This window comes from Paraburkholderia sp. J11-2, assembly GCF_905220185.1.
Taxonomy (GTDB): Bacteria; Pseudomonadota; Gammaproteobacteria; order Burkholderiales; family Burkholderiaceae; genus Paraburkholderia.
On record NZ_CAJMYY010000009.1, the window covers coordinates 1 to 113,824 of the forward strand.

The window sequence follows — 113,824 nt, forward strand, 5'->3', positions numbered from 1 at the left end:
ACGACTCGCCGATGAAGAACATCAACGAGATCAAGGACAAGGTGATGAGCGTGGGCCTGATAGGCAGCGGCACCGCGCAGTCGGCGACGACGCTCTACCGCCTCATGTTCGGCCAGCCCATTCCCGAACAGAACGCGCAGCACCTGAGCAATGAAGACGCGCTTGCGGCGCTCATCGTCAAGAAGATCGATGTGGCGATCATCGTCGCCGGGCAACCCGCCAAGCTCTTTACCGACATGAACCCCGAACTGCTGCAGCAGATCCGCTTCCTGCGCGTCGACCCCAACGCCCCCGAAACGGCGCGCGCGAAGCAAACCTACTATCCGGCGACCATTCACGTGTCGAGCTACCCGAACTGGCTGAAGGAGGACGTGCCGACCTGGACGGTGAAAGCCTTTCTCGTCACCTACGACTACAACCTGCGCGATACGGTCGGCAACCTGAAGCGCTTTGCCGATTCGCTCTGCACGAACTTCGACAACCTGCAGGAGCACGGCCATCCGAAGTGGAAGCAGGTGAAGCTTGAACTACCCAGCCTCGGCAAAGGCTGGCAATACTATCAGCCCGTCGAGCGGCGTCTGAAGGCGTGTTTCGCGCATCGCGCCGCAATGCAGACCTCAAAAGGCCCGGCCACGGCACAAGGCGGCACACCCGCTCCAAGAGCCGACGGGCGGCCATGCTCGGATCAGGAGCGCTTGCTCCTGCTTTGCAAGTAAGCCCGCGAGTCAGCCGCCAGGCCATCCGGCTCGCGAACGCGATCCCCAAAGCGCGTAATCGGCGCGCCAGTCCGGCCTTCCAACGCCAGTGCGGCGTGGAGGCCGGTCCCCTTGCGCGCGCATGCAATCTCTCCTGGTATCTGCTTTCAGGATGTCCTAATGTCGATGGGTGCCGCGATGCCGGCACGTCGAAACGGCCGTCCCGATGCAGTGCGTCCTACCCTAACAACAAACAAGGAACCACCCATGAGAGATACCCCGTTCGCAATCCGGCGTAAAACGGCGCGGCTCAGTGCCGCGGTCGCCCTGGCAGGCGCGGCGCTTTTGCCGGGCGCACACGCTAGCGGAAACAACAGCGGCCACACAGCATTCAACAGACTGCCGCCGTTCGTCGTGGCGAGCAGTCTGCAAACCACGACCTACGACGGCGTCAGCGACGATCTGCTGACCGCCGGCCTCGGCAAAAGCGGGCTTGCCGGCGCGCAACCGGCCATCGCGAATCCCGCGGCTCCGACGGCAGCGGAATTGCGCAGGCTCGCGATCTGGGCGAACTATCGCGCGCTCGTCGACATCAGTGCGAACGGCGGCTATGGCCGCTTCTGGGGGCCTAACGTCGATCTCTACGGCAACGACACGCTGGGCGAAGGCAAGATCGCCGGCACCGAATACCTCGCGTTTGCCGACGACGGCAGCGGCCGCCAGAACGTCAGCCTGCTCGTGCAGGTGCCAACCAGTTTCGATCCGGCGAACCCGTGCATCGTGACAGCCACGTCGTCGGGCTCGCGCGGCGTGTACGGCGCGATCTCGGCGGCCGGCGAGTGGGGACTCAAGCGCGGCTGCGCGGTGGCCTATACCGACAAAGGCACGGGCAACGGCGCGGAGGAACTGATGAGCGGCCTCGTTACGCTGATCGATGGCCGCACGGCCGACGCCGCAGCGGCGGGACGCACGAGCATTTTCACCGCGAACGTGCCCGCGGGAGCGCTCGCCGCGTACAACCAGAAGTTTCCGAACCGCTATGCGTTCAAGCATGCGCATTCCCAGTTGAATCCCGAAGCGGACTGGGGCAAGGACACCCTCGAGGCCGTCCAGTTCGCATACTGGGTGCTCAACCAGCAGTTCGGGCCGCGCGTCGACGCATCGAATCACGGCGTGCGCTACGCACCCGGCGACATCACGACGATCGCGGCTTCCGTGAGCAACGGCGGCGGCGCGTCGCTCGCGGCAGCCGAAGAGGACACGGGCAAGTGGATCACGGCGGTCGTCGTCGGGGAACCGCAGATCAATGTGCGCATGCCCGGCGACGCGCAAGTCAGGGAAGGCGGTCAGCGTATTGCCGCAGCCGGCAAGCCGCTCGCCGACTACATGACGCTCGCAAACCTGCTGCAACCGTGCGCCGCACTCGCCGACGCCGCCGCTGGCGCGCCTTATCTCACGGCGCTGCCCGTGGCGACCACCACCGCGATTCGTCAGGCGCGCTGCACGTCGCTCGCGGCGGCAGGCTACATACACGGCGGCGATACGCAGGCGCAGGCAAACGACGCGCTCGCCCGCCTGCACGAAGCCGGCTACGAAGCGGACTCCGATCTGCTGCACGCGCCGATGTGGGATTCGCAGGCCGTGCCGGCCGTAGCGGTGACCTACGCCGATGCCTACACGCGCTCAAGCGTGCTGGACAACCTGTGCGGCTTCAACTTCGGCACGACGAACGCCGCGACGGGCGCGGCCGGCGTTGCACCGGCCGTCTCGCCCATGCTCACGATCTTCGGCGTGGGTAACGGCGTGCCGCCGACCAATGGCGTCAATCTCGTCTACAACGTCACGCCGCCGGGCGGCGCCGACCATCGGCTCGCCACGCCGGACGCGAGCTTCGCGGGCGCGGCCTGTGTGCGCGCGTTGTGGACGAAGGGCGATCCGCGCATGCGCCAAAGCGTTCAGGCGATCAGCGTCAATGCGAACCTGCACGGCAAGCCTGCGATCATCGTGCAAGGCCGCAGCGACGCGCTCGTGCCGATCAACCATGCTTCGCGCGCGTATCTCGCGGCAAACAGCGAACGAGAAGGCTCGCGCAGCCACTTGTCGCTCTACGAAGTGATGAACGGGCAGCACTTCGATGCCTTCCTCGCCGTGCCGGGCTTCGATACGCACTTCGTGCCGGTCCACTACTACAACATCGCCGCGCTCAATCTGATGTGGAGTCACCTGAAGAACGGCACGCCGCTGCCGCCGTCGCAGGTCATCCGCACGATTGCGCGCGGCGGCAGTCCGGGCGCCGCACCGCCGCTGGGACTCGCTAACCTGCCGGCCATCGTGGAGAACCCGGGCAGCAATGCGATTCGCGCGAACGATGGCGTCGTGAACGTGCCGCATTGAGGCACGACGAAGGTGGGCGCGGCGCCCGCATCACACGAGCAGTTGCCGCGCCAGCACTTCCCGCGCCTGGGTCACGGTGTCCCCTTCGCCGGGATGAGGCGGCATGAGCGAGAACACGGCGTCGGGCAAGGTGGGCAACCGGTGCTTCGGGCCGAGACGCACGAGGCCCTCGCCGATCGCGGACGCGCACAGGCACCCGACGCCGAGGCCGGCTGCGAGCATGGACTGCAGCCCCGCCACGCCCGACGCGCTGTGGACGAGCACGTAGGGTAGGTCGTTTTCTTCGAGAGAGCGCACCGCGACCTGGTGCATCATGCAGTCGCCCGGCAGCAGCACGAGCGGCAGCGCTTGCGGCAACTGCTCGGCGAGCATGGGCGACGCGACCCAGTGGAGCGGCTCGCGCATCAACTCCCAGCGCGTGTCCGCGTCGTCGGCGGCGGGCCGGAACGGGCCGCTCGACAGGTGCATGACCACGCCGAGATCGATCTGCCGCTTCGCGTAGGCCACCTCGATGTCGGCGCTCTTCATCGCGCTCACGTGCAAGCTCAGTTGCGGATAGCAGTCGCGCAGCCGCACGAGCAAACCCGCCACCTCGTTGGTGCGGAAGTACTCGGTAATCGCAACGCGCAGCTCGCCCTTGATCGCCTGGCCGCGCACCTCGTCGAACGCGGCTTCGTTGAGCGCCACGAGACGCCGCGCGTGCTCGAGCAGCCGCGTGCCCGCGGGCGTAAGCTCGACGCCGCGCTTGCTGCGCACGAACAGCGGCACGCCCGCGCGCACCTCGAGCTTGCGCACCTGCTCGCTGATCGTCGATTGCGAAAGATGCAGCAGCGGCACCGCCGCCGAAAGGCTGCCCACGTTCGCCACCGCCGCGAACGTCTTCAACTGGTCGAATTCGAAACCGCGCATGGCATTTCACATCCATCGAATAACTCGATAGATGGTACCACTTATTCCCGCTTTTCCGTTTCTTCGAGCGCCGTCAGAATGTCGATTCGATAGCCAGGCGGCGCGCCCATGGCGCTGCAGCCTGAGCGCAATCCAGCCCTTTATTGCTGAGCACACTCATGTCTGACAATACGTACGCGGCCTGCGCCGTGGCGCCCCGCGCGGCTGCCGAAGCCGGCCACAGCCATCACGGCTGGGCGCTGGTCGTTTTGCTGGTGGGCGCGATCCTGCCGCCGCTCGACTACTTCATCGTCAACCTGGCGCTGCCCGCGATCCGCGACGGACTCGGGGCGAACGCGTCCGAACTCCAGCTGGTCGTCTCGGCCTACGCGTGCGCGAACGCCGTCATGCTGATCACCGGCGGGCGGCTCGGCGACCTGTACGGGCGCAAGCGCATCTTCATGATCGGCATGGCGGGCTTCGTCGTCGCCTCCACGTTCTGCGGCCTCGCCACCAGCGGCGCGGCGCTCGTGGCCAGCCGCATCCTGCAAGGCCTGTTTGCGGCGACCCTCGCGCCGCAGGTGCTCGCCACCATCCGCAGCGTCTTCACGCCGCACGAGCAGGTGCGCGTGATGAGCCTCTATGCATTCGTGTTCGGCGTGGCGGCGGTGATCGGCCAGCTTGGCGGCGGCGCGCTCATCAGCCTGCACCCGTTCGGTCTGGGCTGGCGCGCGATCTTTCTCGTCAACCTGCCTATCGGCGTGTTCGCGCTCATCGGCAGCTGGCGCTTCATTCCGGAAAGCCGGCCGCCGCGCGGCAAGCGCATCGACGTGCCGGGCACCGTGCTGCTTTCGCTGTTTCTGCTGATGCTCGTTTATCCGCTCACGCGCGGGCGCGAGTCCGGCTGGCCGTTGTGGATGCTCGCCTGCCTCATCGGTTCGCTCCCCGTGCTGGGCCTGCTGCTGCGCGTGGAGTGGCGCAGCCTCGCGGGCGGCCGGGATCCCCTGCTCGACGTGCGGCTCTTCCGCAATCCGGTCATCGCGCTCGGCCTCGTGCTGGCGTTCCTGTTCTATACGATGAGCGCGTTTTTCCTGACCTATGGCATCTATCTGCAAGGCGGCCTGCACTGGACGCCGCTCGCATCGGGACTCGCGATCCTGCCGTTCGGCCTCGGGTTTCTTTCGAGCCCGCTGCTGATGCCGCGCCTCGTGCACCGGTTTGGCGGCTATCGCGTGCTCACGCTGGGCTTCGTGCTGCTCGCGCTTGGGCTCACCGTTGCGGCTGCGCTCGCGGGCGTGGCGCAGCCCGGCGCTGGCTTCTATCTGGGCCTCGCCGCAATCGGCATCGGCCAGGGGCTCGTTCTGCCCTCCGTCGTGCGCATCGTGCTTGCCGAAGTGGCGCCCGAGCACGCGGGCATTGCCTCGGGCATGGTCACGGCAACGCTGCAGATTGGCGCCGCCGTTGGCGCGGCCACGCTAGGCGGCCTGTTCTTCTCGAAGCTCGGCGCGGCGCCCGGCATGCTCGACTACGCGCATGCGTTCAGGACGACGATGTTTTCGCTCGTCGCGATTCTGCTGCCTTGCGCGCTGCTTTCTACCGCGCTCGGACCGCTGCATCGGCGCATGCATGTCACGCATGTCACCGAGGCAAGCGGTCCGGTCACACGGTAATTTGCTCTGGAGTCCTCGCGATCAGAAGTCGATCTGCGCGGAGAGCAGCACGGTGCGCGGCGCGGACGTCGTGAGGTAGGAGCCCTGCTGGATCCAGTAGCGGCTGCCGAACAGGTTCTCCAGGTTCGCCCGGAACACCACGCTCTTTTGGGCAATTCGCGTGCTGTATCGTGCGCCGATGTCGTAGCGCGTCCACGATGGCAAGCGCAGCGTGTTGGCGGCGTCGTAATACTGAGCGCCCGTGTGGATGATGCGGCCGTTGACACTCAGGCCCTGCACCCACGGCAAGTCGTAGTCCGCGCCGAGATTGAACGCGAAGTTCGGCACGCCCACCGGCTCGTTGCCGTCGGTCGCTCCGCCAGCGGTGTTGCGCAGCTTCGCGTCGTAGAACGTCGCGCTCGCCATCAACCGCAGATGGCGAAACGCCTCGCCGTACGCGGCCAGTTCGAGGCCGCGCACGCGCGTTGTGCCATCGTAGCCATAGACGTTCGTCACCGGGTTCGTCACGCCATTGGGCTGCGAAAGCTGGAACACCGAGACCGTGGTCATCACGCGGCCCCAGTCGGCTTTTACGCCTGCCTCGTACTGGTTCGACTTGTACGGCGCGAACGCCTGGCCCGCGTTCGCGGTGCCGATCGGCGCCGTGCTGCCGTTCGTGAGACCCGACGTGAAGTTGCCGTAGACAGAGATGTTCGACCACGGCTTGAAGACGATGCCCGCGAGCGGCGAGATCGCCTGCTTTACATACGTATCGGTGCGCGCGCCTGTCGTCGTGTCGTAATCGTCCACGCCGATGACCTGACGCCGGAAGCCGCCCGTCAGCAGCAGGCGGTCGTTCCAGAACGACATCGTGTCGATCAGCTGCTGGCTGTCGAGGCGCGTGTGGTTCGAGCGCTGGGCGTCGCCGCGCGCGGTCGTCATGGCCGGAAGCGGCGTGGGATTGTAGAGATTCGAGGCCACCGACGAATCGGAGAGCGCATAGAAATAGCCCTGTTCCTCGTTTAACGACGTTGCGCCCGCAACCAGTGTGTGCTTCACGCCGAACGTGTCGAAGTGCAGACGCACGCCCGCGTCGACGGTGCGCGTGCGGTTGTACGCGTCGTAGTACCCGTTCATCACATTGAAGTCGCCCGCGGCGGTCATGCCGCTCGCCCACGGGAAATTCTGCTGCGACGTGCCGTAATGCTCGCCCGCCGCGCCATACACGGTCAGGTATTGGTTGACGTCGTACTCGAGCCGCGTGGTGACCGCCGAATCGCGCAGCCTGAGCTTCGAGCCGGGATAAAAGTTGGTCCACGACGACGGCGCCGCCGGCACCGCCGTAGCCGTGCCGAGGCCGATCTGCGGGCGGAATTCGTCGGTATTCTCGGAGATGTTGTACGCATCGAACGACCAGCGCAGCTTCTCGCCGCGGTAGTCGAGCGCAACGGCGCCATTGCCCTGGCTCTGGTTGCCGTGCGCGATGCCCGTTTGCCCGTCCTTGTACTGGCCGTTCACGCGGATGCCCCACTGGCCATCGCTGCCGAAGCGGCGGCCCACGTCCGCCTGCACGCCGAACTGCCCCTTCGACTGGTACAGCGCCGTGAGGCGCGTGAGCGGCTCGTCGTCGGCGCGCTTGGTGACGATATTGATCGCGCCGCCAATGCTCCCCGAAGGCCCCATGCCGTACATGAGCGAACCCGGACCCTGAAGCACTTCGACGCGCTCCATGAGGTTGACCGGCATGCGGCTCGCCGAGACCATGCCGTAAAGCCCGTTGAGCGCCACGTCCGTTGCCTGAACGTCGAAGCCGCGAATCTGGAACACGTCGCCAAAGCCGCCGCTGCTCTGCTCGGCGCGCACCGAGGCGTTGTTCACCACGACGTCGGCAAGCGTGCGCGCCTGCGTGTCCAGCATCATCTGCTCGGTGTAGTTCGTGGTGCTGAACGGCTGATCCATCACGTTCGCCGTACCGAGCACGCCGATGCTGCCGCCCCGCGCCACCTGCCCGCCCGCGTAAGCGGCCGGCAGCTCGCCCGGCATGGCCGTGGCCTTGACGGACACCGCAGGCAGAACGCTGCCTTGCTGCTTCGTGTCGGCCGCCTTCGTGTCGGTCGTCGTATTGGCGGCCTGGCTGGCGTCGGCTGGTGTGGCCGGCGCACTCTGTGCGCACGCAACCGATGGCGCGATGGCGGTGGCCAGCAATCCCATCAGCAGTCGTTCGACCGTCCAGGAGATGGCGGTGCGCCGGAATGGCCTTGGTGTGTTTTCCCGTTCAAGCATATGGCTGTCGTTGTTGTTCGAAGAGGTGCTGCCTGCGGCGGCATTGATAATGATATTGCGAATCATTATCAATTGTAATGTAAACCTTTGCTTAAACAAAACGAAATCGCGGATTTTTCTGGGGACGTTGCGTGGACAACGGCTAACGGGGTTGCCTGCCGCTTTTCAGGACGTGGGCCACAAAGCATCGAGGCCGCTTCCCTGCGGAAGCGGCCTCGATGTACGGGGGAACGGGAACGCCGGCGACGAGGCCGCTACTCCGCCGTCCTAATGGGCGACGGCCTTTACGGTCAACGCGTTGTTCACCGACAACACGCCGGCCACGCCTTGTGCGGCCTGCGCGGCGGCGTCCACCTGGCCCTGCTCGGGCACCGAGCCAAGCAACGTCACCACGCCGTTGCGCGCGCGGACGGTCAGGTTGGTCACGTCCACCGCCTTGTCCTTGCCGAGCGCCTTGCGCACAGCCTTTTCAAGCATGTGGTCCGCCTTGCGGGCGGCTTTGGCCGATGATGCGGCGGCCACTGGAACCGAGGAATCGGCGGGCTGGGCCTGCGCATTGAACGCGGCCAACGCCGTCATCGTGCCGACAATGATGGCGAATTTTTTCAATGCCATGGTTGCGTTGCTCCGATCAGAAGGTCGTTCGAATGCCGACGTTCGCGCCGACCGTCGTGCCTGGCGGCAGGCCGAGGCCTTCGGCGGCCAATCCGAGACCTTGCAGCCCCCCCACTCCGCTGCCGCCGCTCTCCACCGTCAGCCCCGAACCGAGGCAAACACCGTTGTGCGCGCAAGTGTTGTTCACAAGGCCGACCTGCGCATACAGCGACGTGCGCTTCGAGAGGAAGAATTGCGAACCGATTGCGCCCATCACCGAATGACCGCCGGCGTTCACGCGGTCCTGCTGGTAGTACACGCCGGCGTTCAGATCGAGATACGGCAGCGGGAAATAGTCGAAGCCGCCGCTATAGATGTTCACACTGGTATTGGTCGAATACATCAGCGCCGGATTCACCGAAACCGGCACGTTATTCGCCTTGAAGTTGGCGAACGCAGCCTTGGCAATCAGGCCGCCGAATTTGTAGCTCATCCCCGCGGTATAGGCGCGGACGTTGATGGGATAGAGTTCGCCAACGCTCGCGAGCGCACTGTCAGCCGCGTTGTTCGTGCTGATGTACGCCGCCGCGGCGAGGAATGTGCCGTTGGTGTAGCGCGCGCTGACCGACCATGCACGGCCGGTCTGGAAGGAACCGGCGACGCCGCCGAGCGCGTACAGCCCGGCCGCCTGGAACCCGCCGATGTCGGGCGACGTATACGACACCGCATTCGGCATGAAGACCGCGGCGATCAGACTGTTATCGCTGACGGGCGTGAGAATGCTGCCGAATTCACCGGCGCCGCGCGGATCGAGAGCGTAAATGATGTTGAAGAATGGCGAGATCTGCAGGCCGGCCTTGACCGTACCGAAGCCGCCCGACAATCCGACCTCGGCGATACGATTGAACAGCCCGTTGTTGCCGCCCGGGTTATCGAAGCCCCCATTGGCAAGATTGATACCGCTTTCGAGCTTGAATTCCGCCTTGAGGCCGCCGCCCAGATCTTCCTTGCCGCTCAAACCAAACAGCGAAGGCGAATAGCCCGCGTTCGTGAGCTGGAACACGTGGCCCGTGCCTGTGCTGCTGCCGTTGAATTCCGGTGTCGAATGACTTAGATACATCACGCCGACATCGGCGATACCGTACAGCGTCACGCTCCCGTCCGCGTTCGCCGCGCTCGCCGCACAGAGCGCCGCGGCGGCCGCACATGTCTTGAGCAGCCATTTCCGTTGCTTCGCCATCTTCATGAGTCTCCTGTCTTTAGAGATGGTTTTTAAAATAGTTATGCGTTGTCTTGCTGACGATTCTTCCGTTCAATTCATTTCGGATTACAAATCATTTGGCATTCAAGTCGCGATGAAACCCCGGTGCTTTCCATCGCCGCTACGCCGCTTGAATGAAAGCGTGCTTCGTCTCTAGCCGGTCACGTCCGAATTGCTTTCGCAAAGCCCGGCAACGGCCTGCGAGGCAACCACGCGCATCTGCCCGAAAATCAGCCCCTTCCATTCGTCGTTGTCGCAGTAGAAGGCGTCCTTCAGGTTTTGCCGGATCTGCGCGGCGCTGGCCGCCTCGCAGTCCGGATGACGATGCAGCCAGTGATCGGCGCGCAGCGCCTGCAATACGTGCAGGGGTTCGTAAGTGCCGAATTCGAGACCCAGGGTCGTCTTTTCGACGCCCGGGAATTCGTCGTACGAAAACGTGATGATCGGGCCTTGCACATCGGCCGAAATCGAACCGGGTTCATGGATCGGCTTCACGTCGTTGCCCCACCAGCGGCGCGCTCTTTCCAGTTCGGCGCGATCTGTGCTCATGAAGATCTTTTCGCCGTGGCCATACGGGCCCAGCCCCGTGTGAAGATCGATCCACGCAAGGCGACGATAGCCGCTCGCGTGCGCGCGCAGGATCGAGTGGACGGCCCGCGTGCTCCAGCTCGTTTGCGCTCCGCCGTAGAACATCCCGTCTGGTACCGCGTACTGCCCCTTCGACACCGTCTCGCGCAACGCCGCTTCGCCGTGCGCCTGGATGTAGGCCCCGAGAGCGGCCTGATTGGCCGCGTCAGGCGGCCAAACCTCCGGCAGCAGCAAAGGATCGAGCGTGACGTATCCGGGATTCGAACCGGCCAGCGCCGCATGGTCCGCGCTATTGCGATTCAGATCGACGTTGTTTTCGTTCACCCGGCGCAGATGCGCGAAACCATACGGGTTGACGCCGTGAATCATCAACAGCGCGACGCCGCGCCGCTTCGCTTCGGCAAGGAAGGCCGCGTCGTCGAGCAGTCCGACCTGACAACCCGATCCGCAGAAACCCTCAACCCCATGCGTGCCCGACGTGATGATGAGCAACGCACGTGCGCCGGCAGGCGCGTGAATCGCGAGGTCGATCGACAAGCTCCCTCCATCGGGGCCGACAGCCGTGGGGTGCGCGACCTGCCTCAGTTCGAACCCGCCAGCACGCGCCGCTTGCGTGAATCGCTCGCGTGCCTGCGCATAGGAAGCGGAGAAATATTTTTTTATTACCATGCAGTGACCCCGATGAGATGCACGCGAGGCGTGCGTTCGGCCACAATGATCATGACTAACGCACCGGTGCACAAGGCAATAAAAAAACGGCCTTGATAACGCTTTTTTATCCCCTGGAGCAGAATGAAACTTCGTCAATTGCGGGTATTCCTCAGTGTCGCCGAGCAAGGCAGCTTGCATGGCGCCGCGCGCGCACTGCGTTTGACGCAACCCGCCGTCACAGTGACGATCCGCGAACTGGAAAGAACGCTGGGCGTGCCGCTTGTCGTGCGTTCGGTCAACGGCATTGCGCTCACCGAATACGGCGTCGTGTTTCAGCGCCGCGCACGCATGCTGGTCAACGACGTGCGGCACATTCATGAAGAACTGTCGACCATGCTCAATGGCGCGGGCGGAGAGGTCGCCGTGTCGGTGTCATCGGCCGTGGCGTGTGCTTTGCTGCCCCAGGCGTTTGGGCAGTTTCGCACGCAAAATCCCGATACCTCAGTAACCGTACGCGAACTGGCGCTGCCCACCGCGCTCAACGCACTGCGCGACGGCGACACCGATTTCGCGGTCATCACGGCGGTCGCAGACACGCAATGGCCTGATTTCGTCGAGCAGCGAAAGATCATGTCCATGCCGTTGCTGGTCGTGGCGCGCCAGGGCCATCCACTCGCGCATGCCCGCTCGATGTCGATGCTGCACGCAGCGGAATGGCTCGTGCCTTGCGAGCCCGGCGATCAGATCGACAAGGGGTTCAGCGCCTATTTCCACTCGCTGGGTCTGTCCGCGCCGAGCCGGATCATGCGCTGTCAGGCATTGGCGCCGTCCGTCGCCTTGATCGCGAAGACCGATGTGATTTGCGTGGCCACGCTGCCGACGTTCGAACTCGAGATGAAGCGCCGCAGGATCCGCGAAGTGAAGATCCACGAGCAGTTTCCCGACATGGACGTCTACGTCGTACAAAGGCGGGAGCGGCCGCTCACCACGGCGGCCGCGCGCTTTCTCGCCTGCGTCGAGCAAGCCGCCATGCAGTGAAGCGTTTGCCGTTACATCGGATACCTAACGATATCTCGCGAATCACCGCACCTGGTCGCCCATGGGAGGAAACACATTCCAGTAGCCGTCGTCGTGCTGAAAGAAGAACAGCGCGTGAAATCCCGTTGTCTGGCGCGTCTCCACGCACACATAGCGCGCCCTGCCTGAAGGGGTATGGCCAAACGCGGTGACGTGCACCGGCGTGGTAGGTGCGAGCCATTTTTCGACCTGATAACGCAGTGACTGCGTCTTCGTGCGTCTCATCTGGTCCTCCCAGACATCGGTTGGTTTTGCGGCCTTCTCGCCGGATTCGGCGACAACACCCTGCGCAAACCGGACGCTCCTGGTGCATGGCGCAATGCTTACCGCGCCGCATCAAGCGCTTGAGAAAGCACTTTAACTATAGCCAGAAAAGTCTTTCGCAAACTCGATTTCAGCAAGATAGCAACAAAACAACGGAAACCCGGAAGCATACACAGGGCCGCATCAGGCAGCGTTAGCTGGTGCACTGCACCAAACTGTGGCTCGTTAATGGATTTGTAAGCCTGGTATTGCAGGTGAAAGACGCAGCCCCTGCGCCGCGCCCCACGCACCCGCGGCACACACAATCGCCCCCACGAAAACAACGAGCCACAAATAAACTCCGCGAGGCCGATAGCGTTGCGGCAACACGGTGACGCTGAGTGCGACGAGCAACCCGAGGACGAGCGGCAACATCAACGCATTGATCACCTGCGCCGCGACGTTCAGGGAAACGAGATCGGGCGCGAGCCAGACCGCCCACGCACTGCCGGCTACGGCCAGCGCATACGCGCCATAAAACCAGGGCGCACGGTCGGGACGGTCCTCCAGCGACGCCCTGTACCCGAACACATCGCCAAGCCCCCATGCCAGCGCGAGAGAACTCACGATGGCCGCCACCAGCGCCGCGCCGAGCACGCCCACGCCAAACAGCAGGCGGCCTGCCAACGGCCCCGTAACGGCAACGAGCGCATTGCTGATTTCGCCAATGCTGTCGAGCGAGCGCGGCTCACCATGCGCCGACAACGTTGCGGCCGCAGCGACGAGCACCGCTGCCGTGAGCCATTGCGTGAGGACGGCACCGACTGCCGTCTCGACCCGCGCCGACGTGAAGTCCTTTTCCGTGAGGCTGTCCGCGACCGCCGCCTGCTGATAGAACACCATCCATGGATTGAACGTCGCGCCAATGAGCGCCGCGGCGAGATAACCGGCTTGCCGGCCGCCGGCTGCCAGGTGAGTCATCTGCGGGACCATGACCTGAAGCTGGTGGCGCGCACTCCATGCGACGGCGAAAAACGTGAGATCGAATGCGCCAATGGCAATGGCGATCCGGTCTACGCGCTTGTGCGAGCCCGTGAGCACAATGCCAGTCAACAGGATAACGGCGAGCGGCAGCGTGACGGAACGCGATACGCCGTACATCTCCCCCACACCAGCGACGCCAGTAAACTCCGTGACGAGCGACCCCAGCACGGCGACGACCAGACCCGCTGCGGCCAGCGACGCCCAAACCAGGCCGAAGCGCGAGCGGATGAGTTCGCCATATCCGCGCCCGGTGAAAATGCCGAGACGTACGGTCAGTTCCTGGACCATGTAGAGCAACGGGACGAGCGCGAGCAGCACGGGCAAGAGCCGCAGCCCCGTTTGCGCGCCCGCCTGTGCGGCGGTCACGACGTTACCGGCGTCGCAGTCGGCCAGCATCACGAGAAGCCCAGGGCCCCATAGGGCGAGCCGGCGCAGTCCTCGCGAAACGGTTTCCTTGAGCGTCGGGAGACGGGTCATGCGTTCTGAAAGGATGCGCCTGTAGTATCTGTCGAGCGATTGTAGCGTGCGAGTCAAGACGCGCTGTCCCGAGGGACGTTGAATTTCATTTTCCTTACCTATGGCCTTTATATCAGCGCGTTCCGCCAATCACACGACAGACGTTCCGCCCGCCCTCATCCTCGGCGCCATAGGCGTGGTGTTCGGCGACATCGGAACCAGCCCGCTCTACACATTGCGCGAATGCCTGAAAGCCGCCGGCGGAATAAGCCAGGCCAACGTATTCGGTATCGTGTCGCTGATCCTCTGGTCGATCATCATCGTCGTGACGCTCAAGTACGTGAGCTTCGTGATGCGTGCGGACAATGACGGCGAAGGCGGCATTCTGGCGCTTACGGCGTTAGCCGCTCGCGTGGCGCCCGTGCGGCTGCGCACCGTGCTCCTGACACTCGGCGTTTTCGGCGCCGCGATGTTTTACGGCGACTCGATGATCACACCGGCGATTTCGGTCATCTCGGCAGTGGAAGGCGTCGAACTCGTGGATCCCCACCTCGCCACGTGGATCGTGCCCATTGCACTCGTTATCCTGACCGGCCTGTTCAAGCTTCAAAAGCACGGCACAGCCACGGTCGGAAAAGTTTTTGGACCGGTCATGATCGTTTGGTTCTTGACCCTTGCCGTACTCGGTGTTTTTCATATCGCACACAACCCCGGCATATTGCGCGGCGCATTGCCCTCTTATGCATTGAGCTTCGTTGCGCACGCACCTGGTACGGCGTTCGTCGTACTCGGCTCCGTGTTCCTCGCCTTGACGGGGGGCGAAGCGCTCTATGCGGACATGGGGCACTTCGGCAAGACACCCATCCGGCTCGCGTGGCTGCTGCTCGTGCTGCCAAGCCTCATTCTCAACTACTTCGGCCAGGCCGCGCTCGTGCTCGCGACGCCTTCCGCGCTCACGCAGCCGTTCTTTTCCCTCGCGCCGGGCTGGGCACTGCTTCCGCTGGTGCTGCTGGCTACGGCGGCGACGATCATCGCGTCGCAGGCCGTCATTTCCGGCGCGTTTTCCATGACGAAGCAGGCCGTCCAGCTGGGCCTGCTGCCGCGCATTCCGGTCATACATACGTCGACGCACGAAGTGGGTCAGGTCTACGTCCCGTTCATCAACATATCGCTCTATGCGGCGGTCGTATTCCTCGTGGTGTTCTTCCGGTCATCGGACAATCTCGCGGCCGCTTATGGCATTGCCGTTGCCTCGACGATGCTGCTGACAACGCTGCTCATGTACTTCATTACCCACTGCCTGTGGAACTGGAAGCCGGCCGCAACGGCGGCTGTGATCGGGCCGCTGGCCATTGTGGATGCGGTATTCGTTGCGAGCAACGCGAGCAAGGTCCTCGATGGCGGATGGTTTCCGCTGCTGGCAGGCGGCGTGCTGTTCACCGTCATGACGACATGGCATCGCGGGCGGGAGTTGGTCGTCGAGCGTGTGAAAAGCGACAACCTGCCCTTACCGGCATTCATCCAGTCGCTGTGCGCGGGATCGCACCCGCCTCCCCGCGTGAACGGAACGGCTGTGTTTCCCGGCGGAGTGCCCGGCATGACGCCGAGCGCGTTCATGCACAATCTCAAGCATAACGGCGTGATGCACGACACCAATATCTTTCTGGCCGGCACGACCGAGAATGTTCCGCATGTGCCCGAAAGCGAGAAAGTCTCAGTGAGCGATCTCGGGCACGGATGCTACGCGGTTGCGGCGCGCCATGGCTTCATGGAAATGCCCAACGTCCCCGCACTCCTTCTGCTCGTGCAAAAACAGATACCTGCATGGCAGTACGAACCCGCAGCCACATCGTTCTTCCTCGCCCGCGACACGATCCTCGCAACCGCACAGAGCAAAGGCATGTCGTTATGGCGTGAAAAGCTGTTCGCGTTCATGGCGCGCAACGCGGCGCAAGCGGCCGAGTATTACAGCCTGCCCGCGAACCGGGTGGTCGAGATGGGCGGACAGATCAACCTATAAGGCACGTAATCGGGCGCATCGCTGGAGAAAGACAACGCATGACGAATGACGCCTGTCGGTGGCCATCCGGCGCGCGTCATTCGTTCGATTGCGTCATAGCCGCGCGCCGCTCTGTTCGAGCCGCGCTGTTGACGTCACTGTTGACGTCACGCAGCAGACGGGCCCGATGACCGGATGGCAATACGCCGGTGGTGGACGGCGAGCGCCGCCTCGCCGCCGCTCGTGGCGTGAAAGAGTCCAAGCTGTTCGAACTCCTCTTCCTGCAGCGGCGTGATGGCGATATCCGTGTAGGCGTAGCGATCCGGCGCCTTCATGACCTTCCTGAGGGTAGCCTCTGTCCTGAGGTAGAAGCGCAGATACCTTGTCAGCTTGACAGCGGTCTCACTCCAGTAGCGCGGATAGAAGCGCAACGGCGATTCGACCGGCAGCCCCCAACGGCGGTCACGGCGGTGTTTCATGCGCAGAGCGCCCCCTTCGAGCGGATGCACACCCTCGTGTTCAATCATCAGTCTGAACCAGGCGATGGTGCGCATGATCGTCTTCGGCCGGCCGTTCGGGATCTGCGCTGCCCGCTTGACGATCGTGCGGATGTGCTCGTACGAATAGAACGCACTCCACGCGCACCGATACGCTTCTTCCCATTCAGCGTCCGACATTTTCGGGTGGTGCGTGACCCGGTGGTTGGTGTCGTATTTGTTGATGTCCGGGTCCATCCACTCGCCGTTTCGAACCATCGTTTGATGATCTTCGGAGCCCGGAAGCGGAGTCAGCATGAAGAATTCGAGAATGTCGATTGGCAATTCACGCTTGATGATTTCGATGTCACGCAGGATCGATTCTTTCGTGTCCGCAGGGAATCCGATGATATAGCCGGCGTAAGTAATCGCACCGTGGACGCGCCACTGCTGCAGCATGGCGCGGTATTCGGTGATCTTGTTCTGCCGCTTCTTCGCCGCGATCAGATTCTCGGGATTGATATTCTCCAGCCCGATGAACACGCGACGCACACCCGCGCGCGTTGCTTTCTCGATGAAACCTGGAATCTTGTGACAGAGCGTGTCGACCTGGATCGTGAAGCCGCAGTGAATGCCTTCCTTTTCCCGAAGTTCGATGACGCGGTCGAGAAGGATTTCCCAGTCGTGGTTGCGGGCGAAATTATCATCCGTGACGAAGAACCGGTCGATGCCCTGCTTCGCGTTCTCGCGGATGATCTTCTCGAGATCGTCAGGGGTGCGAAAGCGGCTCTTGTGGCCTTGCACGTTGATGATCGTACAAAACGAGCACTGATACGGGCAACCACGACCGAGGTCCACCGAGGTATAGGTCCCCGCCGTGCGTTCGATATGCTTGCGCGGCAAGAAGGGCTGGGGAGCGCCTTCGAGCGACGGTAAGTCGTTCATGAAATTATACAAAGGCTTCATTGCATCATTCCACGCGTCGAGCAGGACCTCGTCGAAACGCCGCTCCTCGGCCTCTCCAGCGAAGAGTGCCACGCCCATTGCTTGCGCTTGCGTAAGCTCAGCGGGCATGTCGGGCAGCATGGAGATGCAGCCAGAAACGTGGAAACCACCGATCGCAACCGGCAAGCCTGCATCACGGAACTGGCGGGCGAGGTCGAGTGCTCGCGGGTACTGGTTCGACTGGACACCGACCAGACCAATCAACGATCTCCCGCCTTTTGCCTTCAGGTCACGAATGATGCGCGCCGGCCACACCCGCTGGTTGGTTTCGTCGCATGTCTCGATGTCGAAATGGACGCCAGGGCCCAGCAGCGCTCGCTTTCGCGCGTCATCAGCAAGCGCATACATACACGCGAGTGTATTGGAAGGCATGACCGAGCGGAGCCACTGGATCGGGTAGCCGTCGTCGTCGTAATGGGTCGGCTTGATGAGGACAAGGGTGAATCGGCAGCTGTCAGAAGTCGAGTAGATCGCGTCCATGGTCTGCTCTGTAGCCCTGTCTGGAAGTCACAAAACCGTGAAGGTCGTCCGTCTTCAGAAAATCTGAGTCGGATCGCAAACTGGCAAACAGCACAACAACCCGCATCCTACCTGTCTGGCCGCCCTTTGTGTTTACAATTCCGCAGACGCGGGATTACGAGGATTGCGATCCTGTTGGGGCCGACAAGAACGACGACACGGCCGGCTACGCCATCAGCCCGCGCATGCACAAATGCATCGAGCATGTCTTCGGCTGGAGCACGACGCCGCCCGACATCCATTCGACACGAGCCAAACCGAAGCGGCGACTCTCTGGAAAGAGCGTGCCGCGCATCGCCTGGCCGCGCGAACACACTCGCGCAACTATGAATAGCTCAATTGCTTGTTTGTGGTGAGAGAACCGATCGGCAAGAATGCTCCTGCCAAATTTTGGTCAGGATCACGATATGTCGAACGCGCCCAGCCTTCAACCCGATTGCGCCACGCTCGTCGAAGCATACGACCGGCCTGGCATTCGCCAGTTTCATACGGTCTGCAACGGCTCGACGCGGTTTGCGGCACGGGCCGCCTGACCGAATCCGCGGCAGAGCGCGTGGGCGCATTGAACCCTTGCAGCCCATTCCGTAGCGAATGCCAACCACGATTCGAGGAGCACACATGAGTGCAGCACCGCGACGCCCTGGGCAATTGAGCCTCGGCGCCTTCCTGATGGAAACGGGCCACCATATCGCCGCGTGGCGCCATCCCGACGCACACGCAGCCGGCGGCCTCGATTTCGCGCACTACGCCGAACTGGCGCAAACGGCCGAGCGCGCCAAATTCGATGCGATCTTTTTCGCCGATAGCGTGAGCGTGCGCGACACCCATGTACCCTCGCTCTCGCGCACCGCGCGCGCCGATCATTTCGAGCCGATCACGCTGCTTTCCGCGCTGTCGGTCGTGACGAAACACATCGGGCTCATCGCCACGGTGTCGACTTCGTTCAATGAGCCCTACAACGTGGCCCGCAAATTCGCCTCGCTCGACTATCTGAGCGGCGGACGCTCGGGCTGGAATCTCGTGACTTCGAGCACCGAAACCGAAGCGCACAACTTCAGCCTCGACAAGCATCTCGATCACGCCGTGCGCTACGAGCGCGCGAAAGAGTTCTACGACGTGGTCTCCGGCCTTTGGGATAGCTGGGAAGACGACGCCTTTATCCGCGACAAGGCGAGCGGCATCTACTTCGACCCGCAGAAACTGCACACGCTCGACTATCGCGGCAAGCATTTCAAGGTGCGCGGACCGCTGAACGTCGCGCGTTCGCCGCAAGGCTGGCCGGTTGTGGTGCAAGCGGGCGCTTCCGAAGCCGGCAGGGAACTCGCGGCGCAGACCGCCGAAGTGATCTTCGTTGCGCATCAAACGCTAGATGAGGCGAAGCAGTTTTATCGCGACGTGAAGGGGCGGCTCGCGCGTTATGGCCGCCGCCCCGAACATCTCAAGATCATGCCGGGCATTTTCCCCGTGATCGGCCGCACGCAGGAAGAAGCGCAGGAGAAGTTCGATGCGTTGCAGGCGCTCATCCATCCGAGCGTGGGACTTCAACTGCTCTCGAACATGTCGGGCGGTCTCGACCTCTCGCAGTACCCCGTGGATGGTCCCGTGCCCGACCTGCCGGAAACCAACGGCGGCAAGAGCCGTCAACGCTTGCTGCTCGACCTCGCGCGGCGCGACAACCTCACCATCCGCGATCTTTATCTGCGCATTGCGGGGGCGCGCGGGCATCAACAGGTGATCGGCACGCCACAAAGCATTGCCGATCAGCTTCAGCAATGGTACGAGGAGGAAGGCGCCGACGGCTTCAATATCATGTCGCCGTGGCTGCCGGGCGGCCTGAATGAATTCGCGCAGTACGTGGTGCCCGAATTGCAGCGGCGCGGACTCTTTCGCACCGAATATAAGGGGCGCACCTTGCGCGAGCATCTTGGCTTGCCGCGCCCCGTTAACCGCTTCGCCACGCAACAGGAAGACGCGTTGCGCGTGGCTTCCTGATTGTGCTCATCGAAGCGCAACGCCTGGGCGTTGCGCTTCGTGCAGCGTTCTTCTGAAACACACTTTAGCTCCTTTGCACAAGCCTATTTGCGCGTGCCAATCGGCCTGGCGACAGGCATGACATGACTCGGACTCGTGTGCGTTGTCGCTGGAGCCGCCGCAATCACTTTGCCATCGGTCAGCCAATGCCGCGCGACGGGCCACAGGCTGCGTTCGAATCGCGAGTGAAAAAATGCGAAGTGCCCGATGCTGCGCTCGCCAACTGAAGCGGGCGTGATGCGTAGATGCGTCGAGTCGCTATGCGTGAAGTATCGCAGCGTGCGTTCGATCGCCCGGACCGTGCCGAACGGGTCATCCGGGAAACTGACGGCAAGAATGGGCGCATGCAGACCGCCAAAACGGGCGACGATTTCGGCGCGCTCTTGCGACGTGCGCGCGAGCGATCCCTTACGAAGCGTATCTTCAAAGCGTGCGCGGCCCCGGCTCCAGATGTTCACAACGCCGCGCGGCGTGTCCTCCATCCATCCGAACCACGATGCGGGGAAATAGCCCTTCAGGCAGGTCAAAGCGGGCATGACGACGTGCCATTTCCAGAGCATTAGCGGCATGCTGCGCGGCGCGTAGTCGCGCCAATACGCGTATTGCGTGCCGACGGTGAAGACACGGCGCACAAGGTGATTCGAGGGCGCAAGCCCGATCAGGAAGCCGCCTATGCTATGGCCCACGACATCGACTGGCTGCCCGGGGAACGTGCTGCGCACGTAACGCAGCACCGCTTCGCAATCGCGTTCGCCCCACTCCAGCCAGCTTGCATCGAGCGTTGCGAGCGCAACGGGCTGTGAAGCGCCAATGCCGCGGTAGTCGTAGACCAGCACGTCGAAGCCCTGCTGGTGCAGCCACGCACCGAAGCGGAAATAGTAATGGCAGCGCACCGACGTGGCCGAATTGACGATGACGACGGGACGCGACCCGTCGGCGCTCAGCCGCGCGTGGCGTCGCCACACATAAGCGCGGAGCACAAAGCCATCTGCGGCGGTGATGGCGACAGCGAGAGGACGTGTCTCGCCCGGATCGGCTGAATGCATGAACGTGCTCCATGAAGTAAGCGGAGCATCGATTTCACTTGACCTTGCGCGCCGGCTCAATCAATCTTTCAGCAGCTTTCGCATGAGGAATACGCATGTCAGTGCCGCTCGTGAAACTCCCTCCCCTCGACCTCATTCGCGGTTTCGTGGCGGTCGGCCGGCGCATGAGCATCACGCTCGCCGCCGACGACCTGTGCGTGACGCAATCCGCCGTGAGCCGCCAGATCGCTGCGCTCGAAGCAGCGCTGGGCGTGCGCCTCTTCAACCGTGGCTATCGTTCGATCTCGCTCACGCCGGAGGGCGAGAGCCTGCTGCGCGTTTCGGACAGCGCGGTACAGCAGATGCAGGAGATCGTCGGCGCGCTCGCCACGCCGCAAACACGCCAGCCGGTGACGATCACCGCCAGCATCGGGATTGCCGGCCTTTGGCTGCTGCCGCGTATCGGCGAGTTGCAACGTCTGCTTCCCGAGATCGATCTGCGCATCGCGACATCCGAGAAGGTGCTCGATCTGCGCGCCGAAGGCATCGATCTCGCGTTGCGCTACGCACCCGCGCGCATCGCGCCCGAGGCGTCGAGTCGCGCGGTGCATCTGTACGACGAATACGTACTGCCGGTCGCGCATCCGTCGTTGAACGTCAAGAAGCTCGACGCGGCCACGCTCGCGCGCCACGTGCTGCTCGAGTTCGAAGGGGCGCGCCGCCCGATGCTTCGCTGGACGGACCACCTCGCCGCGCGCGGCCTCGACAGCGCACCGCTACGCGGCGTGCTGCGTTTCAACCAGTACGATCAGGTCATTCAGGCCGCCATTGCCGCCCGGGGCATCGCGCTCGGGCGGCTCGCGCTCGTTCAGCCGCTGCTTGCCGACGGCAGGCTCGCCGCCATCGGCAATGCGCGCGCCGTGGGCCCGACCGGCTACGCCTACTGGCTGCATCAGGCCGACGAAACCCCGCGCGACGACGTGCGCGCCGTCATCGACTGGATCGTCGAACAGGCTCGCCAAAGCCACATCGCATGAGTGCGCCGCATGCGAAGCGTGCGAAAAACTTGCTTGAGCCGGCTCGCCTTCCCGCGCTCTACTAGGCGCAACGCTGCGCAACAGCGAAGCGCCCAGTGCGAGGAGGCGAACGATGACCGGAATAAACGATGCATGGCGCCGCCGCTGGCTGCTCGTGATTGCAGGTGGCGTGGTGATGGGCGCGGCGCTGGGCGTGCGCAACGTGCAAGGGCTTTTTCTGATGCCCGTCACGCTAGATCGCGGCTGGTCGCGTGAGACGTTCGGCCTCGCGCTAGCGCTGCAAAACTTGCTGTGGGGCATTGCGCAGCCGCTCACCGGCATGATCTCCGACCGCTTCGGCTCCGCGCGTGTGATTTTCGCGGGCGCCCTGCTCTACGCGCTCGGCCTTGCGATGATGGCGCTGAGCGCAACGCCGGGTGTCTACACGTTCGGCGTGGGCGTGGTGCTCGGCGTTGCCTTGTCCGGAACGGCGTTCGGCGCGGTCTACGGCGCGCTTTCCCGGCTTTTCGCAGCCGATCAGCGCAGTTGGGCGCTGAGCGTAGCGGGCATGTTCGGCGGCCTTGGCCAGTTCTGCGTCGTGCCGCTCACACAAGGGATGATCGGCAGATTCGGCTGGGTCACGGCCATTCTCGTGCTTGCCGCCGTGATGCTCGCAAGCGCACCGCTCGCAGCGTGGCTGCGCGATCGGCCGATGGCGCGCAGCGGCGCCGCCGATTCGCACGACACGCTGCGCCGCGCGATGAGAGAGGCGTTTGCGCACCGCGGTTTCTGGCTGCTCAATCTGGGCTTCTTGTCGTGTGGCTTCCAGCTCGCGTTCATCGGCGCGCACCTCCCCGCTTATTTGCTGGACAAAGGCATGAGCGCACGCGAAGCGAGCCTCGCGCTCGCACTGATCGCGCTCGCCAACACGGCGGGCACGTTTCTATGCGGCTACGCAGGCGGCTTTCTGCGCCGCAAATATCTGCTCTCGGGAATCTACTTCGCGCGCGCGGCTGTGATGGTGCTGTTCCTCGCCTTGCCACTCTCGGCTCTCACGCTTTATGTGTTTGCGTTCGCGATGGGCTTCATGTGGCTTGGCACCGTACCGCTGACGAGCGGGATCGTTTCGCAGATGTTCGGCGTGCGCTACATCTCGACGCTCTTCGGCTTCGTGTTTCTCGGGCATCAGATCGGCAGTTTCTTCGGGGTCTGGCTCGGCGGCGTGGTATTCGACGCGACACACAGCTACGACTTGCTTTGGCAAGGCTCGATTGCGCTCGGCATCCTGGCCGGCGTCATGCACTTGCCGATCGACGACGAGCGGGTCGTGCCTCGCGTCATGATCGCGGGTCAACCTTCGTGAGCGGCAGGTTGGTCATGCGCGCCATGGAGGTCATGCTGGCCGTTCCATTCGTAGCGCTAATTATCTGGTCGCTGGTCGAATATCTGTCACCTGCGACGATGCTTGCCTTGCTCACTGGCGCCACATTTTGCCGATGACGGGCGGCGGCCCGCGCATTACTTGATCATCTGAAGTATGTCGCGGAATCGCGGGTGCTGGCTCGAGCGCAACCACTCGAACGCGACCATCTCGACCGTCGCCACGTCCGCGCCCGCTTTATTCAGCCGTGTAATTGCCGCCTCTTTATCGACGATTTTGCGCGACCCCATCGCATCGATAGCGAGCGTGACCGATAGCCCGCCTTGCAGCAGACCAATCGCCGTTTGCAGCACACAGACATGCGCTTCGCATCCCGCAACGATGATTCGGGTTCGTCCTTTTGGTAATGCGTTTATCAATCCATCAGCTGTCGCGTCAAAATGGTGCTTTGCAACAGTCATTGTGCAAAGGTCCTTTATTTCCTTCGCATTCTCGCCGAGTGAGTCTGGATTTTGCTCTGTCCCGATAACGGGAACATCCAGCTCGCGGGCTATGCGACCGAGGCGAACGGCTTGAGCGCCAACGGATGCGCTTTCGTGAATCGCTGGCATCAGTCTCGTTTGCAAGTCGATCAGAACTACGATCGATTCGGAATGGCTATGCAGCATTGCAAGTCCTTCTGGAAAATTGCGCTCCGCACAATGGCAGCTGTCAGGGATATTACTAAGTATGCGACAAATGGTCGCCGTGCGACTCTATATCCCAATGCCATTCCCTATGGAGCCAGGCATGCAAGCAGAGACGCTAAAGAAAGCAAGAGCCGCCACTTTTCTCACCCGGTCGGCGCTGTGTCTGATGCTGTTGCCAGTTGCCAGTCTTGTCTGGGCGCTCCAGGCGTATCCGCCACAAGAAGCGTGTTGGCTTTGCTTCTCGCTGGCAATCTATATCTGGCCTTTCGCCGGAGTCCTCTTTGTGATTTCAGCAGGATTCCATGTTGGCACTCACGGTCGCCGACTCGAAAAGGACGCCGGATTCCGCGAGGCGCATGGGCACTAACTAGCCCGCGCGCCGTCCCGCCGGACGGTTCGCTGTCGATGCTCGAATAGAAGCCCGCTGGAAACAGTGGGCTTTCGAGTTGCGGCTGCGCGCTTTTCCGGGACGGCGCGAACTCGCCATATTTCGGAATCCGAATCAGTTTCGGAGCGCCGGGTGGCGAGGCCAGCGACCTGATTGCGTTGACTCAGAGCGCTTCGACGTTCCGACACTCGCGATCGCGCGCCGAGTGCGTTCGCGCTCACACAGCCATACCCAGGTCGGCAAAACTGGTGACGGTCGCCTCGCACGCTCGCGCAAGCCGCAAATCGTGGCTCGAAAAGAAGACCGCGCTCTTCCTGGCCAGATCCTTGAATAGATCGATGAGAACCGCACGCGCGGCGGCGTCGAGCCCGTTGCCCGGTTCGTCCGCGATAACGACAGCGGGTTCGCCCAGTGTCGTCGCTGTCAGGAAGAACTTTTTGCGCGTGCCGAGCGACATCTGCTCGAAGCGCTTCTCCAGGTGCGGCGTGAGGCCAAAGCGGTCCGCGAGATCGAGCGTGCGCGCGTCGACGGCTGTCTTCTTAGTCGACGCCACGAGTTCCAGAAACGCGCGGCCGGTTTGAAACGGATACGCCATGCAGTCGTCGGGCACGTACGCCAGGGCGGATTTCGCCTCGAGCGGCGCGCTACGCAGCGAATGGCCGCCCAGCCAGACCTCCCCTTCGTCGGCGTCGATCACGCCGGCAAGGATGCCGAGCAAGGTGGACTTGCCGCTACCGTTTTCATCGCATAGCGCCACGCATCCCGCGCTGGAAACGTGATGCAGCCCCTGGAAGATAACGCGCTCGCCAAAGCGTTTGCTGAGGTTTTCGAATCGAAGCATGGTGGAATCAATCAAATAAGCGAATGCCAGACGCGCCAGGCACGCCAGACGGCAGCGACCCACATCGCGGCCAGCATGGTGCCGAGCAAAACGGATTGCCGGGCGGCGTAGCGTTGCGGGAAATACAGCAAGGCAAGCAGCGGTACCGCCAACCCCAGGAGAGCCGCCGCAGGCCACAGCGGCAAAACACCGTGCGCGACCAGCAGCAGCGGCACCATGCATGCTAATGGCAGCGCCAGCGCGGCGACGGTCAGCATATCGGCACGCAGCCGCGCCGCTGCTGCAATAGGCAACGATCGTGTGAAGTGCTCTGCACGAAGGTGAGCCGCTCGCAAATCGCGATAGGTCGTCGCAGCGACCAGCGCAATCGCGGCCTGTGAAATCACTGTCAGGGGTACCGCACGGGCGTCGAAATTCCAGAGTCGAAGCAGGAAGCAGGTGGAGGCCGTAACCGCACCCATCACCAGATAGCGCGCGAAGACACCTGCGCCGCGATCCCAAACAATACCGGCTTGCAGCCTGGTCACGGGCGAAAGCCGCTGGCCGAGATTGACGCGTACGCAACTCATGACGCGTCGAGAGAGCGCGCAAGACCACATGGGCCACGGAGTCGAAGCAGCCGGCGTACGGACGATCACGAACGCCGCGAGCAGCAAGGGCAAGACCAGCAGCGCCTGCTTTGTCGTTTCGCCCGCCTCCAACGCGCCGACGAGGATGATATTGGCGACGACCAACAGAGCCGCGTGACGAGCGCTGCGCGAGAGCACCGTCAGTTGCCATCCCAGCGTAACCAGAAGCAGATCGAGAACGAACAGGTAGTTCGCGGCCTTCTGCGGCAGAAAGGCCAGCGCGACCGCGGCGCCGAGCACGGGCAGAAGCAGCGGCGTACTCGCGACGAGCACGACGGCGATGTCGACGGCGCGGCGGTGGAAATTGGGTGCGGGCAACGAAGCGAAGAAAGTGGCGAACGTCCCGCCTGTGATGGCGGCACGTTGCGCAAGCACCCACAACATACCCGCCGCTTCGAGCATGTGCACCCAGACGAACCGCCATTCCATGCCATGCGAGGGCGCGAGAGCCGCGAGTACCGGCGCGCCCAGAATCTGGCTCTGGGCAAACACGGGCATTGCCGGCAGCAACAACAGGACTGAGAGCGACAGCGCCTGCCAATGTCTGCGCAACATGCGCGATGTCGCGAGGGCATACCACCGCAGTCGGCAAGACAACATCATGTTTCCAACTTCCCTTTTTCGACTTCCCTTAATTCTCTTGATTCCGTTAATTCCATTAGGGCAGTCGCGAAACCGTGAACTGGACAGACCCGTTATCGTGCCACGTCGGCTGCGATGCAACAACCGCGCCAACGCTTAACTTTCATTTTTATTTCATTGCCAGAATGGCCTCGGCGCTGACATATACTCGTCGTGCCGCACCAGCAAGCGCCTCGACGCATCGAGTCTGGTGCGCCCCTTCAATCTGGCGCAATAGTGATTTTGTGATCTGCAATGAGCGATGGTGTGGAGTACAAGCGGCTCGCCGGCCTTCCGGGACTCGTTCTCGGCGCTGGGCGTTTCAAGGCGTTCCGTTTCGACCGGCACTATCACCTTGACTATCACGTCGGGCTCGTAACCGAAGGGATTCAGCGCCAATGCGTGAACGCAGGCGCGGTCTTGCTCGGGCCAGGTCGCATTTCCTTGATGCCACCCGGCGAGGTCCATGATGGCGCCGGGGAATGCGGCAACGCTTATACGCTGAAGACATTCAGACTGTCCCGAGACCTGCTGCAAGGTGTCGCGACCGAGCTGACGGACTCGGCTCGCGAGCCCGAGCTGAAAAGCATGATGATCGAGGATCCGACGCTGGCCGCGCAATTACTGCAGCTTCACGATGCGATGCAGTTGTCGCCCGACGCTTCGTCGCTGTCTTTACAGTCGGAATGGCTTTCACTGCTGTATTGCCTGTTCAACCGGTCCGGCGCGATCGGGCCGACGGCCGCTAAAGGGACGCTCTCTCCAATGCATTGGCAGCGGCTCAATGACTATTGCCTGTCCCATCTGGCCGAGAAGATCACCCTCGACGAATTGGCCGCCTTGTGTGGTCTGGGGCGTTTTCATTTTTTGCGGCGATTCAAGCAGACCGTAGGCATGACGCCTCATGCGTGGCTGCTTCGTTTGCGCCTGGAACAGGCTTGCGCCTTGTTGGCAGCGGGCAAACGAACCATTGCCGAAGTCGCCCACGGCGTCGGGTTTTACGACCAAAGCCATTTCAACAGGGCGTTCCGGCAAGCCTTTGGCGTGGCCCCGTCCGCTTACTGAGTCGACGCGCGAGTGCTCACTCTGCGCGTCAATTTTTTACAAGCCAGTCTCGCCCTGCCTCTATAGCATCAGCAGAAGTCCGTTCGGCATCTGGTGTTCCGAACGCAAACCTGGAAGCCCGCCACAATGAAACTGCACTTCGAGACCCCTTTGATGGAATCGCGCGCCTTGAGCGTTCCCGGTGAACAATCCGTGTGGCTCAAGCTCGACGCGTTGCAACCGTGTGGATCATTCAAGATCCGGGGCATCGGCCACGCGTGCGCCGTTCATCGAAGCCGTGGCGCGCAGCGTTTCGTTTCGTCCTCCGGGGGCAATGCGGGTCTTGCCGTTGCTTATGCGGGTCGACGTCTGGGCATTCCTGTTGCGGTAGTGGTACCGCAAACGACAACGGAGCGCGCGAAGGAACTACTCCGCCTGGAGGGCGCCGAGGTAGTGGTGCACGGCAGTTCCTGGCAAGAGGCGAACCAGTTTGCACAGACGCTGCTCGGAGCAACCGACGCGTTCCTGCATCCCTTCGACGATCCGCTGTTATGGCACGGCCATGCCTCGATGATCGATGAGGTTGCCCAAGCCCGCTTCAAGCCGGACGCCGTGTTGCTTTCCGTGGGCGGCGGCGGGCTGCTTTCCGGCGTCGTAGAGGGCCTGCAGCGCAATCATTGGCACGATGTGCCCGTGTTGGCTGTCGAAACCGAAGGCGCCGCTTCGTTCCATGCCGCGCTCGAAGCCGGACATGCGGTGGAGCTACCGTGTATCTCGAGCATTGCCACGTCGCTCGGCGCCAAGCGGGTGTGCGAACAGGCGTTACATTGCGCACGCGTGCACCCTGTACACAGCCTCGTCGTGTCGGACTTCAGCGCACTCGCTGCGTGCGAGCGCTTTCTTGCGGATCACCGCATTCTGGTCGAGCCGGCTTGCGGCGCGGCACTCTCCGTCGCTTACGACAGGCATCCGGCGTTGGCCAGTTACAAGAAGATTCTGGTTGTCGTATGCGGCGGCGCGACGGCTACCATCGATCAGATTCGTGCATGGGCAGGCAAGGCAGAGCGCCGATGACCTTGTGCATGTAACGGCGGAAACGATAAAATCCTGTCCGCCGAAAATAGAGTCGCAGGTTGGTATCTCCTGCGCCCAGTGATTGGGTTCTAGATATGCCGCGGCGTCAACCTTACTTTCATCAAGTTGAGGGGACGCGCTGTGGAGAAGACGCTGCGCCCCCTCCAGACGAGGAGTCTGCCCAGATGCGCAGCAACACCAATGAGCCGTCAAACGTGGAAGGAGCGCTGTTCAGCGGATTGACCTTCGACCGCGAAGCGCTGACCCGCCTGCTTCGAGAATGCGGCGACGGTCCGACGTTCGAGCACTGCAATTTCAGCGGCGAAGATCTTTCCAGTCTTGATCTGCGAGCCGCCCGCTTCTCTCAGTGCAACTTCGAGCACGCCCTCATGGAGCACTGCGAACTCACAAGAACCCGCTGGCTGGCATGCAAGTGCGCTGCCGCAAGGTTTCGCTACGCGAATGTGAGTGACGCGCGCTTTTGCCGGAGCGATCTCAACAATACCGACTGGACAGGCTCGAAACTCGCGTCGGCGGCGTTCACTGAGGTCAAGCTCACAGGCGCCCGCTTTGTCGACGCCCGTACACTGGGGCTCAGCTTCCACGATTCCCTGCTCGTTGGTGCAGATCTACGGGGGCTCTCGTTTCGCAAGCAAACGCTCGAGGCGTTGAATTTCTCCGACGCGGATCTGTCCGACTGCGACTTTCGCGACACTGTTTTCGAAGGCGGCAGCTTGAGCAACGCGCAACTGCGAAACAGCCGCTTCGACGGCGCGGATCTACGCTCTGTAGACCTAAGTGGTTTGCGTCTCTCCGACGTGCTGCAACATCTTAAAGGCACGATCCTCTCCGTCGATCAAGCCGTCATGCTGATCGGCGACTGCGGAGTGCGGGTGATGTAAGGCAGCGAAGGCCGGCACCCGCCGGCCGTTTATCACCAGTGCCAGTGCAACGCCTGGCAGGCACCTCCATTGCGCCGAAAGCAAGCGTGCCAGCCAGTGCGCAACTCGCGGCATCACCATTCGCATTTTGATTTCGATTCAAGAAAAGTGACGCGCCGCACACTATTTCTACACAGATTTCTCGTAGATATGTCAACGCCAATTTCGTCATTTCATCTGCGTTTTGCGCTGCAGATTAGTTCATATGGTTGATTTGTAATCGAAATGTAACGCAATAATTTCTTACCATACACGCCACTGTAGAGGCGCGCCGCGCGCCTATAGTTGGATGTAACTTCGTTTGCGGCCTGAGACCCAAGCGTAGCGCTATACATCAAACGAATAACGTCCCCGCGTTTGCACGAGGCATGCAGATTTTCCACGCACTCCAGAGGGTACAGCGCTTGCATCACAAACGAAGCGCGTTGTCGTGAACGCCGATTGCCAGACATTTGCATGAGCGGGGGCTCTTCTATGTCGAACCGACACGAGACGTCTCCTGCCGAGACGGGCGAGGCCCTGGTGCTGGTGGGCGCTGCTTTCGCCGTGCTTGGCGGCTGGCTCGTCGCAATGGGTTCCACGCCCTACTACGTCGTCACCGGACTCGCACTGATCGGCTCGGGCACCCTGATGGTCCGAAGCCGATCGGCGGGACTCTGGAGCCTCTTCTTTACGCTTGTCGCCGCACTCGTGTGGTCTATCATCGAAGTCGGGCACGACGGCTGGAAGCCCATGCCGCGTCTGCTATTGCTCGCATTGCTCGGCATCTGGTTCTACCTCAACATCGTCGTTGGCCATTCGGCAGTCGCACGACCCGTGCGCGTTGTGGCCGGCGTCGCCGCGATCGTCTACGCGCTCACGATCGCGGGCATGTTCTCGCCCAAAGTCCCCATTTCGGTGGCGCAGCATCTTCGCTACGGACCGCTGTCCCCTCCCCACAGCAGCGGCGCGTCATCCGATCAGAACAACTAGCGCGGCCCCATCAATCGATGCAAACGATTTGCGAATTGATTTCGATTCAACCTGCGCACGCATGATGCAAATTCACCGGCTTCGTCAGAAGAGTGCGGAACACCGGTTGCTTGAACGCAGGCTCGGAATTCAGTGAGGTAAGCCATCGTGCTCATACAATTTCCAGATGAAGATGCCTACTACTATGCGAGCGGCACGGTCCGGTATCGCGCCCTCGTCGACGGCGCAATAGTCACGTGTGAAATATCTCCGGAGGCGCTTGAAGAATATTTTCGTGCGCGCTCGGGTCGCGCCGGCCTGCTGGCTGCCTTCGCAACATATAGAAAGGAGATCGAATCAATCACAAGACAAATTCTTCCGCATCGTCTGTCTGCTGGACGCTGCCAGCTGTTCCTGCGCGACTGCCTCCAAAAGCCGGGAATGACCGAAGTAGACATCAGCCGCAACAGGGGTATCGTAGAAACTGTCCGACACGACGATACGCCAGGCACACGCGCGCGCATGCCCGCGGTCAGGTACGTTCGCGAAGCGGGAGGTGCGCCAAGGTAAGAGCGCGCTTCACAACGAAAGGTCAGTGACCGCGAAAGCCGCTGAATCCTTGACGCACTGCAGTGCGATCGAATGTGCGCAACACGGACGGTTGAAGCTGCATCGCAGCAACTCACTGCTACGAACTGCCTTCACCGCGTGCTGGCCAGAAAAATACAACGAAGAACGCCTTGCGTATGTGGCGCGGAGGCGGTTGAGGATTCTGTTCGAGACCGCCTTTCTCACGAATTCATCTGCGGGATGGCCACAATAATGAACAGCTTCGATACCGTCATTCTGGGAGCCCTCACCCAACTCCAGTTTTCTCCCCAGGTCAATCATGCAATCGTCGTCATTGCCGACCTCTATACCTTCAAGGGTTACCTGCTGATTCCGCTGCTGTGGTGGATCTGGGTCCAGCCGAACGAGCGGCGCGGCTGGCGCCGTGAGATCGTGCTCGCCACGTTGGCGAGCGCCCTGATCGCACTCGCGGCGGGACGCCTGCTGGCGCGCTGCCTGCCGTTCAGGGAGCGGCCGCTATTCACGCCGGAGCTCCATCTGCATTTCGCCTCGTCGCCGGTGCAGTTCGCCGGGCTGATGAACTGGAGTTCCTTTCCGAGCGATCACGCCATGCTCTGGATGGCGGTAGCCACGGGCATCTTCATCGTGTGGCGGGGCATTGGCATGCTGGCGTTTTTGGCCGTCGCAGTATTCGTGTGCTTTCCGCGCGCGTATCTGGGTTATCACTACCCGACTGATCTGATCGCCGGCGCCCTGATCGGCATCGTCATTACCTGGATCATGACGCGCAGGGCCGTGCGCAGGCGCACGGTCAAACCCGCGATGCGCTACATCATGCGTTATCCCGGTCCTGCTGTGGCGCTCGGATTTATGCTGTGTTTCGAGCTGGTCACACAGTTCGACGATCTTCTGCGGCTTGCCCATTCGGTACTTCATACCGCGAGCTGACGGATTCAGGCTTTGTTCGGACTGCCATGTTCTTAATACAAATCGGACGAGGGAAGATCACACACTCGCACATCAATCATTTCGCGCGTGCGTTGTGATCTGTACAAAATCAGCAGCGATATGCCCCGCGCCATAACGCGCTTCCATCTTCTTGAGCTGCTGCTCAACCGCCGCAAGGTAGGCCGAGCGAGACTCGGAAGCAGGACGCAGCCCGTCGAACAACGGCGCGGGCGTGATCAACAAAACGATCATCTCCGTGCCGAATGGCTTGTCCACGAGCCAGTACCCCGACCCACCGACCTTGGCCGAGAACCCGGGCGGTGCCTGGTTGTCGCGCTCGACATTGCTGGGAACCAGATGCACGACACTGCCGTCGAGCGCGAAGTAATCCACGTTGACGTATGAGTCGTAATGCGGCGTGGTGATATCGACGATGAGCGGCATGCCCTGCGTAAGGTGCGCGTCGAGCGGCTGGGTATGGATCGACGCCCCGCCGCCGGCCAGATGATTGGCGCGCCAATACGGCGCGAATGCGCTCACGACTTCGCAGTTATGGTTCTCCACCGCGGTCACATCGAGTTTCGCAACCTGCCCGCCTGGCGTTTGCGCGAGCGCGTCATGCAGGTGCGCCATGTTCTCGCCGGCATTGGCAAAGCCACGCACCTGGATCGCTTGCCCGGGCAGCGACGCAGCAAGCGCGGAGCACGGAATGCGTGCAAGCGTCGCGTTCAACGCGGCGACCGAAGCGGCGTCGGCCACCGGGGCGCTCGACGCGGGAGAGGCAGCGGCTGCAACCGCGCTCACGGCAGGCACGCTAGCGGCCACAGCCGCAGGCGCGGCAGCAAGCACCGGCGAGGCAGCCGCTTCCGCAACCGGCTTTGTTGCGCTAGCGGGAGTGCTGGTGACGCTGGTGGAGATAGCGGCCACGGAGGATTTGGCACCCGTTTGCTCGTGTCCGGAAAGCACGCGGTACCCGGCCCACAACCCCGCAGCGACCACGATGGCCCCCACGCCAACGGCGCCAGCCCGGGCGGCGGGGAACGCGTGCGCATGCGCGAGCACGCCCATGCCCTCGAGAAACTGATTGACGCTCGCGGTGCGTGACGCGCGGTCAAACGAAAGCGCTGCGCTCAGCGTGCGCCATTGACCGCGATCGAGCGCCGGCGGCCGCTCGGCGCGCATCTTCTCGCTGCGTGCCTGGGTAGCCGATTTCCGGTTGAACGGATGCTTGCCCGTCAACAGTTCATAGGTCACGCAGGCGAGCGCATAGATATCGTCGCGCGGGTCGGGCTCGCGATGCTCGAACATTTCCGGGCTCGCATAGGCGGGCGTGATGCCGCCAAGCGTCGCGGGATCGAATACGGTAACGTCGGGATCTTCTTCGGGACGCTGGAATACGCGCGCAATGCCGAAGTCGATCACTTTGACATCGCCGCCATCGGTGAGGAAAACGTTGGCGGGCTTGAAGTCGCAATGCACGAAGCCGCGCTCATGCGCATAAGCGAGCGCCTGCCCCATGCCGGCAATGATCGGCCGCGCCTTATCGAACGACATGCCCGCGAAACCCGGCGCGCGCAATAGCTTGCTGAGCGGCTTGCCGGACAGATATTCCATCGTGAGGTACACGAGCGGACCGTCACGGTCGAAGTCGTACACCGTGACGATATTGCGGTGCGCGAGCGTCTGCGCCTTGCGGGCCTCGCGTTGCAGTGCGATCAGCGAAGTCGGCTGGCCGCGAAACTGCACGTTCAGCACCTTGATCGCGATATAAGGTTTGCGGTCCGAAGCTTCGAGCTTGCGTAAATCGAGCGCCTTGTAGACGGTGCCCATGCCGCCCACGCCCAGGCACTCTTCGAGCACGAAGCGCCCGTTGAGCGTGTCGCCAATGCCCTTCACGTGCTCGGAGTCGTCGCCCGTCGTGGCAGAACGCGCAGCAGCGAGGGCTTCGTGAATGCGCGTGGAGTCGTCCACCGGCCCGGTGTTTTCCTGGCGATGTTCGATGCGGCGCAGGACCTCGGCATACACGGCGTCGGGCAGCGGATGAACGGTCTGCGTCGCGTCCACCGCTTCGCGCAGACGAGCACAATTGGCCGCGTCGACCGCGAGCACGTGGTCGATCTCGGCGAAGAACGCGTCGCGTGAAAGCGCCCCGCTCTGGAATGTCTGGATCAGCTGCGCAAGGCTCATCATTCGTATGCCTTCAACTCAGCTTCAGGATGGCCGAGGCGCTTTTCGTCACCGGTTCGCGGCGCACGATTGCACCGCATCCGGCTGCATGCCCCGATCTCGTTCGAGCCCGCTGCAACGTGGTCTCGTCATCCTTAAAGCATACAGAGTCGCCGCCAATTCTGCGCTCACTGTGATCTCAGAAGGCGCGCGCCCGTCACCCTACAACAAGGTCTGATGAAAGATTAGTCTGCTGCCGCACGCAGTGCAATCGGTGCCTGAACCAGGCCTTGGGCTCACGCGTGTTGCTCCGAATCCAACGGCCTCGCCGCGCGCTGTTGGGCGCGCGCCATCAGCGTTTTCGCGCGTGAGCGCCGCGGCAGGCCCCGCATACGCGCGGCAGCCAGGCGCCGAGCCCCGCCACACAAGGGGTTGAGCAGCAAATGCGTTGGCGGCGACGTCGCTGGCACAGCCTGTGCATTAAGAGGAGCGAGCCCGCAAGATACTGCAGCTCAATCGCCAACTACCCTGTTTAGCCCTTCTGGAGAACTATCATGAGCAAGCTGATGATCGCCGACCTGAGCGTCGCGCAAGAACTCGACCGCAGCGAAATGAGCGCCGTGCGCGGCGGTGGCGGCCTGAGCCTCTGGCCCGGTTACTACCCGTCGATGCCGACGTTCAAGTATGACTCGACCAACTTCACCGCCGAACAGGTCATCGGTCAGACGAACAGCATCGTGAACAACGTGGGCAACGACGTCGCCTTCGCGTCGAACATCCACGCGACGGTCAACCCGGTGCAGAACGCGCACAACACGATCAACTTCTGATCGTCCTGGCAGCGGCGCGACCCCACCCTGCTGCACTCCGTGTGTCGCGCCCGCCTGGATGCATCCGCCCCACTCATCGTCAACTGGAGGCTCATCATGACTTCTCTCGTTATCCGCGAGCTGGCTCCCGGCACGGAACTCGACCGCCGCGCCATGACAGCCGTACGCGGCGGCAACAGCGCGTTCGGCAGCTATGGCCCGATCGCCAATATCAACGTGTCGCCCAACATCGTGCAGAACATCTCGCAGGTTCAGGTGGTCGACGTCGCTGCGCTCAACAACATCGGATACATCGGCGCGGGTTTCGGGCCGCTGAATCTGAAGGTCAATCCTGCGCAATACGCGAGCACCGGCGTGCTGTTTTGACCGTTGCCGCGAAGCGAAAAGGCAGACGGCGCCGCGAGGCGCCGCCTGCTTGTTTACGTGCGTGCGCCGCGCACCACCGCCTATACTCAAACGAAACCCATCAAACCCAAGTCGATCTCGTGGAGCGGACCGTGAGCACTATCGTCATCAAGGACCTTCCGGAAAGCGTGGAACTGGACAGGCAGGCAATGGCTGCGATCATGGGCGGCGCGCGCGCCGCCTCGCAGCGCACGCTACTCGTGCCACGACCGTTCATCGGCGTGCGTGTGGAGATCGAGGGCTCACCCGCGCAGCGCGCGCAGACAACCGTCGCCACGGCGCGGCCGCGCCCCACATTGCTGCGTTGAAATCACGCAGCGTGCGCGGACATGGCCGGACGCGCGCTGGCAGGCGGAAATACGCACCACGTGCCATCGTCGTGACGGAAGAAGAAGATTGCAATCGTGCGCGCAGGGTGCACCGCTTCTACGCAGACATAGCGCAGCCGTTGCTCCTGTGTGCGGCTAAAGCGCACGACGCGGGCCGGAACACGCGCACTGGGTGCGAGCCACTTGTCGACGAGGGTGCGCAGCGAGGTGTCGGCGGAATTCATGATGGTCTCCGAAGCAAGTGGCGAAGCGCGGCGTTTCAGCGTCGGCGGGAAATGGTGTTCACGCCGCCTGCGCGGCGTACGTGCCGTGGGCTTGCAGGCGGCGTGCGTGAACCAGCGCGCGAACCACGCGCAAGCCGGCAAGCGGATGAGCAATGCAGGTGCGGACCTGTTCGCTGCGGCCCTTGCCGTCCACGCACCAGGTGCAGAAGTGTTCGCAGTTGTTGCTGAGCAGGCGGTAGCGGTCTTCGCCCAAACGCGAGCGCGCACGCGCCACGGCTTCACGGCCCACGAAGGCCGCGCACGGATGCGCGACGATGGCGACTTCGCAGCCAGCCGCGAAACGCTCGAGCGAGACCTCTTCGATCGGACCGCGATGCAGCGATACGCACAACCCGGCGTAGTGGACAACGCGCCCAGCGCCGACGTAGATGCCGTGGTGCGTGTAGCCCGCGCGGCGCGACACGAGATGCGCGCCGAGCGGCGGTTCCTCGGTGTGCGACGTCGTTTGAAGTTCGGGGTTCATGGCTGCATCCGTCTGGCTGGTTGCTGGCTTTCCGCGCTGTTCAACGGTCTGCCGGTTGCCAACTATCCTGCATCAGACATGCCAGGCGAGCGATCACGGTTCTATCAGGCCTGGCGGGAAGGCGTGCGTGACGGGTGCCCCGGTGTGTCGGCAACACACCAACTTGAGCGCATCGATTGTGTCGGCGCCGAACCATCAGCTTGCTGCCAGATTGGCTCACTAGGAGCGATTGCTTATGTGTCGGTGTCCTGATGACAACGGGAAACCTGCGTGTTGGCGCACGCACGACCATTGCCCCTCAAACCGACAAGGCAACGGTGCGCGTAATACGCGCCGCGCGAGCGCAACGTCATATGGGACAAGCTTCAGCGGACCTGGGCGCGCGAGCGCCGCGTTTCGCCAAAAAATGGCATGCTGCTTGCGAGGTATGGCCGGAACGCCGCGTGCCTGCGGCCATCATCTTGACGGAGACTTGTCATGACCTCGCTCGCCATCACCGACCTTCACCTGCAATGCGATCTCGACCGCAAGGCGATGTCGTTCATCCGGGGTGCAGGCGCACCGTGGGTGTTCGGCTGGATCCAGCCCTACGAGCCCGCGCAGCCCTCCCAGCTCGGATCGATCATCAATCTGTACCAGACCAACAACACGTTCTACGCGAATCAGGTCATCAATCAGTACCAGACGCTCGACGTGACCAATTCCGCGTCCAATTCGAACGTGACGGTAGGCGTGGGCCAGAACGGCAAGAATAACGGACTCGTCGTGTAGCCTATGGAGGCTCGATCGTGGCAGGCGCATTGTTATGGAGCTCGGCATCGCGCACAGACGTAGGACGTGTGCGGGCGCTCAACGAGGATGCATGTCTCGATCTGCCCCAGAAGGGGCTTTGGGCGGTGGCCGACGGCATGGGCGGGCACACGGCCGGAGACTTTGCCAGCGGCATGATCGTGCGCTCGCTCGGCGGCCTGGCTGTCCCCAACACGCTCACGAGCTTCATGGCCACCGCGCGCGGCACGCTGCAGACGGTGAACCACCAGCTGCGCGAAGAGGCGGCGCGGCGCGCGGTTCGCATGATCGGCAGCACGGTTGCCGTGCTGATGGCGAGGGGGCGCGAATTCGGCTGGCTATGGGCGGGCGACAGCCGCATCTATCTGTACCGCGATGCGCAGCTCGAACCGCTCACGACTGACCATAGTTACGTGGCGGAGCTTCAGGCGCAGGGGCATTTGAGCGCCGAAGCAGCGCGCCACCATCCATCGCAGCATCTGATAACACGGGCCGTCGGTGCGGCAGACTGGCTCGATCTGGACGAAGGCCGCATCGTCGTGCGCGACGGAGACCTCTTTTTGCTATGCAGCGACGGGCTGAGCAATGAAGTTCAGGGCCCTGAGCTGGTGCGTGCGCTCGAGGGCGGCGACTGCCAGCAGGCAACTGAAATGCTCGTGGAGATGGCCTTGCAGGCCGGCGGGCGCGATAACATCAGCGCGGTCGTCGTGAGGGTGGAGGATCCGGTTGGGTCGGATCGCACGCTCGTGAATCCTGCTGTGGGGCGCTGAGTGCGTGGGTGTTGTTGTTTCTGGTTTCTTTGGCGTTTCCTTGTGTTCGTGTCGGTGTGCCAGCGTTGCCCCTGTGCGGGGCGGCACCTACTTTTCTTTGCAGCGGCAAAGAAAAGTAGGCAAAAGAAAGCCGCTCAAACCGCTAGCGCCTGCCACAGTTCACATCGCGCCACCACAGGTGAATGGCTCCGGAGCGTCTGTCACCTCGCACCATTCTCGTTAGTGACAAGGGGCTCGTCCGTTCCCGCTGCTCGCTACGCGCGCAGCGGCCGGGTCTGCAAGGGAAACCAAGGGTACGAGTCAGCTTTGCGGGAACTCACGCGCCCCAATGGTTTTGGGTTATGCCCTTCGGGGCGCATAGCGCCACCGGAAGGATGAGCGCCTTGTCACTCAGTTCGGTGGTGCGAGGTGACAGACGCTCCGGAGCCATTCACCTGTCGTGGCGCGAGATGAACTGTGGCGGGCGCTAGCGGTTTGAGCGGCTTTCTTTTGCCTACTTTTCTTTGCCGCTGCAAAGAAAAGTAGGTGCCGCCCCGCACAGGGGCAACGCTGGCATACCGACGCGAAACCAAGGAAAGGCCAAAGAAACCAGAAACAACAACAAACACAACCTCAAGACTCCTTCCCGTGATTCACCTTCTCGGCATGCCGAAAATCTTTCGAATGAATACCATGCTTCTTAAGCAGCATCTGCAAATGCGACCGGTTCATATCACAGCGCCGAGCAAGCTCGGCCACCGTACCACCAGTCTCCTGCAATCCGCGCTCGAGAAACGCGCGCTCAGCCTCATCACTCGCGGCACGCTTCGCATCGCTAAGCGAGAGTGGCGCGCCAGCCGCCTCGGCTTCCACCGCACGTAACGCCAGCGCCGCAGGCTTAGGCCGAATATCATCGGGCAAGTGCTCGATATCAGCCGTATCGCCGGCCAGACACGACAACCGATACACGAGATTACGCAACTCGCGAATATTCCCCGGATACGCATAAGTCAGCAGAAAGTCCCGCAACTTGGGCGTGAGCTTCACAGGCCGGCGCTTAAGCTGCCCGGCAGCCTCGTCGCCAAAGTAAGCAATGAGCAGCGGAATCTCATCGTTGCGTTCGCGCAGCGCAGGCAGCGTGACATGAATCACGCTCAACCGGTAAAAGAGATCCTCGCGAAACTGCCCTTGCGCGGCAAGTTCTCGCAGGTTGCGGTTGGTCGCAGCAACAATGCGCGTGTCCACGCCAATGGGCTCATCGGAACCCACCCGCTGAATTTCGTGCGATTCGAGCACGCGCAGCAGTTTCACCTGCCCCTGCAGCGGCAACTCACCAATCTCGTCCAGAAAGATCGTCCCCGTATGCGCGCTTTCGAATTTCCCCTTGCGATCGCTCGATGCGCCCGTGAACGCCCCTCTGCGATGCCCAAACAACTCCGACTCGAGCAGGTTCTCAGGTATCGCGCCACAGTTGACTGAGATATACGGGCGGTCGGCACGCGCTCCGTTGGCGTGGATCACCTTCGCCATCAGCTCCTTGCCCGTACCGCTCTCGCCGTCGATCAACACGGGCAGGTCGGTAGGCGCCGCCTTTTCCGCGATCTCCAGCGCGGCCAGCAGCTTCGCGTTGTCGCCGAATATGCCTTCGAATATGAAGCTGCGCTCGATGAGCGCCTCGCGCCGCCGGTGCGCGGAAGGCGCGAGCGCATCCGGCCTTTCCAGCGCATCGAGCGCCTCGGGCGCCTCGGCCGCCGCTTCGACAAAGCGCTCCTTGCGCGAGAGTTGCATGACTTCGTCGCGCAGCGCGTTCGACTGGTTCAAAAGCTTTTCGATATCGGTGCGCTCGAGCCGCGGTGCCCAGCGCAGCGTGGAGCGCAGGATCTCGATCTTTTCGAGCAGCCCCGCATAAGACACCACGGAGCTGCCGAATCCATGCGGGTCGAAGAGTTTCATGATGCCCCCAGCTGCTTTTGAACAAGCTGGTAATACATGCCCTTGCGCTCGACAAGCTCTTCATGCCGGCCCTGCTCCACGATAGCGCCTTCGTAGAGCACGAGAATCTTGTCCGCCCGCATGATGGTGCTCAGCCGGTGCGCGATGATGAGCGCCGTGCGACCCTCCAGGATGTCGTGCATGTTCGAGAGAATGTTGCTTTCCGACTGCGTGTCGAGCGACGAGGTCGCTTCGTCGAACACGAGCAGGCGCGGGTCGTGATAAAGCGCACGCGCAATGCAAAGGCGCTGGATCTGCCCGCCCGAAAGACCCATGCCGCGCTCGCCCACCACCTGCTCGTAGCCAAGCGGCAACTTGCTGATGAACGCGTGCGCGTCGGCCATGCGCGCCACTTCCTCCATGCGCCGCCAGTCCGGCGTAGCATCGCCGCAGGCGATGTTCTCGGCAATCGTGCCGGAAAAGACGAGGTTCGTCTGCATCACGTAGCCCACCTGGGCGCGAAAGTACGCGTGATCGATCGCGCTCATGTCGTAGCCGTCCACGTTGATCTTGCCTTCGGTCGGTGCGTAGAAGCCCACCAGCAGCTTGGCGAGCGTCGTCTTGCCGGAGCCGCTGCGCCCCACGATCGCCACCATCTGGCCGCGTGCCACCGAAAAGCTGATGTTCTCCAGCACGTAAGGCGTTTCGTTGCCGCCATAGCGGAAATACACGCCGTCGAATTCAATATCGCCCTGCAGGTCCGGCAGCAGCACGCGCGAGCCGAGGTCAGCCGGCTTCTGCTCGGGCTCGATGTCGAGCACGTCGCCTAGCCGCTCCATCGCGACCGCCGCATCGTTCATGAGGCTCCACAGCCCGACCAGACCCATGAGCGGCGCAAGCACGCTGCCCATGAACGCGTTGAACGCGATGAGCTGCCCGATGCTCAACTCCTGGTCGAGCACCAGCGTGGCACCCGCCCACAGAATCACGATCGTGGTCGCCGCGTTGAGCAACTGACTGCCTAGCCCCACCAGAATGTGGAATGCCTGCGCGCGGTACTGCACTTCGAGTGACTTCGCGTACTTGCGCTCCCACTTCAGGCGCACCGCTCTTTCTATGCCCATGCCCTTCACGGTTTCAACGCCGCCGAGCGTTTCCATCAGCATGGAGCGCGAATCCGTGGACGCTGCAAAGACGTCGCGCGCATAGCGTTTAATGCGCGGCGTGGCAATGGCCGTGAGCGCCATGATGGGAATCACGAACGCGATGAGCAGCAACGTCAGCTTCACGTTGTAGAGAAACATGATCGTGAAGTAGATGAAGATCATCAGCAGATTGAGCGCCGTGGTCACCGTCGATTCGGTGAGAAACGCGCGTATCGTCTGGTTCTCCTGAAAGCGCGCGAAGATGTCGCCCGTTTTACGGCGCGCGAAGAACGAGAACGGCAGCGACATCGTGTGCTTGAAGAACTGCGACATCATCGCGAAGTCGAGACTGCGCACCATGAAATTCGACAGATGCGCGCGTATCGTCGTCATGAGCTGCGTGAATACGTGCGAAATAATGAGCCCCACGATCAGGAGATGCAGCAGGCTCACGTTCTGATGGACGATCACGCTGTCGAGAATGGTCTGGATGATGAGCGGCGGCACGACACCGAGCAGCTGGATCACGAAGGTCGCGAGAAAGAGGTGAGCGAGTATTTTCCGGTACGGCAGCAAGTAACCGATGAAACGCACCCACGGCGAGCGCGTCGCCGCCTGCGCGCCGGTCGTGTCGCCAGCGGTGAACAACAGGCACGTGCCGTTCCAGCCGCGCTCGAATGCTTCGACGCTCAGCTTGCGAAAGCCGAGCGCCGGGTCGGCCACCCTCACCCACTGCTTCGAAACGCCGTACACGACGATATAGTGGTAGCCCTCCCAGTGCGCGATAAAGGGCAGCTCGAAGCCTTGCAGCGCTTCGTATGTGCACTGCACGCCGCGCGTGGTGAAGCCAAGCGCCTCGCCGGTGCGTGCGAGACTCTCGAGCGTCGCGCCCTGCGTCGTCACGTTCGCGAGGTCGCGCAGCTTGCCGAGCGTCATGGGAATGCCGTAGTGACGGCAGATCATCGCGAGGCACGCCGCGCCGCAGTCCATCTCCTCGGCCTGCTCGACCAGCACGAAGCGCTTGATCACGCGCTCGCTGAATTTCGCGTCCGCGCCGCTGTCCACGGCAACCGGCCGGCTGCGGCGCTCCGCGAGCTTCTTTTGCCGCTGCAATTCGCGCTCGTTGAAGCGCACGCGCTCTTCCAGCACCTCGCGCAACTTGGGGTTGCGCTCCAGCATGAAGTGCACGGTCTTTTCGGGAATCACCAGCAGCCGTACATCGGTGAGCGCCGTGACGCTCGCGGGCTGATCCTGGCGAAGCAGGCAGGCGCGTTCACCGAAGATCTCACCCGCGCCGAGTTTCGCGATCTGATAGACGGTGCCTTCTTCCTCGCGCGCGATGCTGACCTCGCCCTGACGCACGACATACAGGCGCATGTCGCCACCAGCGCCCTGATGGATGATCTCCTTGCCGGCGCTCACGCGCTTGACGCCCACGCTCGACACATATTCTTCCAGCTCGGCGCGCGAAAGCTTGCCGCGCAGGTCGAAAAGCCGCGTGACGAAGCCGCCTGCCGAGCTGATCGCCACATAGCTCGTCACGAAAGACTGCGCGGCCGGATTCGCGGCGAGCAGCGGCTCGAGCGCGGCGCGCGGAATGCACAGCACCTCGGTTTTTGCCGAGGCGCGCACCGACACTTCGTGCCAGTAGTCGCGCAGCATGGCGATCTCGCCGAACACCTCGCGTTCCTTGCGCACGCCGAGGCTCATTTCCTTGCCGCGCTCTTCGGCAATCAGGCGCACGGAGCCCGAGCGGATCACATAGAGGCCGGCAGCGGGCTCGCCGCGCTTGCAGAGCGTGTCGCCGAATGCGTAGGTGTGCGTTTCGACCTGCGCGGCGAGACGGTCGAGTTCTTCGCGCGAAAAGAGCGAAAGCGGTTCGACCGATGCGAGAAAATCCGCGAGCGAAGGTGCGCTGGCCGGTGCGGGCGCCTGGGTGTCCATCTGCTGGGCTCTGCGCGCTCAGTGCGCGTCGATGATATGTTCTTGCGCGCGCTCCGCGAGCCACTCTTCGCGCAAGAGCCGCCGCACCTCGGAAGCCACGTCCGCTTCGAGCGACGCCGGATGCTTCGCCGTCACGCAGAAAATCTCGAAGAACGAGTCATCCGGCGCGGGAAACGGCCCGAGCAGGTCGCCAACCTGCGCATTGAACACCTTGGCCTCGATGTCCGTTTTCAGGGACCCGCGCAGCACCTTGCCGATCACGCCGCCGCGCTCGCTCGTGTCCGCGATCGAATGCTCGCGCGCCATTTCGCCGAATGCCTGCGGCTCGTCCTCGAGAATCGACATGATTTCACGCGCCTTGCCTTCCGAGTCCACCACGATGTGGCTCACTTCGATGCTGTCGAATTTCGGCGAATTGAGCTTGAAATAGCTGTCGACCGCATCTTCGTTGCAGATCAGGTTAAATGTCTTCTCCTGGTAGAGCGTGTCGGTAATGAAGTGCTCGAATTCGTCGAGGCTGATACCGAACACATCGAGGTAGCGGTTCATGTCCGCCGCGCGGTGCAGCCCCCGCACGCGGCGAAACTGGTCGGCGCGCTGCTGGATTTCGTCGGGCCCGACCTGCACGCCCATTTTCTTCGCGGCGATGACCGTAAGCCGGTCGCGCACCTGCTGTTCGACCAGGCTTTCGAACTGCCCCGTGAGTTTCAGCACGCGAATGAAATCTTCCGTGCCGATCGCTTCATCGTCGATCCGTACGATTGTCGTCATTGCTTTCCCCTGAGTTCTGATACCCGAATTCTGGGCGGGTTAGCGCCTTCAACCCGCAATTTGCCGGAACGGGTCCAGCGCGAAATCGATCAGGCGCCGCTCGCGCACCACGATTTCGGCGGTCGCCGTCATGCCGTAGCGCAGCGGATACGTCGCGCCGCCAATCGAAAAATGGTCGCGCGCGAGCCGCACGCGCCCTTCGTACACCGGCTCCTTGGTCTGCGCCTGCGGCTTCGTGGTCGGCGAAATATATTCGAGCGTGCCGTCCACCACGCCATAGCGCTGATACGGAAACGCGTTGAACTTCAGCTTGACCGGCAAGCCCTCGCGCAGGAACGCGCGGTCCTGCTCCGGTATCGCGACCTTCACGACCGGGCGCGCATTGGCTGGCGCAATGCCCCCGAGCGGCGTGTTCGCCTGGATCTTGTCGCCGGGCTGCGTCGTCGTCACGTCCGTAATCACACCCGAGACCGGCGCGAGCACGAGCAGGAAGTTGTCCTTGTCGATGTTCTCGAAGCGGATGCGCGCCGCGGCGTCGGCGGCAAGGCGCGCGGTTTGCACCTGCAGGCGCAGCTTGTCCTCGGTATTGGCGATTTCGCGCTCGGTCGCGTCGTATTCGATGCGCAGCGACGTGAGCTGCCCGGCGCTGCCTTCGAGTTGCGCCGTCGCCTGCGCGAAGTCGTGGCTCGTTTGCGCCTGCAATTCGGTGAGCCGCGCTTGCGCGATGCGGTAATTATTGTCCGCCTGAACGAACGCGCTGCGCTTTTCCTCGACCTGGCTTTGCGACACGCCGCCGCCGCCCGGAAGCGCGAACAGGCGCTCATACTTGTTCTCGTCTTCCTTCGCGAGGTCGCGCACGTGGCGCGCGTTGTCGATATTGCCGCGCGCCTCGTCGAGTTGGGCGTTCTCGGCCTGCTGGAGCTTGCTCGTGCCTTCCGCAACGCGCGTTTGATGCATATGCTCTTCAACGTCCATCTGCGCCTTGAGCGCCTCTGCCTTGCGCTCCATCAGCGCCTTTTTCTCGGGGAACTCCTTCCAGTCGCGTTCAGCGTCGTCGAGCTTCAAGCGCGCATCGAGCGCGTTGGTCGCCGCCTGAATCGCTCCACGCGCGTTGATGCGTCCGATCACGTCGTCCTTCTCCACGGGCTGCCCTTCGGCGATATAGATATCCACAAGCTCGCCGTCCACGGGTGCATAGATACGGCGCACTTCGGACTCCGGAGCAAGCGCGCCTTGTGCGCTGACGATCACATCGGCGCGCCCGACAAACGACCATAAGAGCGCGCACACCACGAGCGCAACCATCGTGATGATCGTGGCTTCAATGAGACGCCACGGGCGCGCGGTGAGAATCGCCACGCCCTCCTCGCTATGGTCGCCCAACGCCTCGCCAAGCGGTCGCGGCGGTTCGGGCGCGGCATGCGAACCGTACATGCCGAACGCCTTGCGCAAGCGCTCAATGAGCAGGGACGGATTCACCGTGCCCTCCCGCTAGCGCAAGCTTTTCGAGCGCGCCCGCATGGGCTGCGAACGGCGGCGTGGTGAAGTGGGCGGCGGCCAGACGGTCGTGCACGGCCTGCACGTGGCCCGCATGCGCCTCGCTATCGATCTGCTGATACTGCTCCATGTCGGCGCGCACGGCGTCGAGCCCCGCAAGGCGCGGATAGCGCTGCGCATAGTCGCTCAGCATCGTATTGAGCGCGTCGAAGCGGTCGCTCGCCAGCGCGCTGTCGATCGCCTCGTGGATGCGATCGAGCGCAGCCACATAGACCGAGTCGTCGCTCTGCAGCTTGCGCAAGTGGCTGAGCGAGTCCGCGTACACGGTGGCAAACGCCGGCACGTAGGCCGAGATGCGGTCGAATGCACGCTGATGCTCGCCAGGGTCGTCGTTCCAGCGGCTCGTCAACGTGTGGATCGGCGCCTCGTCGCGGTAGATGCGAATCGGCGCTTGCGGGCCTTCGCGCCCCTGCACGAACGACTGAAGCGCGCCGATCCAGTCGATGTTTTCCACGAGCGGCGCGGCGTCCGGATTGTGGCGCGCGAGCGTGCGCATGTCTTCGACGATGGCGCGCGCGCGATCGAACGCACGCGCGTTGATCGCGGCAACCCAGTCGGGTACGTTGGCCTTGATGAGCGCTTCTGTCCCCATCGCGCGCCACGTGGTGTCGTTCGGGTGGCGCGTGAGGTATTGGTCGGCCACGCGCGCCGCGCTTTCGAACTGGCCGCTCGTGAGCAGGGCCTGCATGTCGCGCTGTGGGGCGCCCTGGAAATACGTGAGCGCAACGAGCGCGACGATCACGGCGAGCCCGCCGCCGCCCCACCGCACGAACGCGCCCATGTTGATCTTGCCGCTGCCGCCTAGTGCTTCGCTCAACTCGCTGAGGAAGACCTCGATGCGGCCGCGCCGGCGTTTCGCATCGTGGCCCGGTTCTGGCGCCTGCTGAGGCGCATCGGGATTGATCTCGTCGTCCTGTGCGGGTGCGGGGGGCGTGCAAAAGATGTCGAGAAACGAGTGCGCGCTGCCAATAAAGGTCGTGCGGTCGGCGTCTTCCGCCAGCACGCTGGCGCGGCGCTCGCGCGTCGCCGTCACGGTGGCGTCGCTCGCACTCGTGCTTTCGAGGCTTACGCGGTAGACGAAGTGCTCGCCGCCGAATGCGATGCGCTGGCCGTCTTCGAGCCTGACTGCGTGGTCGTCGAGCCGCTGTCCGTCGAGGAACGTGCCGTTGGTGCTGCCGAGGTCTTCGACATACATCGCGTCGTCCTCGGCATAGATGTGCGCGTGACGTCGCGACAAATAATTTACCTGGTGCGGATAGGCGTCGTGGTACTGCGAGAACGTCTCGTCGGCCTTGCTGACGAGGAACGGAAAACTGGTGACGACGATCTGCTGCAAGCCAAGATCGGCGCGCTCTGGCGTGAGCGTCACCACCGTTGCGCGTACGGCCGCGCGCGCCGCACGCGGCGCAAAACTCACGCGAAACGCGAGCGCGCCGGCGAAGCTGAGTTCGTCGCCGTCGTTGAGCACGTGGGGCTTCTGGGTGACTTCGATCCCGTTGACCGCCGTGCCGTTCTTGCTGCCCAGGTCGGCCACGTAGGCCGACGCGCCCTCGCGGAAGATGCGCGCGTGACGGCGCGACACATCCACGACGACCTCGGGCCGCGCCTCGGCAAAAGGCGGCTGTGTCCGCCCAACTGCGAACAGATCCTTGTCGATGCGGATCTCGCCCAGCTCCGCATGCGATATCGGCCGCAGCACGATATCGAACGTCCGCTCGAGCGATGTCTGGTTCTCGGCAAGGGAAGCGGCGTCAGGCACCATGATTCCGCCAGCGATCAGCAATTGTCAGCCAGGCCGCGCGTGGCGCAAGCGCCGCGTGCGCACTGACTCTCCGTGAGAAGCCGCGCGCCTCGCACATGGCGGTCGGGGTGTTAGAAAAGTGTAGGCGACTGTTGGCTGGAGTCAAACAACTGGCGTTGCCCGCCGTCACGAGCGCGCTCACTTGACCGGCGCTGCCGACACAGCGGAATTCGAGGCCACGTTGGCCACATCGACGTTGGGCCAGCCGCCGCCGATCGCCTTATAGAGGGTGACAGTGTCGGCCAGAATCTGCTCATGGTTGGCCAGAAGCGACTGTTCCGCGGAAGCAAGCGAACGTTCGGACTCCAATACTTCGAGCTGCGATACGAGCCCTTCTTTGAGCTGCGCCTCGACCTGCGCCGCGACGGTGCGCAGACGCTCGTTTTGCTGCAGCAGCTCGACGCGTTGCTTTTTATGCGCGTCGAGATTCACGAGCGCGTTCTCGACTTCTTCGAACGCCGTGAACACGACCTGGCGATACTGCTCCTCGGCAACCTTGCTCTCGGCTTCGGTCGTCTTGATGTGGGCGTGCACGCCCGGGTCGAACATCGGGAAGTTGATGCTCGGCATGAAGCTCAGCGTGAACACCTTGAAGAGATCGGAAAGCGAGAACGCAGCCGTACCGGCACGGCCCGTGAGGCTGAGGGTCGGCAGTTGCGCGAGCCGTGCGGAACCGACTTGATCATACGATTCGAGAATGCGGTACTGCGCCGCCACCACATCGGGGCGGCGCCCCAGCAACTGCGCGGGCAGGCCCATGGGCACGTTCGGCAGCTTCACGCGCTCGCGCAACTGGCCCGCCGGCATTTTGAACTCGCCCGCGGGCACGCCGACCAGCGTGCAAAGCGCGTTTTCGGCGGTATCGCGCTCGCGGTGCAGTTCCAGCAGCTCGTTCGCCACGCCGTTGACTTCGGCGCCCTGACGCAGCACTTCGGTTTTGGGCGCCAGACCGTTTGCGTACATCTGCTGGTAAATGGTGAGGATCTGTTTGTTCCTTCTGAGCGTGTCTTCCTCGTCGCGGATCTGGTCGTCGAACTGCAGGATCTGGAAATAAGTGCTCGCCACACTCGCAACGAGCGTCAAATAGCCTGCGCGCCAATCCGCTTCGGTAGCGTGATACTCGGCCTTTTGGGCCTGCACGCTTTTCTCGACTTTGCCCCAGATATCGATGTCCCAATTCACCTGAGTCGCGACGTTGTAGGTCTTCGAGAGCGCTAGCCCCGTGCTCTTCTCATAGTCGATCCCCGCGCCCGCGTCGACCGTGGGCAGTGCACCGGCCTGCACTTCCCCGATCTGCGCGCCGGCCACGCCAATGCGCGCCGCCAGCACCCGGATATCGACATTGCCCGCAATCGCCTTCTCGATGAGTGTATTCAGGTAGGGATCGTCGAACTCTTTCCACCACTGCGGATTGACCGTATCGGCCGCGGAAAACGTGCGGTTCGTATGCGCCCAGGCGTCCTTCTCAGGCATGTCGGGACGCCGATACACAGGCGTACTCAGATCCGTGCAGCCGCACAGCGCCACGGCACACAACCCGGCCGCACCGACGAAACGGGTCAGCCAACGCGACGCGCCGCCTGATACGTGTGCGGCGGACGGCGAGAGCAGTGTGTTCACGATCGACTCCTTAAGCGGAAGGCGGCGACGAGTGTGGCGATAAGCGCGGTGTGCAACGGATGCGGTGGTGGGCGGCGCCGTGGAGGCGGGGTAAGCCTCCACGGCTGGCAGCACGATCAGAAGTTGATCGTGTTGTGCGCCGTTTGCATCGGGTTGGTCGACGAGGCGATGCCCGTCACGAATGCCACGTCGTTGCCCGTGTTGCTCATGATGCTGTTGGTCTGGCCGATCACTTGCTCGGCGGTGAAGTTGGTGCTGCTGACCTTCACGCTCGGCATGCTCGGGTAGTAGATCGGCAGCGGGCCAAAGCCCAGGCCGCCGCCGCGCACGGCGCTCATTTCACGGCTGTCGAGTTCTTGTGCGCCGCTCAGGTCTGCAATCATCAGCTTGCTCATGGCAGTTCTCCAGATAAGGAATGCAACAGTGTTTGGGTTTTGAGCTGCAAGGTTGCGGGCTCGGGTCCAACAAGGCATGCGCCGTGCCAGGTGCGCGCGCGAGCGGGTGCACGGCGGCGCATTGCCCGCTGCATAAGGATTGCTCTGGAATTTCCGGTGTCTCACGCGCAGCGACTGGCGCTCGCCTGGCGTGTGGTGTGATGGGTGCGCGCCAACGCGTTGCGCGACTTATGTTGGCATGCTGCGAACACGGGTGAACTGCGTGACGTTAAAGCGTCGCAAACGTTCGCACGTCACGTTCGCGTGTGCGACAGATTCGTATGGATCACTTAACGTAAATGGTGATCTTCTTCGAGTACACAGGCGGGTTGTGCGGCACGTGGTGCGCGTCGCCCATCAGCAGCTGCAGCGTATGTTTGCCCGGCGGCAACTGAAGCGTGGTTTCGGTCTGACCGGCGCCGAAGTGCAGGTGGTTGCGATCGGATGGAATGGGCTGATCCATCGGCGGCAGGTCCGTATCGACGAGCAAGTGGTGGTGGCCCGTGTTGGGAAACTCGACCTCCGCGGGCGCCACGCCCATGTTGCGCAGGCCGAACCACACGCGAAATGGCCGCCCGGCCGGCATCACCTGGCCGTCGTTCGGCCAGCCTATATAGACGTGCGCGTTCGGGTCGGCCGGCGTCGTGCCTGCATGCGCCGCACCGCCCGCGAGCAGCACGAGGCTGGCAGCAAAAACGAGGAACCTGTTCATGGCATGCACTCCCGCTTCTTTTGCGCTGCGGCTAAAGACCGATGTCCTTCGCTATTTCACCGTGACCGTGATCTTCTTCGAGTAGATCGGCGGATCGTGCGGCACGTGCTTGTAATCGCCCATCAGCAACTGCAGCGTGTGCTTGCCCGGCGGCAGCTCGATCCGCGCTTCGGTTTCGCCCGCGCCGAAATGAAGATGGTTGCGATCCGACGGGATAGGCTGATCGAGCGGCGGAAGGTCCGTGTCGATCAGTACGTGATGATGGCCGGTATTCGCCTTGTTGATCCCCTTGGGGCACACGCCCATGTTGCGCAGCCCCATGCGAATCCAGAACTTGCCGGTCGGAATCGTCGCGCCGTCCGGCGGCCAGATGATGTAGACCTCTGCGCCCGGCGGGGAAGGCGTGCGCTCGGCGAACGCGAGACGCGGCATCAGAACGGCCGCTGCCAGGGCCAACAGGGTTGCTCTTCGTTGCATCTTCGTGCTCCTTGTTCGGCAGACGGCGCACGGCTTTGGAGTTCGGTGCGTGTTCTACAGCTTAGGTCGGATTCAAGCGGATGGAGAATAATCGGCGCGGCGCGCGCTTGCCACCGAGTTACTGCATCGCCCGGCGTGCGTGCTATTTTGTAGTTGTGCGCAGGCAGTGCCTGTTCCGGCGGCGGCCCGCGTCTCACGCGAGCGCGGCGGGCGACTGCAGCGGGGTAGCGCACCGTCGGCATTGAAAGGCGATGATGCCTGGGGTTGCCACCTGGGCTGGCAATTCGGCTGGCAACTCGGCTGGCACCTGATAGGGAGAACGAACATGAGGCGGCTAGTGTTGCCTGTGTGCCTGTTGATCTCGCTCGGCCTGACCTCGACACTGCGTTCAGCCGCGCCGGCTGCGCATGCGCGCTCGGCACCGGTTCACGTGCAGCCGCGTTTCGAGCCGCAAAACCCTGGTGGGTACACAACCACCCTCGGCACACATGAGCGGGTCACCACGGCCAGCAGTGCGCGGCAGCGCTACGGCGTCGCGATCGTGCGCGTGGGCCTGATGCCGAAAGACACCTCCCAGGAATACGAAATCACGTTCTGGAATTCGATCAAGGACAGTCAATACCCGAGCGACTATGAGGCGTACCTCAAGGCCTATCCGAACGGTCGTTTCGCACCGCTCGCGCAGGCCCGCCTGGCACGTTTGCATGCGGAAGCATCGAAACCGGCTGGGGCGTCCGCTGCGAGCACAACGTCCACCATGCACCCGGCTAGCAGTCCCGCCGCCGCCGCTCCCGCGCCCGCACCGGCGCCAGCACCTCAGGCCAAGACGCCGCCGCCCCCAGCCGCCCCGCCAGCCGCGCAGACCAAGGCGGCGCCCGCCTCGGCCCCGCCCGCAGCGGCCGCGGCAACGGCCGCAGCCGCCGTGGCTGCGAAGGGCAACCCTGCCATTTCAAAACCCGGTCCTCACGACATTCAGGACTGCCCATCTTGCCCGGTGCTCATCGCGGTAACACCCGGCGCCTTCACCATGGGCATCGACAACGACGACGCATCGGAGCGGCCCGCGCACCGCGTCACGATCAGCCACAGCTATGCGCTCGCGAAGTATGCGGTCACGGTGGCGCAGTGGGACGCGTGCGTCGCCGCCAGCGCCTGCCCGCGCCTGTCGAACGAGAATAACGTCTCGCCGAATGCACCCGTGCGCGATCTGAGCTGGGACGACGCGCAGCAATACGTGAAATGGCTTTCGAAAATCAGCGGCAAGCCCTACCGCTTGCCGACGGAGGCGGAATGGGAATATGCGGCGCGCGCCGGCACCGAGACGCGCTACTGGTGGGGCAACGACATGCGCAAGGGCACGGCGAACTGCAAGGACTGCGGGCCGCCGTGGCACGTCGAAGCGCCCAACGACGTCGGCTCGTTTTCGGCCAACGCGTTCGGCTTCTATGACATGGCCGGAGGCGTTTGGGAATGGGTCAGCGACTGCTGGCACACCTCGTACAAGAACGCTCCGAGCGACGGCCACTCGTGGGACGAGCCCAATTGCCAGACGCGCGTGATTCGCGGCGGCTCGTGGCGTGACGGCGCCGGCTATATGCTCGCTGCCACGCGCTTCAAATACGACAGCAGCGTGCGCTACGAAGCCAATGGTTTTCGCGTCGCGCGCGACATGAAATAGCGCGGCAAACGTTGCAGGTCTCGCAGGCAAGCGCAGCGCCGCTGCCTTGAATTTGCCTGGTGCAGTTCATAGACTATGGGCAGCCGCTCGAAACCTGTGAGCACACGCGTAAGGTTCTGACTACCGTACGTGGAGGCACAACATGGCTTGCGATGTTCCGATCACCCGCCGGACATTCCTCAAAGCCATGGGGAGTGGCGCATTCACGATCTCGGTCAGCTCCGTTACCGCTTTCACGGGCGCCTGTTCCTCGCAGCGCCCGGCCGCTGGCCCCGCCGCAAATACCCCGAATACCGCGACAAGCGCCCACGCCACCCCGCAAGCACCGAATGGCGCGCCCGACTGGGCGCCGGAGCCAGGCAAGGCGCGCTGGCGAATCGAGGGTGTACCCAAGGTCACAGGCGCGAAGATCTATGCGCGCGATTTCAAGGCGCGCGACTTCGACGGCTGGCCGAAAGAAGAAAACTGGTTATACGCGCTCAGATGCAATTGCGTCGACAAGAATTTCGAAGACTTCGACCTGAGCGTATTGCCGCATGATCTTCGCCCGATTGCCGTGGTATCCAACCAGACGCTGAATGACAATCGTATCTATCTGGCTTCTGAGCCGGATCCGTTACAGCACGAGGATATCTTCCTCTTTGCACAAAAGGGGCAACCCGCCAATTGCTATGGCCAGCCCGTCGCCCTGTTGATCTTCGAAAACTTCGACACGTATCGCCACGCAAAGAAGCTGCTCGATTTCAACGATTCGGTGATCCGCTATGGCGCAACGGTATCGAAGCGCGCCGCGCCGACCGACTGGTATGCCTCCGCGAACAAGATCTATGTGCGCGACGACGACACGTCGTTTTCGAACCTCCTGATGGACGTGGACACCAAGGGACGTCCGAGTCAGGCATTCATCGAGACGTGCAAGAAGAAAAGAAGCGAATTGCTGAATCGGGTCGCAACGAGAGTGGACAGCAACGCCTGGCGCGCGTTCAAAGGCTCTTTTACGACGCCCGCAATCGATCCGATGTTCATGGAGCCGGAGTCGGGACTGGCCTGGTTTCAGACGGACACCGGTTGCCTGCATCTGGTTCTCGGCACGCAATCGCCGCGTGGCGACGGCATCGCCGCAGGCGACGTGTTTTACAAGAGCAATATCGACGTCAAGCAGGTGCATGTGATCAGCTGCTACCCGGGCGGCGGATTCGGCGGCCGCGACAGTTCGAATTTTCCCGTTTATCTCGCCCTCGCCGCGCCCTTCGCCAAGGGAGCGCTGCGCTGGCAACAGTCTCGCTACGAGCAGTTTCAGGTTGGGTTGAAGCGTTCGGCCACCGCGTTCACAGAGACAATCTGGCTCGACCGTCACGGCAAGCTCCAGGCGCTCGACAGTTCGTTCACCTTCAATGGCGGCGGCAAGCAGAACCTCTCGGGCGCCGTTGGCGACCTCGCGGCCATGAGCGCCATGAGTTGCTACAACATTCCGCGCGCGAGTGCGCAAAGCGCCGTGAGCTATACGCCCGATCTGTTCGGCGGCTCGCAGCGCGGCTTCGGCGGCCCCCAGGCTTACCTCGCTATCGAAACGCTCATGGACGAAGCCGCGCAGGCGCTGCACAAGAGTCCGTTCGAGATCCGGCGCAACAACCTGCTTGCCAAGGGCCGCGGCAAAACGCTCACTGGCGCGCCCATCCTGTTCGACCTTCAACTCGAAGCCCTGCTGAACGGCCTGGAAGCGCACGAGTTATGGCGCAGCAGGGAAAGCGTGCGCGCGCAACGGCACGCGCACGGCTTGCGATACGGCGTCGGACTGGCCATGTCGAACCAGGCGTATGGCACCGCGAAGGACCCCGTATTCGCGATGGTCCAGATTCAACCGAATGCGGGCCTGCACGTGCTCACGCACTACACGGACATGGGCAATGGCGCAGCGACGACGCTGGCGCTCGCGCCCGCCGCGTGCCTCGGGCAGAACGCGCAGGCCATCACCATGAACGAGGTCGATGCCTTTCAAATACCGGATTTCAATTACAAAGTTCTGGGCAAATGGTGCGACAGCCGCAGCTACCCCATTTCGAGCCCGTTCGGCTCTTCGAGCGCGTGCCTCGGTGCATTCCAGCACTTTCAGGCCGTGGACCGCGCCGCCATGGTGTTGCTGCTGCAAAGCGTGCTGCCCGCCGCGCGCAAAATCTGGCATAACCCGCACGTCGATCGGCAAGACCTCAGGTGGGTGAATGGCAAGCTGAGCGCCCCCGGGCGCGAGGCGATCGGCTGGCCAGCGCTGCTCGACGAGATCAATCGCCAGCACTTGCCTACCGTGGCCGCCGCGCATATTACCTATGCGGGTGGATTCTGGCGCAGCCAGTACACGTTCGAGTCGGGTCCGGCCGAGATGGAGTGCGACTACATCGCCGTTGGCACCGATACGCACCACCTCGAGAGCCTGCCTCACGGCGAGTTGCTGGAACCGCCGAACGGGGTCGGCTTCGGGCGCTCGAGCTATGCGCCTTCGGCTGCGCTTGTTGCGGTATCCGTGAGCCCCGAGAGCGGGCGCGTGAAGGTTGAGCATGTCGTCACGGCGCTCAGCGCCGGCCGCCTGATATGTCCTGAGATCGTGCAAGGCCAGTCGCAAGGCGCGGTCGCCATGGCGATGAGCAATGTGCTGAGCGAATCGTGTCCGCTCGACAATCACGGTCCCGGCAACGGCACGTGGAATCTCGACCGCTACCTCATCACGCGTATGGCCGACGTTCCGCGCCAGGAACTCATCGCGCTGCCGCCGCCCGCGGGCAAAGAGCATCACAGCGCGCGCGGCATCGGCGAGGCCGTGATGTGTCCCATCGCACCGGCGCTGCTGAACGCACTGGCCATGGCAACCGGGCATCGTTTCAGGGACACCCCCGTCACACCCGACAAGATACGCGAGGCCCTGAAGTGAGCGAAGGCGACGTCAAGATTCACGTGAACGGACACGCGGTCACGGTGCCGGCCGCCGATACCGATATGAGCCTCGCTGAATTCCTTCACGAGCGCCTCGACCTGACCGGGACCAAGGTGTGTTGTGGCATTGGCGCGTGCCGTGCGTGCACCGTAGGCATGCGCAGCAGCCAGGACGCGCTGATGGAAAAGACCCTGGCGTGCGTCACGCCCGTGAGCGCGGTGGCGAATCAATACATCTATACGGTGGAGAGCCTCGCGCACGGCAACAGGCTCTCGCTGCTGCAGCAGGCCTTCCTTGAATCTTTCGCGTTTCAGTGCGGCTACTGCACGCCTGGCTTTCTGATGGCGGCGACCGCCATGCTCGAACACTTGAAGGCGTACCGTATCAGCGCAGATCAGCTCGACACGGAAATCGATACCTGGGTGGGGGGAAACCTGTGCCGATGCACAGGCTATGTGAAATACCGGGAAGCGATTCGCAAAGTCGCACAAATGCAGATGAAGAGCGGAGGATGACCATGGGCTTCCGGATCCGCTTGTGCGCGCTGTGGTTCCTGTTCACCGTGCCGCCTGCTGCCTATACGCACGAGCAGACATTGCTCGAATACGCCGATCAATGCGTAAGGGAAATTGGCGAGATCCCGCCGTTCAATTGCAATAACGGTACCGACATACCCATTACGATCGACGGGAAACCTCCCGGGCCACATGAGTCTCCCACGCAATGCGACAAGCCTTCATTGCTGAGCCCGATCTACGAAGCCAAAGGTCAGTGCATCCCGTTTTCGAAGATCCTCAATCTCTCGCGCGGCAACACGCAAATTTCAGCGTATTGCCGCCGGGACGTACTGCGCGATGACAAGGATCCGCACTATGACGGCGTAGTCGTCGTAATGCATCACTCCGGCAACGGCAAGACCTGCTGGTTTGCGTCGAAGCCGCCGCCGTCGAAATCACAAGCCGATGCGCACGCGAGTGGCGGGATCGTTGCGACTCGCGTGCCGCCGCCAAACGAGAGAAGGCCGCCTTCGGGGCAACTCTCCGCAGTCGAATTCTGGGAGACACCCACCGTGGTTGCCGCCAGCACGCCGCGCAACCCCACCTGCCTCAAATGCCACGACGCGGGGCCCTTTATCTTCAGCCCGTATATCGGGCAAGTGTGGGACAAGGTGCCCACCGACCCGTGGGGAAAGTATTCGAGCATCGGGCAGGCTTTTGCGTCGTATCACCTCATGACGATGAGCACGCCTGGCAACACCTGCATTGGCTGTCACCGCATCGGCAGCGACCAGAGCTGCACCGCCTTTATCGGGCTCTCGACGGGCAATCAGAAAGCGCCAGGAAACGACCGGCTCGCCAACAGCTATCCACATGACCACTGGATGCCCACCGACAACGCCATGAGCGCGGTGCAGTGGGACAAGGCCAACGTCGCGTCGGTCAATGCCCTGCTGGCCTGCTGCAAAGACGCGGCACACAGAGACCCGAATTGCACATTCACGCCCATGCCATCGAGTTCGAATACCCGGTCATTGCATTGACCTGCACGAGGAGACCTGAAATGGCTGAAACCGTTAGTGCGAGCAACGTCATATCGGATGTGACGCAAACCCTGCAGACCTTCGATCTGCTCGACCTCCAGCAATACACGCGCGAGAAGAGCTACTCGAACACCGCCAGCAAGGACTTCCATCTCTTCTACGTGGGACGCGACGACGTTCACAGCATCCTGAAGTACATCCTTTCGCGCGCCAGTGTTTCGCTTTACATGAACATGTTCGGATTCGACGACGATGAACTCAACGCCATCCTCATGCAGCAAGCGCTCGACCCGACCATCACCATGATGATCACGCTCGACAGGAGCCAGACGAACATCGCACATGAAAAGCAGCTGCTCAATGCCGACATTGTGCAGAACCCGGCCAAATTCAACACGTTCTTCGTGATCGGCGAATCGGCGACCCATCAGATCAGTCATACGAAGGGATTCGTGGCCGACGGCAAAGTGGGCGGCGAGGGATCGGTGAACTGGTCGGCTTCCGGCGAGGGCACGTTCGTGAACAACGGCGCGCCGGGGGGGCCGCGTTACAAGGCGCAGAACAACACGCAGACCATCTTTACGGACCCCGACACGATCAACCGGTTTCAGACCGAACTGATCGCCGAACACATGATAGCGAAGGCCCAGGGCTTTACGCTCGCTACCGCCGCGCCCGCCGCTGCGCCGGCCAAAAAAACCGCCGCGAAAACCACGGCTGCCGCTGCGGGCAACGCCAGCGCCGCTGCCGCCAAAAAAGCCGCGCCGGCGGCGAAGCGCAGCAAGCGCAATTAGGTTCAACCAGGCGCGACCGGATCAACCGTTCAGGTCGGCATGCCAGCCCAGTAAGACACGGCGTCCTGCCGATCGAACACGAAGGTCTTGAGGGCGACGAGGCTCTCGGGAGCAAGCGCGTCGAATTCGAGCCCGTGCAAGGTCAGCCCTTCTGCCGGCGTATCGGCGCGCAGATTGCGGATCACGGCGACGGCCTGGAACGTCGCCCCCACATTGCCCGCCTCGATTGGAAACACCACGCAAATCCGCTCGCCCACCTCGCCGATCTTGCACCCCGCGGCAAGCGACATGCCCAGCACGCTGATATCGCAGCCAATGCCGAGCCGGTCCAGTTCCGCGCCCGTCAAATCGACGCCATAGCGCACCGCGAGCTGCGTGCGCACGCGCACGGCGCGGCGTTCGCGCAGCCGTCGTATCGTGCCGGGCTCCGAGAGCACGAGATAGCGGAACGGATGCGCGCAAACGGCCTCGACCGTGCAGACGAGCCAGAACACGGCTTGTGTTGCGATCGCAACGATCTCGACCTGCTCGCCCTGGAACGGCTCCCATGCGGGCTTCGCCGCAGCGGGAGGCGTCACGAACATCGCGCCGCCTTGCCGGAAACCGATCAGCCGGCACGGCAGCATCTCGCGCCCCGTGCCCGCCTGGCTGCGTATGCCTAGCAGCGCGCCAATGGCCAGGTTCATGTCGTCCAGCGTCAACGGACCTTTTCCACGATCCGCACGATCTGCACGATCATGCAGGCCGTCTTGTGCACTCGCGAGATTCGCCTCTTCCGCCGTGTTGCGATAAGGCTGAAAGTGCGCGAAGAGGAAGTCGCGCTGCTCGCTGTTCAGCACCCCGCCTCGCGGCAGCAGCATGGTTCCGTCATGGTGAAACACGGCCAATGGCAGCGGTGTTGCCAGGGGCAATTGCCCAGGGTCCGCGAGGCGTTCCAGAGTTTTTGACGCAGTACCGCTGCCAGGCTCGTGAATGTGCATGACCGATAGCGTGTGAATTGTTGATTTTTTTCGTTAGCAGCATTGTGACCGAAATATAGTGACCGATGTCAATAAAAGTGCCGTGATTCTCGGGCCTTGTTTAACGAAATATTCATGCCACATAAAGCCGGAGATTACGCGCCACAATATTTCTTTTTCTGAATCGTCTACACGGGTATGGAAACGCCGCCCACCCCGAGCCCGCTCGCCACGCAGGAGCGCGAAATCGCCGACACCGTCGCCCGCGAGCGCCCGAGGCTGCGCAATTTCATCCGCCGCCGGGTGATCGACCAGGACGAAGCCGAGGACATTCTTCAGGACGTATTCGAAGAACTGGTTCAAGCATGGCGGCTGCCGGAGCCCATCGAGCAGGTTGGCGCGTGGCTCTTTCGCGTGGCGCGAAATCGCATCGTCGACCGGTTTCGCAAACGCAAGGAAGTGCCGCTCACCGAGCCAGAGGGCGACGAGAGCGAGTATCGGCTCGACCTCGCGCTGCCCTCGCCCGACGCCGGCCCCGAGGCCGCCTACGAACGCGCGGCGATGCTCGAGGCCCTGCGCGCCGCGCTCGACGAATTGCCGGCGAGCCAGCGCGAGGTGTTCGTCGCGCACGAACTGGACGGGCGCAGTTTCAAGGAAATGGCCGCCGCGAGCGGCGTTGGCGTGAGCACGCTGCTGGCGCGCAAACGTTATGCGGTGCTGCATCTGCGCGAACGTTTGCGCGCATCATGGGACGGCTTCGAAATCTGAAACGAAGGAGAATGAAATGAAGTTTCGCCGCAAAATATTCGCCAAGGCGCTGCTGATGGTGGCCGTTATCGCGTTGCTGGGCGCCATCGTCATGGGCCTGTGGAACTGGATCGCCCCGGCGATCGTGGCGGGTGCGCATGCCATCGACTATCCACGTGCGATTGGCCTGCTGGTGCTGTGCCGGATTCTGTTCGGCGGATTCCGCGGGCATGGCGGCTGCCGCAGGCGCATGCACTGGCACCAGTGGCAACAATGGCAAAACATGACGCCGCAAGAGCGCGAACAATTCCGCAATGGCGCAGCCTCGGGGGCGACGCCCCCTTCGCCGTAACGCACCGCTCGCCAGCCTCGCCGCGCGGCGGGCTGGCACAATTGACCTATCGCCGATCCGCCAGGAAGCTCCATGCCAGATGTCGCCGCCCGACCGTCACGCGTCGCGCCCCTCTTTTCCCTTCTGCCCTTTCTGCGCCCCTATGCGGGGCGCTGGGCGCTCGCATTCCTCGCGCTTCTGACCTCGGCGGGCGCCACGCTCGCGCTGCCGGTGGCGTTCAAGTACCTGATCGACCGTGGCTTCGCGAGCGGCGATCGCACGCATATCGATCGCTATTTCATTGCACTCTTCGTCGTTTCGCTGATCCTGGCCGCCGCCACGGCCCTGCGCTTCTACTGGGTCTCGTGGCTCGGCGAGCGGGTGACGGCCGACATGCGGCGCGCCGTATACGACCACGTAATACGCATGAGCCCGCAGTTCTTCGAGACCACGCAATCGGGCGAAGTGCTCTCGCGGCTCACCACCGACACAACGCTGATCCAGACCGTAGTGGGCACCAGTCTCTCGCTGGGCTTGCGCAATTTATTGCTCACGGTCGGCGGCGTGGCAATGCTCGTCGCGACGAGCCCCGTGCTGTCCGGCTATATCATCGCGACACTGGTCGTTGTGGTCGCACCGATCATCATCTTCGGGCGGCGTGTGCGGCGGCTGTCGCGCGCGAGCCAGGACAAGGTTGCGAACGCAAGCGCATTGGCAGGCGAAGTGCTCAATGCGATGCCCACCGTGCAGTCGTATGCGCAGGAAGCGTTCGAGGCGAAACGCTTTGGCGGCGCCGTGGAAACGGCCTTTGAAACGGCGCTCAAACGCATCCGGGCGCGCGCCGGATTGACGGCCGTGGTGATCGTCTTCGTGTTCGCCGCGATTGTGTTCGTACTGTGGCTCGGCGCGCAGGCGGTACTCGCGGGGCAGATGAGCGCGGGCCAGCTCTCCCAGTTCATTCTGTACGCGGTGTTCACGGCTGGCGCGGTGGGCGCCGTGGCCGAAGTGTGGGGCGATCTGCAACGGGCCGCGGGCGCGACCGAACGGCTGCTGCAACTGCTCGCCGCGCGCTCGCCTGTCGCGCAGGCGGCGGCAACCGTGCCGCTGCCGGTTCACGGCTCGGGTATACGGTTCGACAAGGTTGGCTTCTCCTACCCTTCGCGCCCCGGCATTGCCGCGCTCGACGACTTCTCGCTCGACGTGCGCCCTGGTGAACATGTCGCGCTCGTCGGTCCCTCAGGCGCGGGCAAAACCACGCTCTTTCAGCTGCTGCTGCGCTTTTACGATCCGCAGTCGGGCACCCTCAGCATCAACGGTGTGCCGACCCAACAGGTGTCGCTCGCGGCGTTGCGCCAGGCGATCGGCGTGGTGCTGCAGGAATCCGTGATCTTTTCGGGCAGCGTGCTCGACAACATTCGTTATGGCTCGCCCGACGCCACGCTCGAAGCCGTCCAGCACGCCGCCGAAATGGCCGCCGCGGCCGGCTTTATCGAGCAGCTGCCGCAGGGCTACGACACTTTTCTCGGTGAACGCGGCGTGCGCCTTTCCGGCGGTCAACGTCAGCGCATTGCCATCGCGCGCGCGATCCTCAAGAACCCGCCCATTCTGCTGCTCGACGAGGCCACCAGCGCGCTCGACGCCGCGAGCGAGCGCCTCGTGCAAACGGCGCTGGACAACGCCGCGCAAAACCGCACGACGCTCGTCATCGCTCACCGTCTCGCCACCGTGCAGCAAGCCGACCGCATTGTCGTCATGGAACAAGGCCGTATCGTGGCGCAAGGCCGGCACGCGGAACTGCTGCAGAGTTCGCCGCTTTATGCGCAGCTCGCGGCGCTGCAGTTCGGCGCGCAGCACGTGAACACCGTGACGTAAAAATCAACCGGGACGCCCGGCGCGATCGGGACATAGTCGGAAGGGCTGAGCGCCTGCGAGGATAGATAATGCGCCACTGCCACATGACAGCTTCATTCAAATCACGCGCACCGCATCACAACGTGATATACCATCGACTCGTATAACAACGTCTCAACCCATGCCAGGCAGGATGGAGCGGTAGCAAGGGACGTATCACTTCCACCTGACCCGGCAACGTCATGATCCCGGCGAATCAGGGCACATTTTTTGCGCACCACCGGGAGCCCTGGCCATGCGCTTCGCATGGGCCAAATCGCGCTTGCCTTGGGGGTGCGAAATGAATGCCGATCAACCAGGAGCCACGCTCCTTTCGGAGGAAGACGCTCATCGCCAGTTGCGCCGCGCTGTGATTGCCAGCACCATCGGCACGACGATCGAATGGTACGACTTCTTTCTCTACAGCACAGTCACCGGGCTGATCTTCGCGAAGCTGTACTTTCCTGAATCCGACCCGCTCGTTGGCACCCTGCAGGCCTTTCTCATCTATGCCGTGGGCTTCGTCGCCCGGCCGGTAGGCGCCGCGATATTCGGGCACTACGGCGATCGCGTCGGCCGCAAGGCCACGCTGATCGTCACCTTGCTGCTCATGGGCGTCGCCACGTTCGCCGTGGCGTTTGTGCCGACCTATGCGTCGATCGGCATCTGGGGCGCCATTTTGCTCACGGTGCTGCGCTTTATCCAGGGTGTCGGCGTGGGCGGCGAATGGGGCGGTTCGGTCCTGATGTCGATGGAATGGACCCGCACCAATGCGCACCGCGGCTTCGTCGCCTCCTGGCCGCAATTCGGCGTGCCGGCGGGGCTCTTTATCGCCAATCTCGTGGTGCTCGTCGTCAGCCGCTTTTCCGGAGACAGTTTCATGACATGGGGATGGCGGGTGCCGTTCCTGCTGAGCATCGTGCTTGTCGCGATCGGCCTGTATATTCGGCTGAACATTCTTGAAACGCCGATCTTCGCGAAGCTCCTCGCCGAGAACAGAATCGAGAAAACGCCAATGGTCGAAGTCATTCGCCGCCAGCCCAAGGACATTCTCCTTTCGGCGTTGGCGCGCATGGCCGAACAGGCGCCGTTCTATATCTACACAGCCTTCGTCTTTACTTATGGCGTGAAGACGCTGCACGTTTCGCGCGACCTCATGCTCAGCGCGGTATTGGCGGCTGCGGTGCTGCAGTTCGTGACCATTCCGTTCTTTGGGCACATGTCCGACCTGATCGGACGCAAGCGCATGTACATGATCGGCGCGGTGGCCGTGGGCATTTTCGGCTTTATCTACTTCGGAATGGTGGATACGAAAAACCCGGCGTGGATTTTCGTGGCCGTCGTGCTTTCGCTTGTGCCCCACGCCATGCTTTATGGTCCGCAGGCTGCGTTCATCGCTGAATCGTTCACGGGGCGGCTGCGCTACAGCGGCGCCTCGCTCGGTTATCAGCTGGCTTCCGTGATTGCGGGCGGCCCGGCGCCGCTGATCGCCACAGCGCTCTTCGCGTATTACCAAACGGGTTACGCGATTGCGATCTATATCGCCGTGTGCGCGGTAATTAGTCTGCTTGCCGCCTGGCGCATGGGCGACTACACCAACAAAGATATTTCACGCGAATACGACGACAAACACGGACTTGGCGATCACGGGCACGCTTCCCACCCCGCCTGATCAACCGCTGAAAAATCGAGCGCGCCCCTGCAAGACGAATCTCGCAGGGGCGCGCTTCTTCTTTCATACCTTAACGATCAGCCATCCTAAGCTGTCAAGCCTTCGGCGCCTTGTCGAGCATCACGCCCGTCGCCGGGTCGAGGAACACCCTGCGGTCTTCGTGGCCGCGGCCACGGCGGTCGAAGTCGAACATGCCCATGATGCTGCCCGCCGTGGCGTCGAACGACCCGCCGCCGATGCGCTGACCATCAAGCCAGTTGTCTTCGATGAAGCGCACCACAGAAGACTGGTCGATCAACGTGTGGTCGACGTAGTTCTCACGGGCCCACGGCGAGATCACGACGAACGGGATGCGCGTGCCCGGACCGCAGCGGCCGTTCACGGGCTTGCCGTTCAAGCCGGCCGGCGCCGAACCGGTGCCGCAAATGCCGGCCGCGGTCAACTGATCGGCCACGCTATCGTACGAAGCACTATTGGGCTGCGCGTACGCATGGTCGTACCAGCCGTCCGAGTCGTCCCAGGCCACGATAACGGCCGTATCTTCCCAGTCGTGCTGCTCCTGCAGGAAGTTCACGACCTTCGCGACGAAAGCCTGCTCGTCGAGCGGGTCAGAGTAGCCCGCGTGGCCATCCTGGTAGGCCGGAGCCTTGAGGAAGCTCACCGACGGGAAATTGCCCGCCTTCACGGCATTGAAGAAGTCGTCGGTATCGTACTGGTGATTCGCCGGGTCGGGGTTCCCGTTCTTGCCCACGCTGTGCCCGATCGCGGCGAGCGAGCTCGGACGCAGATGCTGCGGGTTCGACGTCGATGCGTAGTACTGGAACCAGTTATGGTGCGGAATATAGTCGGACGTGGACGCGCCGACCACCGGCGAAAGCGTGCTGCGCTTGCAGCCGGTCGTGCCATTGCTGTTCGTCGTCGAGAGGTTGAAGCCGCCCATGAAGCCGCCCCACGAGACACTGCGCGCGTTCAGCAGGTCGCCGATATTCTTGCCCGTCATCTGCGCCGTGTCGGTCGTGCTCGAGCAGAGGTCGTTGGCCGGATCGACGTCATTGATCATCGTGAAGCCGCCCTGCCCGTCGTTCACATAGTACGAACCCGCGGTCGAAGGCTTTTTCGTTGTGAGAACAACCTTCATGCCGTTGGTCTGGCCCGAGACCACTTCGAGCGCGCCGGGCGTGGAAGGACCGTAGGTCGACGTATACGCGTTATCGCTCATCGCGAAGTGCTGCGCGTAGTTCCACAGCGCCGTGACGGTGTTGCCGTCGTAATAGCCCATCACCTGGCCCTTCGTGCCAAATGCGCCGGCGCCACCGCTCGTGCCATTACCCGTGTACTCCGGGAAGAGGTCGGCCCGGCCGTTGTCGTACGCCTGCTGCTCGGCCGTATAGGCGTGGTTCTGGTCAGCCGTGGCCGCCTGCGTGCGATCCAGACGGAACGGATTGGCCGCGCCCGCGCCATTGCCCGCATTCGTGAAGTTCGGGTTTTGGGACAGCAGCGTGCCGGTCAGACCGTTCACTTCGGGCGTGCCGGGCTGCGCCTTGAATGCAGGCTCGCCGGACGGGTTGGTCGCATGCGGATAAGTCGCGAAGTAGTGGTCGAACGAAACGTTCTCGCCATAAATCACGACGAGGTGTTTGATCGGGGTAGCAGTGTGACCGTGTTCCGGATGATTCTTGTCGTGATCGTCACCAGCACTCCACGCAACTGTCGATGCGAATGCTGCGGCTGTGAGCGAACCAACTGCGACGTGACGCCATTGCATATTCGGCTCCTGGTTGGTTTCGTATTGTCGGGGTCACCGTGAAGCCGCAGAAAAGGCGTTATGCAGCCCGCATCGTCGCGCTCATGCCAGCGGAATGCGGAGGCTACACGGCATGAGGATTAAAGCATCGGGGTATGAATGCTCAGCGTCAGAGTCCTTACGAAATATTTTCGATTGGTAAGTTTGAAGCTGGCTCGGCGTGCAATTGGCGCCGAATTGGCGAAATCGGCCTTGAATTCAGGTATGAAGATTGCGCGGCGCTCGCACGCCGGTTTGCAAACAAGGTGAACTAAACGAAGCGCACAGCGTCGTGCTAGATGAAACTGACGCCGCCGTTCACGGGAATGGTCTGCCCGGTGACGAAGCCATTGCCGACCACCATCAGCACGACCTGGGCGACCTCGCTGGCTTCACCGAGGCGGCCAATGGGCAGCCGTTCCGCAACGTTCGCCGCTTTCAGCGGCGCGGCCATCTCGGTGTCGATGGGCCCGGGCGCCACGGCGTTCACAGTGACGCCTTCGCGGGCCACGCGTGCGGCGTAGCCGCGCGTCAAGCCTTCGAGGCCGGCTTTCGAAGCGTTGTAGTGAACGCCGACGAGGCCACCGCCGCGCGCGGCTGCCGAAGAAAGATTGACGATGCGCCCCCAGCGGCGCGCGCGCATACCGGGCAACACCGCTTGCGTGCAGAGAAACGCCGACTTGAGATTGACGGCGAGCGTGCGGTCGAATTCGGCTTCGGTCAGCGACTCGATGTCGGTAATGGTGCCCGTGCCCGCGTTGTTCACGAGTATGTCGACCGCGCCGAGGCCGCGCTCGATCTCGCCGATCATCGCGGCGACCTCGCTTGCCGACGACACGTCGGCGCGCAAGGCGAGCGCGCGGCCACCGGCGCTTTCGATCTGCGTGACGACCTGCCGGGCTTCGTCGGCACGTTGCCGGTAATTCACTGCAACCGCCGCGCCGGCCGAAGCGAGCGTAACGGCAATGGCGCGGCCGATTCCGCGCGAGCCGCCCGTCACGAGCGCAACGCGGTTATTCAGGTCCGGGAAAAGTGCGGGCATCGGGGCTCACGGCGCGGTGCCAATGCCGCCGCCCGGGCCCGCCAGTTCGCCGTCCACGCCGAGTGAATCTGCATGACCGTGAGCGCTCACGCGGCCGCGACGTCGCGAAAACGGCGTGGTGCGCAACTTCGCGCGGCGCCGCGGGCCGGAAATCGGGTCCAGGTAGAACATGACGAGCGTGCCTGCCGCGGCCGCCGCTGCAAGATGGAACAGAGCCTTCATGGATGCCTCTCGATAGTTGCAACGCATGCAGAGCGCGAAGATCGGCGCGCGCGGTACGACACACCCGTGCACCAATGCGCGCATCCATTATGCCGCTGACCACTGCGCGTGAGGCGCCTGGGTGGCATGCGCGTTCAGGAAAAGCCCTCGTCCCAGCGTGCATCCCGCACCTGCACCATGCCCGCTTCCACACGCACCGCGAACACCGCGACGTCCTCATACGCGGGCGGCGCGAGCACTTTTCCCGTCTTGATGCAAAAGCGCGCGCCATGCCGCGGGCAGATCACCTCGTCGCCTTCCACATCGCCGCCCGTGAGCACGCCGCCATCGTGCGGACAGGTGTCCTCGATCGCATAGCAGGTTCCTTCGAGATTGAATACGGCGACCGGCGTGCCGTCCACGTCGACGCTGCGCACGGAACCCGGTTGAAATTCGCTGTATGGCGTCACGTCCACCCAATCGGCCATGTCAAAGCATCCCCAGTTGCAGGAGCGCCGCTTCGGACATGCGCGCTCTTGTCCACGGCGGCTCCCAGACCAGTTCCACATGCGTCTCGCTCACGCCTTCTACGTCGTTCACGCAATCTTCGACCGTGCCCGGGAAGGTTTGCGCCACCGGGCAACCGGGCGCGGTCAGCGTCATGTGTATCGTCACGCGGCCCGCTTCGGCGTCCACGTCAAGTTGATAAACGAGACCCAGATCGTAGATGTTGACCGGTATCTCCGGATCGAACACCGAGCGCAGCGCGTCGATCACGCGTTCGCGCAGGTCGTCGCTCGTTGTTTGCGTATTCATCGTCATTGGCCTCCGGGCGCGCACTGCCTCACTCGGTTGAAACGGTGCCACGTTCGTCACGCAACGCGGCGTGCAGCGTGTGCCACGCGAGCGTCGCGCATTTGATGCGCGCCGGAAATTCGCGCACGCCCGCGAGTACGGCGAGCTTACCGAGCCCTTCGATCGAGACCGGCCGGTCCGAAGGCGCCGTCGCCATCGTGTGAAAGCGTTCGAACAGTGCTTCGACCTCCGCTTGCGTGCGGCCCTTGAGCGCCTCCGTCATCAACGAAGCCGAAGCCGTTGCGATCGCGCACCCCGCACCCTCGAAGCCCGCGTCCTTGACGACTCCGTCCTCGATACGCAAATACAACGTCACGCGGTCGCCGCACAACGGGTTATACCCCTCGGCGCGATGCGTCGCACCGGTCACGGCGTGACAGTTCCGCGGCCGCCTGTAGTGGTCAAAGATCGTTTCCTGGTACAGGTCGCGCAGGTCGCTCATAACGGAAATACCTCTTCTACGCGCGCGAGACCGTGCAGCAGCGCGTCGACTTCGGAGCGCGTGTTGTACAGCGCAAACGAAGCGCGCACCGTGGCCGGCACGCCATAGCGCTCCATCACCGGCATCGCACAATGATGCCCGGTACGCACCGCCACGCCACAATGATCGAGTATCGTGCCGACGTCGTGGGCATGCGCGTTCTCCACCACGAATGAGAGGATGCCAAGCTTTTCCTTCGCAGTTCCAATCATTCTCACGTTTGACATATTACGCAAAGCAGCGTCTGCATAAGCGAGCAGATCAGCCTCGTGCCGCTGCGCCACTTCCAGGCCAATTGCGCTCACGTAGTCGAGCGCCGCCGCCAGCCCGATCGCGCCGGCGATATTCGGCGTGCCCGCTTCAAAGCGCCACGGAATCACGTTGTACTCGGTCTTCTCGAACGTCACGGAGCGGATCATGTCGCCACCGCCCTGCCATGGCGGCATGACCTCGAGCAACGCCGATTTTGCATACAGCGCGCCAATGCCCGTGGGGCCATAGATCTTGTGCCCCGAGAATGCATAGAAGTCGCAACCGAGCGCGGCCACGTCCACGGGAAGGTGCGCGATCGCCTGCGCGCCATCGACCAGCACCGGGACGCCGCGCGCATGCGCAAGCTCGATCATCCGCGCAACCGGATTCACGGTTCCCAACGCGTTGGACGCGTGCGCGACGGCCACCATGCGCGTGCGTGCGCCGAGCAGGCGTTCGTAAGCGTCGAGGTCGAGCGTGCCGTCGTCGTCGATCGGCGCCACCTTCAGCAGCGCGCCCGTTTGCGCACAGACGAGTTGCCACGGCACGATGTTCGAGTGATGCTCCATCGCGGTGATGAGCACTTCGTCACCGGGCTGCAGGCGCGGCCGCGTGTAGCTTTGCGCCACCAGATTGATCGCTTCCGTCGTGCCCCGCGTGTATACGATCTCGTTCTCGTGCGCCGCATGCAGGAAACGCGCAATGCGTGCGCGAGCGCCCTCATAGGCGTCGGTTGCACGCTGCGACAGCGCATGCACGCCGCGATGCACGTTGGCGTTGTCATGTTCGTAATAGGCCTGCTCGGCGGCGATCACGCTCGCGGGCTTCTGCGTGGTCGCGGCGTTGTCGAGATACACGAGCGGCTTGCCATGCACGCTTTCGCGCAGAATCGGAAAGTCGCGACGCCAACCCATGACCGTTTCGGCGTCGGGAATACTCACCGGTTCGAGTAGATTCATGACAGTCCCCGCAGATATTCGCCACCGGGCAAGCGCGCGAGCAGTTGCTGCGTGAGCCGACTGCGCAGCGCAGCGCTTTCCACGCGATCCACGCTCACGCGCGCGAACGACCACACGAGCAGCGCACGCGCCATGCGCTCGTCAATGCCGCGCGAGCGCAGGTAGAAGAGCGGGTTCTCGTCGAGTTGGCCGACGGTCGCGCCGTGCGTACACTTCACGTCGTCGGCGTGAATCTCCAGTTGCGGCTTCGTGTCGATCTCGGCGTTGCGCGAGAGCAGCAGGTTGTCGTTTCCCTGGTGTGCGTTGGTCTGCTGCGCGTCCTGATGCACGATCACGCGGCCGTCGAACACGGCATGCGAAGCGCCGTCGAGCACGCCGCGATAGTATTCGCGGCTCGTGCCGCGCGGCATCTCATGGTCGATGCGCGTGTGATGATCCACGTGCTGCCTGGCGCTCACGAAATACAGGCCGTTCAGATCGACCTGGGCGTCTTCCGCGTCGAGGCGAGTATCGATCTGTGTGCGCGACAACGCCCCGCCGAACGCGAACGAGTGCGAGGTGAAGTGGCTGGCGCGCCGCTGCGAAACGCCGACGTGTGCGATGTGAAACGCTGTGCGCGCCTCCTGCTGGATACGGCAATGCTGAATGTCAGCCTCTTCGTCGGCGACGATCTCCGTGGCGGTGTTGACGAAATACGCTTCGTCGGTAATGCCAGCGAACTGCTCGACAATCGAACATCGCGCGCCGCGCGCCGCCACCACGGCGTTGAATGGATGCATGGCGAGCGCGGCTTCGCTGCTGAAGAACAACACGTGCAGCGGCCAGTCCAGCACGCAGCCTGGCGGCAGCACGACCACATAGCCGTCGCTTCGAAATGCGCCGTTGAGCGCCGCGAAGCCGTCCTCCGGCGCGCGGCGCGCCATGATCGACTCGATCCGATCAGGAATCCTTCGTATTGCCTGGGCGAGCGTGCCAACGAATGCGCCTTCCGGCAAAGGCGGCAGGTACGAGAGCTTCGGCGCGTGGCGGCCGTTCACGAACACGATACGGCCGCCAGCATCGGCGGGCACGAGGTCGTCAATCAGGCGCGCATAATCCGTTTGCTCACCGTCCGAAGGCATGAAATGCCAATGCGGCTTCGCAATGGACATGACATTGGTGTACTTCCACGCTTCGAGCTGCGTGCCGGGAAAGCCCAGGATTTCGAACCGGTCGAACGCGTGCCGCCTTGCCTTGCGCAGCCAGGGCAGCTCGACGCCCGCCAGCGTTCCCGCCATCGTGCGGAAAGCGTCGCGGTAATGCTCGCGCGTTGATTCGCTCATCGTTGCTCCCTGGCGGCAGCCGTGTGTTGCGGGCCGGCGCCCGGCCCACCTGCCGGTTCGTCGCTATCCGGCTCGCCGAGCCAGCCGTAGCCCTTGCGCTCTAGTTCGAGTGCAAGCTCATGCGAACCCGATCGCACGATACGGCCCTGCGCAAGCACGTGCACGTGGTCCGGCACGATGTAGTCGAGCAGGCGCTGGTAGTGCGTCACCAGCACAATCGCCCGCTCCGCGCTGCGCATCTGGTTCACACCGCGCGCGACGAGTTGCAGCGCGTCGATATCGAGGCCGGAGTCGGTCTCGTCGAGAATGGCGAGGCGCGGCTCCAGCACCGTCATTTGCAGCACCTCATTGCGCTTTTTCTCGCCGCCCGAAAACCCTTCGTTCACGCCCCTGTACAAAAGCGCTTCCTTCATCTCCATCGCCGCCATCTTTTCTTTCACCAGCGCGAGAAAGTCCATGGCGTCGAGTTCCGCTTCGCCCCGTTGTTTGCGCTGCGCGTTGAGCGCGGCCTTGAGCAGATAGATATTGCTCACGCCCGGTATCTCCACCGGATACTGGAACGCGAGAAAGAGCCCGCGCCGCGCACGTTCGTCGGGCGCGAGCGCGAGCAGGTCGCAGCCGTCGTACTGCACGCTGCCCCCCGTGACCACGTATTGCTCGCGCCCCGCCAGCACGTGGGCGAGCGTGCTTTTGCCGGAGCCGTTCGGCCCCATGATCGCGTGAACCTCGCCCGCGTTCACGCGCAAATCCACACCACGCAAAATCGGCTTGCTTTCGACTTCGACATTCAGATTGCGAACTTCCAGCATACTGCTCTCCCTCTCAACCTACGCTGCCTTCCAGGCTCACGCCCAGAAGCTTTTGCGCTTCCACCGCGAATTCCATCGGCAATTCCTTGAGAACGTCCCGGCAAAAACCGTTGACGATCATCGACACCGCGTCCTCCTCGGTGAGCCCGCGCTGCCGGCAATAGAACAGCTGGTCTTCGCCAATGCGCGACGTCGAGGCTTCGTGTTCGACCTTCGCGCTCGGGTTTTTCACCTCGATATACGGAAACGTGAACGCGCTGCATCGATCGCCGAGCAGGAGCGAATCGCACTGGGTGTAATTGCGGGCGTTCTCGGCCGAGCGCGCCATTTTCACGAGCCCGCGATACGCGTTCTTGCCGCGGCCAGCCGAAATCCCCTTCGAGAGAATCGTGCTGCGCGTATTGCGCCCGATATGAACCATCTTCGTGCCGGTATCGGCCTGCTGATAGTGGTTGGTGAGCGCCGCCGAATAGAATTCGCCAATCGAGTTGTCGCCCTGCAAAATGACGCTCGGATATTTCCACGTAATGGCGGACCCCGTTTCGACTTGCGTCCACGAAATCCTCGCGTTGGCCTCGCGGCAGTCGCCGCGTTTCGTCACGAAGTTGTAGATGCCACCGCGTCCCTGCGCGTCGCCCGGATACCAGTTCTGCACCGTCGAATAGCGGATTTGCGCGCCCTCCAGGGCAACGAGTTCCACCACGGCGGCGTGCAGCTGGTTTTCGTCGCGCATCGGCGCCGTGCAGCCTTCGAGGTAGCTCACGTAAGCGCCCTTGTCGGCCACGATGAGCGTGCGCTCGAACTGGCCCGTGTTGCGTGCGTTGATGCGGAAGTACGTGGACAACTCCATCGGGCAGCGCACGCCCGGCGGGATATAGCAAAACGAACCGTCGCTGAATACCGCGGAGTTGAGCGTTGCGAAGAAATTGTCGGTGTACGGCACGACCGAACCGAGATACTGGCGCACGAGGTCCGGATGCTCGCGCACCGCTTCCGAGAACGAGCAGAACACGATGCCAAGCTCGCCCAGCTGCCGGCGAAACGTCGTGGCAACGGACACGCTGTCGAAAACCGCGTCCACGGCCACGCCCGCGAGCATCTCGCGCTCCTGGAGCGGCACGCCGAGCTTTTCGTAGGTGCGAAGGAGTTCCGGATCGACTTCGTCGAGGCTCTTCGGCCGGTTTGCCTGCGTGAGCGGCGCCGAATAGTAGGCGATGTCCTGGAAGTCGATCGGCGGGTGTTCGATGCTCGCCCAATGCGGCTCGGTCATCGTGAGCCAATGCCGGTAGGCAGCGAGCCGCCATTCGAGCATGAAGTCCGGCTCCTGCTTGCGCGCCGAGATAAGGCGGATCACGTCCTCGGACAAACCGCGCGGCAACGTATCCGACTGCACGTCCGAAACGAACCCATGCCGATATTCCCGCCGCAGCAATTCCTCGAACGTTTTCGCTTGTGTATCCATGACGTTATTACGGTCTCCTGTACACTCATGACCTCATTCTAGAACCGCTGTCAAAACCCTGGCATGGCCGGGGTTTAACCGCGGCGCAGCGAGAGCGAAGCCGGCACGCCCGATGCGAAAGACCCTGCTGGCAAGAGTGAAATGACGATGTATCTACCCGTCCCGCCGATGGTGAAGCCGCCCGCCAGCGGCGCTCAAACGAAATAGCCGCAAAAAGAACTCAACATTGGCCGCGCCAGGTTCTACCCTGTAACAGTGAAACTCACGGAGGACCAGGATGAGAATCGAATTCACGAGTCGCCGTCACGCCGTGGCTGCCGCACGCGTCGCGTTCGAAGCCAACGTGGACAATCGCCCGGTATGGTGCAGCGTGTCGCTCGACGCGCTGAACGATCGCTTTGGCAATACCGGAACATCGGCGCATGCACTATTGAGCGCGTTCGAAGCGAACCGCCCGAGCATCGAACTGGCCGCGCGACACGCGCTGGAGAAAAACGGGGGCCAGTCCGTGGAGCTGGAAACGCGCGATCTGGAGTAATCGCGCTGGTGCAAGTGGAATCGCAACAGGGTGCGAATCATCAGCCCAATCAGCCTGCTTCCCGCAGGCCTCGATACCTCCCCAAATGCAACCCTGAAAGGTCAGCGATAAAAAAACGCCCGGAATTCCGGGCGTTTTTTTTATCGTGGCTTCCTCAGACCTTGCGCGCCCGGAGATACCGGAAGAACTCCGCGCCTTCCTGCAGGCGCCGCTTCATCATCTCCCAGCTCACCAGCATCTCGCGGACGATTTCCCAGATCTTCGATGGCCGGAAATAGAAGCGCTTGTAGAACTCCTCGACGCCAAGATAGATCTCTTCGCGCGAAAGGTGCGGATAGCCGATCGTCGAAGCTTGCGTACCCGCCGAATTGATAAGCGTGATGACCTTGGTATCGTTCAGCCACCCATTTTCAACGGCCTGCTTGTGAAGCACCGTGCCCGGGTACGGCGCGGCGAGCGACACCTGAATGGTATGGGGATTGATCTCTTTTGCATACTGAATGGTCTTCTGGATCGTCTCGTGCGTCTCGCCCGGCAGACCGAGGATGAACGTTCCGTGGATCTTGATACCGAGCTTGCGGCAATCCTCGCTGAACTGGCGCGCCATATCGGTACGCAAGCCTTTTTTGACGTTCACGAGAATCTTGTCGTCGCCGGATTCGTAGCCCACGAGCAGGAGCCGCAACCCGTTGTCCTTCATCACCTTCAGCGTCGAGTACGGCACGTTCGCCTTGGCGTTGCACGACCACGTCACGCCTAGCTTGCCAAGCCCGCGCGCAATCTCCTCGGCGCGCGGCCGCAGATCCGTGAACGTGTCGTCGTCGAACATGATCTCCTTGATTTCGGGCATGTTGTCGCGAATCCATTTCACTTCTTCCAGCACGTGCTCGACCGAACGCGTGCGATAGCGGTGCCCCCCGACCGTATGCGGCCAAAGGCAGAACGTGCAACGGGATTTGCAGCCGCGCCCCGTGTAGAGCGACAGATACGGATGCTTGAGATAGCCGCTGAAATAGTGCTCGGGCGTGAGGTCGCGCTTGTAGATTGGCGAGACGAATGGAAGCTGGTCCATGTCTTCGAGTATCGGCCGGGCTTCGTTGTGCGTGATCCCGCCGTCGGGCAGGCGATAGCTGAGGCCCAGAATCGATTCGAACGGAAGACCCTGTGCAATTTCGCGGCACGTGAAGTCGAATTCCTCCCGGCAGACGAAATCGAGCGCATCACTCGCGGTAAGCGAACCCTGGGGATCGACCGCCACTTTCGCGCCGATCATGCCAATGAGAATCGTGCTCTTGCGCCGCTTCAAGTGCTCGGCAAACTGCACGTCGCTCTGGAAAGAAGGCGAACTCGTGTGAATGATAACCAGTTCGTATTCCTGAGCGATATCCAGGGTCGTTTCCAGTGAAAGCTCGTCTGCGGGGGCATCGACCACGCGGCTGCCTTCGACGAGCGCGGCCGGCTGAACCAGCCACGTTGGATACCAGAACGACCGGACCTCGCGCTTTGTTTGGAAACGTGAGCCAGCGCCGCCATCGAAGCCTTCATACGAAGGTGCCTGCAGAAACAGCGTTTTCATGAATGTCCTCGGAGAAAAATCCGGAATTTGTCTCGAAGCCTACAAAAGCATGACACTTGCTGGATAGCTGCTTTGCCCGGGTCAAGAATACTACGACTTACCTTCGCGGCATGGCGAAAAAAAGCCCGCACCCGCTTATCGAAATACCCAGTTGAAAAAAGTTTGGCGCCCGGTGAACGCCGCATTCGTCGGCATGAGCGATGCTTTCTGTACTATATTTTTTGGGGGCATCCGCAGCAGCATTCACAGCACTCCAAAGCGGGAGGCAATGTATGTCGCGATATCACGACATGACAGAAGGCGTGCCGGTTGGCAACGGCCACCATATCAGCCCGGCCGAATTCCTGCTGATGGCGGGCTTTCTCGCATACCGCGCCCCGCTCGCTTCAAGCGAAGCCCGGGCAGCAGCCCGGCGTGTTCTGGATGCGGTTCTCAGTGCGGCGGCAGCACACGGGTTCGTGCATGCCGACGCACTCGAAGCCATGATGGCGAGCGCCGAAAAGTCGGCGAACGTACGCAGTCTCGCCGAGCAGGCCAGTGCTGCCGTGGGCGATACGTTCACGTACCTGCAGGTGATTCGCGGCGCGGGCGTCACGCTGGAAGCGGAGCCTTATACGCTTGTCACTTGAGGTAGGCGCAGGATCCTCAGCCGCGAGGTGCCGGAGCGCCACACGGTCATCGTGCCTCTGCGGCGGCATCGCTACGTGTCGCCACCTCCATGCGCACCATTGCCCTGCTGCGGGTTGACCGCTTGTGGTCCAATACGGCGCCCGTGTCCGCTACGCGCGCCCCGCCTTCGTCGTCACACCTCTGCAATGTTGTCACGGGGCTTGATCTCCCACAAGGCGCCAAAGCCAGCGGCCTTGCGCCCCCCTTTCAATTACTGTACTAACAAAAAAAGATTGTTCCTCTCATTTTTTTGTTAGTACAATAATTCCGATGCGAATTGAGTTCGACGGCGTCAAGCGCGCCAGCGCCCTGGCCGAGCGCGGCCTGGATTTCGCTCGGGCCGCAGAGGTCTTCGCGGGCCGCAACCTCACCCGTCGCGACGATCGGAACGACTACGGCGAGGTTCGCTTCACGACAGCAGGATGGCTCGACGCACGCATCGTCATCGTGGTCTGGACCCAACGCGGCGCGGCCCGCCGCATCATCAGCATGAGGAAAGCAAATGAACGCGAAATCAACCGGCTCGCGCCGCACCTGGGTTGATGCGGACGACGCCCCCGAGATTTCGGACGAATGGATCGAGCAAGCGGAACTGCGCGATGGCGACAGAATCGTGCGTCGCGGCCGCCCGCCAGGCAGCCACAAAACGGCAACGACCATCCGCTTCGACGACGACATTCTCGAAGCCTTCAAGGCAACCGGCCCCCGCTGGCAGTCGCGCCTCAATGCGGCGGTGCGCGACTGGCTGAAAACGCATTCCCCCACCGAAGTCGAAGCATAAGGCGGTGTCGCTCGAGGTCGCGCTCGCGCCGGAGCGCCGCACGCGCGCCGTCGGCATTCGAGAATCGGCAAAGATCTCGCGATACTGCGCGACGAGGCGTTTCCCCGGCGCCGAATCGTTTAGCTTACCGAAACGATCGTGAAGCCTCCAGAGCGGCTTCGCGCGCCGACGCCGAATGCCACGCGTTGGGATGCCGTTTCGCCATTCAACTGTCCGGTGGACGCGCGGGGACCTGCTGCCAGCCGCCGGCGCAGGTTCGCACGTACGGGTAATAAGTCTGCGACGCCACGCAGTAGTACCAGACGCCATACGGGGCCTCGTCACCCTGCCCGCCCTGGCCGCCGCCTTGCCCATACTGCTCGTTTTGATCGTACATAGCGGCACCGCCGTACTGAGGCTCCTGCGGCACCTGCCCCTGCCCCTGTTCGATCCACTGCGTGGGCTGCGAGAAGTCGCCTGAAACGTAGGGGTAATAGACGCTGCTTATGTACGTCGGGTAGTAGTACGGATAGAACGGATAACCGTAGATGAAACCGGGGCCGAAGTAGAAGCCGACGCTCACCGACCCGCAGCAGCCATACCAGCCGTGATAGTAGCCGCCGTGATACCAGCCGTAGCCGTGGCGATAGCCGCCATGGTAATAACCGCCGTGATTCCACCCGCCGCCGCTATAGCCGCCGTGATAGCCGCCGCTCCAGCCGCTGCCGTGATTCATGCCGCCGTTGCCGCCCCAGCCGCCACCGCCACCGCCACCACCGCCGCCCCAGCCACCGCCGCCGTGGTACCACCCGCCGCCGCCTCTACCCGCGCTCGCCCCAGCGCTGATGCATAGCGCCACGAGCACGAGCAGGAGTCTGCACAATTCACGCCCTTTCATGATGCTCACCCCGAAAGCCGTTCGGCTTCATAGATCAGTTTAGGCGTCGGGAGCCCATTTTTCCTGTGTGTGCGTTTCCCGGCGCATTACCGCTCGCGAAGGTCGTCCTGCCTCGCGATGATGGCCGCGCCAATCAGGCCGCCGTCGTGCCGGAACGCGCCGGGCACGACCACGCGCTCGCGGAACTCCCGCAGCGTGCGCTTGCGCACTGCGGCGTCCAGCGCGTCGATGAGTGGGGACACATTGGAAAGTCCGCCGCAAGCCGGCACGATCGAAGCGCCGGTAATGTTGATGACAGCTGCGAGCGGTTCCGATACCAGGGCGAGCCAGGCCGATACCGTGCGCTGCGCGCGATCGCCGCCTTGCTGCCAGTCGTCGAGAATGGTGTGGCTGTCTTTCTGTTCGTTGTTCAGGAGCGCGTTGAGCCGTTCCATGCCGCGTGCCCCGCCGATGGTGTCGACGCAGCCCATGCGGCCGCAACCGCAACGCAAGGCACTCACTGGCTCCGCGTGGCCGGTGCCGTCGAAGTCGACGTGCGTGCTCACAGGCAGCCCGTGGCCCCACTCGCCCGATATGCCGCTCGCGCGGCCGACTACGCGGGCGCCCACCACGAGCGCGCCGCCGACGCCGGAGCCGAGGACCACGCAAAACACGACATCGTGGCCCGCCCCCGCACCCTCGACGGCCTCCGCCAATGCGAGGCAGTGAGCGTCGTTGGCAATGCGTACGCGCCGCTGAAGCCGGGAGGTCAACTCCGCGCCGAGCACGCGACCCGAAACGCATGGGACGTTGGACGAGCAGATCACCCCGCTTGCGGGATCGATCGCGCCGGCCATCGAGATCACGAGTGGCGAGCGGTTCTCGCCAATATGACGGTCTGCGAGAGATTGAAGCGTCGCGCCAAACGCCTCCCAGCTGTCGACGGGCGTTGGCGCGCTTTCGAGCAGGCGCACGCTGCCCGGCCTCTCCGATACACCGAGCCTGACGTAAGAACCGCCGATGTCCGCGACGAAGACGCCTGAGTTTTGCTTTTGTTCTGCGCTGGTGTCTGGCACCCCTGGCTCCTCTGTGCGTGCCTATGCGACGCCAGCCTGACGGTTCAGCGGGCGCGCACGAAATGATGCTCTATCTTGGCACGCAATACGCCGTCGACGGCCGCGAGTTGTTCGCGCAGCCGCACCGCGCGCCTTTCGGTCATGTCGCCAAATACGATTTTCTGCTCGAGCACGTCGCCGCAGCGGGTCACCGCCCAACGGTCGACGACCACCTGTTCGCCGTCGAGCACGCCTGCGGCTGTCGAAACGACGCCGAGATCCAGACCGGACACGAGATGAACGGTATGCGTGAGCGTGAAGCCAGGAAGACAGTGCGAAAAGTCCTCACAGACCGAGGACGAAGCGGCGGGGATATCTTGACGCATAGTGACTCCGGATGAAGGTTGATCGAACCGGTGCCAGCTATGCTGCTCCCGCTTCGTTGCCGTTAATCGGCCGCATCGCCTCGAGGGCTTCCACCTTGCCCGGGAGGGCAGGTTGGCGTCGGTCACTCCGACTCTGGATGCTTTGCTTCTTGTGTTCGATATTCCGAACGAGCTTTCATTATACCGGAAATAAGGTTCCGGGCAAGGAGCGCGCCTCGAGCGCCCTCCTGCCCGGCTTTCCGGCCCTGCAAGCTACTTCCTTGGGACGGCGCCTCGCGACTCGGTCGCCCTGAGGAAATCGAAGTCGGCGCCCTTGTCCGCCTGGGTCACGGTGTCGAGAAACAGCTTGTGATAACCGCGGGCCGCCGTGGGCGCGGCAACCGGATTCGCCTGCGCCCGGCGCCGCAGTTCTTCGTCGTCCACGAGCAAGGCGATCTCGCGGTTGGCCACGCTCAAGCGGATGCGGTCGCCGTTACGCACATGCGCAAGCGGGCCGCCGATGGCGGCTTCCGGCGTAACGTGCAGCACGATCGTCCCGAATGCCGTGCCGCTCATCCGTCCGTCCGAAATCCGCACCATGTCTTTCACCCCGGCGCGCGCGAGTTTCTTCGGGATCGGAATATAGCCGGCCTCGGGCATGCCCGGCGCGCCTTTCGGACCAATCCGCTTGAGGACGATGATGTCGTCGGCGTGCACGTCGAGGTCGTCGGAGTCGATGCGGTTCGCCATGTCGCCGGCGTCTTCGAACACGACCGCGCGGCCCTCGTGCTCCATCAGCGCCGCCGAAGCCGCCGATTGTTTGATGATCGCGCCGCCCGGGGCAAGGTTGCCGCGCAGGACGGCAAGCCCGCCTTGCGGATAAATGGGCGCGCTGAGTGGCTTCACCACGTCTTGCGCGAAACGCGGCCCGGCGCGCTCCATTTCCTCGCCCAGCGTGCGGCCCGTCACGGTCATGGCGTCGAGATGCAACAAGGGCTTCAGTTCATGAAGCAGTGTGGCCATGCCGCCAGCGCGATGAAAATCCTCCATGTAATGCTCGCCGGAAGGCTTCAGGTTCAGCAGCACCGGCGTTTCGCGGCCCATACGGTCCACCGCGTCCAGATCGATGTCTAAGCCGAGACGTCCGGCAATGGCGGCAAGATGCACGATGCCGTTCGTCGAACCGCCAATGGCCAGCAGCACCCGCAAGCCGTTCTCGATCGACTCGGCACTGAGCACCTGATCGATCGAGAGCCGCCGCCTCGCCATCTCCACGGCCTGTGCGCCGGTCTGCTCGGCCACGCGCATGCGGTCCGACGTGACGGCCGGAGGTGAAGCGCCGCCCGGCATCGTCATGCCCATGGCTTCCGCCACGCAAGCCATCGTGCTGGCCGTGCCCATGACAGCACAGGTGCCGACGCTCGGCACGAGGCGGTCATTCACCTCGGCGATCTCCTCCGCCGTGACTTCGCCCGCGCGAAACTTGCCCCAATAGCGGCGGCAATCCGTGCACGCGCCAACGCGTTCACCGCGATGCGCGCCCGTCACCATGGACCCGGTAATGAGCTGAATGGCGGGAATGCCCGCCGATACGGCGCCCATCAGTTGCGCGGGCACCGTCTTGTCGCAGCCGCCGATGAGCACGACCGCGTCCATGGGCTGCGCGCGAATCATCTCCTCCGTATCCATCGACATGAGGTTTCGCATGAACATGCTCGTTGGCTGCGAAAAGCTCTCGTGGATTGAGATGGTCGGGAATTCCATCGGCAAGCCGCCCGCCAGCAGAATGCCGCGCTTGAGCGCCTCGAGCAGCTGAGGCACGTTGCCATGGCAAGGGTTGTACGCGCTGCCCGTATTGGTGATGCCGATGACAGGACGCTGCAGCGCGTCGTCGGTATATCCGGCGCCCTTGATGAAAGCCTTGCGCAGGAATAGCGAGAAGCCCGTGTCGCCGTAGTGGGTCAGTCCGCCGCGCATGCCCTCGGGATCAGCGGAATCCTTTTCATTCGGTGAGTTCTTTTCGGACATAGCCACGAGCCTCGGGTCGGTTCAGATGGGTCAAAACGCGGGCAAAGCGCCGTCGCCGGTAAGCGTACTGCGAATCGTGCAACGCGCAAGGCGCGCAGTGCGCCCTTCGCGCACGATATTACAAATCACCTTCAATAGCAGATTGAACCGAATGCGCGCACACTCGGTCAGTCGAGGTACCGGATTTGCTTGCTGTGATCCTTTCGGCCCATTGAAGCGAAATCATGTCGACGAAACAGACCCAACCCGATCCTTCCAGCGAGCCTTCCCGCACGGCTCCCAGCGCGAAAGTGCCCGCGCATGCGCAGGGCGCACCGGTGGCCCCCGCCTCGCCTGCCGGCAAGCATCCTGCGCCGCCCTGCACGCTCGTGATCTTCGGCGCGGGCGGCGATCTGACCCAGCGCCTGTTGATGCCGGCGCTTTACAACCTCGCCGTCGATCGGCTGCTCGACGACGGCATGCGGATCATCGGCGTGAATCACGGCGAGCGCGAAACCCAGGCGTGGTCCGACGATCTGCACGCCGCGCTGCAAAAATTCGCCGCCGACAAGGCTAGCACCTTCCACGCCGGCAATCTCGACGACAAGGCGTGGGACTGGGTCGCGCAGCGCCTCACCTATATGGCGGGCGAATTCGAGGACGACGGCGCCTATCAGCGGCTCGCGCAGCAACTGAACGGCAAGTCTCACGGCAACGCCGTGTTCTATCTCGCGGTGGGCGCGCGCTTCTTCAAGCCGATTATCGAGCGCCTCGGCAAGGCCGGTTTGCTCGACGAGGGCAACGACAGCAACGGCGCGTTCCGCCGCGTCGTGATCGAAAAGCCCTTCGGTGCCAATCTCGCTTCGGCGCGCGACCTCAACCAGCACGTGCTGAATTTCGCGCAAGAATCGCAGGTCTATCGCATCGACCATTTCCTCGGCAAGGACACGGTGCAGAGCATACTCGCGCTACGTTTCGCCAATGCGATGTTCGAGCCCGTGTGGCGGCGCGAGTACATCGACAGCGTGCAGATCACGGCTTCGGAAGTGATCGGCGTGGAGGGCCGCGGCAAGTTCTACGAGCAGACCGGCGCGTTTCGCGACATGGTGCCCAATCACCTCTTTCAGCTGCTCGGCATGGTCGCCATGGAGCCGCCCAATTCGTTCGACGCCGAAGCGGTGCGCAACAAGAAAGCCGAGATCTTCGAAGCGCTCAAGCCGCTCGCGCCCGACGACGTGGTGTTCGGACAATACGCAAAAGGCCCGGCGGGCGTGGGTTACCGCGACGAGCCGAACGTGGCGAAAGACAGCCGCACGGAAACCTATGCGGCCGCGCGCGTGCAGATCGACAATTGGCGCTGGGCGGGCGTGCCGTTTTATCTGCGTACCGGCAAACGGCTGGCCGCGCGACGCACGGAGATTTCCGTGCAGCTAAAGAGCGTGCCGTTTCTGCTCTTTCGCGACACACCGGTCGATGCGCTCACGCCCAACGTGCTGACACTGCGTATCGATCCGTCGCATGGCACGAGCTTCGACTTCAACGTGAAAACGCCGGGGCCGGTCGTACAGATCGGCCCGGTGCATTCGTCGTTCGATTACGACGACTTCTTCGCGGAGCACGCCAACGTCGGCTACGAAACGCTGCTTTACGATTGCATGCTCGGCGACCAGACGCTCTTTCAACGCGCCGACGCCATCGAAGCGGCATGGTCGGCGGTGGATGGCGTGTTGCATCCGGAACTCGACGCCGCGCTTCCCGTGTACGACTACGCGGCGGGCAGCGAGGGCCCGGCGCAAGCCGATGCGCTGCTCGCGCGCGACGGCCGCGCATGGCGCGCGCTCGAGCAGCCGCAAACAAAGAAGAAGTGAACCAGAAAACTAAGGAGAACGTATGGCCAAAATCGAAAAAGCGGTCAAGAAAAGCGCGGTAAAAAGCACGGCAAGCGCGAAGCGCGCCTCGCAGAAAATCGAAAACATTCTCGCCATCGACATAGGCGGAACGGGCCTGAAGGCCGCGATCGTCGACGCAAACGGCACCATGCGCACGGAGCGCGTGCGCGTGGCGACGCCGCATCCGTGCCCGCCCGCCTTGCTGGTCGAAACGCTTGCGACGCTCGTCGACCCGCTCATCAAGCACTATCCCTCAACGCGCGTTTCGATCGGCTTTCCTGGTTTCGTGCGCAACAATCATGTGATTACGGCGCCGCATCTCGGGCTCGATGACTGGAACGACGTGCCGCTCGCGCAGATGCTGGGCGAGCGGCTCGGCATCGCTTCGGTGCGCATGATCAACGACGCGGAAATGCAGGGCCTTGCCGCCATCGAAGGGCACGGCCTCGAATTCGTGATGACGCTCGGCACCGGCGTGGGCACGGCCATGTTCCGCGACGGCGAATTGATGCCGCACCTCGAACTCGCGCATCACCCGGTCAGCAAGAAACGCGCGTACGACGAGTACATCGGCGACGCCGCACGCAAGAAGGCCGGCAACAAGCGCTGGAACGCGCGCGTCGAGAAGATCATCGGCATTCTCGACTCGCTCGTGCACTACGACAAGCTCTGGATAGGCGGCGGCAACGCGGCTCGCCTCACGTTTGAATTGCCGCCAAACGTGGCGACCGTACCGAACGATCGCGGCATCGAGGGCGGCGCACGGTTGTGGCACCCGCGTTCGGTGCGCGAAACACAGCCGCTGCCCGCGGCTACACAGCGCGCGGGCAAAGCCAGGTAACCCGCTCACACCGGGCCAGGCGCGCGCCGCTTCATTTGCGAGCGCCCCCGCCCCCATCGGCGAAGAGTTCGATCACGAGTTCGCGCAGCCAGCGGTTGCCTTCGTCGTGCTGCACGCGCGCGTGCCAGAGCAGATGAATGGGCGCCGCGGGCAGCTTCATGGGCAGCGCGCTCAGGCTCAATGAAAACGGCTTGGCGAGTTGCAGCGCAAGCCGCTCCGGCACCGTGGCGATCAGGTCGGTACGTTCGAGGATATAGCCCACGCTCATGAAGTGCGGCACGGAAAGCCGCACCTGGCGCTTCACGCCGCGCCGTTTCAGCCATTCATCGACCTGACCGTGCCCCGTGCCGGCCGAGACCACCACCAGATGCTCGGCCTCGCGCCATGCCGCGAGCGTGAGCGGCGCGTTCTCCAAAGGATGACCGCGCCTGAAAAGGCACACATAGCGCTGATCGAACAGGCGCCGCTGGTAGAAGCCGCCCTTGAGCTGCGGCAGCAAGCCAATGGCGAGATCGACGCGGCCTTCAGCCATTTCGTCGCTGAGATTGACGCCGGTATTGCGCACGGTATTGAGCGCGACGCCCGGCGCCGCACGCGAGAGGCGCTCCAGCAGCGCAGGCAGAAACACGACCTCGCCGATATCGGTCATGCCGATCGTCATGGTGCGCGTGGCGCGCAGCGGATCGAAGCCGGTCACGGGATTGAGCGCGCCATGCAGCGTGGCGAGCGCCTGCGCGACCGGGTCCGCAAGACGCAGCGCGAACGGCGTGGGCACCACGCCGCCCGGCCCGCGCACGAAGAGCGGATCGCCCAGCAGGCGGCGCAGCTTCGCGAGCGCGTTGCTCACGCCGGGCTGGCTCATGTTCATCTGCTCGGCCACGCTCGCCACGCGCCGCTCGCGCATGAGCCGGTGAAAGAGCAGCAGCAGGTTGAGGTCGATATCGCCGAGTTCCATTCATTCAATCCAGTGATGAAGCAGATTCACTCCATTTTATTGTGCAATGAGTTGCCGCTGCTGAGAATACGGACACGGTGTGCACGTGAAGAAGCCGCGCTAGCCGACCCCATAAATCTGAATATCGGAGACACAGTCATGAAACAGCGTGATCTGAAGATTGCGATTGTCGGCGCCGGCATTGGCGGCCTCACGCTTGCGCTCGCGCTGCGCGAGCACGGCATCGACGCACAACTTTTCGAGCAGACCGACGAACTGCGCGAAGTCGGCGCGGCCGTCGCGCTTTCGGCCAACGCCACGCGCTTTTACGAGCGCATGGGCCTGCGCCCGGCCTTCGAAAAAGTATGCGCGGAAGTGCCGGGACTCGTGTATCGCGACGGACGCAGCGGCGATGTGATCGGCCACCATCGCGGCGCGCCCGACTATCGCGGGCAATTCGGCGGCTCGTACTGGGGCGTGCATCGCGCCGACCTGCAGGCGGTGCTGTCGAGTGCGGTCGGGCTCGAGCACATCAAGCTCAGCCATCGGCTCGTCGATCTCGCGCAGCATGCCGATCGCGTGAGCCTGACGTTCGCGAACGGTGAGCGCGTGGACGCCGATCTCGTGATCGGCGCCGATGGCGCGCGCTCGATCACGCGGCGCTGGATGCTGGGCTACGACGATGCGCTGTATTCGGGCTGCTCCGGCTTTCGCGGCGTGGTGCCGGCCGGTCGCATGGACCTGCTGCCCGATCCCGAGACCATTCAGTTCTGGGTCGGGCCGGGCGGCCATCTGCTGCACTATCCGATTGGCGACAAAGGCGATCAGAACTTCCTGCTCGTGGAGCGCCATCCGTCGCCGTGGCCGTCGCGCGAGTGGGTCATGCCCGCCGAGGAAGGCGAGCAACTGCGCCTTTTCAAGGACTGGCACCCCGCCGTCGTGCAGATGATCACCGCCGTGCCGATCAGCCAGCGCTGGGGCCTCTTTCACCGTCCGCCGCTTGGCCGCTGGAGCAAGGGCCGCATCACGCTGATCGGCGACGCCGCGCATGCGCTCGTGCCGCACCACGGCCAGGGCGCGAACCAGTCGATCGAAGACGCCGTGGTACTGGCCGACCAGTTGGCGAAAGCGGGGCCCGGCAACTGGCGCGAGGCGCAGGAGGCCTACGAGCGCCTGCGCCGGGGCCGCACGCGCAAGGTGCAGTACGCTTCGATCACCACGGCGGACGTGCTGCATCTGCCCGATGGTCCCGCCGCCGAGGCGCGCAACGCCCGGCTCGGCTCGCGTGCAGGCGTGCTGAATCATCTGGACTGGATCCATGATTTCGACGCGCTGGCGCAGGAGCCGAACGACCGGCAGGGCGGCACCTGGCTTTGAGGCGGTGCGCAAGCTGCGCAGTTAATGATCCGTTAATCTCGGCGCACTAGAATCGCCGGTTTAAACTGACCATTTCCGCCCAAGGAGCGCCCATGCAACTCACCGCCGACTCGCGCTACGACCTCGTCGCGCGTCTCTTGCACTGGCTCGTCGTCGCACTCGTGGCGGCACAGTTCGTGATCGGCTGGACCATGCCCGACGTGCACCGCGACACGCGCCCCGTTGGCGAGATCGCGTGGCATCTGGGCGTCGGCACGGCGCTCCTTGCCGCGATGGCCTGCCGTCTGGTCTGGCGCGCGACCCATCGTCCGCCGCCCGACGACCAGACGCCGTTCATGCGCGCCGTGGCGGCCCTCACCCATCTCGGCCTTTACGCCCTGCTGATTGCGGTGCCCGTGCTCGGTTGGATCAACGCGTCGTCGCGCGCGTGGGAAGTCACGCTGTTCGGCGCCATCCCCCTGCCTGCGCTCTCCACTGCGGGTTCGTCGTTCGGGCACGCCATGGGCGACGTTCACAGCGTGCTCGCATGGGTGCTGTTCGGGCTCATCTGCCTGCATGTGGCCGCGGCGCTCTTCCATCGTTTCGTGCTCAACGATCGCGTGCTGCAGCGCATGAAGCTTTAGCCCTGATTGGCCGTTCAGTGATGCCGCGGCGCATCCGGCTCGGTCACGAAGCCAACCTTCGCGAGTCCTGCGGCGCTTACGGCCGAGAGCAGCTTCGCGACTCGCTCATACGGCGTGGCGCGATCGGCCGAGAGCCGGATTTCCGGCTGCGGAGTGAGCCGCGCCGCGGCAGCGAGCCGCGCAGACAGCCCTGACTCCTCGACTGGCTGCGCGTTCCAGCTCATGTGGCCGAGCGCATCCACGACGATATCGACGTGCGGCGCGGCCAGATTCTCGCGCTGACTGCTCGCGTGCGGCAAAGCCAGCTTCGTGGCATGGTGCAGAACCGGCAATGTCACCATGAAGATGACGAGCAGCACGAGCATCACGTCGATCAGCGGCGTCATGTTGATGTCAGCCCCTGGCAGCGCATCGTCGTCCAGGTCGCGGTCGTCGTTCATACCCGCTCCTTCAATGTTGCCGCCGGCATGGGCGCGCTACCCGTGAGCAACAGCGCGTGCAAGCCGTAAGCGAAGCGGTTGAGCTGCGCGGCGATATCGCGCGACACACGCGCGAGCGCGTGATAGCCAAGCACGGCCGGAATCGCCACGCACAGACCGAACGCCGTCATGACGAGCGCCTCGCCAACCGGCCCCGCGACATGTTCGAGACTGGCGTCGCCATTCGCGCCGAGGGCCAGCAGCGCATGGTAGATGCCCCACACCGTACCCAGCAGGCCGACAAACGGCGCCGTGCTGCCAATCGATGCAAGCAGACCGAGTCCGCGCTGAAGACGCGCGGAACTGTCGCTCACGGAAGCCCTGAGACTGCGCAGCAGCCAGTCGCTCAAGTCGACGCGCCCCCGGTGTGCGGCGCCGCTCGCCTCGTGATGCGCCAGCGCGCGCTGGCCCGCGCTAGCCAACTCGAAGAACGGCGTGCCGGGGCGGCCCTCGATCTCATCGCCGGCCGAGCCGCTTTCCCAGAAGCTTCTTTGCGCGGCGCCTGCGTGGCGGCGCAGACGCGCGAACTCGAACGCCTTCAGTACGATCACCGACCATGACACGACCGACATCGCCGCGAGCAGCGCCGCGACGAAGCGCGTCATCGGATCGCCCTGAGCCCACAGGTGCGTGATTCCATAAGTTGGCATGAGGTCCTCCGTTTCATTCGCTGAGGGTGAACGCAAACGGCACGTCGGCGCGTGCCGGCGCCGGTTTGCCGTCCTCCACATACGGCTGGCAGCGGCTCGCGAGCGCCGCGGCGCGCGCCGCTTCGTCAAGCCTCGCGAAGCCGCTGGTCGTCGCTATGCGCGCGGCGACTACGTGGCCGTCCGCAGCGGTATCGAGTTCGATGACGGCGGTCCCCGCCTCTGCTCGGCGCAAGGACTGCGCGGGATAGTCGGGTTTCGTGAGTGCGCAATCGAGGTGGGCGACGTGGCGGGGCGCGTCGGCGACGGGCGCCTGGGCGGCCGGCGTGGGTTGCGGTTGCGGCGCGGCTATACGATCCGTTGGCATCGCGGCTTCGGGTGCGGTGTGTATCTCCGGTCGTACCGCTGGCGCTGGCGTCGTGCGGCTGACCTCTTTCGCATGCACTCGTGTCGCTACACGCGTTCGAGCAGGTGGCACAGCGACATTTCGGATTGCTTCATGAATTGACGGGCTCGGGAATGGCGTTGGCGCAGGCGCTTCGCTCTTTTGCGGCACCGACGGCACCGGCGCGGTCAGCACCGCGTCTACGACCTTCATGCGCGCCCGCACGTCATGTGACACCGGCGCCTCCCACCGCACCATCGCAATCAGCGCGGCATGCAGCGCAAGCACAGCCGCGACCACGCCCGCGATCGCGGCGCGCCGCCCAAACGTCGGGTGGGCGAACGCCATACTCTCGCCACGATCGAAGCGCGCAACGACCGACGTCATGTCGATTCTCCACTCAAAGCGCGAGCGAGTTCTGCTTGCTGCGGAACACGATTGGCCGCTCATCGTCGCGCGTTGGCCGTCTTGCGATTTGCACGGCCCGCACGATGCGCTCGTGATGCGGCGACTTCGCACACACCGGGTCGGCCGCGGCGGCATCGCCAGTCAGCATGTAAGCCTGACAGCGGCAGCCGCCATGATCGGCGTGACGCTCGTCGCAACTGCGGCAGGGCTCGCGCATCCAGCCGTCGCCACGAAACGCGTTGAACGCTTCGCTCTCGTACCATATCTTTCGCAGAGGCACGTCGCGCACGTTCGGCAATACGAGGCCCGGCAGCGAACGCGCCGCGTGACAAGGCAAGGCTGCGCCGTCTGGCGCCACGCCGAGAAACACGCTCCCCCAGCCGCTCATGCATGCTTTGGGCCGTTGCTCGAAGTAGTCGGGCACAACGAACAGAATGCGGCACCGCTCGCCAACGCGATCGCGATACCGGTTCACGGTCTCCTCGGCTTCGCGAAGCTGCTCGGCGGTGGGCATCAGTTGATCGCGGTTCAGCATGGCCCAGCCGTAATACTGCGTGTTCGCAAGTTCCAGATAATCGGCGCCCAGTTCGAGCGCCATGTCGATGATCTGCGCGATATGCGGCAGGTTGAAACGATGCAGCACGCAGTTGAGCACCATGGGATAGCCATGCGCCTTCACGAGCCGCGCGACGTTGCGCTTGAGCTCGAACGTGCGCGTGTTCGTCAGAAAGTCGTTGAGTTCGCGCGTGGAATCCTGCATCGACACCTGAATATGATCGAGCCCGGCCGCCTTGAGCCGTTCGATGCGCTCGACGTTCAGGCCGATGCCGGACGTAATCAGGTTCGTATAGAAGCCAAGCTGCCGTGCATGCCCGACGAGCGTTTCCAGATCGTCGCGCAACAGCGGCTCGCCGCCGGAAAAGCCAATTTGTGCCGCGCCCAGTTCGCGCGCGGCGCTGATGGTCGCGCGCCATGCTTCGGTGTCGAGTTCTTCGCCATGCCGCGCGAAGTCCACCGGGTTGTAGCAGAACGCGCAATGCAACGGGCAGCGATAGGTCAACTCGGCGAGCAGCCAGAGCGGCCTGGGCAGGAGAGCGGTATCGGTCGTCATGTCAGTCGAGCCACCCGCGCAGCCGCGCGTGATCGAGAAAGCGATAGACGTCCGGCGCCAGCTCGGAGGTGCTGAACAGGCGCTCCAGCTCGCCAATGATTTCGTCGAGTTCGTGCGCGCCGTCACAACGCACGAGTATTTCACCCGCGCTCGAATTGAGCTGCACCATCCCTTCGGGATAGAGCAGCACATACGCGTCCTGGGCCGCCTCCCATTGCAAGCGGTACATGCCGCGCAAACGCGGGCGCAGCGGCACGCCGCTGCCTGCATCGGGCATTATCGGGTTCATAGGGGCCATGCCTTTTCGACCGCATCGAGGATCGACCAGAGAATATCGAGCTTGAACTGAAGGATCCCGACGGCACGCTGCTGTTCGGCGGCCGAGCGGAAATGGCTCAGCGTCACTTCGAGCCCGTGTTCGACATCGCGTTGCGCGAGCGGCACGCGGCTGCGGAAATACTGAAGGCCTTGCGGCTCGATCCACGGGTAATGCGACGGCCAGCCCGCGAGCCGGTCGAGGTGAATTTGCGGCGCGAACATCTCCGTGAGCGACGAGCACACCGCTTCCTGCCATGGCGCGCGCCGCGCGAAATTCACATACGCGTCGACTGCGAAGCGCACGCCTGGCAACACAAGCCGTTGCGACCACATCGTTTCGCGATCGACGCCGACCGCTTCCCCCAGCCGCACCCAGGCTTCAATGCCGCCTTCGTTCTCGCCTTGCCCGTCGTGGTCGATGAGACGCTGGATCCAGCGGCGGCGCGTTGCGCGGTCGCCGCAGTTCGAAAGGATCGCCGCGTCCTTGAGCGGAATGTTGATCTGGTAATAAAAGCGGTTCGCGACCCACCCGCGAATTTGCGCGGGAGAGCAGCGCCCGCCGTTGAGCATGCGGTTGAATGGATGATGAATGTGATAGCGTGATTCGAGTGTACGCAGGCGCGCTTCGAATTCATTCGTAGTCCATGGTATTTCGCGCGTGTCCGGCAACATGAGAGGTGCGTTCATCGTCATACCTCAAATTGCATGCCGTCGTGGGCCACGTCGATACCGTGTGCACGCAGTTGCGCGTGTTCGACGGAATGCGGGTCGAGAATCGGGTTCGTGTTGTTGATATGCGTAAGCACTTTGCGCGTGGCGCGCGGTAAGGTGTCGAGCCAGTCGATCATGCCAGGCCGGCCGCCGGCGCCGCGCTGCGCGAGATGCCCCATGTCCGCAGCGTATTTCGTCGAGAAACCGAGGTCGATCATCTCGGTGGTGGTCCAAAACGTGCCGTCTACGAGCACAAGGTCGGCGCGGCGCATGGTGCCGAGTACATCGGTATTCACCTGTGCGAGACCCGGCGCGTAGAACGCCCGCGTGCCCGCTTCGATGTCCTCGATCAGGAGGGCCACGTTATCCCCCGGCGCGGATGCCTCGCGGCGAGGCGAATAAGGCGGCGGTTTGCTCTCCACGGGCACCGCGGTAAAGCGCAGCCCGGCGCAAACAGCCATGGTGAACGGCTCGCCTGGCGCGACCGTATGCGCCTCTACGCCGCAGTAATGGCCAAGCAGCGGCACGAGCGGCAAGCCGCTCGACAGATCGTCGAGCACGGGCGCACACGCATAGAGTGGCAACGGCGACGTGCGTTCACGCAGCATCAGCAGGCCCGTGACATGGTCGATCTGCGCGTCGGTCAACACAACGGCCGCGATCGCGCTATCGCGCATTGCGCGCGCGGGTTGCAGGTCGGGATGCGCGCGCAACTGCGCGAGCAGATCCGGCGACGCGTTGACGAGCACCCAGTCCACGCCGTTGCCGCTCACCGTAATCGACGACTGCGTGCGCGGCAGCAGGTCTGCACCAGATTGCCTCGCACGGCGGCAGTTCGCGCAGTTGCAGTTCCATTGCGGCAGGCCGCCGCCCGCGCCTGAACCCAGTATTCTGATCTTCATGATCGTTCTCGCTGCATGCCGCCCACTCGGCCTTCATGGCTGAGCGGACGGCACACTGCCGTGCGCTCAGCGGTTGGCGATATACATCGTGATTTCGAAGCCGAAACGCAGGTCGGTATAAGCGGGGGTCGTCCACTGCATGACATGTCTCCTTGTTTGAGATTGAGTCGCAATACCGCATCGAATGTGCGGCCAGTCTCTTCAAAGCAAGGGACATGCCGGTGCGAGCCAGCGCTCGTCCGATGCAGCCAATGCTGCACGCGTGGCGAAGGGTGTTGCGTTTCGGAACACGGGTGCTACAGGATGCAACACCCGTGGGACAGAGGACGAGAAAGGCAGTGACCTGGCGGCGCGCCGCGAATTGGCGCTTCAGGCGTCGCCCGACCCGCGGCCTGGATCGGCGCAAGGCATCTTGCGATAGATGGTGTTGCGCGACACGCCCAACGCCCGCGCCGCAGCCGAAACGTTGCCGCCATGGCGCGCCAGCGTGGCCGCAATGGTCGAAGCCGTCACGTCTTCTAGGCGTGCGTCCTCCAGCACCGAAACGTCCGCAAACGCGGGCGCCGCGGCCAAAGCGTGCGGCTCGCCTCGGCAGCGCAAATCGTCGAAGAAGTCATCGGGCAGATGCTCGCGGCGAATCTGGCCGTCGTCGTCGACCATGGCGGCGGCCGTGCGCAGCAGGTTGCCGAGTTGCCGGAAGTTGCCCGGCCACGCACAGCGCTCGAACAGCGCCATTACGTCCGGCGCGACGCTGAGCGGCAGCCGGTTCGTACGTCCGTGCGATTCGCGGTGCAGGAGCTTCTGGATCACGACTGCGAGATCCGTGCGGTCGCGCAGCGGCGGCAAGCGGACCACGAGGCCATTAAGCCGGTAATACAGGTCCTCGCGAAAGCGGTTCTGCGCGATCATCTCGCGCAAATCGCGGTGCGTGGCGCAAATGATCGCGACATCAACGGGAATGGTCTTCGTCGAGCCGAGCGGATTGACCATGCGCTCCTGCAGCACGCGCAAGAGGCGCACTTGCAGTGGGTACGGCATGTCGCCGATCTCGTCGAGAAACAACGTGCCGCCATTTGCCTGCAACAGCTTGCCCGCCGAGCCCTTGCGCCGCGCGCCGGTAAACGCGCCCTCCTCGTAGCCGAACAGCTCCGATTCGATCAGCGATTCCGGAATCGACGCACAATTCACGGCCACGAACGGCCGGTCGCGGCGAGGCGAGTCGTTGTGAATGGCCTGCGCGAGCAACTCCTTGCCCGTGCCGGTTTCGCCGGTGACGAGAACCGGAATGTCCTTGCCGATCACCTTGCGCACCTTCGCGATCACGAGCGCCACCTGCGGGTCGCCCGTGTCGAGGTAGCTCAGGCGCGAGAGCCCCATGGAAGGCGGCTGCGCCATCGCGCAGGCAGATGGCTGCGAAAGCGCGTCGTGCACCACGACAGGCCGGGCGCCTTCGGCCAGCGTTGCGCGCCTGAACTGCACGCGCGCGCAAACCACCGCCCCGTTGACCAGATTGAGCATGAGGTGCGACTCCAGGCCCGAGCGCATCCGGTCGATGAGTTGCGCGCTCGTGGTCTGGAACAGCGACGACAGCGTATGGGCCCGCAGTGCGGCGAGCGAGAGGCCGAGCTGGAACTGCGCGCTGCGGTTGGCCGAAAGAAAACGCCCGTCGCTCGTGAACGCGATGATGCCCTCCATGAGCGTGCCGAGAAATTCCGGGCGGCCATGAAACGAGACCTGCAGCGTCTCCTGAAAAGTCGTCGCAAATAAGTGATTCTCAATCATCTGCACGGACATGCGCGCAAGCGCCATGGTGTGCTGGTGATAGCTGCGATGGTCACCCGTTACGTCGAGCACGCCGATCACGTCGCCGTACGGGTCGAAGATCGGCACGCTCGAGCAGGTGAGGAAACGGTTCGCCGCGAGGTAATGCTGATCGCCATGCACGACCATGGCGCAGCGCTCGGCGAGCGCGGTGCCGATTGCGTTGGTGCCCTGGCGGTCCTCGGCCCAGTTGGCGCCGGGCCGCAGCGCGACCTTCTCGGCGCGCTGGAGAAAATCGTCGTCGCCGATCGAATGCAGGATCAGGCCTTCTGCATTGGTCAGCACGATCATGCTTTGCGTGTTGACGATCTGCTCGTGCAGCGTTTCCATTACGGGCGTGGCGTGCATGCACAACACGCGGTTCTGCTCGCGCTTCAACTCGAGCCCCGCGCCTGAAAGCACGTCGTAATCGGGTCTCGCCGTTGCGCGCAGACCGAATGTCTCCGATCGTTCGTGCGCCTTCTGAATCGATGGCGCGGGCCAGCCATTGCACACCGGGACCGCTTGCCCCGCGGCCATATGAACGTCGTCGCGCATACTCTCCTCCACGATTGGCCGGTACCTTGCCGGACACTTCAGTATTTCTCGGTGTCCTCTATTAGCAAGCTCTGGGCCATCCGGCCATCGAATCGAGCTGGCCGGTTTGCGCCGAACGCGCACGCGACGCGCAACACGCTGTGTAAGCGAACCGTATGCAAAGCTGCCTGCGTCGATCAAAACGCGTGGCGCAGCGATTCGCCATCCTGTGTATTACCGCAAATGGTCCGCATGGAGGAATGCGGACTCACCCCGATGCGCGCATCAGTCGCGGCGTTCAATCCCAGGCGTAATGAAGGCCCACCCAAAAACCGCGCGGTGCGCCTGGTCCGACGAATTGCTCGTTCACGGGGTTCGCGCCATCGAACGTGTGGCCGGAGCCGTTGAAGAAGTTCTGACCCAGCACGCCGAAGCTCGCGTAGCGCTTGTCGAACAGGTTCGTCACGCTCGCGTAGATCTCCAGCCGTTTCGTGACGCGATAGCGCGTGTCGAGATCCACGAGCAGATAACCCGCGATTTTTCCATTGGAATCCTGATTGTTTTCGTCGCCTTGCGCATACACGCCGCTGCGCCACGTGATGTTGGTGCCGATGTTCCATTGTGCCGTGGCCGCGTAGTCGAGCCGCAGCTTGACGGCATGCGCCGGAATGCCTGGCACATGGTCGCCAGGCCGCACCGTCACGACGCCGTTCGCATCCGCCGACGAGTTCGCGGGGCTTTGCTCGGTCCATGTCGAGCGGTAGGTCGCATCCACATAGCTGTAGTTCAGTCCAATGCCAACGGGGCCGAACGTCGTGTGCCCCGCCAGTTCGACACCCTGGCGGCGGGTTTTGCCGACGTTCTGAAAATAGCCCTGCGTGCTGCCTGCTGCGCTCACGAACTCGATGTCGTTGGAAAGCGTGGTGCTGAATGCGGCGGCGCTCCACGTGGTCTGCGCACCGATACGACCGCGCGCACCTGCCTCGAACGTCTTCGAGACCACGGGCTGCAGCGCCGGATCGGCCACGAAGTCGTTCGGCAACGAGCACGGCGCGGCGGGGTCCGCGCACGCAAGCTCGATTGCGGTGGGTGCGCGCATGCCTTCGTTATAGGTCGCGTAGAAGGTAACGGTGGGCAGCGGATTCCAGTTGAGCCCCACGGCCGGATTGAAGCGCGAGAACGTGTGGTAACCGTCGAGCAGCGGTTGCACGCCGCTTTCGTCGGCAATGCGCGCGCTCGCCCAGTCGTAGCGTCCTGAAAGCGTGAGCGTCCATTGCGGCGTGAACGTGAGCGTCTCATTCAGATAGACGCCATAGTTCGCGTTGCGCGTTTTCGCATCGGTTTGCTGAACGAAATTGCCGATGCCGACTGTCGCGCGGTCGGGGGTGAAGGAGGCGTCCTGCGAAGACGAGACGTAATGCGAGTTCGCGAAATCCGCCGCTACGCCGGCAACGAGCTGGCTTCCCATGTCGCCCAGCTTGCCGAGCAGCGTGAGCTGCAGGCTCGCGCCGAAGCTGTCGGTCGTGACAACGGAGTCGACGTTCGTGCCCTCCAGCGTGTCGACGTTTCCGTCCTGGTCGATCGAGCCGTAGTCGGTGTTGTTGTTGCTGCTCACGTTCTCGTTGCGCAGATGCCGATAGTAAGCATTGCCACTCAGTTCCACATTGTCGTTGAAGAAGTGCTCGCCCGAGAGCGTGAGGTAGCCCACGCTGTTGCGGTTCAGGTCCGGAAATGTATAGGCCTGCTTCGGGTTGTCGAGAAACGAGCGCGGAATGGTCTGGCTGCCGTACAACTGGTTGTCCGCGCCGCCGCCCGACATCGACAGCGTCGTATCGTCATCGGTGTAACGCAACTTGCCGAATGCCTGGCGCACGCGGCTCGCATTATGCTCGGCCCAGCCATTGTCGTTCGTTACATTCGCGTTCGCGTAGTAGTCGATGTGCTGCCCGAGCGTGCCGCCCTGCTCGAACTGCGCGCTCTTGCGCCCCCATGAGCCGCCCGAGAAGTCGATGTCGCCGCCGGGACTCGTGCGCCCGTTCTTCGTCGTAATCGCTATCGCTCCACCCAGCGTGTTGAGACCGTAGACAGGATTCGAGCCTGGAATGAGCTGGATCTTGTCGATCGCGCCGGTCGGTATCAGGTCCCAGTTCACGACGTCGCCAAACGGCTCGTTCACGCGCACGCCGTCGACGAACACCGACAATCCCTGAGGGGTGCCGAGCACCGGCGAAGCCGTGAAGCCGCGATAGGTCAGGTTCATCTGGAAAGGATTGCCCTGGGCATCGGTCACGCTCACACCTGGCAGATTCGCGGCGAGAAAGTCGGTCAGCGTTTCGCGGTGCTGTACCGCGATGTCCTGCGCACTCACGGTCTGCACATTGGCCGGCACCTTTGCGAGCGGCGTGCCGATGCCGAGCAGCGGCGTTGTGCCGACCACCACGACCGCGGGCAGCAGGGTCGGGCTCGACGTTGCGCTCGCCGCGTTTTCATCCGCGCTTATATTCCCTGCGTTCTGCGCTTGCGCGCCGGCAAGCCCAGGCGTACCGAGTGCGACGCTCAACCCAAGCGCCGCATACGTGCGCCTCGCGCTGCCTCGGCTCACGCCCGCCACCTTCTCTGGGATCAACTTTCGTCTCCATCTGTTTTCTGCGCTCAGACCCGCTCAACGCCGAAGCGCCGGGTACAGACCGATGCGCACACAACCGTCTCCTCTTTGCCGGAATCTAGCCAGGAACGTGCCAGCCCGGTTGCAGGCAGCCTTCTCCGTGCTGCGCTTGTGCCTCGGCACGCGCGCTACCGTGCAGCGCCCGCTGCCGCGAATGCCCCACTGTCACGTTCGCCAACACTTTTCGCCTCGGCCTGTACCGGAATGCAACACATCGGCCCCATGCGGGGCACCTCGCCGGCGCGCCGGTCAACGGGCTGGATCGCCTTGTGCGCAACGCTTCGCGGCGAATGGCATACGACTTGCAAGAACGGCTGCGCACCCGGACCGGCCTCATCCCTCGCTCATCCAGCCTGACCGCTTCCCGGCCGTGCATCGACAAATATTCAGGAGACGAAGATGAAGAGACGCTCGGCTGCGGCAAGCCGGCTTGCGACCTGCGCAATGGCCATCGCGGCGGCGATGTCCCTGAACGCGGGCCCAGTGGACGCCGCCTCGGACTATCCGCCCGTGACCTATGACCGCCTGACCCGCGCGCAAAGCGATCCAGGCTGGCTCACGTACTACCGCAGCTACAACGGCCAGTCGCATTCGCCGCTCAAGCAAATCGACGCGTCGAACGTCGGCGAGTTGAAACAGGCGTGGAGCTACCAGTTTCCCGCCGAGTTGAAGCAGGGCTTCGAGGCGACGCCGATCATCAATGGCGACTATCTATTCGTCAGCACGCCGAAAGATAACGTCTACGCATTCGACGCGAAGACAGGCACGCAACTCTGGAAATACGAGCCGAAGCTGGGCGCCGAATCGTTCAAGACGGCGTGCTGCGACGTGGTGAACCGCGGCGTGGCGCTCTACGGGAAGAACGTCTATATCGCCATGCTAAGCGGCGAAATCGCCGCGCTCGACGCGAAGACCGGCAATGTGGTCTGGAAAAAGCAGATGTTCGAACCGGGCCTTGGCTACGCGTTCTCGCTCGCGCCGCTCGCACTCGACGGCTCGATTGTCGTAGGCACCTCGGGCGGCGAGTACGGCATACGCGGCTACATCGCTGCGTTGAACCCCGACGACGGCGCGATCGTGTGGAAGCGCTACACCATTCCGGACTCCGGCGAAAAAGGCTCGGAGACCTGGCCCGACGGCATGCAGGCGCACGGCGGCGGCGCTGCGTGGCTCACCGGCACCTACGACGCCGCGAGCCGCACGCTCTACTGGGGCGTGGGCAACCCGGGCCCGTGGCTCGCCGCGCTGCGCCCCGGCGATAATCTGTACTCCGATTCGCTTCTCGCGCTCGATCCGAAGAACGGCAAGCTCAAATGGCATTACCAGTACACGAGCAACGACACGTGGGACTATGACGGCGTCAATACGCCGATCCTCGCGAACATCCAGTACAAGGGCAAGGATTACGACGCCATCATTCACGCAGACCGCAACGGCTTCTTCCACGCGATCGACCGGCAAACGGGCAAGCTGATCTACGCGGAGCCGTTCGTCAAGGCGACCTCGGTAACAGGCTACACGGACGAAGGCAGGCCGGTACAGGACCCGTCGAAGTATCCGAAAGCCGGCACGACCATCGACACTTGCCCGAGCTTTCTGGGCGGCAAGAACTGGTGGTCGGTGTCCTACGATCCGGATCGGCACATTGCCGTGGTGCCCGCGCTGCATGCGTGCATGAGCCTCTCGGGCAAATCCGTGAGCTACATGGAAGGCTTGCCCTATCTCGGCGAAGGCTTCGAAATCAAGCCCGAACCGGGCAGTGAAGGTTATGGCGAGTTGCAGGCCATCGACGTGAACACCGGCAAGAAGCTCTGGGGCCACTGGAGCAAGATGCCCTGGAACGGCGGCGTGGCGACGACGGCGAGCGGTCTCGCGTTCAGCGGCTCGCTCGGCGGCCATCTCTACGCGTTCGACGTCGCCACCGGCAAGGTGCTCTGGGAAAGCCCGCAACTTGCGAGCGGCATCATTGCGCAGCCTTCCGTGTTCGAAGTCGACGGCAAGGAATACGTAGCCGTGCTCGCCGGCTACGGCGGCGCCAATCCGATCTGGGGCGGCCCGATGGCCGATGTGGCGAAAGATGTCCCGCGCGGCGGCACGCTCTACGTGTTCGCACTCGAGCGCGGCTGACCCGACGCGGAACTACGCTCCCGCTTTTCGCCGCACGCGCAAGCCACCCGCGCGTGCGTGCGGCCCCGACTTCACTGGAACGCACGATCATGAACATCCGGATCACCTATCTCGCCGTGGCCGCCGCGCTCGCGGCAGGCGGCGCGCACACCGGCGCGCATGCGGCGGCGAACGCTGTGCGTGTTTGCACGCTGCCGGGCAGCCCCACCGCTGCGCTCGACCAGGCCGTCGCGCGCGCCGTGCTGAAAACCGCCGGCGTGACCGCAACGTTCGTCACGCGCGGCATCGACGACGACGGCGGCGACGACGGCATCTCGGCACATGAGCTAGCCAGCGCGCTGGGCCGCGACTGCGACCTCGTTGCCGGTTTCCCGCGCTCGAGCGTCGCCGACGCATCGGGCTCGCAGATGATCTTTTCGCAAGGCTATCTGCGCTCGGGCTATGTGAGCGTCACGCTGCGCCACCCGCGCGCCGCCGCCGCTGCCGGCGGCAAGGAAACAGTCGCCGCGACCTGGTCCAGCCCGTCGCAGCTCATCGCCGTGCAGCAGAAGAACGCGCGCTTCGACCTGGAGAATACCTCCGAACTGACGGTCGATGCGGTCGCAAAAGGACGCGCACAGCGCGCAATCGTCTGGTATCCGGCAGTCGTGGCTTACGAGCGTGCGCATCCTCAGCAGCAATTCGCGGTTGCGGCGACGGCTTCGCCGTACGCCGACTGGCATCTCGTGTTCGCATCGGGGTCCGGCATGCGAGCGCTGCAAACACGCATAGACGATGCGCTCGCGCGCATGAACGGCGACGGCCGCCTCGCAGCACTCACGCGCGGCTGGACACTGCCGGAAAGCGCTGCGAACGAGGTGCGTTCGAATGCGGCCTCGCTCGACGGCACGAAGGCGTTGTATCGGCGCGCCGCCATGCACACGGCTGGCGCTTTCATCAAGGTCTCGGCAACCACTGGCGGCAACGCACCCGAATTCGACCACGAGCAGGTCGAGCACGGTCAACATATTTATTCGGAATCCTGTGCAAAATGTCACGGCACGCAACTCGAAGGCATTACCGCGCCCGCGCTGAGCGGACCGGCCTTTGCTCCAACGGCGAATTCGCATCTGACGATAGGCGGCATTTACCAGTACATGTCGACCAACATGCCAGCCGACCGCCCGGGCAAGATGACCGATCAGGAATACGCAGATTTGATGGCCTACCTGCTCTACACGAACGGCTACGACGCAGGCAACACGAAGCTCACCTCCGAAACCGCGCAATCGTCGACCACCCCGCTCAACGCCGGCCCGCGCCACTAACCCCACTCAGGAAACTAGCATGATTACCCGTAATCGCAGACTCTTCATCCTTCACGCCGCCGGTCTTTGCGCAGCGCTCGCGACGGCCGGGCGCGCACTCGCCGCACCGGTACTCGTCGACGAGAACGACACCACCGCGAAGTCGCTAGGCTATCGCGCGAAGGCCAGCAGCGTCGACGCCGGCAAGTTCCCGAAGTACGCTGCGGGCCAGCGCTGCGCGAGTTGTCGCTTCTATGCGGGCGCGGCGGGCGATGCCGCAGGCGCGTGCCCGATGTTCCCCGGCAAGGCGGTTGCCGCCGATGGCTGGTGCAACGTCTACGCCCAGCGCGCCTGAGTGCGCCTGAGTGCGCCTTGAGTGCGCCCGCTACGTGCCCTCACAGCGTCATGCCGCCATCGATCGTGAAGGTCGATCCCGTCATGTAGCCGGGCTCCTTGCGCGCAAGCCACGCAACGAGTCCGGCGATCTCGTCCGGGTCCGCCGCGCGCTTGAGCGCGATGGGCGGCTTGATTGCCTCGATGTGCCCGGCGGTCACGTCCGTGACCGTGGGGCCCGGCTGAATTTAACGACAATCGGCCGTGGACACCGGCCAACGAATCGTCCAGAATCGCCCAATTCACGACTTTCGCGGCCAGCCTCCGTTCGCACCATGAAAATCGCGGCGCTTTCCGACATTCACGGCAATCTGCCCGCTCTCGAAGCGGTGCTCGACGATATCGAGCGGCAACGGGCAGATGTCATCGTCAATCTTGGCGACATTCTTTCTGGCCCGCTTTATCCCTCGCAAACGGCGGACCGGTTGATGCAGCTTGGTTTGCCCACGATTCGCGGCAACCATGAAAGACAGTTGCTCGACCCGGATTGCACGCGCATGGGGCCTTCGGACCGTTTCGCGCGCGAGGCGCTTAGTGAAGCACACCTGGCGTGGGTCGGCGCATTACCTGCCACGCTATGGCTCGAAAGCGACGTGCTGCTCGTGCACGGCACACCGCAGGACGACCTCTCCTATTTCCTCGAAACCGTCACGGCGGACGGATGCCGAACCGCAACGCATGGCGAAGTCAGACGCCGCGCAGCCGAAGTCGAGGCAACGTTGATTCTGTGTGGCCATACGCACCTCGCCCGCTCGATGCAACTCGCGGACGGCCGCTTCATCGTGAACCCGGGCAGCGTGGGCCTACCCGCGTACGAGGACAGACACCCCTTCCCGCATCGCATGGAAACGGGTACGCCGCATGCCCGCTACGCGAGCGTCACGAGAGGCCCGCGCGGCTGGGAGGTGGAGTTTCGCGCCGTGGAATACGACTGGCACGCGGCCGCCGAACTCGCTGCCGCCAATGGACGACCCGACTGGGAAACGGCGCTGCGCACCGGCTATTGCTGATAGCGCCCGTGCGCAGCGCCGCGTATCGGCGTGCTACACCGTCACCACGATCTTGCCGAACTGCCCGTTGGTTTCGAGGTAGCGGTGCGCATCCACCATGTCTTCGAACGTAAAGGTACGGTCGATCACGGGCTTGAGCGCGCCGCTCTCAAGTCCCTTGAGCACGTATTCCACCGCGGCCTTGCGGCGCTCGGCGTCGCCGCTCGTGAGCCAGATGTTGTGGGCCTTCACGCTAATGACCTTCGCGATCATCTCCAGCACGGGTAGCGTCGTGGCGCGTTCATCGAGCGCGCCGTAGAGATACGCGATCCCTTGAAATGACAGCGCCGAGATGAGCTTCGCGAAGTTCGGACCACCAACCGGATCGAACGCGACGCGCGCCCCTTTTCCGCCGGTGATGCGCATAATCTCGTCAACCAGGTCCGTCTCGTCGGTCACGACCACGTGCGCCGCGCCCGCATCGAGCAATTGCTGTTTCTTGCTCGCGCTGCGTGTGAGCGCAATCGAAGTCGCGCCCGCGTAGTTGGCCATCTGGATCGCCGCGAGTCCGACACTGCTCGACGCAGCAGGCACGACAACATAGTCGCCCGCGCCCACCTTCGCGTCTTCGATCAGCGCGCCGTAGGCGGTGACATACATCATCCATACCGACGCGGCCTGCGCGAACGAAAGCGATTCAGGATGCCTGACGACCGCATAGTCCGGCACGACGATGCTTTCTCCGTACGTGTGATACTGATTCATCGAGAACGACGGGATCACATTGACCTTGTCTCCCGATGCGAAGCCCACTACGCCTTCGCCCACGGCGTCGACCATGCCGGCCGCTTCGTACCCGAGCCCTGCCGGAAAGCGCACAGGTTCGATGTACTGATCGTTTCGCCACATCGATTCCGCGCGATTCAGGCCGATGGCCTTCACCGTGATGCGAACCTCGCCAGGGCCGGGGGCGCGCACCGATTCGTCCACGAATTGCAGCACTTCCGGGCCGCCTGCTTCTGCAAACCTGATAGTCCGTGACATGATCAACTCCTGCTTCGATAGATGATGGAGCAATGAACGTCTCACAAGGCCGCTGCGGCCTGCGAGTTCGACTGATGAACGGGGCGCTTTTCGTCGCCGTGTGATCGACAATTTAGCGAGCCGCGACGCAAAGTAAAAAGACTTTCTGGGAAGGGGGGCATGCCTTGCGGGCATGGCAGGGAGGCTCACGCGTGCCGTGGCGGCTTGCGCGGCCTGTGGATCAAGGAAGGATGAGTTCGTCGAGCCGTGAAAGAAATAGCCGCAACGTGGGCGAAGCGTTGGCGCGACTGTACCCCACCACGAGGTCGACCGTCGGCGCCTCGCCCTCCAGCGGACGGCTCACAACAGACCATGGCAGCAGGTTGTTTGCATACTCCGGCATGAGCGCCAGGCCGCGCGTGGAAGCCACGAGCGACATGGCCATGGCAAGGTTGTCCACGCGGTGCTCGGTGGCCACCTCCACGCCCTGCGCCTGCAGATAGCCCACGATCACCTCGTGCAGCACACGCGCCTTGTTGGACGCCATGACGAACGGCTCGCCCGCAATGTCCTGCGCACAGATGGCGGATTTCGCCGTGAGCGGGTGATCGCTCGGCATCAGCACGACGAGCCGCTCGCGGTTCACCACGCGGTATTCGAGGTCGTAGCCGGGCTCCGCGCGCAGAAAGCCAAGATCGAGCTTGCCGCGCGCGAGCGCGTCGGCGACGTCCGGCGAGTAGTAACTCGAGACGGTCACGTCGATATTGGGCAACTCGTCGCGCAGCACGCTCATCGCGCGCGGCAGCCAGGTCATTTCCTGGCCTGTGAGGAAGCCCAGCGCGAACACCTTGCGCTCGGGCAGCGCCGCGCGGCGCGCAGCCTCGGCAGCAGCGTCCACCTGCGCCAGCGCGAGCCGTGCATGGTCGAGAAAGGCCTTGCCAGCGGCGGTTAGCTCCACGCCCCGCGCGCTGCGGATGAACAGCGCCACGCCGACCTGGTCCTCCAGATCGCGAATCTGCCGGCTCAGCGACGGCTGCGACGTGAATAACCGCTGCTCCGCGGCCACGGTCAGGCTGCCGGTTTCGGCCACGGCCACGAAGTACCGCAGATGCCGCAGTTCCATCGCTCTCTCCAGTCTGGCCCATGCCTCGCAGGTATGCCGGCAAGCCTACAAAGTCTTTTTCCGCCGCGCAAGCACCCTCTAGAGTTCCGCACATGGCTGCACGCACGGCGGGCATCGAGCAAGACTCGCCGCGCGCTCACAGTCTCGGCCGCCCGAAAGCCATCGCTCGCGGGTATGGCTTCAACCGTCGATCAGGAAATACGCCATGTCTCAGCTCACCGGCAAGACCGCGCTCGTTACGGGCGCCTCGCGCGGCATCGGCCGCGCCATCGCACTCTCGCTCGCCAGCGCAGGCGCGCAGGTGCTCGTGCACTACGGCAGCGCCGAGGATGCCGCCGACGCAGTCGTCGCCGAAATTCGCGCAGCGGGCGGCAAGGCCCAGAAGGTGGGCGCGAACCTGCGCGACGCCGACGGTCCGCATCAACTGGCCAAGCGCGTGCGGGCAATCGTCGGCGACCGGCTCGATATTCTCGTTGCCAACGCCGGCATCTCGAAGTCGGCGCCGCTCGAAGAGACGACTGTCGAAGAGTTCGACGACCTGTTCGCCGTGAACGTGCGCGCGCCGTACTTTCTGGTTCAGCAACTCCTGCCCACCATGTGCAAGGGCAGCAGCATCGTGCTGCTTTCCTCGCTCGCCGCGCGCGCGGCCGTTGGCGCGATTTCCGCCTATGCGGCGAGCAAGGGCGCGGTGGATACGCTCGTCGCCCACTTCGCCTCGGCGCTCGGGCCGCGCGGCATCCGCGTGAACGCCGTCGCGCCGGGCGTGGTGGCCACCGACATGTCGACCTTCACGAAAACCGAAGCGGGCCGCGCGACGGCGCTGGGTATGCAAGCGTTCAAGCGCATCGCGCAGCCGGAGGACATTGCCGAAGCCGTCACGTTCCTCGCCTCCGACGCGGCCCGCTGGATCACCGGCGACACGCTGCGCGTGGACGGCGGATCGAAGCTTTGAGACGTCGCTCGAACTTGAGCGCACCCAACAACACGAAACAATAAGGCATCCAAAATGAATGCGAACAACCTCAAACTGTTCTCACCTGCGAAAGTGGGCCCGGTGGAACTCGATCACCGCGTCGTACTGGCACCGATGACGCGCCTACGCGCCGAACCCGACCACACCCCGAGCGCGATGATGGTGGACTACTACCGCCAGCGCGCCTCGGCGGGCGGCTTGCTGATCACGGAAAGCGCGCATCCATCCTACGACAGCCGCGGCTATATCGGCGCGCCTGGCATCTATACCGATGCGCACGTCGAAGCCTGGCGGAGAATCACGCGAGCCGTGCATGCCGAAGGCGGCAGCATCTTCATGCAGATCGCCCACGACGGCCGCCAGTCGCACGTGGACCTGAGCTGGGGCAACGCGCCGGTCGCGCCTTCCGTGGTCCCGTACGAGACCACGGTGCTCACCCAGAACGGCTGGGTGCCGAACTCGCCGCACCGCGCGCTTGCGCTCGCCGAAATTCCCGCGTTGGTCGAGTCGTTCCGCCGCGCCGCCGTGCGCGCGAAAGAAGCCGGGTTCGACGGCGTCGAACTGCACAACGCGAACGGCTATCTCGCCGACACCTTCCTCCAGGACGGCACCAACAAGCGCAGCGACGCCTACGGCGGCACCGTCGAAAAGCGCGCCCGCTTCTCGCTGGAGGTGGTCGATGCGTTCGCCTCCGTGTGGGGCGCTGACCGCGTAGGCGTGCGCGTGTCGCCGAGCGGCCGCTGGGGCGCGATAACGGACAGCGATCCGCAAGCCACGTTTGGCTACTTTGCCGACCGTCTCGACGCTTATGGGCTAGCCTACCTGCACGTGATCGAGCCGCGCGTCATGGGTACCGAAACGCTGGTGGAAGGAGAAGCGCCCGTGGCTTCGGCGTTCCTGCGCCAGCACTTTTCCGGCCCGATCATCGCCGCGGGCGGCTTCGACCGGGCAGGCGCCGAACAGATCCTGCAACGCGGCGACGCCGACCTCGTGGCTTTCGGCCGCTGGTTTTCCTCGAATCCCGACCTGCCTGAACGCCTTCGCCACGGCCACCCGCTCACGCCGTACCGCCGTGATGCGTTCTGGGGCGGCACCGAACGCGACTACAGCGACTTCGGGACGTACGAAGAAGCGCACACCGCAGCTGACTGAATTCGCTGAGCACTCGCAGAACCCCCGCCTTACCCGCATACATTCACTGGAGCACTACCATGAGCACCCAACCTGTCGTTTTGATTACCGGCGCGTTGAGCGGTATCGGCCGCGCCACCGCTCTCGCTTACGCGCGCGACAAGGCGAGCGTAGTCGTTGCCGGCCGCCGCGACGAGCCTGGCCGCGCACTGGCGGAGGAACTTCGCGAACTCGGTGCGCAAGCGGAATACGTCCACGCCGACGTCAGCAAGGAAGATGACGTGCGCGCGCTGGTCGAGCGCACGATCGAACGTTTCGGGCGCATCGATATTGCGGTCAACTCAGCGGGCGTGGAAGGCGAGGCGGGTCCCGTCACCGAGCAAACGCCCGAGCGCTACGCGGCCGTGTTCGATGCGAACGTGCTCGGCACGCTGCTCGCAATGAAACACGAACTGCGCGCCATGACGGCGCAGGGCGGCGGCAGCATCGTCAACGTTTCGTCGACCATGGGCTCGCGTGGCGCGCCCAATGCGGCGCTGTACGTGGCGAGCAAGCATGCGGTGGAGGGCCTCACAAAGTCGGCTGCACTCGAAGCGGCGCCGTTCGGCGTGCGCGTGAGCGCCGTGGCGCCCGGCCCCGTGCAGACCGCCATGCTCGACCGCTTCATGCCCGACCCGGCGCGCAAAGCGGCCGCGCTCGCGGGCGTGCCGCTCAAGCGCGCGGGCAACCCCGAGGAGATTGCCGACGCGATCCGCTTTGTCGGCTCCGACGAGGCCAGCTTCATGACGGGCGAAATCCTGCGCGTGAACGGCGGCCGGACCGCGGCGTGATTTTCATTGCGCCGCCGCGCTCAACCTCCTCGCTATCAACGTGAACGCCCCTAAGGTGATTGACATGTCCACGCCTCGTTTCGATGAACTTCCCCCCGCACTCAGAACCGTGCAAACTCGCCCGCTCTTCGTGATGCGGCTCGACGTCAAGCCGATAGAGATCATCGGCCAGACCGGGGGCGCGCTGCGCCGTGTCGGCATCGTGCCGTCCGGTACGTTTGCAGGCGAACGCCTTTCGGGCGTCGTGCTCGATGGCGGCAGCGACTGGCAGACCGTGCGCGGTGACGGCAGCACGACGCTCGATGTGCGGCTGCTCCTGCGCACCGACGACGGTACGAAGCTGCTGATGTCGTATCGCGGCGTGCGTCATGGCGAGCCGGAAGTCTTGCAGCGGTTGGATCGGGGGGAAGCCGTTGACCCTGCCAGCTATTACTTTCGGACCAATCCTGTTTTCGAAGCGCCCGCAGGTCAGTACGAGTGGCTCAATCGCGTCATTGCTGTTGGCACGGGGCACCGTTTTCCGGGGGGGCCGGTTTATAGCGTTTTCGAGGTGCTTTGAGTTTTGTGCTTCGCCGGGACCCCGCCTTACGGGACCGCGCCGATATGCGGCTGCAGCGCCTTGAGCCAGCACGCCACCACCACCGCCCCGCCATCGGGTGTGCCGATCGCGCGCGCGCCCAGATAGCTCGCCCGGCCCGCGCGCGGCGTCATTCGCTCGGTGCCTTTCGCGCCCGTCTCCGCGGCGCTCACCGCCTGCGCCCACGCTTCGGCCACCGGGCACGCCGAATTCAGGGCGTTTTCCAGCGCATCGGCAGCGGGCACGAGTGCATCGAGCATCGTGCGGTCGCCCGGCTTCGCGCCGCCCAGTTCGCTGATCGCCTCGGCCGCGCCGCGCATGGCGGCGGCCCAATCCAGCGCACCGGGCTGTACTGTCTCGCCAAGCGTGCGCGAAGCGCGCAGTAGCGCTGTTGCATAGAACGGCCCGGAACTGCCCGCTATTGCGCGGCGCAATGCCGTGCTGAGCGCGGCGAGCGCGCTGCCCGGCGAACCAAGCGCGCCTTGCGGCACAGCGAGCACGGCCTGCGCGGCACGATGCATGCTCGCGCCCAGATCGCCGTCGCCGGCGCGGGAATCGAGGTCCGTGAACAGCGCTTCGTTCTCGATCAATGCGTGCGCAACGGCATCGAGCGCCGGTTTGAGACGCTGCGCCCATGCTTCGCTGGCGGCATCGGCGGGCGTTGCGCCCGACTCTGCGCGCGCTTGCGCTGCTGAAAACGCAGGCTCGATACGGATCAGCCGATTCACCGCGCCGACGCCGGGCCACGCGTGTGCTTCGGTGTCGGCGTCGAGCAATGCGAGTCTGGCGTCGTCGAGTCGCAGCACGGATATCGAACAGCCCGGCATATTGAGCGCCGAGAGAAACGTGCCGGTCCATGCGCGTTCGACCACCACATCACGTCGATTCAGGCTATCGAATGCATCGCGCATGATAATCGCCAGTTCCATCTCCGGGGTCGCGCCCAGCCCGTTCACGAGCAGCGCCACGCGCTCGCCGCTTTTCAACGCCAGGTCTTCGACGATGTTGGCGAGCAGCGTCTCCGTCAATTCGCCCGCTGTCATCGGCGTCGTGCGTTCCACGCCCTTCTCGCCGTGAATGCCCATGCCGAGTTCGATCTCGTCGTCGCCCAGCAGAAAGCCGGCTTGCTCCGCGCCGGGCAGCGTGCAGCCATCGAGCGCCACGCCCATCGTGCCGAGATTGGCGGCCGCGCTGCGGGCGATCGCGGCCACGAGTTCCAGCGCGTCGCCGCGCGCGGCCGCTGCGCCCGCGATCTTGTGCACTAGCACAGTCCCCGCAATGCCGCGCCGCTGATTGCGCTCCGTATGTCCGCGCAACGACACGTCGTCCGCCACGATGACGATTTCGACCGGAATGCCCTCGGCGCGCGCCAGTTCCGCCGCCAGACCGAAATTGAGCCGGTCGCCCGTGTAGTTCTTCACGACGAGCAGCGCGCCGTTCGGGCCAGCGCTCGCGCGGATCGCGGCGAGCACGGCGTCGGTCGAGGGCGATGTGAAGACTTCGCCGCACACCGCGGCGCTCAGCATGCCTTGCCCCACGTAGCCGCCATGCGCGGGCTCGTGGCCGCTACCGCCACCCGAGATCACCGCAACCTGGCGCGCAAGCGGGCCCGGCAGCGGATTGCGAACGAGGACGTTTTCGTCGCCAAGCACGGCGACATGCGGCGCAGTGCGCGCAATGCCTTCGAGCATCTCGCGCACCACAAACAACGGGTCGTTGACGAGCTTCTTCATGTGAGTCCCTCGAAAGAGTAACAGGGGCAGAAACAGCGCACCGCGCGATCCCTTCACGCCATGGGCGTATTGAAGCACGGGCGTCAAAACGCGCTCCGGATGTGTGCCCCGCCCGTCGTAAAAAATCCCGGCATGGCCCAGGCCGCCTAGGTAAAAACACCAATCAAAGCGGCACGTCGAACACCCGTTATTCAGGCAGTAGCGTCCGATCACGGACTTGCCCGTGCCGTCGCCGTCTGCATGCCTGGAACGCCATGGCCCCTCTGCCCGCCTCCCGCGCTGATGCCGGTGCCTTCACCCGTAACCTGCCCATTCCCGCCGAGCAACGCGGCGCAAGGGGCGATGTGCCGAATCGCGTTGCATAGCGATGAACGTAGCTGAACTATCCGCATCCATACCACAGGCCCCCTCCCGCGCGCCCGGCAAAGGCGTCGCCGCTGCGCTGGCCGTTGCGCTGATCGTATGCGTGGCAATTGGCGCGACGCTGAGCGCGAACCTTTCGCGTGGAACGGCCGACTCGCGGCTGCGTCAGGAACTGAACATCACGTCGGAACTCGAAGCCCTCCTCACGCTGCATATCGCGGCGAATACTGACTTCCTCAAAGGCGTGGGCACGGCGGGCTACACGTCGCGCGCATGGCCGATCAAGCGGGCCGCCGTGGTGGCCGGCATTTACGACCGGCTCGAGCACGACTTTGCCGGCGCGCCGCGCAATGCGCGCACGATCCGCCAGTTGCGCCAGTTGAGCGCCGTCTGGCCCGAGCAGCTCGACGCGGCCGCGCGCAATATCGCGCTCGCCGACGCGGGGGCAAAGCTCGAGCCCGCCCTGATGCAGCGCGCGAACGAAACGCTCAGCTCCATCATGTCGCTCCTCACCGAGCTGCGCTCCGGGCAACGCGAGCAAATCAGGGTGGTGCAGTTCGGCGCGCAGGCACAGCTCGCGCGGCAAAAAATCTCGCTGATCGGCACCGCGACAGCCGGCGCGCTGCTGCTGCTCTTCACGCTATTCACGAGCCACCGCGCTGCGCTTTCCCGCAGCGCAGCGAAAATCGTGGCGTTCGAATCCGAACGGCGGTTTCGTGAGTACTTCGAACAGCATCCGGTCGCGATGCTCATTTTCGACGTTCGCTCCTATACGATCCTCACCGCGAACGCCGCGGCCCAGCGTCAATACGGCGCGAGCCTGCAGCAGCTCAAGGGCATGTCGATCGAGCAGCTTCGTCCGCCTGCCGAAACCGAAGCGTTCCGCCGCGACCTGCACGGCTATGTCAATTCCGGCGCCCAAAGCGGCGCAGGCGGCGTGCGCCGGCATGTGCGCGTTGGCGGAGAAGTGATCCACGTCGATATCGCATGGCACATGCTGGACTATGCGGGCCACGATGCATGTTTCATCACGGCGCACGACGTCACGGCGCACGAGCAGGCGCGAGAGCATTTGCGCATTCGCAGCCGGGCGCTGGAGGCTTCGAGAAACGCCGTGATCATTTCGCAGGAGGTCGAGGGCGAGAGTATCGTCACCTACGCCAATGCTGCATTCGAGCGCATTACCGGCCGCGCAGTGGAGGAGGCGAAACGCGCCGAGCATTGGAGCATGCTCGATTGCGACGTATCGTCCCCCGATGCCGATACCATTCGGAGTGCCATGCAATCCGAGCGCGAAGCCGAAGGCCTGCTCAAGTGCTACAGGCCCGATGGTTCGCCCTACTGGATCGAGCTGCATGTCGCGCCCGTGCTCGACGAGCGCAACCGCCCCACCCATTGCGTAAGCGTGTTCAACGACGTTTCCGAGCGCATCCGCTATCAGGAGCAGTTGCGCCTGCAAGCCAACGAAGACTCGCTCACGCATCTGCCGAACCGGCTCGGCCTCAAGGCGCGTTTGCATGAGCTGGTCAGGACAGCGCTGCACGAGCAGCAGAAGTTTGCGCTGGTGTTCATCGACCTCGACAACTTCAAGGAGGTCAACGACTCGCTCGGCCATACCGCAGGCGACGAAGTGCTGTGCGAAGTGGCGCGCCGCCTGTCCGCCAATATTGCGCACGGCGAGATCGTCTCGCGATACGCAGGCGACGAGTTCGTCGCCGTGCTGTATGGGCGAGGCAACGCCGAGAACTTCGTCGCCGCCGCGTCGAGCATGCAGGAATCATTGACACATGGCCTGCTGATCGGCAACAAGGTCATCGTGCCCCTGGCCTGTGTCGGCCTCGCCGTGTTCCCCGATCATTCAAGCGACCCGGACTCCCTGCTCAAGTACGCCGACTCCGCCATGTATCGCGCCAAGTCGATGGGGCCCGGCAGCATGCAGGTGTTCGACATGACCATCGCCAGGCAGAACCTGGAGCGGGCGAGCCTCGCGCAGGCGTTGCGCCTCGCCGTGGCGTCGCGCGCGTTTGCCGTTGCATGGCAGGCGAGAGTCAACCCGACGTCGGGCGAAACGATGGGTTTCGAGGCGCTCGTTCGCTGGCACGATCCGGAGCGCGGTCAGGTCAGCCCCGCGTTGTTCATCCCGCTTGCCGAAGAGAATGGCCTGATCGTGCAGATCGGCGAGTTCGTTTTCGATGAGGCATGCCGGCAGGCCCAAGAGTGGGCGCGGCAGTACCCCGACATCGTTGTTTCGGTGAACGTATCGCCGGTCCAGTTCATGCGAGCGAACTTGCCCGCCATGATGGCGGAAACGCTCACGCGCACGGGCGTGAGCCCGCGCAATATCGAACTTGAGATTACGGAGGGCGTGCTCATGGCGCCCCGCTCGCTCGCCACGCTGCGCGCGCTTCGCGAGATGGGGCTCTCGGTCGCGATCGACGACTTCGGCTCGGGTTATTCCAGTCTTGGGTACATTCGCAGCTTCATGCCCGATCGCCTCAAGCTCGACATGTCGTTCGTGAGAGGCATTGGCCACTCGCGCGCGGACGAGGTCATCGTGAAAGCGGTGCTCACCCTCGGCCATACGCTCGGCATGCGTGTAGTGGCCGAGGGCGTGGAAACGCCGCGGCAACTGGAATTCCTGATCGAAAACGGCTGCAACGAGGCGCAGGGCTACTTGTTTTCACGCCCGGTCGATGCCGCGAGCGCGCAGACCTACCTGGAAGCGAGCCATGCGGCCAGCGTTCACCCGCGCTAACCTGCTCAGGTGGCTCACAGGGCCGCGCGCCATTTTCCATGGCAGCCTCGCAGTCGCCTTCATCATGGCGTCGCTGTGCGCGACGGTGCTCTACGAGAGCCGCCACGACGCCCTCGAGCGCGCCCGGGAGAACTCGCGCAACGTCGCGCTCGTCGCCGAACGCGACATCGAGCGCAATTTCGAGCTTTACGCGCTTTCGCTGCAGGCCGTGGTCGACGGCATCGGCCGGCCCGACGTCATGGCGTTGCCCGCGCACCTGCGCAGCCAGCTGCTGTTCGATCACGCCATTACCGCGGAATATCTGGGCTCGATACTGGTGCTCGACGAAGCGGGCAACGTCGTCATGAATTCGGCCACCGACACGCCGTCGAAGGCCAATTTCGCCGACCGCGACTACTTCACGGTTCAGCGCGAGAATCCCTATGCTGGCCTGTACGTGAGCGCGCCATACCGTTCGCGCCTGCGCAACGGCGCGCCAAGCATTGCGTTGAGCCGAAGACTGTCGCATCCCGACGGATCGTTCGCCGGCATCGTCATGATCGCGATAAACCTCGAGTATTTTCACCAGCTGTTCGCCGGGCTCTCGCTCGGCCCGCACGGGGCGATTTCGCTGATCGCGCAAGACGGCACCATGATCATGCGCCAGCCCTACGACCCGGCCGTGGTGGGGCGCAACATCCGCAACGCCAGTACGTTTCGCCACTTTGTGAGCGCGAAAGAAGGGAGTTTCTCGGACACGTCGTCGATCGACGGCACACGCCGCCTGTATTTTTTCCGCAATTTCCCGCGCCAGCCGCTCATCATCATGGTGGCGGAAGCCGAGCCCGATATCTACGCTGCGTGGCGGCGGCGTGCGCTGACCATCGGCACGCTCATGGGCACTTTCGCCATTGGCTTCGTCGCGCTTTCATTCGTGCTCGCCACGCAATTGCGGCGCAGAATGCTCGCCGAGTCCGAACTGCAGTTGCTCGCGCGCACGGACAGCCTCACGGGCCTGAACAATCGCCGCACGCTCGGAGAAATCCTCGAACAGGAGTGGTGGCGCGCAAAACGCGCGCGCAGCGTGTTCTCGCTGCTCTTCGTCGATATCGACCGGTTCAAGGACTATAACGACCAGTACGGTCACCAGGCCGGCGACGACGCACTCGCCGCCGTGGCACGCTGCATTGGCGAAAACATCCGCCGGCCCGCGGACACCGCCGCCCGTTACGGCGGCGAAGAGTTCATCGTCGTGTTGCCCGATACGCTGCTGGAAGGCGCCTGTGCGATCGCCGAGAAAATCCGCCATGCGATCAGCGAACTGGCCATCGAGCATGCGGGCAGCGAGTATGGTCGCGTCACGGCCAGCATTGGCTCGGCAAGCTGGTCGCCCGACCACGATGTCGATGTCACGCAGATCATCAAGGCGGCCGATCAGGCGCTGTACGACGCCAAGGCACGCGGCCGCAATCGCGTTGCCATGTGTGGTGCCTGAGTGCCGCGTGCGCCGTGCTCAAGCCGCGCGGCTAGGGGCTGGCAACCCCGCTGGCCGCGTCCGCATGCGCTGGGCGCGGCGCATCTTGCCCTCCCCCAAGCGCGACATAGAGCGAAGCGCCGTTTTGTAGCGCCGCCGCGCGTAGCTGAATCAATTGCTGTTGGGCTGCGAACAGGCTGCGCTTCGCATCGACCACTTCCAGGTAGATGGAAATGCCGTTCTGGTAGCGCAGTTCGGCGGCTTCTGCCAGGCGCGCCTCCGAGTCCACCGCGCGCGCTTGTGCCGCGATCTGCTCCTGCAAGCGCTGGCGCGCGATCAGCGCGTCGGAGACTTCCCGGAACGCTACCTGAACGGCCTTCTGGTAGTTCGCCACGAGTTCCGTTTGACGCGCTTCGGACAGCCGCACCTGCGCGCTGCGGCGGCCCGCGTCGAAGATCGGCAGCGAGACGAATCCGGATATGAGCCACGCCTGCTTGCCGGGCACGAACAAATCGCTCAACTCCGGAGACACATAGCCGAAATTGCCCGTGAGCGAAATACGCGGAAAGTAGTCGGCGCGAGCGGCGCCGATGTCGGCATCGGCGGCCCGCAACGACTGCTCGGCTGCGCGGATATCGGGGCGCAACGCGAGCAGCGCGGAAGGCAAGCCCGCATCGAGCGTGCCGAACTGGTCGGCGTCGGCCAGCGCATGGCGCTGCATCATGTCCACGGTGTCGGGCAGCGGGCCACCGATCAGGACCGCCAACTGATCGCGCTGCTGGCCCGTCGTTCTTTGCAGCTCGGCAAGCTGCGTCTGCGCCTGCGTGACGAGAATGCGCGCCTGCTGGTAATCCACGAGCGATGTCGCGCCCGCTTCGAGGCGCAGCCGCGCGACTTCGAGCGCATATTGACGCGTTTCGAGCGTGTGCTGCGCCAGGTCGATGCCCTCGTTGCCCGAGAGGATGGCGTAGTACGTCGCCGCCACGTTGCTGATGAGCGAAAGACGAAACGCTTCGTTGGCCTCCACCGTCGCCAGATAATTGCGGCGTGCGGACTCGCTCAGGTTCGCCACGCGCCCCCAGAAGTCGAGTTCGAACGACGTGACGGCCACCTGCACGCTGTACTGATTGAAGTGAATCGAGGTGTTGTTGTTGGGAAGCTCGGGCTCGATGGAGTTGAGCGGCGTTTTGGTGCGCGTGGCGTCGGCGCCCGCGGCCACTTGCGGAAACTGCGCGGAGCGCTGCACGCGGTAGAGCGCCTGCGCCTGCTCGATGCGCGCCACTGACGCCGCCAGATCGCGGTTATGCGCAAGCGCCGTGGCAATGAGCTGTTTGAGCGCCGGGTCGCGGAAAAACGTCTCCCAGTTCAATTCCGAAGCGAGACGCTCGCCGCCGGGCGCAGCGATATCCGCACTCTCGTAGGTGCTGGCCACCGGCGATTCAGGCTGCTGGTAGCGCGGGGCGAAATTGCACGAAGCGAGCACGAGGCACGCGGCGATCGCCATCCACCTGG

The 113,824-nt window shown here is 63.5% G+C and carries 104 protein-coding genes and 1 riboswitch (1 of these 105 cut by a window edge); of the genes, 48 read left to right on the forward strand and 56 right to left on the reverse strand.

Going from position 1 to position 113,824, the window contains the following annotated elements; translation table 11 throughout:
* Together U5A57_RS14220 and U5A57_RS14225 are read left to right on the forward strand one after the other, a co-directional pair.
* On the forward strand, window positions 1–716 hold a 716-nt coding region (locus U5A57_RS14220), incomplete at its 5' end, for a TAXI family TRAP transporter solute-binding subunit (RefSeq protein ID WP_321911802.1).
* A 246-nt stretch (window positions 717–962) separates the two neighbouring features.
* Window positions 963–3,089, forward strand: coding sequence for a D-(-)-3-hydroxybutyrate oligomer hydrolase (locus U5A57_RS14225; RefSeq protein ID WP_321911804.1), 2,127 nt, complete (start codon window positions 963–965; stop codon window positions 3,087–3,089).
* A 30-nt stretch (window positions 3,090–3,119) separates the two neighbouring features.
* On the opposite strand, the gene U5A57_RS14230 is transcribed toward U5A57_RS14225, so the two are convergent.
* Window positions 3,120–3,998 carry a LysR family transcriptional regulator gene (locus U5A57_RS14230; protein WP_321911806.1) on the reverse strand — a complete coding sequence of 293 codons (879 nt, stop codon included), beginning with the start codon at window positions 3,996–3,998 and terminating at the stop codon, window positions 3,120–3,122.
* Window positions 3,999–4,156: 158 nt separating this feature from the next.
* Here U5A57_RS14230 and U5A57_RS14235 point away from each other — a divergent pair, with 158 nt between their 5' ends.
* Window positions 4,157–5,647: an MFS transporter gene (locus U5A57_RS14235; protein WP_321911807.1), complete on the forward strand. Its 1,491-nt coding sequence runs from the start codon at window positions 4,157–4,159 to the stop codon at window positions 5,645–5,647.
* 21 nt (window positions 5,648–5,668) lie between these two features.
* Here U5A57_RS14235 and U5A57_RS14240 read toward each other — a convergent pair whose 3' ends face one another.
* From U5A57_RS14240 to U5A57_RS14255, 4 genes are all read right to left on the reverse strand, one after another.
* Window positions 5,669–7,909: a TonB-dependent siderophore receptor gene (locus tag U5A57_RS14240; protein ID WP_321911809.1), complete on the reverse strand. Its 2,241-nt coding sequence runs from the start codon at window positions 7,907–7,909 to the stop codon at window positions 5,669–5,671.
* A gap of 267 nt (window positions 7,910–8,176) precedes the next feature.
* A complete protein-coding gene (locus tag U5A57_RS14245; protein WP_321911811.1) occupies window positions 8,177–8,524 on the reverse strand; it encodes a BON domain-containing protein in 348 nt (115 codons plus the stop codon).
* Between the two features lie 16 nt (window positions 8,525–8,540).
* Window positions 8,541–9,743, reverse strand: coding sequence for a porin (locus tag U5A57_RS14250; RefSeq protein ID WP_321911812.1), 1,203 nt, complete (start codon window positions 9,741–9,743; stop codon window positions 8,541–8,543).
* A 174-nt stretch (window positions 9,744–9,917) separates the two neighbouring features.
* Entirely contained in the window at window positions 9,918–11,021 is a 1,104-nt protein-coding gene (locus U5A57_RS14255; protein ID WP_321911814.1) for a M14 family metallopeptidase, read from the reverse strand.
* A 123-nt stretch (window positions 11,022–11,144) separates the two neighbouring features.
* On the opposite strand from U5A57_RS14255, the gene U5A57_RS14260 reads away from it, so the two are divergent.
* A complete protein-coding gene (locus tag U5A57_RS14260; RefSeq protein ID WP_321911816.1) occupies window positions 11,145–12,041 on the forward strand; it encodes a LysR substrate-binding domain-containing protein in 897 nt (298 codons plus the stop codon).
* 42 nt (window positions 12,042–12,083) lie between these two features.
* Here the strand turns inward: U5A57_RS14260 and U5A57_RS14265 are convergent, their stop codons facing one another.
* Window positions 12,084–12,305, reverse strand: a complete 222-nt coding sequence (locus U5A57_RS14265; protein WP_321911817.1) for a hypothetical protein — start codon at window positions 12,303–12,305, stop codon at window positions 12,084–12,086.
* A 264-nt stretch (window positions 12,306–12,569) separates the two neighbouring features.
* Entirely contained in the window at window positions 12,570–13,844 is a 1,275-nt protein-coding gene (locus U5A57_RS14270; RefSeq protein WP_321911818.1) for an NRAMP family divalent metal transporter, read from the reverse strand.
* A 100-nt stretch (window positions 13,845–13,944) separates the two neighbouring features.
* Here U5A57_RS14270 and U5A57_RS14275 point away from each other — a divergent pair, with 100 nt between their 5' ends.
* A complete protein-coding gene (locus U5A57_RS14275; RefSeq protein ID WP_321911819.1) occupies window positions 13,945–15,843 on the forward strand; it encodes a potassium transporter Kup in 1,899 nt (632 codons plus the stop codon).
* Window positions 15,844–15,989: 146 nt separating this feature from the next.
* Here U5A57_RS14275 and U5A57_RS14280 read toward each other — a convergent pair whose 3' ends face one another.
* Window positions 15,990–17,783: a radical SAM protein gene (locus U5A57_RS14280; protein WP_321911821.1), complete on the reverse strand. Its 1,794-nt coding sequence runs from the start codon at window positions 17,781–17,783 to the stop codon at window positions 15,990–15,992.
* Between the two features lie 446 nt (window positions 17,784–18,229).
* On the opposite strand from U5A57_RS14280, the gene U5A57_RS14285 reads away from it, so the two are divergent.
* Together U5A57_RS14285 and U5A57_RS14290 are read left to right on the forward strand one after the other, a co-directional pair.
* Window positions 18,230–18,355, forward strand: coding sequence for a hypothetical protein (locus U5A57_RS14285; protein ID WP_321911823.1), 126 nt, complete (start codon window positions 18,230–18,232; stop codon window positions 18,353–18,355).
* Between the two features lie 85 nt (window positions 18,356–18,440).
* The gene (locus U5A57_RS14290) at window positions 18,441–19,814 is read left to right on the forward strand and encodes an LLM class flavin-dependent oxidoreductase (RefSeq protein ID WP_321911825.1); all 1,374 of its coding nucleotides are present in this window, start codon (window positions 18,441–18,443) and stop codon (window positions 19,812–19,814) included.
* A gap of 83 nt (window positions 19,815–19,897) precedes the next feature.
* Here the strand turns inward: U5A57_RS14290 and U5A57_RS14295 are convergent, their stop codons facing one another.
* A complete protein-coding gene (locus U5A57_RS14295) occupies window positions 19,898–20,899 on the reverse strand; it encodes an alpha/beta fold hydrolase (protein WP_321911826.1) in 1,002 nt (333 codons plus the stop codon).
* 95 nt (window positions 20,900–20,994) lie between these two features.
* On the opposite strand from U5A57_RS14295, the gene U5A57_RS14300 reads away from it, so the two are divergent.
* Together U5A57_RS14300 and U5A57_RS14305 are read left to right on the forward strand one after the other, a co-directional pair.
* On the forward strand, window positions 20,995–21,915 hold the full coding sequence (locus U5A57_RS14300) for a LysR substrate-binding domain-containing protein (protein ID WP_321911827.1): 921 nt from the start codon (window positions 20,995–20,997) through the stop codon (window positions 21,913–21,915).
* A gap of 112 nt (window positions 21,916–22,027) precedes the next feature.
* Entirely contained in the window at window positions 22,028–23,257 is a 1,230-nt protein-coding gene (locus tag U5A57_RS14305) for an MFS transporter (protein WP_321911828.1), read from the forward strand.
* Window positions 23,258–23,412: 155 nt separating this feature from the next.
* On the opposite strand, the gene U5A57_RS14310 is transcribed toward U5A57_RS14305, so the two are convergent.
* Entirely contained in the window at window positions 23,413–23,943 is a 531-nt protein-coding gene (locus tag U5A57_RS14310) for an isochorismatase family protein (RefSeq protein WP_321911829.1), read from the reverse strand.
* Between the two features lie 121 nt (window positions 23,944–24,064).
* On the opposite strand from U5A57_RS14310, the gene U5A57_RS14315 reads away from it, so the two are divergent.
* Window positions 24,065–24,331: a hypothetical protein gene (locus tag U5A57_RS14315; RefSeq protein ID WP_321911831.1), complete on the forward strand. Its 267-nt coding sequence runs from the start codon at window positions 24,065–24,067 to the stop codon at window positions 24,329–24,331.
* Window positions 24,332–24,569: 238 nt separating this feature from the next.
* Here the strand turns inward: U5A57_RS14315 and U5A57_RS14320 are convergent, their stop codons facing one another.
* Both U5A57_RS14320 and U5A57_RS14325 read right to left on the reverse strand, forming a co-directional pair.
* Complete coding sequence (locus U5A57_RS14320) at window positions 24,570–25,193, reverse strand: ABC transporter ATP-binding protein (RefSeq protein ID WP_321911833.1); 624 nt, start codon at window positions 25,191–25,193, stop codon at window positions 24,570–24,572.
* An 11-nt stretch (window positions 25,194–25,204) separates the two neighbouring features.
* Complete coding sequence (locus tag U5A57_RS14325; protein WP_321911835.1) at window positions 25,205–26,425, reverse strand: DUF6136 family protein; 1,221 nt, start codon at window positions 26,423–26,425, stop codon at window positions 25,205–25,207.
* A gap of 273 nt (window positions 26,426–26,698) precedes the next feature.
* On the opposite strand from U5A57_RS14325, the gene U5A57_RS14330 reads away from it, so the two are divergent.
* From U5A57_RS14330 to U5A57_RS14350, 6 genes are all read left to right on the forward strand, one after another.
* Window positions 26,699–27,508 (forward strand): AraC family transcriptional regulator, encoded by an 810-nt coding sequence (locus U5A57_RS14330; RefSeq protein ID WP_321911837.1) that lies wholly within the window; start codon window positions 26,699–26,701, stop codon window positions 27,506–27,508.
* 126 nt (window positions 27,509–27,634) lie between these two features.
* Window positions 27,635–28,561, forward strand: a complete 927-nt coding sequence (locus U5A57_RS14335) for a pyridoxal-phosphate dependent enzyme (protein ID WP_321911838.1) — start codon at window positions 27,635–27,637, stop codon at window positions 28,559–28,561.
* 185 nt (window positions 28,562–28,746) lie between these two features.
* The gene (locus tag U5A57_RS14340; protein WP_321911839.1) at window positions 28,747–29,463 is read left to right on the forward strand and encodes a pentapeptide repeat-containing protein; all 717 of its coding nucleotides are present in this window, start codon (window positions 28,747–28,749) and stop codon (window positions 29,461–29,463) included.
* Between the two features lie 513 nt (window positions 29,464–29,976).
* Complete coding sequence (locus U5A57_RS14345; RefSeq protein WP_321911840.1) at window positions 29,977–30,474, forward strand: hypothetical protein; 498 nt, start codon at window positions 29,977–29,979, stop codon at window positions 30,472–30,474.
* 147 nt (window positions 30,475–30,621) lie between these two features.
* Window positions 30,622–31,023, forward strand: a complete 402-nt coding sequence (locus U5A57_RS41685) for a DUF1488 family protein (RefSeq protein ID WP_415764167.1) — start codon at window positions 30,622–30,624, stop codon at window positions 31,021–31,023.
* A 252-nt stretch (window positions 31,024–31,275) separates the two neighbouring features.
* Window positions 31,276–31,971 carry a phosphatase PAP2 family protein gene (locus U5A57_RS14350; RefSeq protein ID WP_321912246.1) on the forward strand — a complete coding sequence of 232 codons (696 nt, stop codon included), beginning with the start codon at window positions 31,276–31,278 and terminating at the stop codon, window positions 31,969–31,971.
* A 72-nt stretch (window positions 31,972–32,043) separates the two neighbouring features.
* Here the strand turns inward: U5A57_RS14350 and U5A57_RS14355 are convergent, their stop codons facing one another.
* Window positions 32,044–34,161 (reverse strand): serine/threonine protein kinase, encoded by a 2,118-nt coding sequence (locus U5A57_RS14355; protein WP_321911842.1) that lies wholly within the window; start codon window positions 34,159–34,161, stop codon window positions 32,044–32,046.
* Between the two features lie 530 nt (window positions 34,162–34,691).
* On the opposite strand from U5A57_RS14355, the gene U5A57_RS14360 reads away from it, so the two are divergent.
* The 3 genes from U5A57_RS14360 to U5A57_RS14370 all read left to right on the forward strand — a co-directional run bounded on the left by U5A57_RS14360 (window position 34,692) and on the right by U5A57_RS14370 (window position 35,680).
* On the forward strand, window positions 34,692–34,967 hold the full coding sequence (locus tag U5A57_RS14360; RefSeq protein ID WP_233887843.1) for a hypothetical protein: 276 nt from the start codon (window positions 34,692–34,694) through the stop codon (window positions 34,965–34,967).
* Window positions 34,968–35,063: 96 nt separating this feature from the next.
* Window positions 35,064–35,333 (forward strand): hypothetical protein, encoded by a 270-nt coding sequence (locus U5A57_RS14365; protein ID WP_321911846.1) that lies wholly within the window; start codon window positions 35,064–35,066, stop codon window positions 35,331–35,333.
* A 131-nt stretch (window positions 35,334–35,464) separates the two neighbouring features.
* Window positions 35,465–35,680 carry a hypothetical protein gene (locus tag U5A57_RS14370; RefSeq protein WP_321911848.1) on the forward strand — a complete coding sequence of 72 codons (216 nt, stop codon included), beginning with the start codon at window positions 35,465–35,467 and terminating at the stop codon, window positions 35,678–35,680.
* Between the two features lie 2 nt (window positions 35,681–35,682).
* On the opposite strand, the gene U5A57_RS14375 is transcribed toward U5A57_RS14370, so the two are convergent.
* Both U5A57_RS14375 and U5A57_RS14380 read right to left on the reverse strand, forming a co-directional pair.
* Window positions 35,683–35,925 carry a hypothetical protein gene (locus U5A57_RS14375; protein ID WP_321911850.1) on the reverse strand — a complete coding sequence of 81 codons (243 nt, stop codon included), beginning with the start codon at window positions 35,923–35,925 and terminating at the stop codon, window positions 35,683–35,685.
* 58 nt (window positions 35,926–35,983) lie between these two features.
* Complete coding sequence (locus tag U5A57_RS14380) at window positions 35,984–36,448, reverse strand: lecithin retinol acyltransferase family protein (protein ID WP_321911852.1); 465 nt, start codon at window positions 36,446–36,448, stop codon at window positions 35,984–35,986.
* Between the two features lie 477 nt (window positions 36,449–36,925).
* Between U5A57_RS14380 and U5A57_RS14385 the strand changes: the two genes are divergently transcribed.
* Together U5A57_RS14385 and U5A57_RS14390 are read left to right on the forward strand one after the other, a co-directional pair.
* Complete coding sequence (locus tag U5A57_RS14385; protein ID WP_321911853.1) at window positions 36,926–37,219, forward strand: hypothetical protein; 294 nt, start codon at window positions 36,926–36,928, stop codon at window positions 37,217–37,219.
* A 68-nt stretch (window positions 37,220–37,287) separates the two neighbouring features.
* Window positions 37,288–38,007 carry a PP2C family protein-serine/threonine phosphatase gene (locus U5A57_RS14390; RefSeq protein ID WP_321911854.1) on the forward strand — a complete coding sequence of 240 codons (720 nt, stop codon included), beginning with the start codon at window positions 37,288–37,290 and terminating at the stop codon, window positions 38,005–38,007.
* A 612-nt stretch (window positions 38,008–38,619) separates the two neighbouring features.
* Here U5A57_RS14390 and U5A57_RS14395 read toward each other — a convergent pair.
* From U5A57_RS14395 to U5A57_RS14435, 9 genes are all read right to left on the reverse strand, one after another.
* A complete protein-coding gene (locus tag U5A57_RS14395; protein ID WP_321911856.1) occupies window positions 38,620–39,939 on the reverse strand; it encodes a sigma-54 dependent transcriptional regulator in 1,320 nt (439 codons plus the stop codon).
* Window positions 39,936–43,007 carry a peptidase domain-containing ABC transporter gene (locus tag U5A57_RS14400; protein WP_321911858.1) on the reverse strand — a complete coding sequence of 1,024 codons (3,072 nt, stop codon included), beginning with the start codon at window positions 43,005–43,007 and terminating at the stop codon, window positions 39,936–39,938. Before U5A57_RS14400 ends, U5A57_RS14395 begins: the two co-directional genes overlap by 4 nt.
* Window positions 43,008–43,025: 18 nt before the next feature.
* Window positions 43,026–43,778 (reverse strand): peptidylprolyl isomerase, encoded by a 753-nt coding sequence (locus U5A57_RS14405; protein ID WP_321911859.1) that lies wholly within the window; start codon window positions 43,776–43,778, stop codon window positions 43,026–43,028.
* A 48-nt stretch (window positions 43,779–43,826) separates the two neighbouring features.
* Window positions 43,827–45,212: an HlyD family efflux transporter periplasmic adaptor subunit gene (locus U5A57_RS14410; RefSeq protein ID WP_321912247.1), complete on the reverse strand. Its 1,386-nt coding sequence runs from the start codon at window positions 45,210–45,212 to the stop codon at window positions 43,827–43,829.
* A gap of 22 nt (window positions 45,213–45,234) precedes the next feature.
* The gene (locus tag U5A57_RS14415) at window positions 45,235–47,097 is read right to left on the reverse strand and encodes an FHA domain-containing protein (RefSeq protein WP_321911861.1); all 1,863 of its coding nucleotides are present in this window, start codon (window positions 47,095–47,097) and stop codon (window positions 45,235–45,237) included.
* Between the two features lie 177 nt (window positions 47,098–47,274).
* The gene (locus U5A57_RS14420; RefSeq protein WP_415774630.1) at window positions 47,275–48,747 is read right to left on the reverse strand and encodes an efflux transporter outer membrane subunit; all 1,473 of its coding nucleotides are present in this window, start codon (window positions 48,745–48,747) and stop codon (window positions 47,275–47,277) included.
* Window positions 48,748–48,872: 125 nt separating this feature from the next.
* Window positions 48,873–49,151 carry a hypothetical protein gene (locus tag U5A57_RS14425; protein ID WP_321911862.1) on the reverse strand — a complete coding sequence of 93 codons (279 nt, stop codon included), beginning with the start codon at window positions 49,149–49,151 and terminating at the stop codon, window positions 48,873–48,875.
* A 325-nt stretch (window positions 49,152–49,476) separates the two neighbouring features.
* Window positions 49,477–49,902, reverse strand: a complete 426-nt coding sequence (locus tag U5A57_RS14430; protein WP_028204268.1) for a DUF4399 domain-containing protein — start codon at window positions 49,900–49,902, stop codon at window positions 49,477–49,479.
* Between the two features lie 51 nt (window positions 49,903–49,953).
* A complete protein-coding gene (locus U5A57_RS14435; RefSeq protein ID WP_321911864.1) occupies window positions 49,954–50,379 on the reverse strand; it encodes a DUF4399 domain-containing protein in 426 nt (141 codons plus the stop codon).
* A gap of 325 nt (window positions 50,380–50,704) precedes the next feature.
* Between U5A57_RS14435 and U5A57_RS14440 the strand changes: the two genes are divergently transcribed.
* The 5 genes from U5A57_RS14440 (at window position 50,705) to U5A57_RS14460 (ending at window position 57,317) form a co-directional block, all read left to right on the forward strand.
* The gene (locus U5A57_RS14440) at window positions 50,705–52,057 is read left to right on the forward strand and encodes a formylglycine-generating enzyme family protein (protein ID WP_321911865.1); all 1,353 of its coding nucleotides are present in this window, start codon (window positions 50,705–50,707) and stop codon (window positions 52,055–52,057) included.
* A 142-nt stretch (window positions 52,058–52,199) separates the two neighbouring features.
* The gene (locus U5A57_RS14445; protein ID WP_321911867.1) at window positions 52,200–54,980 is read left to right on the forward strand and encodes a xanthine dehydrogenase family protein molybdopterin-binding subunit; all 2,781 of its coding nucleotides are present in this window, start codon (window positions 52,200–52,202) and stop codon (window positions 54,978–54,980) included.
* Window positions 54,977–55,498 (forward strand): (2Fe-2S)-binding protein, encoded by a 522-nt coding sequence (locus tag U5A57_RS14450; protein WP_321911868.1) that lies wholly within the window; start codon window positions 54,977–54,979, stop codon window positions 55,496–55,498. The genes U5A57_RS14445 and U5A57_RS14450 overlap by 4 nt, the downstream gene beginning before the upstream one ends.
* Window positions 55,499–55,578: 80 nt before the next feature.
* Entirely contained in the window at window positions 55,579–56,523 is a 945-nt protein-coding gene (locus U5A57_RS14455) for a hypothetical protein (protein WP_321911870.1), read from the forward strand.
* Window positions 56,524–56,543: 20 nt separating this feature from the next.
* On the forward strand, window positions 56,544–57,317 hold the full coding sequence (locus U5A57_RS14460) for a hypothetical protein (RefSeq protein ID WP_321911871.1): 774 nt from the start codon (window positions 56,544–56,546) through the stop codon (window positions 57,315–57,317).
* A 29-nt stretch (window positions 57,318–57,346) separates the two neighbouring features.
* Here U5A57_RS14460 and U5A57_RS14465 read toward each other — a convergent pair whose 3' ends face one another.
* Entirely contained in the window at window positions 57,347–58,177 is an 831-nt protein-coding gene (locus U5A57_RS14465) for a flagellar brake protein (protein WP_321911873.1), read from the reverse strand.
* A 297-nt stretch (window positions 58,178–58,474) separates the two neighbouring features.
* Here U5A57_RS14465 and U5A57_RS14470 point away from each other — a divergent pair, with 297 nt between their 5' ends.
* The 4 genes from U5A57_RS14470 (at window position 58,475) to U5A57_RS14485 (ending at window position 62,916) form a co-directional block, all read left to right on the forward strand.
* Window positions 58,475–59,044, forward strand: a complete 570-nt coding sequence (locus tag U5A57_RS14470) for a sigma-70 family RNA polymerase sigma factor (protein WP_321911875.1) — start codon at window positions 58,475–58,477, stop codon at window positions 59,042–59,044.
* 16 nt (window positions 59,045–59,060) lie between these two features.
* Entirely contained in the window at window positions 59,061–59,375 is a 315-nt protein-coding gene (locus tag U5A57_RS14475; RefSeq protein ID WP_321911877.1) for a hypothetical protein, read from the forward strand.
* Between the two features lie 72 nt (window positions 59,376–59,447).
* Window positions 59,448–61,226 carry an ABC transporter transmembrane domain-containing protein gene (locus U5A57_RS14480; protein WP_321911879.1) on the forward strand — a complete coding sequence of 593 codons (1,779 nt, stop codon included), beginning with the start codon at window positions 59,448–59,450 and terminating at the stop codon, window positions 61,224–61,226.
* A 319-nt stretch (window positions 61,227–61,545) separates the two neighbouring features.
* On the forward strand, window positions 61,546–62,916 hold the full coding sequence (locus tag U5A57_RS14485; RefSeq protein WP_321911881.1) for an MFS transporter: 1,371 nt from the start codon (window positions 61,546–61,548) through the stop codon (window positions 62,914–62,916).
* A 94-nt stretch (window positions 62,917–63,010) separates the two neighbouring features.
* Here U5A57_RS14485 and U5A57_RS14490 read toward each other — a convergent pair whose 3' ends face one another.
* The 10 genes from U5A57_RS14490 to sufB form a co-directional block, all read right to left on the reverse strand.
* Entirely contained in the window at window positions 63,011–64,681 is a 1,671-nt protein-coding gene (locus tag U5A57_RS14490) for a phospholipase C (RefSeq protein ID WP_415774623.1), read from the reverse strand.
* Window positions 64,682–64,994: 313 nt separating this feature from the next.
* The gene (locus tag U5A57_RS14495) at window positions 64,995–65,741 is read right to left on the reverse strand and encodes a 3-oxoacyl-ACP reductase family protein (RefSeq protein WP_321911882.1); all 747 of its coding nucleotides are present in this window, start codon (window positions 65,739–65,741) and stop codon (window positions 64,995–64,997) included.
* Between the two features lie 6 nt (window positions 65,742–65,747).
* Window positions 65,748–65,963 (reverse strand): hypothetical protein, encoded by a 216-nt coding sequence (locus U5A57_RS14500; protein ID WP_321911884.1) that lies wholly within the window; start codon window positions 65,961–65,963, stop codon window positions 65,748–65,750.
* Between the two features lie 134 nt (window positions 65,964–66,097).
* The gene (locus U5A57_RS14505) at window positions 66,098–66,430 is read right to left on the reverse strand and encodes a non-heme iron oxygenase ferredoxin subunit (protein ID WP_321911886.1); all 333 of its coding nucleotides are present in this window, start codon (window positions 66,428–66,430) and stop codon (window positions 66,098–66,100) included.
* A 1-nt stretch (window position 66,431) separates the two neighbouring features.
* The gene (locus tag U5A57_RS14510) at window positions 66,432–66,758 is read right to left on the reverse strand and encodes an SUF system Fe-S cluster assembly protein (protein WP_321911887.1); all 327 of its coding nucleotides are present in this window, start codon (window positions 66,756–66,758) and stop codon (window positions 66,432–66,434) included.
* Between the two features lie 28 nt (window positions 66,759–66,786).
* Complete coding sequence (gene sufU / locus U5A57_RS14515) at window positions 66,787–67,239, reverse strand: Fe-S cluster assembly sulfur transfer protein SufU (protein ID WP_321911889.1); 453 nt, start codon at window positions 67,237–67,239, stop codon at window positions 66,787–66,789.
* Window positions 67,236–68,489 (reverse strand): cysteine desulfurase, encoded by a 1,254-nt coding sequence (locus U5A57_RS14520; protein WP_321911890.1) that lies wholly within the window; start codon window positions 68,487–68,489, stop codon window positions 67,236–67,238. The genes sufU and U5A57_RS14520 overlap by 4 nt, the downstream gene beginning before the upstream one ends.
* A complete protein-coding gene (sufD, locus tag U5A57_RS14525) occupies window positions 68,486–69,811 on the reverse strand; it encodes a Fe-S cluster assembly protein SufD (protein WP_321911892.1) in 1,326 nt (441 codons plus the stop codon). The genes U5A57_RS14520 and sufD overlap by 4 nt, the downstream gene beginning before the upstream one ends.
* The gene (sufC, locus tag U5A57_RS14530) at window positions 69,808–70,620 is read right to left on the reverse strand and encodes a Fe-S cluster assembly ATPase SufC (RefSeq protein ID WP_321911893.1); all 813 of its coding nucleotides are present in this window, start codon (window positions 70,618–70,620) and stop codon (window positions 69,808–69,810) included. The genes sufD and sufC overlap by 4 nt, the downstream gene beginning before the upstream one ends.
* Window positions 70,621–70,633: 13 nt before the next feature.
* The gene (gene sufB, locus U5A57_RS14535) at window positions 70,634–72,082 is read right to left on the reverse strand and encodes a Fe-S cluster assembly protein SufB (RefSeq protein ID WP_321911895.1); all 1,449 of its coding nucleotides are present in this window, start codon (window positions 72,080–72,082) and stop codon (window positions 70,634–70,636) included.
* A gap of 277 nt (window positions 72,083–72,359) precedes the next feature.
* Here sufB and U5A57_RS14540 point away from each other — a divergent pair, with 277 nt between their 5' ends.
* Window positions 72,360–72,620 carry a DUF1488 domain-containing protein gene (locus U5A57_RS14540; protein WP_028204289.1) on the forward strand — a complete coding sequence of 87 codons (261 nt, stop codon included), beginning with the start codon at window positions 72,360–72,362 and terminating at the stop codon, window positions 72,618–72,620.
* Window positions 72,621–72,774: 154 nt separating this feature from the next.
* Here U5A57_RS14540 and hpnJ read toward each other — a convergent pair whose 3' ends face one another.
* Entirely contained in the window at window positions 72,775–74,196 is a 1,422-nt protein-coding gene (gene hpnJ, locus U5A57_RS14545; protein WP_321911896.1) for a hopanoid biosynthesis associated radical SAM protein HpnJ, read from the reverse strand.
* A 272-nt stretch (window positions 74,197–74,468) separates the two neighbouring features.
* Here hpnJ and U5A57_RS14550 point away from each other — a divergent pair, with 272 nt between their 5' ends.
* From U5A57_RS14550 to U5A57_RS14560, 3 genes are all read left to right on the forward strand, one after another.
* Window positions 74,469–74,825: a hypothetical protein gene (locus U5A57_RS14550; protein WP_321911898.1), complete on the forward strand. Its 357-nt coding sequence runs from the start codon at window positions 74,469–74,471 to the stop codon at window positions 74,823–74,825.
* A gap of 310 nt (window positions 74,826–75,135) precedes the next feature.
* On the forward strand, window positions 75,136–75,408 hold the full coding sequence (locus tag U5A57_RS14555) for a BrnT family toxin (protein WP_321911900.1): 273 nt from the start codon (window positions 75,136–75,138) through the stop codon (window positions 75,406–75,408).
* Window positions 75,368–75,646, forward strand: coding sequence for a BrnA antitoxin family protein (locus U5A57_RS14560; protein WP_321911903.1), 279 nt, complete (start codon window positions 75,368–75,370; stop codon window positions 75,644–75,646). The genes U5A57_RS14555 and U5A57_RS14560 overlap by 41 nt, the downstream gene beginning before the upstream one ends.
* Window positions 75,647–75,851: 205 nt before the next feature.
* On the opposite strand, the gene U5A57_RS14565 is transcribed toward U5A57_RS14560, so the two are convergent.
* The 4 genes from U5A57_RS14565 to U5A57_RS14580 form a co-directional block, all read right to left on the reverse strand.
* The gene (locus U5A57_RS14565; protein WP_321911905.1) at window positions 75,852–76,523 is read right to left on the reverse strand and encodes a hypothetical protein; all 672 of its coding nucleotides are present in this window, start codon (window positions 76,521–76,523) and stop codon (window positions 75,852–75,854) included.
* A gap of 86 nt (window positions 76,524–76,609) precedes the next feature.
* A complete protein-coding gene (locus U5A57_RS14570) occupies window positions 76,610–77,578 on the reverse strand; it encodes an ROK family protein (protein ID WP_321911907.1) in 969 nt (322 codons plus the stop codon).
* A gap of 44 nt (window positions 77,579–77,622) precedes the next feature.
* Window positions 77,623–77,943 carry a hypothetical protein gene (locus U5A57_RS14575; RefSeq protein ID WP_321911909.1) on the reverse strand — a complete coding sequence of 107 codons (321 nt, stop codon included), beginning with the start codon at window positions 77,941–77,943 and terminating at the stop codon, window positions 77,623–77,625.
* A gap of 42 nt (window positions 77,944–77,985) precedes the next feature.
* A riboswitch (SAM-I-IV-variant riboswitch) is annotated at window positions 77,986–78,089 on the reverse strand.
* Between the two features lie 106 nt (window positions 78,090–78,195).
* A complete protein-coding gene (locus U5A57_RS14580; protein ID WP_321911911.1) occupies window positions 78,196–79,950 on the reverse strand; it encodes an IlvD/Edd family dehydratase in 1,755 nt (584 codons plus the stop codon).
* Window positions 79,951–80,174: 224 nt separating this feature from the next.
* On the opposite strand from U5A57_RS14580, the gene zwf reads away from it, so the two are divergent.
* Entirely contained in the window at window positions 80,175–81,797 is a 1,623-nt protein-coding gene (zwf, locus tag U5A57_RS14585; protein WP_321911913.1) for a glucose-6-phosphate dehydrogenase, read from the forward strand.
* 22 nt (window positions 81,798–81,819) lie between these two features.
* A complete protein-coding gene (locus tag U5A57_RS14590) occupies window positions 81,820–82,659 on the forward strand; it encodes an ROK family protein (RefSeq protein WP_321911915.1) in 840 nt (279 codons plus the stop codon).
* A gap of 31 nt (window positions 82,660–82,690) precedes the next feature.
* Here the strand turns inward: U5A57_RS14590 and U5A57_RS14595 are convergent, their stop codons facing one another.
* Window positions 82,691–83,614 carry a LysR family transcriptional regulator gene (locus tag U5A57_RS14595; protein ID WP_321911917.1) on the reverse strand — a complete coding sequence of 308 codons (924 nt, stop codon included), beginning with the start codon at window positions 83,612–83,614 and terminating at the stop codon, window positions 82,691–82,693.
* Window positions 83,615–83,752: 138 nt separating this feature from the next.
* Here U5A57_RS14595 and U5A57_RS14600 point away from each other — a divergent pair, with 138 nt between their 5' ends.
* Both U5A57_RS14600 and U5A57_RS14605 read left to right on the forward strand, forming a co-directional pair.
* Complete coding sequence (locus U5A57_RS14600; RefSeq protein WP_321911919.1) at window positions 83,753–84,970, forward strand: FAD-dependent monooxygenase; 1,218 nt, start codon at window positions 83,753–83,755, stop codon at window positions 84,968–84,970.
* 92 nt (window positions 84,971–85,062) lie between these two features.
* Entirely contained in the window at window positions 85,063–85,593 is a 531-nt protein-coding gene (locus tag U5A57_RS14605; RefSeq protein ID WP_321911921.1) for a cytochrome b, read from the forward strand.
* 14 nt (window positions 85,594–85,607) lie between these two features.
* Here the strand turns inward: U5A57_RS14605 and U5A57_RS14610 are convergent, their stop codons facing one another.
* The 10 genes from U5A57_RS14610 to U5A57_RS14655 form a co-directional block, all read right to left on the reverse strand.
* Complete coding sequence (locus U5A57_RS14610; protein ID WP_321911924.1) at window positions 85,608–86,033, reverse strand: biopolymer transporter ExbD; 426 nt, start codon at window positions 86,031–86,033, stop codon at window positions 85,608–85,610.
* Window positions 86,030–86,722, reverse strand: a complete 693-nt coding sequence (locus U5A57_RS14615; protein WP_321911926.1) for a MotA/TolQ/ExbB proton channel family protein — start codon at window positions 86,720–86,722, stop codon at window positions 86,030–86,032. Before U5A57_RS14615 ends, U5A57_RS14610 begins: the two co-directional genes overlap by 4 nt.
* 13 nt (window positions 86,723–86,735) lie before the next feature.
* Window positions 86,736–87,491: a TonB family protein gene (locus U5A57_RS14620; protein WP_321911928.1), complete on the reverse strand. Its 756-nt coding sequence runs from the start codon at window positions 87,489–87,491 to the stop codon at window positions 86,736–86,738.
* Between the two features lie 13 nt (window positions 87,492–87,504).
* Window positions 87,505–88,623: a pyrroloquinoline quinone biosynthesis protein PqqE gene (pqqE, locus tag U5A57_RS14625; protein WP_321911930.1), complete on the reverse strand. Its 1,119-nt coding sequence runs from the start codon at window positions 88,621–88,623 to the stop codon at window positions 87,505–87,507.
* A 1-nt stretch (window position 88,624) separates the two neighbouring features.
* Window positions 88,625–88,912, reverse strand: coding sequence for a pyrroloquinoline quinone biosynthesis peptide chaperone PqqD (gene pqqD / locus U5A57_RS14630; protein WP_321911932.1), 288 nt, complete (start codon window positions 88,910–88,912; stop codon window positions 88,625–88,627).
* Window positions 88,909–89,628, reverse strand: coding sequence for a pyrroloquinoline-quinone synthase PqqC (gene pqqC, locus U5A57_RS14635; RefSeq protein ID WP_321911934.1), 720 nt, complete (start codon window positions 89,626–89,628; stop codon window positions 88,909–88,911). Before pqqC ends, pqqD begins: the two co-directional genes overlap by 4 nt.
* A 2-nt stretch (window positions 89,629–89,630) precedes the next feature.
* The gene (gene pqqB, locus U5A57_RS14640) at window positions 89,631–90,554 is read right to left on the reverse strand and encodes a pyrroloquinoline quinone biosynthesis protein PqqB (RefSeq protein WP_321911936.1); all 924 of its coding nucleotides are present in this window, start codon (window positions 90,552–90,554) and stop codon (window positions 89,631–89,633) included.
* 66 nt (window positions 90,555–90,620) lie between these two features.
* Window positions 90,621–90,695 (reverse strand): pyrroloquinoline quinone precursor peptide PqqA, encoded by a 75-nt coding sequence (gene pqqA, locus U5A57_RS14645; RefSeq protein ID WP_006410019.1) that lies wholly within the window; start codon window positions 90,693–90,695, stop codon window positions 90,621–90,623.
* 228 nt (window positions 90,696–90,923) lie between these two features.
* A complete protein-coding gene (locus tag U5A57_RS14650) occupies window positions 90,924–92,912 on the reverse strand; it encodes a sigma-54-dependent Fis family transcriptional regulator (protein WP_321911938.1) in 1,989 nt (662 codons plus the stop codon).
* Window positions 92,913–93,189: 277 nt separating this feature from the next.
* Complete coding sequence (locus U5A57_RS14655; protein ID WP_321911940.1) at window positions 93,190–95,517, reverse strand: TonB-dependent receptor; 2,328 nt, start codon at window positions 95,515–95,517, stop codon at window positions 93,190–93,192.
* Window positions 95,518–95,955: 438 nt separating this feature from the next.
* On the opposite strand from U5A57_RS14655, the gene U5A57_RS14660 reads away from it, so the two are divergent.
* The 3 genes from U5A57_RS14660 (at window position 95,956) to U5A57_RS14670 (ending at window position 99,324) form a co-directional block, all read left to right on the forward strand.
* Window positions 95,956–97,683, forward strand: a complete 1,728-nt coding sequence (locus U5A57_RS14660) for a methanol/ethanol family PQQ-dependent dehydrogenase (protein ID WP_321911942.1) — start codon at window positions 95,956–95,958, stop codon at window positions 97,681–97,683.
* Between the two features lie 89 nt (window positions 97,684–97,772).
* Window positions 97,773–98,990, forward strand: coding sequence for a c-type cytochrome (locus tag U5A57_RS14665; protein WP_321911943.1), 1,218 nt, complete (start codon window positions 97,773–97,775; stop codon window positions 98,988–98,990).
* Window positions 98,991–99,009: 19 nt separating this feature from the next.
* The gene (locus U5A57_RS14670; RefSeq protein WP_321911945.1) at window positions 99,010–99,324 is read left to right on the forward strand and encodes a high-potential iron-sulfur protein; all 315 of its coding nucleotides are present in this window, start codon (window positions 99,010–99,012) and stop codon (window positions 99,322–99,324) included.
* A gap of 40 nt (window positions 99,325–99,364) precedes the next feature.
* On the opposite strand, the gene U5A57_RS14675 is transcribed toward U5A57_RS14670, so the two are convergent.
* Complete coding sequence (locus U5A57_RS14675) at window positions 99,365–99,550, reverse strand: SDR family oxidoreductase (RefSeq protein ID WP_415774631.1); 186 nt, start codon at window positions 99,548–99,550, stop codon at window positions 99,365–99,367.
* An 87-nt stretch (window positions 99,551–99,637) separates the two neighbouring features.
* On the opposite strand from U5A57_RS14675, the gene U5A57_RS14680 reads away from it, so the two are divergent.
* Entirely contained in the window at window positions 99,638–100,372 is a 735-nt protein-coding gene (locus tag U5A57_RS14680) for a metallophosphoesterase family protein (protein ID WP_321911949.1), read from the forward strand.
* Window positions 100,373–100,405: 33 nt separating this feature from the next.
* On the opposite strand, the gene U5A57_RS14685 is transcribed toward U5A57_RS14680, so the two are convergent.
* Window positions 100,406–101,395 carry a zinc-dependent alcohol dehydrogenase family protein gene (locus U5A57_RS14685; RefSeq protein WP_321911950.1) on the reverse strand — a complete coding sequence of 330 codons (990 nt, stop codon included), beginning with the start codon at window positions 101,393–101,395 and terminating at the stop codon, window positions 100,406–100,408.
* A 220-nt stretch (window positions 101,396–101,615) separates the two neighbouring features.
* Window positions 101,616–102,497, reverse strand: coding sequence for a LysR family transcriptional regulator (locus U5A57_RS14690; protein WP_321911952.1), 882 nt, complete (start codon window positions 102,495–102,497; stop codon window positions 101,616–101,618).
* Between the two features lie 205 nt (window positions 102,498–102,702).
* Here U5A57_RS14690 and U5A57_RS14695 point away from each other — a divergent pair, with 205 nt between their 5' ends.
* From U5A57_RS14695 to U5A57_RS14710, 4 genes are all read left to right on the forward strand, one after another.
* Window positions 102,703–103,449: a glucose 1-dehydrogenase gene (locus U5A57_RS14695; RefSeq protein WP_321911954.1), complete on the forward strand. Its 747-nt coding sequence runs from the start codon at window positions 102,703–102,705 to the stop codon at window positions 103,447–103,449.
* 54 nt (window positions 103,450–103,503) lie between these two features.
* Complete coding sequence (locus U5A57_RS14700; protein ID WP_321911956.1) at window positions 103,504–104,622, forward strand: alkene reductase; 1,119 nt, start codon at window positions 103,504–103,506, stop codon at window positions 104,620–104,622.
* Window positions 104,623–104,681: 59 nt separating this feature from the next.
* Window positions 104,682–105,431, forward strand: coding sequence for a glucose 1-dehydrogenase (locus tag U5A57_RS14705; protein ID WP_321911958.1), 750 nt, complete (start codon window positions 104,682–104,684; stop codon window positions 105,429–105,431).
* 64 nt (window positions 105,432–105,495) lie between these two features.
* A complete protein-coding gene (locus U5A57_RS14710) occupies window positions 105,496–105,990 on the forward strand; it encodes a DUF3237 domain-containing protein (RefSeq protein ID WP_321911960.1) in 495 nt (164 codons plus the stop codon).
* Window positions 105,991–106,016: 26 nt separating this feature from the next.
* Here the strand turns inward: U5A57_RS14710 and U5A57_RS14715 are convergent, their stop codons facing one another.
* The gene (locus U5A57_RS14715; RefSeq protein ID WP_321911962.1) at window positions 106,017–107,741 is read right to left on the reverse strand and encodes a dihydroxyacetone kinase family protein; all 1,725 of its coding nucleotides are present in this window, start codon (window positions 107,739–107,741) and stop codon (window positions 106,017–106,019) included.
* A gap of 367 nt (window positions 107,742–108,108) precedes the next feature.
* On the opposite strand from U5A57_RS14715, the gene U5A57_RS14720 reads away from it, so the two are divergent.
* Both U5A57_RS14720 and U5A57_RS14725 read left to right on the forward strand, forming a co-directional pair.
* Window positions 108,109–110,859, forward strand: coding sequence for a putative bifunctional diguanylate cyclase/phosphodiesterase (locus tag U5A57_RS14720; RefSeq protein ID WP_321911964.1), 2,751 nt, complete (start codon window positions 108,109–108,111; stop codon window positions 110,857–110,859).
* On the forward strand, window positions 110,834–112,333 hold the full coding sequence (locus U5A57_RS14725) for a diguanylate cyclase (protein ID WP_321911966.1): 1,500 nt from the start codon (window positions 110,834–110,836) through the stop codon (window positions 112,331–112,333). Before U5A57_RS14720 ends, U5A57_RS14725 begins: the two co-directional genes overlap by 26 nt.
* 31 nt (window positions 112,334–112,364) lie before the next feature.
* Here the strand turns inward: U5A57_RS14725 and U5A57_RS14730 are convergent, their stop codons facing one another.
* Window positions 112,365–113,824: the 3' portion of an efflux transporter outer membrane subunit gene (locus U5A57_RS14730; protein ID WP_321911968.1), read on the reverse strand. The gene runs 13 nt beyond the window's last position; only the last 1,460 of its 1,473 coding nucleotides appear in the window; the start codon falls outside the window, past its right edge; the stop codon is at window positions 112,365–112,367.

Excerpts from the sequence above, each read along its gene's own strand:
- U5A57_RS14225 (WP_321911804.1), top strand. The coding sequence starts at position 963 with ATGAGAGATACCCCGTTCGCAATCCGGCGTAAAACGGCGCGGCTCAGT.
- U5A57_RS14230 (WP_321911806.1), bottom strand. The coding sequence starts at position 3,998 with ATGCGCGGTTTCGAATTCGACCAGTTGAAGACGTTCGCGGCGGTGGCG.
- U5A57_RS14235 (WP_321911807.1), top strand. The coding sequence starts at position 4,157 with ATGTCTGACAATACGTACGCGGCCTGCGCCGTGGCGCCCCGCGCGGCT.
- U5A57_RS14240 (WP_321911809.1), bottom strand. The coding sequence starts at position 7,909 with ATGCTTGAACGGGAAAACACACCAAGGCCATTCCGGCGCACCGCCATC.
- U5A57_RS14245 (WP_321911811.1), bottom strand. The coding sequence starts at position 8,524 with ATGGCATTGAAAAAATTCGCCATCATTGTCGGCACGATGACGGCGTTG.
- U5A57_RS14250 (WP_321911812.1), bottom strand. The coding sequence starts at position 9,743 with ATGGCGAAGCAACGGAAATGGCTGCTCAAGACATGTGCGGCCGCCGCG.
- U5A57_RS14255 (WP_321911814.1), bottom strand. The coding sequence starts at position 11,021 with ATGGTAATAAAAAAATATTTCTCCGCTTCCTATGCGCAGGCACGCGAG.
- U5A57_RS14260 (WP_321911816.1), top strand. The coding sequence starts at position 11,145 with ATGAAACTTCGTCAATTGCGGGTATTCCTCAGTGTCGCCGAGCAAGGC.
- U5A57_RS14265 (WP_321911817.1), bottom strand. The coding sequence starts at position 12,305 with ATGAGACGCACGAAGACGCAGTCACTGCGTTATCAGGTCGAAAAATGG.
- U5A57_RS14270 (WP_321911818.1), bottom strand. The coding sequence starts at position 13,844 with ATGACCCGTCTCCCGACGCTCAAGGAAACCGTTTCGCGAGGACTGCGC.
- U5A57_RS14275 (WP_321911819.1), top strand. The coding sequence starts at position 13,945 with ATGGCCTTTATATCAGCGCGTTCCGCCAATCACACGACAGACGTTCCG.
- U5A57_RS14280 (WP_321911821.1), bottom strand. The coding sequence starts at position 17,783 with ATGGACGCGATCTACTCGACTTCTGACAGCTGCCGATTCACCCTTGTC.
- U5A57_RS14285 (WP_321911823.1), top strand. The coding sequence starts at position 18,230 with ATGTCGAACGCGCCCAGCCTTCAACCCGATTGCGCCACGCTCGTCGAA.
- U5A57_RS14290 (WP_321911825.1), top strand. The coding sequence starts at position 18,441 with ATGAGTGCAGCACCGCGACGCCCTGGGCAATTGAGCCTCGGCGCCTTC.
- U5A57_RS14295 (WP_321911826.1), bottom strand. The coding sequence starts at position 20,899 with ATGCATTCAGCCGATCCGGGCGAGACACGTCCTCTCGCTGTCGCCATC.
- U5A57_RS14300 (WP_321911827.1), top strand. The coding sequence starts at position 20,995 with ATGTCAGTGCCGCTCGTGAAACTCCCTCCCCTCGACCTCATTCGCGGT.
- U5A57_RS14305 (WP_321911828.1), top strand. The coding sequence starts at position 22,028 with ATGACCGGAATAAACGATGCATGGCGCCGCCGCTGGCTGCTCGTGATT.
- U5A57_RS14310 (WP_321911829.1), bottom strand. The coding sequence starts at position 23,943 with ATGCTGCATAGCCATTCCGAATCGATCGTAGTTCTGATCGACTTGCAA.
- U5A57_RS14315 (WP_321911831.1), top strand. The coding sequence starts at position 24,065 with ATGCAAGCAGAGACGCTAAAGAAAGCAAGAGCCGCCACTTTTCTCACC.
- U5A57_RS14320 (WP_321911833.1), bottom strand. The coding sequence starts at position 25,193 with ATGCTTCGATTCGAAAACCTCAGCAAACGCTTTGGCGAGCGCGTTATC.
- U5A57_RS14325 (WP_321911835.1), bottom strand. The coding sequence starts at position 26,425 with ATGATGTTGTCTTGCCGACTGCGGTGGTATGCCCTCGCGACATCGCGC.
- U5A57_RS14330 (WP_321911837.1), top strand. The coding sequence starts at position 26,699 with ATGAGCGATGGTGTGGAGTACAAGCGGCTCGCCGGCCTTCCGGGACTC.
- U5A57_RS14335 (WP_321911838.1), top strand. The coding sequence starts at position 27,635 with ATGAAACTGCACTTCGAGACCCCTTTGATGGAATCGCGCGCCTTGAGC.
- U5A57_RS14340 (WP_321911839.1), top strand. The coding sequence starts at position 28,747 with ATGCGCAGCAACACCAATGAGCCGTCAAACGTGGAAGGAGCGCTGTTC.
- U5A57_RS14345 (WP_321911840.1), top strand. The coding sequence starts at position 29,977 with ATGTCGAACCGACACGAGACGTCTCCTGCCGAGACGGGCGAGGCCCTG.
- U5A57_RS14350 (WP_321912246.1), top strand. The coding sequence starts at position 31,276 with ATGAACAGCTTCGATACCGTCATTCTGGGAGCCCTCACCCAACTCCAG.
- U5A57_RS14355 (WP_321911842.1), bottom strand. The coding sequence starts at position 34,161 with ATGATGAGCCTTGCGCAGCTGATCCAGACATTCCAGAGCGGGGCGCTT.
- U5A57_RS14360 (WP_233887843.1), top strand. The coding sequence starts at position 34,692 with ATGAGCAAGCTGATGATCGCCGACCTGAGCGTCGCGCAAGAACTCGAC.
- U5A57_RS14365 (WP_321911846.1), top strand. The coding sequence starts at position 35,064 with ATGACTTCTCTCGTTATCCGCGAGCTGGCTCCCGGCACGGAACTCGAC.
- U5A57_RS14375 (WP_321911850.1), bottom strand. The coding sequence starts at position 35,925 with ATGAATTCCGCCGACACCTCGCTGCGCACCCTCGTCGACAAGTGGCTC.
- U5A57_RS14380 (WP_321911852.1), bottom strand. The coding sequence starts at position 36,448 with ATGAACCCCGAACTTCAAACGACGTCGCACACCGAGGAACCGCCGCTC.
- U5A57_RS14385 (WP_321911853.1), top strand. The coding sequence starts at position 36,926 with ATGACCTCGCTCGCCATCACCGACCTTCACCTGCAATGCGATCTCGAC.
- U5A57_RS14395 (WP_321911856.1), bottom strand. The coding sequence starts at position 39,939 with ATGAAACTCTTCGACCCGCATGGATTCGGCAGCTCCGTGGTGTCTTAT.
- U5A57_RS14400 (WP_321911858.1), bottom strand. The coding sequence starts at position 43,007 with ATGGACACCCAGGCGCCCGCACCGGCCAGCGCACCTTCGCTCGCGGAT.
- U5A57_RS14405 (WP_321911859.1), bottom strand. The coding sequence starts at position 43,778 with ATGACGACAATCGTACGGATCGACGATGAAGCGATCGGCACGGAAGAT.
- U5A57_RS14410 (WP_321912247.1), bottom strand. The coding sequence starts at position 45,212 with ATGTACGGTTCGCATGCCGCGCCCGAACCGCCGCGACCGCTTGGCGAG.
- U5A57_RS14415 (WP_321911861.1), bottom strand. The coding sequence starts at position 47,097 with ATGGTGCCTGACGCCGCTTCCCTTGCCGAGAACCAGACATCGCTCGAG.
- U5A57_RS14425 (WP_321911862.1), bottom strand. The coding sequence starts at position 49,151 with ATGAGCAAGCTGATGATTGCAGACCTGAGCGGCGCACAAGAACTCGAC.
- U5A57_RS14430 (WP_028204268.1), bottom strand. The coding sequence starts at position 49,902 with ATGAACAGGTTCCTCGTTTTTGCTGCCAGCCTCGTGCTGCTCGCGGGC.
- U5A57_RS14435 (WP_321911864.1), bottom strand. The coding sequence starts at position 50,379 with ATGCAACGAAGAGCAACCCTGTTGGCCCTGGCAGCGGCCGTTCTGATG.
- U5A57_RS14440 (WP_321911865.1), top strand. The coding sequence starts at position 50,705 with ATGAGGCGGCTAGTGTTGCCTGTGTGCCTGTTGATCTCGCTCGGCCTG.
- U5A57_RS14445 (WP_321911867.1), top strand. The coding sequence starts at position 52,200 with ATGGCTTGCGATGTTCCGATCACCCGCCGGACATTCCTCAAAGCCATG.
- U5A57_RS14460 (WP_321911871.1), top strand. The coding sequence starts at position 56,544 with ATGGCTGAAACCGTTAGTGCGAGCAACGTCATATCGGATGTGACGCAA.
- U5A57_RS14465 (WP_321911873.1), bottom strand. The coding sequence starts at position 58,177 with ATGCTGCTGCCGCGAGGCGGGGTGCTGAACAGCGAGCAGCGCGACTTC.
- U5A57_RS14470 (WP_321911875.1), top strand. The coding sequence starts at position 58,475 with ATGGAAACGCCGCCCACCCCGAGCCCGCTCGCCACGCAGGAGCGCGAA.
- U5A57_RS14475 (WP_321911877.1), top strand. The coding sequence starts at position 59,061 with ATGAAGTTTCGCCGCAAAATATTCGCCAAGGCGCTGCTGATGGTGGCC.
- U5A57_RS14480 (WP_321911879.1), top strand. The coding sequence starts at position 59,448 with ATGCCAGATGTCGCCGCCCGACCGTCACGCGTCGCGCCCCTCTTTTCC.
- U5A57_RS14485 (WP_321911881.1), top strand. The coding sequence starts at position 61,546 with ATGAATGCCGATCAACCAGGAGCCACGCTCCTTTCGGAGGAAGACGCT.
- U5A57_RS14490 (WP_415774623.1), bottom strand. The coding sequence starts at position 64,681 with ATGCAATGGCGTCACGTCGCAGTTGGTTCGCTCACAGCCGCAGCATTC.
- U5A57_RS14495 (WP_321911882.1), bottom strand. The coding sequence starts at position 65,741 with ATGCCCGCACTTTTCCCGGACCTGAATAACCGCGTTGCGCTCGTGACG.
- U5A57_RS14500 (WP_321911884.1), bottom strand. The coding sequence starts at position 65,963 with ATGAAGGCTCTGTTCCATCTTGCAGCGGCGGCCGCGGCAGGCACGCTC.
- U5A57_RS14505 (WP_321911886.1), bottom strand. The coding sequence starts at position 66,430 with ATGGCCGATTGGGTGGACGTGACGCCATACAGCGAATTTCAACCGGGT.
- U5A57_RS14510 (WP_321911887.1), bottom strand. The coding sequence starts at position 66,758 with ATGAATACGCAAACAACGAGCGACGACCTGCGCGAACGCGTGATCGAC.
- sufU (WP_321911889.1), bottom strand. The coding sequence starts at position 67,239 with ATGAGCGACCTGCGCGACCTGTACCAGGAAACGATCTTTGACCACTAC.
- U5A57_RS14520 (WP_321911890.1), bottom strand. The coding sequence starts at position 68,489 with ATGAATCTACTCGAACCGGTGAGTATTCCCGACGCCGAAACGGTCATG.
- sufD (WP_321911892.1), bottom strand. The coding sequence starts at position 69,811 with ATGAGCGAATCAACGCGCGAGCATTACCGCGACGCTTTCCGCACGATG.
- sufC (WP_321911893.1), bottom strand. The coding sequence starts at position 70,620 with ATGCTGGAAGTTCGCAATCTGAATGTCGAAGTCGAAAGCAAGCCGATT.
- sufB (WP_321911895.1), bottom strand. The coding sequence starts at position 72,082 with ATGGATACACAAGCGAAAACGTTCGAGGAATTGCTGCGGCGGGAATAT.
- U5A57_RS14540 (WP_028204289.1), top strand. The coding sequence starts at position 72,360 with ATGAGAATCGAATTCACGAGTCGCCGTCACGCCGTGGCTGCCGCACGC.
- hpnJ (WP_321911896.1), bottom strand. The coding sequence starts at position 74,196 with ATGAAAACGCTGTTTCTGCAGGCACCTTCGTATGAAGGCTTCGATGGC.
- U5A57_RS14550 (WP_321911898.1), top strand. The coding sequence starts at position 74,469 with ATGTCGCGATATCACGACATGACAGAAGGCGTGCCGGTTGGCAACGGC.
- U5A57_RS14555 (WP_321911900.1), top strand. The coding sequence starts at position 75,136 with ATGCGAATTGAGTTCGACGGCGTCAAGCGCGCCAGCGCCCTGGCCGAG.
- U5A57_RS14560 (WP_321911903.1), top strand. The coding sequence starts at position 75,368 with ATGAACGCGAAATCAACCGGCTCGCGCCGCACCTGGGTTGATGCGGAC.
- U5A57_RS14565 (WP_321911905.1), bottom strand. The coding sequence starts at position 76,523 with ATGAAAGGGCGTGAATTGTGCAGACTCCTGCTCGTGCTCGTGGCGCTA.
- U5A57_RS14575 (WP_321911909.1), bottom strand. The coding sequence starts at position 77,943 with ATGCGTCAAGATATCCCCGCCGCTTCGTCCTCGGTCTGTGAGGACTTT.
- U5A57_RS14580 (WP_321911911.1), bottom strand. The coding sequence starts at position 79,950 with ATGTCCGAAAAGAACTCACCGAATGAAAAGGATTCCGCTGATCCCGAG.
- zwf (WP_321911913.1), top strand. The coding sequence starts at position 80,175 with ATGTCGACGAAACAGACCCAACCCGATCCTTCCAGCGAGCCTTCCCGC.
- U5A57_RS14590 (WP_321911915.1), top strand. The coding sequence starts at position 81,820 with ATGGCCAAAATCGAAAAAGCGGTCAAGAAAAGCGCGGTAAAAAGCACG.
- U5A57_RS14595 (WP_321911917.1), bottom strand. The coding sequence starts at position 83,614 with ATGGAACTCGGCGATATCGACCTCAACCTGCTGCTGCTCTTTCACCGG.
- U5A57_RS14600 (WP_321911919.1), top strand. The coding sequence starts at position 83,753 with ATGAAACAGCGTGATCTGAAGATTGCGATTGTCGGCGCCGGCATTGGC.
- U5A57_RS14605 (WP_321911921.1), top strand. The coding sequence starts at position 85,063 with ATGCAACTCACCGCCGACTCGCGCTACGACCTCGTCGCGCGTCTCTTG.
- U5A57_RS14610 (WP_321911924.1), bottom strand. The coding sequence starts at position 86,033 with ATGAACGACGACCGCGACCTGGACGACGATGCGCTGCCAGGGGCTGAC.
- U5A57_RS14615 (WP_321911926.1), bottom strand. The coding sequence starts at position 86,722 with ATGCCAACTTATGGAATCACGCACCTGTGGGCTCAGGGCGATCCGATG.
- U5A57_RS14620 (WP_321911928.1), bottom strand. The coding sequence starts at position 87,491 with ATGACGTCGGTCGTTGCGCGCTTCGATCGTGGCGAGAGTATGGCGTTC.
- pqqE (WP_321911930.1), bottom strand. The coding sequence starts at position 88,623 with ATGACGACCGATACCGCTCTCCTGCCCAGGCCGCTCTGGCTGCTCGCC.
- pqqD (WP_321911932.1), bottom strand. The coding sequence starts at position 88,912 with ATGAACCCGATAATGCCCGATGCAGGCAGCGGCGTGCCGCTGCGCCCG.
- pqqC (WP_321911934.1), bottom strand. The coding sequence starts at position 89,628 with ATGAACGCACCTCTCATGTTGCCGGACACGCGCGAAATACCATGGACT.
- pqqB (WP_321911936.1), bottom strand. The coding sequence starts at position 90,554 with ATGAAGATCAGAATACTGGGTTCAGGCGCGGGCGGCGGCCTGCCGCAA.
- U5A57_RS14650 (WP_321911938.1), bottom strand. The coding sequence starts at position 92,912 with ATGCGCGACGACGTTCATATGGCCGCGGGGCAAGCGGTCCCGGTGTGC.
- U5A57_RS14660 (WP_321911942.1), top strand. The coding sequence starts at position 95,956 with ATGAAGAGACGCTCGGCTGCGGCAAGCCGGCTTGCGACCTGCGCAATG.
- U5A57_RS14665 (WP_321911943.1), top strand. The coding sequence starts at position 97,773 with ATGAACATCCGGATCACCTATCTCGCCGTGGCCGCCGCGCTCGCGGCA.
- U5A57_RS14670 (WP_321911945.1), top strand. The coding sequence starts at position 99,010 with ATGATTACCCGTAATCGCAGACTCTTCATCCTTCACGCCGCCGGTCTT.
- U5A57_RS14680 (WP_321911949.1), top strand. The coding sequence starts at position 99,638 with ATGAAAATCGCGGCGCTTTCCGACATTCACGGCAATCTGCCCGCTCTC.
- U5A57_RS14685 (WP_321911950.1), bottom strand. The coding sequence starts at position 101,395 with ATGTCACGGACTATCAGGTTTGCAGAAGCAGGCGGCCCGGAAGTGCTG.
- U5A57_RS14690 (WP_321911952.1), bottom strand. The coding sequence starts at position 102,497 with ATGGAACTGCGGCATCTGCGGTACTTCGTGGCCGTGGCCGAAACCGGC.
- U5A57_RS14695 (WP_321911954.1), top strand. The coding sequence starts at position 102,703 with ATGTCTCAGCTCACCGGCAAGACCGCGCTCGTTACGGGCGCCTCGCGC.
- U5A57_RS14700 (WP_321911956.1), top strand. The coding sequence starts at position 103,504 with ATGAATGCGAACAACCTCAAACTGTTCTCACCTGCGAAAGTGGGCCCG.
- U5A57_RS14705 (WP_321911958.1), top strand. The coding sequence starts at position 104,682 with ATGAGCACCCAACCTGTCGTTTTGATTACCGGCGCGTTGAGCGGTATC.
- U5A57_RS14710 (WP_321911960.1), top strand. The coding sequence starts at position 105,496 with ATGTCCACGCCTCGTTTCGATGAACTTCCCCCCGCACTCAGAACCGTG.
- U5A57_RS14715 (WP_321911962.1), bottom strand. The coding sequence starts at position 107,741 with ATGAAGAAGCTCGTCAACGACCCGTTGTTTGTGGTGCGCGAGATGCTC.
- U5A57_RS14720 (WP_321911964.1), top strand. The coding sequence starts at position 108,109 with ATGAACGTAGCTGAACTATCCGCATCCATACCACAGGCCCCCTCCCGC.
- U5A57_RS14725 (WP_321911966.1), top strand. The coding sequence starts at position 110,834 with ATGCGGCCAGCGTTCACCCGCGCTAACCTGCTCAGGTGGCTCACAGGG.